Origin of the sequence: Salinisphaera sp. G21_0 (assembly GCF_017744115.1) — a bacterium.
Taxonomy (GTDB): Bacteria; Pseudomonadota; Gammaproteobacteria; order Pseudomonadales; family Endozoicomonadaceae; genus Endozoicomonas.
Genome location: NZ_JAGHQW010000020.1, coordinates 1 through 99,138 on the forward strand (window position 1 = coordinate 1; position 99,138 = coordinate 99,138).

The window sequence follows — 99,138 nt, forward strand, 5'->3', positions numbered from 1 at the left end:
CCAGTGCCCGTTGTTGTCTGTTCAATCTGGCGACCTGCCATGCTCCGCTTTCTTTTGCGTTTGCGGCTGGTTGACGGCTCGTCTCTTCCAGCTTCAGTGGATGTTAACCGGGATACAGTATCTGCGGCTGCTGAGGAGGAAGGTGACTGCATGGTTTGTTTGGAGGTCCTCCCTGTTTCCAATTGGAGAATCGTTTGGGAATGACAACGATAGAGTACGACCTTGTCAGCCCGGTAAAGTTCCAGGCAACCGGTATCAGAGAAGCCTGACCTGTTTTGTCAGGCAGCCTGGCTGTGGGGTGTGTTACTGGATAGCGCACCGCTGCAGCTACTCCAATACACGTCAACTGCCACAGCCTGAAAACTGACGTATTCATAATTTCTGAAAACATAAGAGATCCAGCAGCTTTCACTGCTAAGAAAAATCACTATCACCACCCTGAAAATTCTGACACCCTGAGCCCTTGAAAATCAATGCCTGAGACCCAAGATTCCTGCATCCCGGAGCAATGGCCGCCCGGGAATGAGCTTATGGAGCATACTGGTCTTTGGTACGCTCAGACTGGTGACGAACTGTGATTATGACCGGCTTCAGGAACTCGCTAACGAGCATGGCACTTTACGAAAGATGCCTGGTCACGGGCCTTACTGCACACACTCTTATCATATTCAGACACTTCAGGATAATATCAGCCTGTTCACGCCGGAGATATTGGACCATGTGAACCTTCTGGTCGTTGTCGCAGGCCATGAACTGGTAAAAAAAGATGAACCGCTATGTTGCCGTGCCGATTCGTTCGTCGGCAAAACCGACATCCACTTCCCCACAGACATCAGTTTACTGAGCGACGCATGCCGTAAAACGGTGGAGTTTGCGGCTGTTCTCGCCCAGCAGTATCGCCTTACCGGATGGCAGCAACTGAGTACTTAAAAAAACAACACAGGAAACGCTATCACACGGCACGTAACCTGAAGCATTCAACGATCGACTGTGAGACCAGGAAGAGCCAGCGGCAGCATGATATTGAGCTGGCTCATCTTGAGTACATAAAATACAGTCTCAGGATTATCCATAAAGCTGAAGACACCCTGCTTGAACTGACCGCGCTGCATGCGGCTGAGCCAAAGCTGGAGGATCTCAAATATTACAGGATCAGTTCGGTTTTACCCTCCATCATCTTGTCATGGAAAAGCAAACAGACGACCAGGTTACTGTTTCCATAGCAAAAGGGGCGAAGAAACGCTTTCCTGCACTGAATCAAGTCAGTTATGACAAAGGATTCTGGAGTCCGGGAAATCTTGAACAGCTCGAAGCTATTTTGGAGCGACCCATTCTGCCCAAAAAAGGCAAGCTCTCAGCAAAGGATAAAGGTGCTACTTTTTACGATCATGCAGGTCATGAGGCTTTTGCACGGATATCGGATTAGAAATTCGACTGCTTTACAAACAAATGTTAAAAATGTAGGCGATACGCTGAGATTGTTGTACAAAATCTATCCGATATCAGCAGCGTGTCAAAACTGACAGCTAGATTAGATGGGTTTTCTGACAGGCACTCGCTAGTTGTTGACGATAATCACGCAGTGCGGACAAAACCGTGAGCCGACAAAGAGATGACGTTCCTTATTCAGGATGCAGCATCGCAAGTAGTGCTTTGATAAATTCCTTTCTCTTGATCTCGAAATCATTAACATGCGCAGTGGTGGATAGCCAGTTGTTCACTCTGAGTTCAAAGTCATTTCGGCAAATATGGTTGGTCAATTTGATTTTAAGATTCTCAGTAAGAGCATGGAGGCGTTGTTGTTCGCGAAATTGTTCGGTCTGACAGTCAGGTTTTACGGGGTTGCCGTCAACGTGCAAAGCGATAAACTGGTCGGCTTTATGCAAGGTAAGCAGGGCGCGCATAAGCAAACCGTAAATACGTTCATCGGCGTTTTGAGGTGAATTAAAAAGAATAGTTCGTGGTATATGAAATACCGCTTCTTTTTGCAACTGCCCGGTCAAAGAATCAAGGTTTTCAGTGAGGTATTCCAGGGTATCGTTCAGTAACCGGATTTCTTCAGCAAACGACAAACACATTACCGGCCTTTCAACGCCGGGAACGTGAATGGCCAATTCTGCGGTATTTCTACGGGCTGCCCTGGCATCAATATTGACCTGAAGCCCCATTGTTTTCACCCCCAAATCACCCTCTTTAAGCTGAATATTGTAGGCGCTTGGCAGTTTAATCGCCCGGCATCCCGGGATAGGTCCGATGGTGACGCTTTTGGGGATTTCTGAGTCCATGTCGCTGTTAAGAGTCTGCATCTTTTTAACGAGTCTTCTGGCCGACTCTTTGCCCGTGCAGATAATGTCAATATCATTGAATGATGAGCAGAGGTTCTGTAAAAAACGGGCGTATGAGCCGGTAATCAGAATTTGGGGATTGCTATAAAGACCATTGATTTCCTGAATAACCTCCAGTGCTTTCAATGTTAATGCATTTAACCGCGTAACCGAACTGACCAAACCTGGCCTGCTTGACCATTGCTTCACCGTTTGCACTACATAGGCGATAGCTGTCTGAGAGGTGAACGTATTGTCTGTTTTATCCCGGCGTTCACTGCCCGAACTGGCGGCGGATACCGCTACCGATGTTGTTCTTCGGCCAGAATTCTCTACACCGGGGGGGACGTGGGGGAGTTGTTCTTTATGGTCATGCCTGGCAGTATTTGCACGATTGGCTGAATGCCTGATGCCATCACCGGGAACGGCGCTTTCCCGTTGAAACAGTAACTCATCCATTATGTTGGCTTCGCAGCTGTAACGTTCAAACCAGCAGCCCAGGGCGTGGCGCAGCTTGCTTCCTTCAGGAAAACTCTGAAGACTCTCCAGAACCTGATACCTGTGGATTTGTCGTCCATTAATAGATTGGCGGGCAATATGGCATTGTGCCAGGAAGAAGAAATGCAGTCGTGAGTTCTGAAATGAGCGCCTCAGTCTTTTGATGGATTGCAATACCTGTTCTGCTGATACTCTCTGATGATTTATTGGCAGCCCATGATGAATAGCCATACATTGCAACATACATTGCAACCGGTGTTGCTCATCGTCTTTGGTCGGCACATGGTTTAAGATTTGCCAGGCTTCTTGCAGTAAGTCCTGCGCGTCGTTGGTTTCATCATAACACTGAGACTGTTTCAGTCTTTGCATCAGATACCTGGCTTTCCTTGAAGAGTGATCCCCGGATGCTTCATTAAATGCTGCTAATACGTCCTTGTTATCCAGATAGTTGCCATTCAATTCTGTTGCATTCAATGCCAGCTTGGAGTAAAAAATCGCTTTTTCGAGCAGCCAGCCACCCCGTTCATAACCCTTAATGACTGCATCCGGTTTGACCTGCTGACCATTCAGCGCCAGGCCCCTCAGGAAACATTCCGCCTTGAAGCGTGCTATCCCCAGTTTTCCTTTCGGGCTCTCCGGGAAATCCTTGACCACCGCCTCCGGTGTGACCTGTTGACCATTCAATGGCAGGCCTTTCAGGCAACATTGCTCCTTAAAACGTGCTATGCCCAGTTTGCCTTGCTGGCTATCCGGGAACTCCTTAACTACCTCATCCGGTGTGACTTGCAGGCCATTTAACAGCAGGCCTTTCAGGCAGCATTCTGCTTTGAAGTGTGCTTTCCCCAGTCTGCCTTCTGAATTATCCGGGAAATCCCTGACCACCATATCCGGTATTATTTGCTGGGCATTCAACGGCAGGCCCTTCAGGCAACATTCCGCTTTGAAGCGTGCTACCGCCACTTTGCCCTCAGGGCTTTCCGGGAAATCCTTAACCACTGCGTCCGATGTCACCAGCTGGCCATTCAATGGCAGCCCCCTCAGACAACATTGCGCTTTAAAGTGCCCCAGCTCCAGTGCTGCTTTGGCTGCCTGATAATCCTCCACCACCTTATCCGGTATGATCTGCTGGCAGTTTAATGGCAGGCCCCTCAGGCAATATTCTGCTTTGAATCGCACTATCCCCAGTCTGCCTTCCGGACTGTCCGGGAAATCCTTTAGCACCGCCTCCGGTGTGACCCGCTGGCCATTCAGCGTCAAGCCTTTCAGGCAACATTCCGCTTTGAAGCGCGCTATCGCCATTCTGGCTTCCGGACTGTCCGGAAAATCCTTTAGCACCGCCTCCGGTGTGACCCGCTTGCCATTCAACGTCAAGCCTTTCAGGCAACATTGTTCCTTAAAGCGCGCCAACTCGATGGTTGCTTTGGCGGCCTGAAAACCCCTGACCACCACATCCGGTGTGACCAGCTGGCCGTTCAACAGCAAACCTCTCAGGCAACATTCCGCTTTGAAACGCACTGGCTCCAGTGTTGCTCTGGCGACCTGATACCCCTTAACCACCGCATCCGGTGCAACCTGCTGGTCATTCAACGAGAGGCCCCGAAGGCAACATTGTTCCTTAAAGCGGGCTATTCCCAGTGTGCCCTCTTGATTATCCGGGTAAGCCTTAATTACTTCGTCCGGTTTGATCAGTCGGCCATTCAACGTCAGGCCCCTGAGACAACATTCTGCCTTGAAGCGCGCAATCCCCAGTTGTCCTTCCGGACTGTTCGGGAAATCATTAACCACCGCACCCGGTGTGACCAGCTGGCCTTTTAACCGCAGGCCTCTCAGGCAGCATTGTTCCTTAAAGCGCGCTATCCCCAGTTTGTCTTTCGGGCTCGTCGCAAAATGCTTAACTACTTCGTCCGGTGTGACCTGCCCACCATTCAAAAGCAGGCCCCTAAGGCAACATTCTGCTTTGAAACGCGCCAGCTCCAGTGTTGCCCTGGTGGCCTGAAAGCCTTTAACTACTTCCTCCGGTGTGACCTTCTGGCCATGCAGCGGCATACTCTTCAGGCAACATTCTTCCTTAAAGCGTAGGATTGCCAGCTGGTATTTTTTATTTTGATACGGCTCCCGGTTGAATTCTTGAATGACCTGATCCGGTGTCACTTTTCTATTGCCATGAAGAATGTTTTGTAAGCAGAGCTTTTGCAGGAAGAAGCCACTACGCAGAGACGATTTATCCATCCCATAGGCTCTCAGTACATCAGCTGATGTGACTTTACGTCCATGTAATGGTTTTTTTTCCCAAAAGGCATCCTCAACAAATTTGCCATCATTCAGTGAGCGAGCTGTGCCTTTAAACGACGGACGGTTTAACACTCTTTTACCGCTAAATGTACTTCCAGAGTGCGGAGAACTCCCGCTTGAAGCAGGTTTTTGGCCAACCTGGCCAGCAGGCTTTGGGTAGGGGGAGGCGGATGTGATTGCTTTCAGAATAAAACCCTGCGCACTTGGAATATAAATACCGCAGTTTGACCTTCAAATGATTATCAGGTTCAAAATTTCAGGATCAAGACTTAAGAGTCCTGATTTTGGAGGAGACGCAGCAGAAGTTAAAAACTGTCGCTTAATAAAATTATGCAAGATGATCGTCGTTCAACTGACTTTTCTTCCACTTCAGTCGAGTATAAAAATCGTCTCTTTCTGCCAACCAGCCGCCACGCTCATAGTCCCTGCCAACCTCATCTGCTGAGACCGCCTGGTGATTCAGTGGCAGGCCGTTCAGGCAGCATTCCGCTTTGAAACGCACCAGCGGCAGTGTTGCTTTAGCTGCCTGATAATCCTTAACCACCTCATCCCGCGTGATCCTGTGGCCTAACACCCGCGGGATCCTCAGGCAACATGCCGCTTTGAAGTGCGCCATCTCAAGTTTGCCTCCCGGGCTATCCGGAAAAGCTCTAAGCACATCTTCCTGTGTGATCAGTTGGCCTTTCCACGGCAGGCGCCTCAGGCAACACTGTCCTAAGAAGCGCGCTATCTCCAGTTTGCCTCCCGGACTATGCCGGAAAGCCTGAACCACTACTTTGGGTAAGATCGGATTGCCCAATGGCAGGCGTCTAAAGCAACATTCCCGCTTAAAGAACGCCATCTCCAGTTTGCCTTTCGGAGTATCCGGGAAAGTCTCAAGCACAGCTTTCGGTGTGACCTGCATGCCATGCAGCGGCAGTCCCATCAGGTAACATTGTGCTTTGAAGATGGCCATCTCAAGTTTGCCTTCCGGACTATCCGGGAAAGCCTCGACCACAGCTTCCGGTGAAACCTGCTGGCCATGCAGCAGCAGTTCCCTCAGGCAACATTGTGCTTTGAAGATCGCCATCTCAAGTCTGCCTTTCGGAGTATCCGGGAAAGCTTCGACCACAGCTTCCGTTGAGACATTCTGGCCATGCAACGGCATTTTCCTCAGGCAACATTGCGCTTTGAAGAACGATAACCTCTCTTTGCCTTCCGGGCTATCCGGGAACGCCTCTACCACAGCTTCCGTTGAGACCTTCTGGTTATTCAACGGTATGCCCCTGATGCAACAATTCGCTTTGAAGCGCGCTATCCCCAGTCTGCTTTCCGGACTGTCCGGGAAAGCATTAACCACTTCATCCGGTGTGAGCTGAAGGTCATTCCATAGCAGCCCCCTCAGGTAACATTCCGCTTTTTTGTCCGCTCTTTCAAAAAGCAACAATGCCATGCTTTTATCGCTGACCAACATTTTTTTAATGACATAATCTGATCGAAGGCATGACACATGACGTGTATGGGTCGCACTGAAATGAACAAAATCAAAAAAAGACAGATTACTGGCAATGAGTTCCAGTAGTTCATCAGGAAGTTTGTTCAAATAACAGTTATCAGGTTGGCGATGTACTTTTTTTACGGTTCTGATACCAAAAAGCGCGAATGGAATTAATGAGTCAGGGGTTTGGGGATCAAGAATAAACGACATTACTCGGGGTGACACAGCAGTGGCTGGAAACATAATATAGGTCCTTGTACACCTTTTTTTCTATGAGCCCGGGGTCTGAAAAAAGTTCCGCGTGCGGCAATGACCTGCCTGATTCGAGTAAAAAATCATTTTGCTGGCCGGGTGTACTTACAGTAATTCAGGCCATGGCCAGCACCAACAATATACTTAAAATATGGCTATCCGGACTCAGGAATTCGTCAGGGGAGCCCTGATAAACATTACTGGTCGTTTATATATCAGGGCTGCTGTAGCTGCTGTAAATGTTGCGCAGGCCCTGAAACGTTTCAAGGCAGGGCTGGATCAAGCTGGTTGTGGATGGTTCGGATAAATAACCTGGCATCAGTAAGCTCAAGATCAGCAAGGGACAATGCCAGGTGGTTTTTGCTGCCATCGGTTATCAATCGCAGGCCGTCAAAGTTCAGCTCACCAAGTGAGCTTGGGATCCGCAGCCGAATCAGGCCATTGTGACTGAATTCAATCGTTGACAAATCAGGGTTGAATTCAAGTGTGTCAGCGGAGCCTGCTATCAGGAGGGGCTTGAGCAGTGTTTCCAGCGTGCTATCAATCGGCTCGGCATGTTCTTTCGCAAGCAGTGGGTAAGCCGGAGTGAGCAGAGCCATTGACAGGGAGGCGGATAAACGAAGCTGGCTCTGGCTGGAAAGTGCCCTGCGTAGTTGCCATCGTGACAGTATGCGCTGTTCAATCAGGTACTCTCCAAGCAGCTGGTCATGGCTTGCTGACCGGTGAATGGCGGCATCAAGCTGCTCTGGTGAGATATATCCTTTTTTTATCAGGATCTGGCCCAGCCTTGAGTTGTGATAAACTGCCTGCCGTTTTTGTTCTTCCATCATTAAGGTCCATGATCTTGCCGGGGCATTGCTTTCAATATCGGCCAACGGGATAATGGTTTGATCATTGCGGATGGTCGAAAGCGGTTGGTTAAACCAGTGCGAAAATCGTTTTCGTCAACTATTCTCGTCATGGCTCGTTGATAACGAGCCATGAATGTTTTCTTCAACAGGCTCATTCATGTCAAAAAATACGGTGGATACTGAGAGCTTTGCCTTTGAGCAGTCTTTGGCCGAGCTGGAGACATTGGTCCAGAAAATGGAGTCCGGCGATTTGAGCCTGGAAGAATCCCTGAAAGCCTTTGAGCAGGGCATTAAACTGACCCGTGGCTGCCAGAAAGCATTGACCGATGCTGAGCAGAAAGTTCAACAGTTGCTTGCGCAAAATGGTGAACTGACCACAGAGCCATTTGCTGCTGACGGTGCAGAGCCTTCAGCAGATAGAGGACTGTGAAGATGGCAAGCCCTGTGCCGCTTTCAAAGTTTATCGAGCAGTGTCGTTTACAGGTGGATCAAACGCTCTCTGAAGTCCTGCCTGATGACAGTAAGGTCAGCCCCCTGCTGCTGGAAGCGATGCGATACAGTGTCTTTAATGGTGGCAAAAGAGTGCGGCCAACGCTGGTTTATGCTGCCTGCCATGCTTTTGGTGGGGATGTTAAGCAGGCCAACCCTGCTGCCTGCGCTGTTGAATTAATCCATGCCTACTCACTGGTTCATGATGATTTGCCGGCAATGGATGATGATGACCTGCGCAGGGGCAAGCCAACCTGTCACAAGGCATACGATGAGGCAACTGCGATTCTGGTGGGAGACGCGCTGCAGAGTCAGGCCTTTGAGGTGTTGGGCAATGCCCGTTTATGTCCTGATTCAACCCTGACCGACAGTGTTCGATTGCAGCTGGTGACGATCCTCAGCCAGGCGTCGGGACTGGCTGGCATGGCGGGTGGTCAGGCGATGGACCAGTGTGCCGCCGGGACGGTGCTGAACCAGCAGCAGCTTGAGTTGATGCATACCCATAAAACCGGTGCTCTGATTCGGGCCAGTGTCCGTATGGGAGCATTGTGCGCCAGGCCGTTGCAGGGCGAGGAGTTGCAGTTACTGGATCATTATGCAAGAGCCATCGGCCTTGCCTTCCAGGTTCGGGACGATATTCTGGACGTGATTGCTGATACGGAGACGCTGGGCAAGCTTCAGGGAGCGGATATGGCTCTGGACAAACCTACTTATGTTTCCCTGATGGGGCTGGAGGCAGCGAAAGCTTATGCCAAAGAGCTTCACCATACTGCCATCAGCGCCCTTTCCGGATTCGACCATTGTGCTGATTTTCTTCGCCAGATTGCCGACTACATCATTCGAAGAAGCTATTAATGTTGTTGGTGGCTTCAGGAATCCAACCTATCTGATTTGTCAATTCTACGGGCTAGGCGGCACAACAAGATTGTGCGATGCTATTCCAGTCAGGTTGGGTGTACAATGCCAGCCAGCGGATCATCCCAGACGTTATTACGAGCACATGTTTCACGAGATACCCAAGACACTGCCTGATACTCCTTTGCTGGACCAGGTAAATAATCCGGAACAACTTCGCGCACTTGAAGAATCCCGTCTGCCACAACTGGCCCGGGAGCTGCGGGAGTTTTTATTGTATTCCGTTGGGCAGACAGGGGGGCATTTTGGTGCTGGGCTTGGTGTAGTGGAGCTGACCATTGCGCTTCACTATATGCTTAATACTCCGGAAGACCGTTTGGTCTGGGATGTGGGTCACCAGGCTTATCCGCATAAAATTCTGACGGGGCGCAGGGATAGAATGTCATCCCTGAGGCAAAAGGATGGCCTCGCCGCTTTCCCGAAAAGAGACGAAAGTGAGTTCGATACGTTTGGTGTCGGGCATTCCAGTACGTCGATCAGTGCGGCGCTGGGCATGGCCATTGCCGCCAGGGCTAAGGGTGAAAAGAGACGCGCTGTTGCGGTGATTGGCGATGGCTCCATGACGGCGGGTATGGCCTATGAAGCCATGAATCACGCAGCGGATGTAAAGGCCAATATGCTGGTGATTCTTAATGATAACGATATGTCCATTTCCAGAAGTGTTGGCGGGCTCGCCAACTATCTGGCCAAAATACTTGCCAGCCGGACTTACCACCATATTCGTGAAGGCAGTAAAAAGGTTCTGAATGTTATCCCCCGTGCCTGGGAGCTGGCAAGACGAACCGAAGAACACGTCAAGGGAATGGTGGTTCCCGGAACGTTGTTTGAAGAGATGGGTTTCAACTATATCGGTCCTATTGATGGTCATGACCTGCCGATGCTGGTTCATACCCTGAGGAATATGAGAGACCTGGAAGGCCCTCAGTTTTTGCATGTGGTGACTCAGAAGGGGAAAGGGTTTAATCCGGCCGAGCAGGATCCGATTGGTTACCATGCCATTACCAAGCTGGAGCCACAGGCAACAGAGAATCCGAAGACGGTTGCCCCCAGGCAACCCAAATACGCCAATGTTTTTGGACAGTGGTTGTATGATATGGCCGCTGCGGATGAACGGTTGATGGGTATTACGCCGGCAATGAAAGAAGGTTCTGACCTGATTCGTTTTGCGGATCACTTTCCGGAGCGTTATTTTGATGCGGCGATTGCCGAGCAGCACTGTGTCACACTGGCGGCCGGCATGGCCTGTGAGGGCCTCAAGCCGGTTGTTGCTATCTACTCGACATTCCTGCAGCGTGCTTATGATCAGCTGATTCATGATGTCGCTGTGCAGAAGCTGGATGTGCTGTTTGCCATTGACCGTGCCGGCATGGTTGGGGAAGATGGCCCAACCCATGGTGGCTGCTACGACATTGCCTATCTGCGTTGTATCCCCGATATGCTGGTGATGACGCCGGGCGATGAAAATGAAACCCGACAGCTGCTGTCTACTGGTTTTCTTTATAATGGGCCGGCATCCGTTCGTTATCCCCGGGGAACAGGGCCTGGTGCGGAGATTTGTCCTGATCTTGAACCTTTGCCTGTTGGTAAAGGTGAAATTCGTCGTAAAGGAAGCCGGGTAGCGCTGCTGGTGTTTGGCACCTTGCTGGGGAGTGCCCTGGCAGCTGCTGAGTCGCTGGATGCAACGGTTGCCAATATGCGGTTTGTGAAACCTCTGGATGAAGTGCTGGTCAAAGAGCTTGCTGCTAACCATGAGTTGTTGGTGACCCTGGAAGAAGGGTGTATTGCCGGTGGTGCAGGCTCAGGCGTTATGGAATATCTGCAGAAGCAGGAAATGACTGTGCCGGTGCTGAACCTTGGTATTCCTGATACCTACATTGAAGCGGCGAGCCATAAGGAACAGTTGGCTCAGTGCGGGCTGGATCAGGAGGGTATTATTCGTTCGGTTCGTGACAGGATGGAGCGGATAGAGCGGAAGTCCTTTCATCTTGGCAAAACGGCTACTCCGGCTTAGGGAGTTTGCCCTGAGCACCGGTCCTTCACACGACAACGTCGAGATGATAAAAAAGGGAGCCAGCTGGCTCCCTTTTTGATGTTATTGGATTTGTTCAGGCCATGTTGTACATGTGCCCCAGCTTCCACACTTTGGTGGCCAGATAACGCTCGTTGTGAGGGTTTTGACCGGTCTGGTGCGGGATCCTTTCGGCAACCTGAATGCCAAGGTTGGTAAGGGATTCAACTTTGCGTGGATTGTTGGTCATCAGTTTCAGGCTGGAAACGCCAAGATGATCAAGCATGGTTTTGCACATGTCATACTTGCGCATATCCGGTTCAAAACCCAGTTCTTCATTTGCCTGAACCGTATCCATGCCACTGTCCTGAAGGTGATAGGCGCGAACCTTGTTCAGCAGACCAATGCCACGGCCTTCCTGGCGGAGATAAAGCAATACTCCCCGGCCTTCTTCAGCAATGCGCTCCAGGGCCGCCTGAAGTTGTGGGCCGCAGTCGCAGCGCATGCTGAACAGAGCATCACCAGTCAGACATTCTGAGTGAACCCTGGTAAGTACCGGTCCCCCCTGACTGACATCCCCCATGGTTAATGCCAAATGCTCCTTGCCCGTACCAATGTCTTCGAACCCATACATGATGAATTCGCCATAGGGCGTGGGTAAGCGAGACTCTGCAACAAAACTAACAGACACTCACTGCTCCTTATGTAGTTCGTGACCGGATTGTATCAGTCTGTGAGGCGTCAGGCGAGTATGGTAATAAGGCAGAAAAATAGAGAGAACTACCGGCTGACCCGGAACAATGGGTTAGTAATTTGCCTCAATCTGCATGACTCCGCGATGCTCTGACAGTTTGACGTGTTTCAGAAAGCTCATGCCTAATAATACGATGTCAGGGTGGGAGCCTTCGATAACGGTTGCTTCTACGTGATTTACCCGAATGTTGCCCAGAAGCACGCTCGATAAATTTACCTGATAACCATCAACAAGATCGCTGGCGGTTGCTACTTTAATTGGGGTTCCTGCCTGATAATCGATGCCCAGACGTTTGGCGTCCAGTGAGTTGATGGCCAGAACATTAGCACCAGTGTCCACCAGAACATCAATGGCACGGTCATTAATCCGTCCACGGGTGATGTATTGTCCCCGGTTATTTCGGGATATTTTGATCATTGCTTTCTCAGGCTGTTGAATGCCACCGTTCATATCCCGGCTGATCCGGTAGGTCATTGCCTTGCCATTGACTTCCAGGGTGGCGCTGGTACTGGTCGCTTTCAGCAGTTTTATGCCTGCCACCGATTTTCCATCTGTAGCCAGTAAATGCCGCTGACCGTCGATGATAACCAGTGCTTTATTGGAAAACAGACCAACAACGTTGATATTGCTGGCATGGCTGTGGGTGCTTATGGCCAGGGCCAGAAGAAAGGTTGACAGTCTCATTATGTATTCTTATTTCTTATTTCTTATACTTACTGTTTTTGATGATATCAGAGGCTTAAGCCAGATTAACAATCCCTATGTGAGAACTTTCTTCAGATAGACATAATGAATGGCCTGCAGGCACAAAAATGCAAAGACGCCTGCCACCAGGTCATCAACCATAATGCCAATACCGCCGTGAACTTTTTTATCCAGCCAGCTGATCGGCCATGGCTTCCAGATATCAAACAGCCTGAACAGGACAAAGCCCAGAAGAATCCAGGGCCATCCTGCCGGGGCAGCAATCATGGTTATCCAGAAGCCGCAGAATTCATCCCAGACGATCGCTGGATGGTCATGCACCCCCAGATCTTTTGCGGTCCGCCCGCAGAGCCAGAAACCCAACACTGAAGCGACAACTATAACCCCGAGGTATGTCCAGAGACTTAATCCCTGCAGAAGCAGGTAAAAAAACACAGCGGCAACGGTGCCGAAGGTCCCGGGCGCTTTAGGAGTCAGCCCACTGCCGCAGCCAAAGGCGAGAAAGTGAACAGGATTTTTCCAGCAGGTTTCTCTTGGTGCTATGCCTTGTCTGGTAGAGAGCGTCATGGGCTTTATATTCTTTCAGAAATCAAAAATGAGTGTAGGCTTTTTTGCTGAGCAGGTTGCCCTGTGGGTCTCTGATTATTCCAGACTCATCATTAATCTGGCCAATACAGGTAATGCGACAGCCATCTGAGAGTTTCGCTGGCAGCGTCTGAGCCAGGTGGCGGGGAATCGTGAAGCAGAGTTCGTAATCGTCACCACCGGTCAGGGCCAGTGTGAGTGCGGTATCCTGGTCATGGCACCGGCCAAGGGCCGCAGACCTGGGGACCAGTTCAGGCTCGATTTCTGCGCCTACGTTGCTGGCTTTGAGGATATGGCCAAGATCACCCAGCAGCCCATCGGAAATATCCAGGGCCGAGGTAGCGCCTGCCTGGCGCAGCCATTGTCCGGCGAATAGACGGGGTGAGGGGTACCAATAGCGATGTAACAGGTATTTCAGGCTTTCATCACCACAGGTTTCCGGTGTCTCGCCGCTCAGTACAGAAGGCAGCGCCCCGGCGGCATCACCCAGGGTGCCGGTAATACAGATAAGATCACCGGGCCGGGCACCGCTGCGTAACAGGGCCTGTCCTTTGGGGATCAGCCCCTGGACCTGTAGCGTGAGGGTCAGCGGTCCTTTCGTGGTATCTCCGCCAATCAGCGGGATTTTAAATCGCTGGGCAAGCTGGGCAAGACCTTCAGAGAACTCTTTCAGCCAGAGTTCGGAAACCCTGGGCAGGGTCAGGCCGAGGGTAAAACTGTGCGGTTCTGCCCCCATGGCCGCAAGATCACTGAGGTTGACGGCCAGGGCACGGTAACCAAGGGCGAAAGGATCACATTCACCGGGGAAGTGAACCCCTTCCACCAGGGTGTCCAGTGACTGGGCAAGCTGCATATCCGGGGGTATGTCAAAGAGCGCACAGTCATCTCCAATGCCAAGAATGCTGCTGGTATATTGCCCTTGAATCTGTGCAATCTCAGGGCGAGCAAAATAGCGTTTGATCAGCTCGAATTCACCCATTACACCAGTGGCCATAAATCCCCGTTAAATGGTCAAGTCGTCTTCTGTGCCTGACATCCGTCATGGCGTAAGCAGCTTATAATTAATCAGCCTATTTTTTCCGGTAGGCTTGCACTTCCTCAGAACGCAGGCGTGGTGCCAGCTTGTCGAGGATGCCATTAATATAGCGATGGGAGTCCTGGGCACCAAAGCGCTTGACCAGTTCAATGGCTTCATTGATCACTACCCGGTAAGGAACATCCTTCCGGTTGATCAGTTCAAAGCAGCCAATGCGCAGGGCGGACAGCTCCACCGGGTCAAGCTGGCTCAATGGACGGTCCAGTACGGCGGTCATCGCTTCATCAAGTTGGTTGGCCTGATTGGGAACACCATGAATGATGGCACTGAAATAGCCGGCATCCACTTTGCTGAAATCATTGTCAGTGCGGAATTGCGCTTCAATCTGGTTCAGTGGTGATTTGGCAATTTGCCACTGATACAGTGCCTGAAGGGCCAGCTGTCGTGCTCTTCTGCGAGCCGACGGGTTAAGCCGGTCTGCGCTCTTCTTTTGAACGGGGTTGCCTTGTGGGTTATTCATTGGCGAGGTGCTCACCTCAAGCCTCCAGATTCTATAAAAGGGATATCATTTGAAAGGCGTGGGCCTTTCCACCCTTGCTGCCAGATTTTGTCGGCCACCGGGTTTGTTACCGTCAGAGCATCAAGGGGAAGCACTTCATCTTCCAGATTAACCTGAGACGGCTTTTAAACACATTCGTTAGCAACGCAATCAAAATGCGGTGTTCCACCAGAAGGTGAACCAACCAAATAGTAATAGCAAAGGCAACTTTTGTTTTAAATACAGATGAACGATATCCGATCAGTTTACATGATCGGGTAACGTTCATTGTGATTTTTTTTACGCTATTGAGGGGCTATTTCCACCGGATGAGTTACTCACCAAATGGCAGATACTCCACAACTTCCAGGTCAAACCCGGAAAGAGCCGCAAAGCGGATGGGCGAGCTTAACAGGCGCATCTTGCCAACGCCCAGGTCCCGCAAAATCTGTGAGCCGGTGCCAATGGCCTGGTACGCTCTGGACATTCCATCGGATGACGAACGCTCATTGGCATCAATAAAGCGCTCCAGGGCCATTCCCAGGTCCTGGTGGCTGCCGGAATCCAGCAGTACAACAACCCCGCTGCCTTCTTCGGCGACCCTGGCCATGGCTTTATGCAGAGACCAGCTGGTGCGGGTAGTATCATTGTGGGCTGCCAGAAGGTCGCGGAACGGTTCCATGGCATGAACACGAACCACGGTTGGTGAATCCGGCGTAATATAACCTTTGCTGAGCGCCAGGTGTTTGCAGTCGCTGATGCTGTCCTGGTAAACCGAAAGATCAAACTGGCCAAAGTCGGTATTAATGACCCGTTGCTCAACCTTTTCTACGGTTTTTTCATGGATAATCCGGTAGTGGATCAGGTCGGCAATAGTACCGATTTTCAGGTCATGCTTTTCTGCAAACGCTTCCAGGTCAGGGCGACGGGCCATTGAGCCATCTTCATTCATGATCTCAATAATGGCGGCTGCCGGTGTCAGCCCTGCCAGACGGGCAAGGTCACAACCGGCTTCTGTGTGGCCAGCGCGGCTCAATACCCCGCCGGGTCTGGCACGAAGTGGAAAAATATGACCTGGCTGGACAATGTCGGCCGGGCGTGAAAGTGGGTCAACTGCCGTTAAAATGGTTCTGGCCCGGTCCTGAGCGGAAATACCCGTGGTCACCCCTTCTGCCGCTTCAATGGATACGGTGAATGGTGTGCCATAGCCAGACTGGTTGTCCGAAGCCCCCACCATTGGCGGAAGGCCAAGGAAATCACAACGATCGCCGGTCAGTGTCAGGCACAGCAGCCCCCTGGCCTCACGGGTCATAAAGTTAACAATTTCCGGGGTGATTTTCTCCGCAGCGATGATCAGGTCACCTTCGTTCTCACGGTCTTCATCATCCATCAGTATGACCGGCTTACCGACGCGAATGTCCTCTAGAAGTTCTTCGATGGAGTTCAGCTGCATAATGTCCCTCTGATACCCGGTGGTTTCCGGTACGATTTCTTATCAGCTATAAGCGAAAAAATGTGTGGCGGCTATTTTACTCTTTTCGTCAGGGGTTAAAAGCGGTTTATGGGGAATCTGTGCTTTGTTGTGATTTGCCTGTAATGTTTTAGGTTAAGCATACTGTTGCTGTTTATCTGGCTGGTCACTATTCAATGGAATGATAAAGGGACTAATTATAATGTTTGGAAATGCATCGGATGTATTAAAGTCTTCTGCTGACGTTCTTGAAAATTGGAACAGTGCAGGTAACCTCAGCCGCTGGCGATCCCTGGATATGCAAAAGGTGAATACGTCAGATGGACGGCTGGTTTATAAGCTGGAGGTCAAGGAAGGTTTTTTTTCTTATCTGGTCAATCATGTCAAATGTTTCCTCCTCGCATCCCATTACAGGAAAACCATGGAGGAAGCGCTCCAGGCACCCACCATAGAGAAAAGCATAAAGGAGCGTTATGTTGCAGGGGTTAACAAGGGGGGGGCCCTTTGTGAGTCACATACCATATCAGGAATCATTGCCAGCAATCGAGGGTGGCCAGAATGCAAATCGTCAGACAACCGTAACTGATGAGAATGATCCCGCTTTGGCCCGGGCGTTAGCGCTCAGCAGAAAGTCGCAGCAACGGGATGAGCAAATGCGTAGTGCCAGAGAGCGGGCAGATGTGGCAAAGGCCATTCAGCGTAGCCTGGACTCAGACACTTCAAAGATTACTGAAAGTGATCCCGCTATGACGCAGGGGCTCGCTTCAAGTAAAGAGTCGGACGCCGTTCGACGAGCAAAAGCTATCCGGAACGAGCGAAAGGCGGCAGCCATATTAGAGAAATACCACCGGAAGTTTGTTAAGACGGTTCGCGATGGTGATTGTTTTTATGATGGTATGTCCAAAATCAGACGTGATGCCAGCATCACGGGATTAAGAAAAAAATCCTACGATGAGGGAAAAAGGTGCCTGGATGGCAATGGTAAGCTTCAATTTCACCCGGTACTCACTTCTTTATTTCAAAAACAAATTGAAATGTTAAAGGAGCCTCGTAATTATGCCGAACAGATTGATCTTCGTCTGATGGCGTGTACTCAAAATTGCAGGATCATTGTTTGCGATCTTGATGAAACGGTAATCAACGTTCTTGGCCCTGAAGGTGAGCTTGAAGAGTACCCAAAAAAAACATTGTCTGAAGTCATGGGGCAACATCCTGAGGCAGAATTATTTGTGTTCGATGGCAAAGATAAGCACTACATGACAGCCAGGAAAAAGTAGTACTTAACGCGTCAGAATAGAAAAAACCGAAAGTACAGCAACAATTGTCTACTAACGAGATCCTCACTCGTTGGAGCGTGCTATTCTCAGGCCCGCAACGGACCGGAAAATTTATCAGGCTTGGGCAGTATTTCTAATTGGGTGGTTAAGCTTTCCAGGATATTTTCTATCTGGCCTGAATCAAGACGTGCGTTTAAAAGGTCTGAGATGATTTTCTCCTGCTCATTACTAAGTTCTTGTTTCAATCTTTTCAAACTTTTATTAGGGCCTTCTCTACAAATTCTTATTTCATAGTGATAGCAATCAGAGCAATGTTTGTGTCCGGGCGGGACTCCCACACAGTCGTGACCCATCATGTCGAGCAGGGATAGCAAAAGCTCACCTATTTTTTGCTGTTGTCTGCGATTCCAAATGAGGGTGTCATCAGAATTATTCGGTCGGCCGAAATCAGAAATTTTCAGCCTGTTCTCTCGGGCAACATAGAGGACATTTTTCTTGCCAATATCTGCACTGATAATCCTGCCTTTTTGCAGTATGTGAAGATACCCTCTTAATAATTCGGCTATAAAAAAGTTCAGCTGTTTGCTATTCAACTTTGTTTTGTCTTGCCCCCATAAAACAATGAGTTGATATACGTTGCAGTCTGCCAGCTCCATAGCAATGGTAGAACTATCCAGAGAGTAGTCCAACATAGTTACAATATTTACATGTGGGTTTAATGCTTTGAAAGCATTGATTTCAAGTTCACCGTAATGGCTGGTTTTTTTCAGTGCGACATATTTGTTTTCTGTATTTCCTGTTATTTTTTCAGCAAGAAACACTTTCGAGAAACAACCTTCACCAATCTGGTGTTTTTTTATATATCTTCCAGACATGAGCACTACAGTTTCATTGCTTTCGTCAAAATGTGCTTGTGGTGGATGTTGATAAGTTGATTCAGATGGATTAACAGATTGCATTTACTAACCTCAATTTTCGGTTAAGTTATCGTTAATGGGAGTAAGTAGTTCTTCCTTTGCTTTCACATAAATCACTAACCGTTATATTAGTAATAACAATACCTTGTTTCTTCCAATAAAATGGAACATTTTTAAGCAGAAAATCCCCATCTTTGGTTGGGAGCAGCTTATCAAGACAATGGTCGCGCTGTGATTTTCCAGTCATTACCTATTGCCCGGATATCTTTGATAACCAGCTCTTTTTTTTCAGACATGCTTTGCAGTGGTAAGTTCAGTAGGGGTCTTGCTGCTGAGCCCATCAGAACCGGAGCCATGAATACCACCAGTTCATCAATCAGGTTTTCAGCCATCATACTGCCAGCCAGTTGAGCGCCGGTTTCCAGTAGTACCTCGTTGCACTCCCTGCGTCCCAGTTCTGCTAGTAGTGCCGGGAGGTTTACTCTGCCAGCCGTTTGGTCTTCGGGATTATCTAAAACCAGCACTTCTGCGCCCGCCTGCTCCAGCCGTGCTTTTTTCTCGGGGCAGCATGGTGAGGTGGTAACGATCAGGCAATGCCCGGGGCCTGAAATAACTTTGGCATCAACGGGCGTTTGCAGTGTGGAGTCCAGGACCACCCGCAGAGGCTGACGTTTGCAGATCGCTTCTGCATTGGCCAAACCCAGTTCATTGGGGCGAACCGTCAGTGACGAGTTGTCATGAAGAATCGAGCCTACCCCCGTGATAATGGCACAACTCTGTGCCCTGAGTTTTTGTACTTCACTGCGTGCCTTGGGGCCGGTAATCCATTGGGATTCACCGCTGGCCATGGCGGTTCTGCCATCCAGGCTCATGGCCAGTTTTGCTCTGACCAGCGGCATGCCCGTCGACATGCGCTTGAAAAAACCTTCATTCAGGGCCCGGGCTTCATCGGCAAGAACACCGGATTGGATTTCTATCCCCGCTTCCTGAAGCAGGGCCATGCCTTTACCGGATACGGCCGGGTTGTCATCCTTTATTGCCGCAACCACCCGTGCGACACCGGCAGCCTTGAGGGCTTCTGCACAGGGGGGGGTTCTGCCAAAATGGCTGCAAGGCTCCAGGGTTACATAGGCTGTGGCACCTTTGGCCTTTGTGCCAGCCATGCGTAGTGCATGCACTTCGGCGTGAGGCTCTCCTGCCTTTTCGTGCCAGCCTTCTCCAATAATATGACCGTTGACGTCTACAATTAAACAGCCAACTCTCGGGTTGGGCATGGTTGTATACCAACCTGAGCGAGCCAGCTTGATAGCCTTGGCCATAAAGCCTCTGTCTATGGCTTCTTGGGTCATTGGAACCTCGGTAATTACTTTTTCTTATCGATAACAATATGGCTGAAGGAGCCATCCGCATTGATTTTGAAAGCTTTGCCAAAACCAACGGTATACTGGCCATTTTCAGGCGTCAGGGCAAAGAGGTGAAAGTCCGGCAGATTGCGCAAGACTTCCACCGTATTGCCAAATTTTTCCTGAATCAGGTCCAGCCAGTGGTCACAGCGTTCGGTGCCTCTTGCCAGCTCATGGGCCTGACAGTGGAAAAAGGCGCGCTCCCGGGCAAACAGGTTTTTGGTTTCTGACTCAGGGGCTGCAAACAGGATTGAGCACACAGGGTTAACCAGCAGATTGGGAGTGTGGTGAGCCAGCTCGCTGACGAATATATAAAAAGTACCGTCTTTTCCCCGCAGGTAGGGAGTGTAGCTGATTTCCGGTCTCCCTTGTGGAGAAAGCGTGGAAAGCGTTAACGTTTGATGGCTGTTCACCAGCTTCTCGCAGCGTTCAGCGATTGCCACAAGTTCTTCACCTTCTATAACTGCTACTTTCTTGCTCATGACTACCTTGGATGAGAATCAGCATCATTAGCGGAGTAATATAACCTATTGCGAACTTCATTGTCTCTTCGCATAGATAGAGCGCCCAAAGGAGTAGGATAATGGCATCATTGATGCCGGATTATTGATTCAAACAGGTTTTTTCGTTGGGACGTCACTAACCGATGTGTCCCAGTAGGCTACTGTCTCCTTTCTCTGATTGGTTGCTACAACGAACTCTGGCGATTTGACCAGTTCGGGTAAATACTTTTTATGAAAAATTCCATGATAGAGGAAAAGGCCTTGGTCTATAAGGTTTGTATATTTGTAATCTGACCCGTATTCATAATCATTATTTCCAAGGTTTTATGAATTAAATTTAATGGATTTGGAGTTAATCCATGTTCAGGAATCAGAACTTAGGACATTCGTAAGTTTAAAAAGTTCAGTTTTAAAGTATCTGTGCTTCCCGAATCATCACAGAGAGGGTTTTCACAATGACCATGGCCATAAACAGCCTTGGAACCCAATGCATCTCCCGAACGTCTTGCATAAACTGTCTGATCATTATTGCACCTGTAACTTTCACGAAATGGTCTGGGGGGCAGGTTATCGTTTTTTCCTTAAAAAATAAAAGCCGGATTGCTGTTTTTCCTGCCCTGCTTGCTGTTTGTGGGTAGTCCGATAGACTACGAAGGATTTTTGCAGCCGATTAAAGTGCCAGAGGGAGTGTGACGTGACCAGAGTTGCCGTTGTGGGTGCCGCCGGAAGAATGGGGCGAATGCTTGTAGAAGCCGTTGCCGCTGATCAGCAGTGCCAGCTGGGAGCAGCAATTATCAAGCCTGGCGACAGTCTGTTGGGGGTGGATGCAGGAGACCTGACAGGGGTTGGCTCACTGGGTGTGCCATTAACAGATAGCCTGGTGGCAGCTGTTAATGACTTTGATGTTTTGATTGATTTTACCACCCCGGAATTGACCATGCAGAATGTCGCCCTGTGCCAGCAGTATGGTAAAGGCATTGTGATTGGCACCACTGGCTTAAGCAATGGTCAGAAGGCAGAACTCGCCAAAGCGGCAGAAGATACCGCCATCGTTTTTGCGCCTAATATGAGTATCGGGGTCAATCTGGTGTTCAAGCTGCTGGAGATGGCTGCCAGGGTACTGGGTGATGATGCAGATATTGAAGTTATTGAGGCGCACCATCGTCATAAGGTGGACTCACCCTCCGGAACGGCACTGAAAATGGGTGAAGTGGTGGCAGATACCCTGGGGCGTGATCTGCAAAAGTGCGCTGTTTACGGTCGCGAAGGGTATACCGGGCCAAGAGATCGGGAAACCATTGGTTTTGCCACTGTTCGAGCCGGCGATGTGATTGGTGACCATACGGTGCTGTTTGCCTGTGAAGGTGAGCGCGTGGAGGTAACCCATAAAGCCAGCAGCCGGTTGATCTATGCCCGGGGCTCATTGCGGGCGGTTCGATTTATTGCTGATAAAAAGTCCGGCCTGTTCGATATGCAGGATGTTTTGGGTCTGAAAACTTAAATCACTGCCCGGTGTGCTGATAATGCGGAAAATGGGTGAAAAAGGAGGTTGATAGTGATGATAGTATCCGGCGTTGTTACCCCTCAGGGGTGGGGGGATTGGTTGGCGAATGAGAGTCTTGATGGCATTAAAGATTTCTCGAGGGCAACTAAGGGACAGAAAAAAATGCTTCCGGGCAGTAATACAGCTTGCGACAGAACTGCCCGCAGCCTTTGTTCCCGTCATATTGCGCCTTATAATGGCACTGTTCCAGCGGGAAGCATGGGTAAATCGATGAAAAGGCCGTTGCCTGCAAGCACGGACCTTGAAGTGGTGCCTCAGAAATTAGCAAGAAATGAGCTATCCACTTTTAGTAAAAACAACCCGCCCGGGTCTGCAAATAACCACAGGGAGAGCCGTAACTCTGATTTATTCAGGATACGCTTTCAGCATCGGATGGAGAGAATCATCAAAAAAAACAGATTAGAGCTATTGATCGAAACACAGAAAAAAAAGAGTGAGCTGAAAAGCAAAGAAAACAAGGCGAAGAGAGTTTTGGAAAATCTAGGTTTCTGCAGACGCAGTCTGGGTAATTTAATGCATCCTATGGAGTATGCATTCAAGGTACTTGTACACGATGAATCTTCAAGAAAACTGATTAAATTGGAAATAGAGATTCAACAACTGACATTTGAACTTAAGCAGGAGGAGTTGCAGAAGAAGTTTAGAGCGCGTGTGTATAATCAGGCGATCCGGGAGATGTCCAATCGTGCAGAGTTGGCCGGAGGAGCTGGAAGAGCGGTTGAAGAATATATGAATAAACAAGACTGGGTTGAGTTGCTGCCTCTTGATGCTCTGAGTCAAAATCACCTGGCGACCAAAAAAAGTAGTGGAAAAGTTAATTGATTTATAGTCTAATACCACAAATTTGCCTTGAATTTATGGTGTGCGCGGCAGGGTGCAAGATCAAAAGCGAGATGGTTTTTTAAAACATCTCGCTTTTTTTGGGTCTTCAAACTGGAGGACTTTAAGCATCATAGCGTTCGGGCATAAGGCGCTCAGGTTCAAGTTCGGGAGGATCCTTTGACTAAGACGGCTGTTTTAGCTCTGGAAGATGGCAGTATTTTCCGGGGAATTGCCATCGGTATTGATGGTGAGACCAGTGGTGAGGTGGTTTTTAACACGGCAATGACCGGTTATCAGGAAATTCTCACCGACCCTTCCTATTCCCGCCAAATCGTTACGCTCACCTATCCCCATATTGGTAATACCGGTATTACTCCGGAAGATGAAGAATCCCCACAGATCCAGGCTGCCGGTCTGATCATCAAGGACCTGCCACTGCTGGCCAGCAACTGGCGCAGCAAAATGTCTCTGGATGACTATCTGAAATCCCGCAATATTGTCGCCATCGCTGGTATTGATACCCGCCGCCTGACTCGAATTCTCCGGGAAAAAGGTGCGCAGAATGGCTGTATCCTGGCGGGTGACGCTCTGACCGGAAAAGCTGCTGAAGCCAAAGCACTGGCCAGGGCTCGTGAATTTCCGGGCCTGAAAGGGATGGACCTGGCAAAAGAAGTCACCACTGACCAGCCTTACACTTGGACAGAAGGTGTCTGGAATCTGGAGACCGACAGCCATGCCAACGTGACGGACCTGCCGTTTCACGTCGTGGCTTACGATTTTGGTGTTAAAAGAAACATTCTGCGCATGCTGGCTCAGCGAGGCTGTCGCCTTACCATTGTGCCAGCCAAAACACCGGCCGAAGAAGTTCTGGCCCTGAATCCAGATGGTATTTTCCTCTCAAATGGCCCTGGTGATCCCGAGCCCTGTGATTACGCCATCGCCGCCATTAAGGAAATTCTGGCAACTTCTCTGCCGGTGTTTGGTATCTGTCTGGGGCATCAGCTGCTGGCTCTGGCCAGTGGTGCCAGGACCGAGAAGATGAAGTTTGGTCACCATGGCGGCAATCACCCGGTTCAGGATCTCAAGACCGGTCAGGTCATGATCACCAGCCAGAACCACGGTTTCGCCGTAGCGGAAGATTCGTTGCCAGAGCACCTGCAGGCAACCCATAAGTCACTGTTTGATGGCAGCCTCCAGGGTATTGAGCGGACTGATCGTCCTGCTTTCAGCTTCCAGGGGCACCCTGAAGCAAGCCCGGGCCCACACGATGTGGCCGGGCTGTTTGACCGTTTTGTTGAGATGCTGAAGGCAGCAAAGTAACCAACCCCGTTTTGATGTGAGAGAAAGATGCCAAAACGTACTGATATTGAAAGTATTCTGATACTCGGGGCTGGTCCAATTATTATCGGGCAGGCCTGTGAGTTTGACTATTCCGGAGCGCAGGCCTGTAAGGCGCTGAAGGAAGAGGGGTTTCGGGTCATCCTGGTAAACTCCAACCCGGCGACCATTATGACCGACCCGGCCATGGCGGACTCAACCTATATTGAGCCAATCCGCTGGGAGACCGTCGAGAAGATTATCGAAAAAGAGCGCCCGGATGCGATTCTTCCCACCATGGGCGGTCAGACCGCGCTGAACTGTGCCCTGGATCTGTTCCATAAAGGTGTGCTGAAAAAGTACGGCGTGGCCATGATTGGTGCCAACCAGCAGGCCATCGACAAAGCCGAAGATCGCCAGCTGTTTGACCAGGCCATGAAAAATATCGGTCTGGCAACGCCGCGCTCCGGTATTGCCCATACCATGGAAGAAGCCCGCGCCGTTCTCGATCAGGTTGGCTTCCCCTGTATTATTCGTCCGTCGTTTACCATGGGCGGTACCGGGGGGGGGATTGCTTATAACAAGGAAGAGTTTGAAGAGATCTGCTTCCGTGGCCTCGACCTTTCGCCCACCAATGAGCTGCTGATTGATGAGTCGCTGATTGGCTGGAAAGAGTACGAGATGGAAGTGGTTCGTGACCGCAATGATAACTGCATCATTGTCTGCGCCATCGAAAACTTTGACCCCATGGGGGTTCACACCGGAGATTCCATTACCGTCGCGCCAGCCCAGACGCTGACCGATAAGGAATACCAGATCATGCGTAACGCCTCCATTGCGGTGCTGCGTGAGATTGGTGTGGAAACCGGCGGTTCCAACGTACAGTTTGGTATCTGCCCGGACACCGGTCGTATGGTGGTCATTGAGATGAACCCCCGGGTATCCCGTTCTTCTGCTTTGGCTTCCAAGGCCACCGGTTTCCCCATTGCCCGTGTTGCTGCCAAGCTGGCGGTGGGTTACACCCTGGATGAGTTGAGCAATGAGATCACCGGTGGTGTGGTGCCAGCCTCGTTTGAGCCATCCATCGATTACGTGGTGACCAAAATCCCCCGCTTTGCCTTTGAGAAGTTCCCTCAGGCAGATGACCGTCTGACCACTCAGATGAAGTCGGTGGGTGAGGTAATGGCCATTGGTCGTTCATTCCAGGAGTCTGTGCAGAAAGCACTGCGTGGCCTGGAAACTGGTGCCACGGGCTTTAACTCCATGTTTGATATCAAACTGGATGCCTGCTCTGATGCAGAGCGTGAAGATGCGCTGGCCAGAATCCGTCGTGAACTGGTGACACCGAAAGCTGACCGTATCTACTACGTTGCGGATGCCTTCCGTGCCGGTATGACCCTGGAAGCGATCTTTGCTGAGTGTATGATCGATCCATGGTTCCTGGTACAGATTCAGGACCTGGTGAATGAAGAAGCGTTATTGGCTGACGACGCCGTTAATGGTAAAGGTTTGGCCTCTCTGTCGAAAGAGCGCCTGTTCCGTCTGAAGCAGAAAGGCTTCAGCGATGCGCGTATGGCGGAACTGCTGGGTATTAAAGAAGCCGAAGTACGCAACTATCGTCGTAAACAACAGGTTAAGCCCGTCTATAAGCGCGTGGACACCTGTGCGGCTGAATTCCAGTCTACGACAGCGTACATGTACTCTTCCTATGATGAAGAGTGTGAAGCCGAGCCTTCTGGCCGTGAAAAGATCATGGTGATTGGTGGTGGACCAAACCGTATCGGTCAGGGTATCGAGTTTGACTACTGCTGTGTCCATGCGGCACTGGCGGCGCGGGAAGACGGCTACGAAACCATTATGGTTAATTGTAATCCGGAGACCGTTTCTACCGATTACGACACCTCTGACCGACTCTACTTTGAGCCGGTAACCCTGGAAGATGTGCTGGCCATCATCGATGTTGAGAAACCCACCGGGGTGATTGTTCAGTACGGTGGGCAGACTCCGCTGAAACTGGCCCGTGCCCTTGAAGCCGAAGGTGTGCCAATTATCGGTACCAGCCCTGAAGCCATTGACCGTGCCGAAGACCGTGAGCGCTTCCAGCAGATGATCCAGAAACTGGGTCTGTTGCAGCCCGCTAACGCCACGGTTCGCAGTGAACAGGAAGCGGTGGCCAAAGCGGCGGAGATTGGCTATCCACTGGTGGTTCGTCCCTCCTATGTTCTGGGTGGCCGTGCCATGGAAATTGTCGCCGGCGAAGATGAGCTGGTGCGTTATATGAAAGACGCTGTTCAGGTATCGAACGACAGCCCGGTGCTATTGGACTACTTCCTGAACCGTGCGGTAGAAGTGGACGTTGATGCAGTGTGTGATGGTGAGCGTGTGGTGATTGGCGCGATCATGCAGCACATCGAGCAGGCGGGTATTCACTCCGGTGACTCCAGCTGCTCGCTGCCGCCTTACAGCCTGAACCGTCGTCATCAGGATGAAATCCGTGAGCAGGTTCGTGCCATGGCCCTGGAATTGGGTGTTGTGGGCCTGATGAACGTGCAGCTGGCCATTCAGGATGACCAGATCTTCGTGATTGAGGTGAACCCCAGGGCTTCCCGTACCGTGCCATTTGTCTCCAAGTGCATTGGTCACTCCCTGGCCAAGATTGCGGCACGGGTGATGATGGGCAAAACCCTGGAAGAGCTGAACTTTACTGCTGAGATTGTGCCGCCTTACTACAGTGTCAAAGAAGCGGTTTTCCCATTCAATAAGTTCCCCGGCGTGGATCCGATTCTTGGCCCGGAGATGAAATCCACCGGCGAAGTGATGGGCGTTGGGGCTACCTTCCCGGAAGCCTTCCACAAGGCGCAGCTGGCTGAGAACATGCAGCTGCCACAGGGGGGTAAGGTCATTCTCTCCGTCCGGGATTTTGACAAACCGGAGTTGCCGATGGTAGCTCGTCTGCTGATGGATATCGGCTTCGAGCTGCTGGCCACCTCCGGCACGGCAAAAGTGATTGAAGAAGCCGGTTTGCCGGTCACCACCATCAACAAAGTGCATCAGGGAAGACCGCATTTGGTGGACATGATCGTCAATGGTGATATAGCCTTCGTCATCAATACGACTGAAGGTCGTCAGGCCATAGCTGATTCTTACCTGATCCGTCGCTCTGCATTGACCAATAAGGTGCTATATACAACCACCATGGCAGGAGCAGAAGCGATTGCGCGTTCGATCGCCTTTGGATCTGAAAGATTGGTCAGACGGCTTCAGGATCTACACGAAGGTAACGTTGGATGAAAAGAATTCCCATGACGGTGGAGGGTGAAAAAGCCCTCCGTGAGGAACTGGCTCATTTGAAGGGGGTGGAACGTCCTCGTATTTCTGCGGCTATTGCTGAAGCACGTGAGCTCGGAGACCTTAAGGAGAATGCTGAATACCATGCCGCCCGTGAGCAGCAGAGCTTTGCCGAAGGTCGCATCAACGAGATTGAGGCCAAGCTCTCCAATGCCCAGGTCATTGATATTACCACCATCACCAAGACCGGCAAGGTGCTGTTCGGTACCACGATTGTACTGATCAACCTGGATGATGACCGGGAAGTCACCTACAAGATTGTCGGTGATGATGAAGCGGATATCAAAGTGAACAAGATCTCTGTCAACTCACCCATTGCCCGGGCCCTGATCGGCAAGGAAGAAGGGGATGTGGTAGTGGTTAACACCCCTTCTGGCGGGGTGGAATATGAGATCGATGAAGTGCAGCATATTTGATTAATGCATCACTGAGCGCAGTATCTTTTTCCATATTTATTGAAACCCTGTGTTGTCTGAGGCAGCACAGGGCTTTATTTTTTTGGCTAACGAATTTGTACTTACCGGTGGTCAGCTTTAATTATCAATCTTATTCATTCAAGAGGTGCATTGATGTGAGCTCACCGTATGCATTAAGAGGAGCAGATGAATTGGCCGACGGGAGATGCTCATCTCCCGGGTAAGAAGGGGCATGCTGGTAATGCAATCTTTGGCACTCTTTTTGCCGGTTGAGTATGTGGTAACTTTTCTGGTGATCCCAACCGACTCCCCTTTCGTGCTCTGCGTAAGCAGAGTCCTGGCGACACTTCCTCTGCCGCTCCATGTTGAACTCCTGGCGACGCTTCCTATACCACTGCATGCTGAGCTCCTTTCGGCGCTGTGCGTAAGCAGGATCTTTGTAACGCTGTCTGTTAAGCGCCCTTTCGCGCGCAGAGTATGCGGGGTCTTTACGGAGCTCCCTTTGGCGCAGCCTTTGGCGCTCCCGGAAAGCAGGGTCTTTGCGACGTTCCCTTTGATACTCCCTTTGATAGTTCTTCAGGTGCTCTGCGAAATCGGGATCATTTATGTAGCGCATCTTTCTATTCAGATTTTGGCGCTCTTTGTACAGCCTTTGGCGCTCTGTGTATGAAGAATCATTCTTGTGGCGCTTCCTTTGGAACCCCCTTTGTTTCTCCTGGCAAGCAGGATTATTGTGAAGCTCCTTCTTGTTGTGCTTAACGATTGGAGAGTTACCATCAACTATTCCCTGTGCCCGGGTTGTTTGGTTCAGGCTGAGTGGGTTAAGCACAGCACTTGGTTGTAAATCCTCTGGGTTGTCGACAGGAAAATGAGTTAACCTGTTTTCTGGATTCAAATAGCTTACTGATGTTGGCTCCATGATCTCAGGTTCGCTTCCTGATAAGCATACCTGCTGAATAAAGGGAATATCTGATGGCAACGTATAATGAAATTGTTGATCATCAGAATTCCAGTGTACATATTGATCCAGAGCTGATTGAGGTATCTCGGGAATATCATTTACGAAAGTGTTTGCTGAAGCGGAAAGGGTTGAAGAATTAATAGTATATTTATTCAATGAATTAAAAGAGTCTGTAAAATTTTCATGTGTATCTGACTGATTATGGTAAACCGGAAAAGGAGTGCTCAGTGTCTGAACAGACATGCCCAGGTATTGAGGCTGTTGTCCACTGACACCAGATTTATACGTTTGCCCCGGTAAATCTGACAAGCCGCAATGAAGGCCGTCAAAATAGCAATCGAATGAAGGTATGTTATTAAGGGGATTCATTGAATTGTAGCATTACTGACTTACAGCTAGAGATCACTCTTTCTTATAAAAGTTCCTTTGTGACACGGTTTCAATATAATTGATGTCCTGGCTCCGTTCGTCCTGAACCGGGGCCAGGGCAACGCAGGAGCCGTTGCCGTGTAGGGCCGTGTTAAGTCCGACAGTTCTAAACAAGCATTGGTTTCAGGAAGCGGCCGGTATGAGACTCTGAAACATCCGATACGGCTTCCGGGGTGCCAGCGGCAATAATCTGCCCGCCGCCATCACCACCCTCCGGGCCCAGGTCAATAATCCAGTCTGCCGTTTTAATCACATCCAGGTTGTGCTCAATGACGACCACGCTGTTGCCATGATCCCGCAAGCGATGAAGGACAGAGAGTAGCTGTTCAATGTCGTGAAAATGGAGCCCGGTGGTGGGCTCGTCCAGTATATAGAGTGTTTTACCGGTATCCCGTTTGGACAGCTCTTTCGCCAGTTTCACCCGCTGGGCTTCACCACCAGACAGGGTGGTGGCGTTCTGCCCGAGATGAATGTAGGAAAGCCCTACATCCATCAGGGTTTGCAGTTTGCGCTTGACTGCGGGTATTGGATCGAAGTATTGCAAGGCTTCTTCCACGGTCATTTCAAGTACTTCGTGGATGCTCTTGCCTTTATATTTTACTTCCAGGGTTTCACGGTTATAACGTTTGCCCTTACAGACATCGCAGGCAACGTAGATATCTGGCAAAAAGTGCATCTCTACCTTGATAACACCATCTCCCTGACAGGCCTCGCATCGGCCACCTTTAACATTAAAGCTGAAACGACCGGGTTTATAGCCCCGTGAACGGGCTTCCTGAGTGCCTGCGAAGAGTTCACGAATGGCGGTAAAAATCCCGGTGTAGGTGGCCGGGTTAGAACGTGGTGTCCGGCCAATGGGGCTCTGGTCAATATCAATGCATTTATCAAAGTGCTGAATGCCGGTCAGCTTTTTATAGGGAGCAGCGGTTAATGTTGTTGCTTTATTGAGCGCTGTGGCGGCCAGCGGATACAGTGTGCCATTGATTAAGGTGGACTTGCCAGAGCCCGAAACGCCGGTAACACAGGTCATTAAACCCACTGGAATTTCCAGTGTGACATTTTTCAGGTTATTGCCGCTGCAACCACTGAGCTTCAGGGTTTTCTTTGTGTCTGCGGGCGTTCTTTTGAATGGTACATTGATCTTGCGAATACCTGAGAGGTATTGACCCGTTAAAGAATCCGGCGAGTCCATGATCTGTCCGGGGGTTCCCTGGGCGACGATGGCACCACCATGAACACCGGCTCCGGGGCCAATATCGATAACATGATCAGCGCTGCGAATGGCATCTTCATCATGTTCAACGACGATCACCGTATTACCCAGGTCTCGCAAACGGGTCAGCGTATTCAGAAGACGTTCATTGTCCCGTTGATGCAGCCCGATACTGGGTTCATCAAGAATATACATAACCCCCACAAGACCTGCGCCAATCTGACTGGCCAATCGAATTCTCTGGGCCTCACCACCGGAAAGAGTATCCGCACTGCGCTCCAGGGTAAGATAGTTCAGGCCGACATTGACCAGAAAGCTCAGGCGATCACAGATTTCCTTAAGTACTTTTCTGGCTATCTCGCCACGGCGGCCGGGCAGGTCAAGATCCTGAAAATAGACCAGTGCTTTTTCAACGGGCAATTTAACCAGGTCCGGCAGGGTTTCATTCTGGACAAATACATTCCGGGCTTCTTTGCGTAAACGGGTGCCTTTGCAAGATGGGCATGGCTGGGTGCTGAGGTACTTGGCCAGCTCTTCCCGGACGGACTGGGAGTCGGTGTCCCTGAAACGTCGCTCAAAGTTGGGAATAATGCCTTCAAAAATATGCCGTTTTTTATAGACATCCCCCCGGTCATTGACGTAACTGAAATTGACCTCTTCATCACCGGACCCATGAAGAATAATGTTCTGCTGTTCCGGGCTTAAGTCATCAAACGGGGTGTCAATGCTGAAACCGTAGTGAGCGGCCAGTGATTTCAGCAGGTGAAAGTAGTAAACGCTGCGCCGGTCCCAACCACGGATTGCGCCTTCTGCCAGGGTCAATTCAGGGTGCTGTACTATACGATCCTGGTCGAAGAACTGTTTAACGCCCAGCCCATCACAAGTGGCGCATGCTCCGGCCGGATTGTTAAAGGAAAAAAGCCGTGGTTCCAGCTCATTGAGGCTGTAACCGCATTCAGGGCAGGCGAACCGGGAAGAGAAGACGATGTCGTCTTTAGCGTCATCATCCAAGTAGCTGACAGTAGCAAGACCATCGGTCAACTCAAGGGCCGTTTCAAACGACTCGGAGAGACGCAGTTGTAAATCATCACGCACCTTGAAGCGGTCTATGACCACTTCGATGGTGTGCTTCTTCTTTTTATCCAGCTTTGGTGGTGTATCAAGATCCGTAACAATCCCGTTGATTCTGGCACGGATAAAACCGTTGCTTCTCAGTTCATTGAATACATGGAGGTGTTCACCTTTGCGCCCCCTGACCACCGGGGCCAGCAGCATCAGTTTAGTGCCTTCAGGCAAAGCCAGAACCTGGTCTACCATCTGACTGACGGTTTGAGCTTCCAGGTGCAGGTGGTGTGTCGGGCAGTGGGGAATGCCGACGCGGGCAAACAGCAACCGGAGATAGTCATAGATTTCTGTGATCGTACCGACGGTGGAGCGCGGGTTATGGCTGGTGGATTTCTGCTCAATGGAGATCGCCGGCGACAGTCCTTCGATATGGTCTACATCGGGCTTTTCCATCATGGATAGAAACTGGCGGGCATAGGCTGACAGGGACTCGACATAACGACGCTGGCCTTCTGCATACAGCGTGTCAAAGGCCAGTGAAGATTTACCGGAACCTGATAGTCCGGTGATTACTATCAGGCTGTCACGGGGCATCTCCAGGTTGATGTTTTTCAGATTGTGTGTACGCGCGCCCTGTACGGTAATCTTTTCCACAGCCTTTTCTCCGTGCCAGTGAGAGAGCCTGTTGGTGGCCTTTCTGCAAGCTGAAAAAGGTCACCAACAGGCTCTGAGAGCAAACGGAGTATTATAAGTAGTCGATCGCCAAGTCTGTAGTAAAAATTGCGACATTCAGCAAAAGCATCCAGAGGTGGCCGTTGAAGTAAAGGCCACCTTTGCTGTCGGTAAAATAGCCGGGGCATCGACAGTCCCATTTCAGTGCGGCTGAATCCAGAGCCAAGGTCAGAATTTGACCGGCATAAGGATACTCTGAAACTCTGGATATAAAGTTGTTCAGTGTGTCGGACCATGCAGGTTCATCATTCTTGAATTCAGATGTTTTGTTGTCAGGGGCTGAGGCATCAGGATTTATATAGGATTGAATATAACGCCAGCCATGATATCCAAGGCTCAGGAGATAGTAGGTAAAAAAGAAACCTTTGGTCATTAACCTGTCCGGTTTATTGCTGATATCCATTAATTTGCCGCTACAGGGGCAGGCTTCCTGTTGAGTCCAGAGGATGTTTCCTGAGTCCAGGAGTTTGTATACGTGCACTGCCATATAGGACCACATCAGCAGGTTTCGGGTAGTGAGTAATATCTGCTTGGTTTTATGGTAGGGGCTATGGGAGATAAGAATGACTGACTGATCATTAGGGTCAATTGACATGGGGAGCTTACAGTCAGTGCTTTTCAACGCTTGCAATTTCTCAATGCGGTCGTTACTTGAGATTGTGCAGAGGGTTTCTTTTCCGTGTTCATTAATTGTCGTGTAGCTGACTGACATCGAGAAGCTTGTGGTTTCTTCTTTGATGGTGTCGGAAAGACATGGTAGAGAAAAGGTAACCAGCATGGACAGGATGCATCGAGCCCAAAAATTAAACAAATGTCGTGTTATTTTGATAATTTTATTATCCCGGGCAAGGGGGTAGGTGCTTTTTGACATGGATAACGTTTATCCCTCTGGTTTACTCTCCAACCAACGTGATGGTTTTGAATAGCTCTAAAAGGGTACCAACCAAAATATTGATTTATTTGATTTTGCAGGCTGGCCATGTTCGTCAGCCAGGCACTTTATTGGAAATGCCTTGTCCGGTTTATATTGCCATATCAAGGGCAAAGTGTAATAAATCCAGACCGAGTATCAGACTGTTTATGTTAAAGCCATAGTCAGGGGCTTCTAGCCACCACATAATAAGATCTGCGCTTATGACCAGGATGTGACCTCCAAGGCCAAGGCTTTCAGGTTCATCGTTATTACGGTTATCCCGGCCATCAGGATAAAAGTAAGATGAGAGGTGTTTACCAAGGAATGGGTAGAGTGTCTGGTTGGCATTACGGGACAAGCCTACATTATATAGTGCTGAAGAACCCAGGTATTTCAGTACTTCACCAGGATGAAAAACTACCAGATTGAGGACAGCAAAAGACAAGGTGCGAGAGATATTGACGGCATGGAGGCCGCTGTTTAACCACATTAAATAGTATTTGGAGGTCATCAGGATCGACCTGGGACCAGTGCTTGTTTTTAATGTGACCTCAACATCAATATCGGGGTTATTTCGAAGTGTTTCCAGAGTACAGCCAGCTTTGTGCAGCCTTTCCCGTTCTTCTTGAGTTTCATTCCCGGTCACAATGCAGCTGGTTTCTGTGCCATCACTATTTTGCTTTATGTAATGTGCCGAAATGGGTGTTTCGGAATCTGATGTGTCAGCAGGAAATGCCGTAGATGCAGCAAGTAAGGGAAAACAAATGGCTAATATAAAAAAGATGGTTTTTTTTAAAATATCACTCATGGATTAATCTGCTCAAGTGAGGATAGCGTACTAATACCTGATAGTTTCGATGTCAGGCTGCTGCCGCTATCGTTAAACCAGATCCTGATACGTGTGCCCGACTATTGTCTTTGATAAGCTGTTTTTGATAAGCACATAACGGATTTTCAACAGGCTTTGACTTGAACTTATAGTCAACATGTTATGGTTGCAACAGTGACATTTTGTCGCAGACACAATAGAGTGTTTTGGCCTGACCACCTGACCCGGCGGCGATTGCCTGAGCGCTGGGTAAAACATCAACGGGTCTCACCGTCACTAATGATGATTCTCCCTGGGCTATAATCCGTGAGCATGATTTCTGCATAGCATCCGGGATCCGGATCCTGATAGACTTGCGGCGACACTGTTTATCAGTAATTTTATCAGTTATAACCACCAAAAAAATTCAGGACTTTGCTGTTATCCCATGTCATTTGTTGAATTAAAAGCGGCTGTATCCCTTTCCCTGGTCTTTGTCTTTCGGATGCTTGGACTTTTTATGGTACTGCCTGTTCTGGCTCTTTTTGCTGACGATCTTCAGGGCGCTTCGCCCAGTTTGATCGGGGTGGCCATTGGTGCCTATGGGTTCAGCCAGGCCATATTACAGATTCCGTTTGGCTGGCTTTCTGATCGTTGGGGCAGGAAGCCCGTTATTCTGCTGGGACTGTTTATTTTTCTACTGGGAAGCGTTCTGGCGGCACAGGCTACCACCATCGAGGGAGTGATTGCCGGGCGTATTTTACAGGGGTGTGGTGCCATTGCCGGCGCAGTGACAGCGTTGATGGCTGACCTTACCCGGGATCAGCATCGAACCAAGGCCATGGCCATGATTGGCATGGGCATTGGCCTTGCCTTTGCCATTGCCATGGTGCTGGGGCCGGTGGTCAGTGATATCTGGGGGCTGTCCGGACTCTTTATCTCTAATGCCCTGATGGCGGTGGCCGCGATGCTGGTTATTATCCTGCTGGTGCCAACGCCGGTCATTAAACGGCGGGACTTAAACAGCTCTGTTGATCGTCAGGTGTTGCACCAGGTCTTCACTAACCTGGAGTTGCTGAGGCACATGATTGGAATTTTTACCCTCCATTTTGTGTTGATGGCTTTATTTATTTTTATTCCCGAGCTTTTGAGCAAAGATTTTGACCGCTCTGCTCATGGCGGTATTTATCTGGCCGTCCTGGGCCTGTCATTTGTTATGATGATCCCCCTTATTATTTTCAGTGAGCGTCAGCGACTGCTCAAGCAGTGCTACAGCTTTAGCATTATCATTCTGTTCGTGGCATTTGCGCTGTTTTATCAAGGCATGCTCAGTGCCACGATGTTGTTGGCGGGCTTATTGATTTTCTTTTTTGGATTTAATTTTCTGGAAGCCACGCTGCCATCCCTGGTCAGCAAACTCGCGCCTGTGGGAACCCGTGGCACTGTCATGGGAGGCTACTCAACCAGCCAGTTTCTGGGGGCTGCCCTGGGCGGCAGCCTTGGGGGCGTAGCCATGGAATATGGCGGTGTTCCCGCTGTCATAATGCTTTGTACAATTCCCACTGCCCTGTGGTGCTGGTTGTCTGTTACTATGAAGCAACCACCTTATGTGAGTACTATGGTAATGGCTCTGAATCCTGAGCTTGGTGATGTCAGTTCGGTAGGAGAACGACTTGCTGGTATTGACGGTGTTCAGGAAGTGACAGTGCTTGCCGCAGAGAAAACAGCTTATCTGAAAGTTGATAAGCAGGCACTGAACTGGTCCGAGTTAAGACAGTTTGGGCAGTGCTAGGTTCAGATATTAAACCTGCGGGTTGATACAGAATAAAAACGGGGAACCAAGTATAGGGCCTTTGTTTTAATTGAGCATTTTTAATATGGTGTGGTCCTGTAAGGCTACTCCATGGTGTCTTCAATGAATGGGCTCTGTTCTTGGAGGCTATTTGAGTTTGAGTGAATATGGCGGAGAAGCTAAATGGCTCGAGGCGTTAATAAAGTAATACTGATTGGTAATCTGGGTAACGATCCGGATGTACGTTTTACTCCCAATGGCAGTGCCGTTGCCAACCTGAGTCTGGCAACCAGTGAGTCCTGGAAAGACCGTAATACCGGTCAGCAACAGGAGAAAACGGAGTGGCACCGGGTGGTTATTTTCGGCAAGCTGGCTGAGATCGCCCAGCAGTACCTTCGTAAAGGATCGAAAGTCTATATCGAAGGTAAGCTGCAGACACGCAAGTGGCAGGGTCAGGACGGTCAGGATCGGTATACTACCGAGATTGTTGTTGATGGATTCAGTGGCCAGCTGCAGATGCTGGATGGCCGTCAGGAAGGCGCTATGGGGGCTCCGATGGGAGGTGGCTACCAGCAGCAGGCACCGCAACAACAGCAGTCTTATGCTCCGCAGCAGCCTCAGCAATACGGATCACCACAACAACAACATCAACCAGCGCAGTCGCAGCAACCGCAATCAACTCCCCAGCCACAGCCTGCTGGTGGTTTTGACGATTTTGATGATGATATCCCGTTCTGAGTTAAGAACCTCTCTCCGCGAGCGCCGGCGGGCATTAAGCGCTGACCAGCAGGTCAGCGCTGGTGTAATGTTGTGTGATATTCTCAGTGCCCGGCCTGAGCTTGCAGATAGCCAGCACATTGCTATTTATATAGCCAGTGATGGCGAAATAAATCCGGACGTTCTCCGTGATTTTCTCTGGAATTCTGGCAAACAATGTTATCTGCCAGTGATTGGGAGCAATAACAACCTTCTGTTTATTGAATACCTGCCCGACACTCATCTGGTTTTGAATCGTTTTGGAATCCCTGAGCCTTCCTTGCAGGAGGTAGAACCGATTTCACCGGAAAAGCTGGATGTTGTCCTTGTACCTTTAACCGGTTTTGATGAAGCTGGCAGAAGGCTTGGCATGGGAGGAGGCTTCTATGACAAAACATTTGCTTTTACCCGTACTGCGAAAAAGCCAATACTTATCGGCCTTGCCCATGAGTGTCAGAAAGTTGAATCGATCCCTGTAGAACATTGGGATATAGACATGTCTGGTATTGCAACGGACAGTCGCTATTACTCGGTATAATTTGTTCTGGTAAAAACCACCCTGTTTTACCAAGAGGGTGGTACTGTTTGGATATTGTCAGAGATTAACATTAATCATTCAGAATACCGGACTAATAGCTTTCGCAGGCTTCTCCGGGAATACGCATAAGGGCTGGTTTACCGTAGGCAGATGTTAGCGCAGTAATCGTTGATACTTTTGAGTCGGTTCCAGAGTTTGTCAGACAGAAAGATACATCATCACCCTTTATGACAGAGGCTTGAGCTTTTCCATAACTGTACAATGTGCATGAACTTTTCTGAACATTGATAGTAGACGTTTGTCGGCCATCAGAAACAGTGACGAATAAGTCAATTGGGTTTTCAGTGATGTATGCACTTCCTGCCGTTGTCCACCCGGTCATCTGCTTAACTAATAACAGGTTGGTGATACCTCTGTTTTTTGGTACAAAAAGATTGTCGCCAATATGCTCAAATTGTGAGTCGTTCTGTATTGATCCCTGATTTACCAGAACGCTGTCGATATAATAGCCATCCTCGGTCGTCAGTGTCATCATGCCACAGACGTAATCATTGGCAACGGGCAGTAATCTTAATAGCTGGCTCAGAAAGACGTTGTGGGCAACACGGTTGGAAAGAACGTTGGTAGCACTTATGTCATAGACCTTTTGCGGGATGTATGACAATACTTTTGCAAAAGGGCTTTCCGGAGCATAGTTCCCACCACCTATAAGAATGGTTGCATGAGCAGCCAGCTCAAGAAAAGAGAAAGTACCGCTACTGAGAATGGCTGGAAAAGAACTCCCGCCTGAATACCCATCCTCAACCCCGACTCTGGTATCGGAAGGGACTCCCCATGATGCCGATGTGATTGATAACAATAAGACGACGAATAAACACTTTCCTCTAAACATGCTAACCCCTTATCCGGATGGCTGTTTTAATTAAGAAAAACGGTTCTCTCTAAATAAAGATCAGAACCGAACGGTTGGACAGTAAGCAAGCCTTATTATTCCTAGCTTTAAATATATTTTTTTGAAATATTTCATGGCTGTTTATTAATTTAAGCTCGGTAATGGAACTCGCTTACTGCATGGAGAGATACTAAGAGGGATTCTAGAGTAATATTTTATTTCCGCAAAATGGTATGGCTATATAAAAAAATAGATAAATGTTTTTTTTTTATATAAAGGGATTTTCATAATCAATATATATAAAGCCGTAGTTGTTATATTTCCTGTCAGGTTGTTTTAATTAGTACTATGGTTTTTATCTTGTGGTTAATAAAATGGTTTTTCTGCTATTCGTCATATAATTTTGTAAATAATCTTTGAGTGATTTTTAATTTATGCGATTTAACCATTAAGTAGCTAACCATATGAAATCGTATATTTCTGACTCCTTGTGCTGGCACTCTGCTTCGTTACAACTCCGGTCACATAGCTACGGCTATGCTCCCTCCGTTGTGCCTCGCATAGTACCAGCCCAAGTAGCCAGAAATATTCGATTCCATATGGCCAGCTACTTATGCAAAAGCAGGCGTGCTTTCTGTTGATTTCTGTTGGTGTGGCAAGGGATGCGTTCATGGATCGTCCCGAACTGTTGGCAATGATTCGCCCTGTGGCTGGTGGCTTCTTTTATCCCATGGATGAAATTGTCCTGATGGAATACCAGATTAAAGATGCAGCCATGGCAGGTGCTGATGCTATGGAAACATCAGCTCTGTGAAGGTTGGTCAGATGAAGTCTATGATGGCACCAACATAAGATATACCCCTGTTCTTAATCACTAACCTTCGTTATCTTAAAAGATATTGCTTTAGGGTGATCGTTCGTTCTTCGGGGCAATGCAGGAGTTGTTGCCTTGAATAACCGTTGCTTTTGGGATTGCCCCCTGCTCGCATGGCCGGTCGACGCGTGCGACAGTGGATGTTAAAACTCATACAGGGAAGCTAATGATGAAATGGATGACCATCATTGTTTTTATGGTGTTGTTTCTTGTTCCCACAGGTAGGTCAGAAGCGAATTCCCCGGGCAAGTTTGCCCAGGTTTCACCGCGAGAGGCCTTGAGTGGTACAGCAAACGATGCGGTTATCGTCGATAGTCAAAATAGCTGGCTAACCGGTATATTGGTTGGAATCCCTGGCTCCAGAGAGTGGGTTAATGGGGTTTTGTGGAGTTCCGGGGAGTTGGCGGTGCATGCAAGTAAAGCGTCGCAGCTTTCTCAGTACCCTTCATTTCAATATTTACTGTCTGTCGAAGCATCGGGCCGGGAGCTTTGGAAGGATCTGGTTGCTACACCAGATTCAGATGCGCTCATTTTTTTCTTTAGAAGTAAAGCTTTCTGGAGCAGTCCTTTCAGTTCCGAAAGTGACTTCATTCTTACGGATATTTCCTCTTTGGCAGAGGATTTTTCCGTTTCTCATTCTTTTAAAGCATTTCCGGAAGGGGCTGAAGTTGATTGGGATTATCACAGCAACTGGTTTTATCGTGAGAAAGTCGACAGTGGGCTGGTCACCAGAGTTCAGCGGATAAACAGACGTTTGTTCAGTGATCTTTGTATTATTGATGTTCATTTAGGCGGCAACCGACGTGTTGTCAGTTATCGGGATGAATGGATACCCGAACAGAGTTTCCTCAACGAATCGGGTGAGAAAACTGTAAGTTTGCCCGTTAAAAAACGTGGGGCAGGTAACGATCATCCGTTTGTCCCTGATGTTGGACAGTTTACCACTTATCAGGAAAGCCTTTGCCGCTATGCAGAAGATGCTGCTGCTGCGAATCAGAAAGTGAATATTCTCTATTCGGATTTTTGGGATTCCAGTGAGCGCCTGGTCGAAGCAGAGGTTTATAAAATATGGGTTGAAGCGACAGAGTAGCTGTTTCGATACCACTTGTTCAAAGCATAACATCATTGCAGACAGTTTATGCGGGTTTTGCAGCAACAGGCTGAGATTATAAGTTCATTGCCTGCCGGGTTATCCAATCAGATCAATTTGTTCCGGGTTAAGTTATCAGTTATACATTTGAACCTTTTTGAGGAATGAGTGTCATAGGAATAAAAAAGATTTCATGCAGCATGCAGAAAGCAATCCGATGCAAAGCGGTTTCAGTCATGGCATAGGCAGCGACATTAGTCCAACTACCAATACTCCGGCAGTTGACCGTGGCAGTGATGGTCAGCGTAACCGCACCGATCCTGATTCTGGTGAGCGCGGCACCCAGCCACAGGAGCGTGTTGAAAACCGTTGTCGTTTAAATGTGTGGCTGGTCGACAGAGTCACCAACACCCGTCGTGAGGTTGTCTCGACGTCAATTTGCCTGGAGGGGGCTGCTGCTGATCAGATTCGCAGGCGTGGTATTAGCGTTGTTGCAAGAGTGGTGAATTATTCTGAGCCACCCGGTACTGAAAATGCAGCTACTGCAACAGCCATGCCACAAGAACCACAGGCCGATGTCGTGCAGGCGGCAACAAATCAGGGTAGTGATGGCAATGCCGGGCTTGAATACTGGCTTGACCGCTTTCTGGATATTCCCCTGGATCGGTTTGCGGTACCCGGTGACGACGTTTTGGACATGTTTGCCAACATTAACCTGCAAGTAGATGGTAGCAAGTTGACCGCTGAGGAATTGCGGTCTGCAGGTTTGAAGCGGGTGCTGAACAGACATGTGGCTGCCTGGCTGGAGAAGAAGCAAGATCGGAACCAGACAACAGGAAAACTGCTGGGCTTGCAAAAACTGATGCATGAGGATATGACCACCTATTTCCGAAACTGGGTGCTGCTGAAGTGTTACAGCGATATGCTTCGGGGTAAGCCGGTGTCTGAAACTGACCGTCAGCATCTGATACAGGCCCTGAATCAAAGTGTGTTGAATGATTTTGCTGAGTTGACCAGTCAAGCCAGCATGATGATGGATTTTTATTCATTAAGTCTGCTCTATTTTATGGGAGGGTTGCCGTTCTTTGAGGATGGCGTTAACTACCACAAGGGCATTACCTTGCTCGCCTACTGCCCGACAATTATCAAGGAAATGTTTTTTTATTTGTCCCCGGTCAGCTTCTCTCCCTACGATTATGTGCGTTTTGCCCCGGTGAGCTTCACGTCATTGTTTGTCGATCAGCCTAATGTGCCACCACAAACCAAGCTTGGTGCTGCAATGCAGATAATGGTGATGTCTTATTTACAGCAGGTGAACGCTCACTTTCTGGTAGACAAGCGGTATAAACGCTCACGCTGGTTCTCTGACTCAGAGTTAAGTTCTGAACTCTTTCATATAGTCAGGGACTTGATTGCAGAATGTCTGTTGTATACCGGAGGTATGAACGGAAGAAATAAGCCATGCAGGCGTAAAATATTGGAGGTTGACAGGAGGTTTCAATCAGCCGTCGCTCGTGCCCGAAAAGACTACATTCAAGGGGAGGGCGACATTCATGCTTTAGTCACCTGTCTTCTGGCAAGCATCCATCAGCGTGCACATTCTGCTTCACCAATGTATAGCTGGAAAGTAGCCAACTTATATCGCAAAGCCGCACAAATGTCCCCTAATCACTGGTCAAGTGCCTATATTTTTTTCCTTAAAGCCCGTAAGTGGGAGTTGGCTGCCGATGCAGCAACTGAATATGCCAGGTATTATCTGAAGAAAAGCCCTCTGCTGGCTGAGTATTGGAGGGATACCAGTGAGCGGATCATGGAGTTGTCTGCCTTTTCGGAATCACCAAAAGGGCAGGCAGCGGTTTCAGATAAAGACTACGATTTTGACGCAGTTCTACGACAGTTTTCTGAAGATGTACCAAAGTTTGACAACCTGCCGGTGGGGCTTGCCCGCAATAAAGGCAGGAAGCGCAATGGTCAAAGAAATGAGTCTGTTAACAAGTCAGAGCATGATGTCATTGAATCCCCGAAGGTGAGTGGAGCTGAGGGGCGCGAGCCAGAGGTGAACAAGCCAGGTCACCGGGAGGTTGCGCCAGTGATCAGGGTGGTTCGATCCGGCAGACATCATGCTGCCTATCCATCGGCTGATTCTCAGGGTTTCCAGGTACAGTCGGCCAGGGGGCCCATAAAGCCATTTGAAAAACTGCTCTCCCGACACTGGAATCCGGTTATTCTGCAAACACTCCGGTGTATCCGGGCGGCCAGGGCCCGTTCGGATATAAACGGCGAGCGGCAGATATACCAGAAGTTGTTGAATCAGCCTCTTTTGAAAACCTGTATTGGCATTGAGCGAATCTGGGAGGAGTGCGCCTGGACGGAGTTGCATCAGTTTGATGATTTTTTCCGCTCGGCTATTATTCCCGATGCACCGATGAGACAGAAGGCCAGGCAATGGGTGCTGGATGCCAGAAATAAATTTATTTTGCCGTCACTGATGCATTGTCTTGAATTGGATCAGATTGACCCGGACATCAACCCTGAAGTCATCTGGAATGCTGTGCAGGCAATGCTGAAACAACCGGAAATCGCCGACGACCCTAAGGTCGATGCTGAAATCAGATTCAGACTGCGTTGCCTGTTCAGTTCCATGGGGCATACTTTCAGTCTCTGGGCTATGACTGATTTATCCAAGGCTAACCAACACCGGCAAAGGGCACAGACATGGTATGGGTACAAAAGAATCGATCCGGGTTATGTTTGGGCCTAGGAGGATTAGACTGAGAATAGCGCCCGTCTAGGCGACCCCGTAGCGAGGATGGCAGAAAATTGAGGATAAAAAGTCGGAAATGCCCACAACCGGGAAAAGGAGCTTCAGGTTTACCTGAACGACCCAACGGTAGCGATTGACACTAATCCATTAAAAGCCGATCTCGACAAGTAGGCGGAGTCTGCCCCCTGTTTGAAAGATTACTTAGCAACTGATTATGAGAGATAACATGGATCTTCGGACAGGTTGGAATACTAAGTCACTGGGCGATCATATACCTGTAAACTCTCCCCAAAGTGATAAGGGCTCAAATGCAGGCGAGGGTATATCTATTCCAGAGAAGCAACAAAACGCAGAGTTGTCTTTTCTGAAGTCTTGCACAATTGTTAGCGTAAATTGTGAAAATAAAGTTGAACAGCCATTAAAAACGATGGCTGAAGACAGCCGCAAAGGGGAAGATGCTCTAGAGAGGGTACACTCACCCGCTTCATATTATTCGTTAGCCTCCTGCCATTATCCATTTATCAAGGAGAATGCCATATGCTAGCTAATTATTTGGCATTCGGGGTAAATTTTTACGACGATATCGATTGCATATATGCACAATGGGAGGACTGGTATTTGTCTATGCCAGAGGTAAAAATACTCCCCTTCGACCCGGCAAGCCTCCAAAAGGGCGATATTGTCCAGTTTTGTGAAACCTGTGTTGATGGCGTTGTTAAACCAAAACACTCTCAATTTTATCTCGGGAACTTGTTGTATATATCTGCATTTGGTTCTCAGGGAAATATAGCGATTCATAAGCTGGAGGAAAGTATCAGCAGATATAGTGATTTTCGCATTGTCAGAAGAGATAAAACAGAGATCGATTCAGTCCCTGAGTGGATTAATTGTCCTCAATCTGACTCATTTTTCCTTTGGTAGCCAGGTTTGTCGAAAGATAGAGTCATAGAGTAAAAGCCTTAATTCGTTTTTACAGCGATAAAGCAGCAGAAGCAGGGAACCTGGCCCTTCACTTCTGCTTATGGCGGCTAAGTAGCTGGCCATATGGAATCGAATATTTCTGGCTACTTGGGCTGGTACTATGCGAGGCACAACGGAGGGAGCATAGCCGTAGCTATGTGACTGGAGTTGTAACGAAGCAGAGTGCCAGCACCAGGAGTCAGAAATATATGATTTCATATGGTTAGCTACTTATACGCCGATAGACTTGTAAAGCGCATCCAGTCCCATCTTACCCGCCATTTTTTTGGTTTCCTGGCGGGACGATTCATCAAAGCCGGTATATACCAGGTCTTCCTGTGGCAACTCATCCAGGAAGCGGCTGGGCAGCGTATCAATGATCTCACCAAACTGTTTTCTTTGCCCGGCCAGTGTCATGGTCAGTGATTTCCTGGCCCGGGTAATGCCGACATAAGTAAGACGACGCTCTTCCTCAATATTATCTTCTTCAATACTGGTTCGGTGAGGCAGCAGCTCTTCCTCCATCCCCATCATAAAGACATGGGGGTATTCAAGACCTTTGGAGGCATGGAGGGTCAGTAGCTGAACACGGTCGGCATCTTCCTCTTCCTCATTGCGTTCCAGCATATCCCGCAGAATCAGCCGGGCAATGGCATCCGCAACCGTTCTGTCTTCATCACCCCGTTCCAGGGTTTGCTGCAGGGCATCCACCAGAAACCAGACATTGGCCATGCGCTTTTCAGCCTGTGCTGGCGTTGAGGAGTGCTGCATCAGCCAGTTTTCATAATCGCTATCAGCAATCATTTCACGAACCACCTGCATAGGGTCTTCGCTGGTTTGCAGTCGTCGTGAAACGTCGTCCATCCACCCGGTAAAGCGTCGCAGCCTGTCGACATACTGAGGTGCCAGGTCCTCTGCAAGGGCAGCTTCTTCACAGGCTTTGTACATACTGATGCGGTGTTTGTTGGCGTAGTTGCCCAGTTTCTCCAGTGTCGATGGCCCAATCTCCCGCTTAGGGGTATTCACCACCCGCAGAAAGGCGTTGTCATCATCCTGATTAATCAGCAGGCGAAGGTAGGCCATGATGTCTTTCACTTCTGCCCGGGCAAAGAACGAGGTGCCGCCATTAATGTGGTAAGGAATACCATGGTGCTGAAGTTTCAGCTCCAGCAGCCGCGACTGAAAATTTCCCCGATAGAGAACGGCATAATCTTTATAGCTGTTATCGTGGCGAAGTTTGTGGGCGATGATCTCTGTGGCAATCCGCTCACACTCCATTTCGTCGTTTCGGCATTTAATCACGCGAATTTCATCCCCAACCCCCATCTCACTCCATAATGTTTTTTCAAACACATGTGGGTTATTGGCAATCAGGGTATTTGCTGCTTTCAGGATACGGCTCGTGGAACGGTAATTCTGCTCCAGCTTGATCACCTTTAAGCTGGGGTAGTCTTCTTTCAGCTGCGCCAGATTTTCCGGTTTGGCTCCGCGCCAGGCATAAATGGACTGGTCATCATCACCCACGACGGTCAACTTACGACGGTCGCCCACCAGTCGCCTGACCAGCTCATACTGGGCACCATTGGTGTCCTGGTACTCATCCACCAGCATATAGTGAACTTTATCCTGCCAGCGTTGCAGAACCTCCGGATAATGCCTGAATAACTCCACCGGTTTCATAATCAGGTCATCAAAGTCCACTGAGTTATAGGCTTTCAGCATGCGGTTATAGTGCTCATAAACAATCGCTGCCGTCTGCTCCCAGGGCTGTCTGGCGATCTGTAATGCCTGGGCCGGGGTGATCAGATCATTCTTCCAGTTGGAGATACAGTGTTGAATCTGATCCACACCATTATCATCTGCCGAGGCGTCCCGCTGCATCAGGTCGGTAATCAATGATCGGGCATCCTGCTGATCAAAAATCGAAAACCCTGGTTTATAGCCCAGAACCTGGTACTCACGACGGATAATATTCAGGCCGAGATTATGGAATGTAGAAACCGTCAGTCCGGAAGAGGCCTTGCCTTTCACCAGCTTGCCAACCCGCTCTTTCATTTCCCGGGCGGCTTTGTTGGTAAAGGTAACGGCCACAATGTTTTTGGCACTGATGCCGCACTGTTGAATCAGGTAGGCAATTTTGGTGGTAATAACACTGGTTTTACCACTACCGGCACCGGCAAGTACCAGCAGGGGAGTATCGATGTATTTTACGGCCTCAGCCTGTCGATCATTGAGTCTTTGCACGCGTTCTGTTTCAGGCAAGTCATGGAAGTTAAGCGTCTCAGTATAACAAGGTTAGGGGAGTGGACGATATGTCTGGTCTTCAGGCCAATGCATAGAGGGATTTACTTAACCCGGATATTTCATAAACTGCCCCGAATCTTCAGAGTTTTAACCCACCATCCAGCTCTAAAACCCGCCCATTGTAATAATCATTTTCAAAAATAAAACCAACGGTCCGGGCAATCTCTTCCGGGGTACCCATGCGTCCAACAGGAATGCCGGCAGTTAACCTGGCTTTGGCTTCTGGCTTCATGCCGCCGGTCATTGCGGTTTCAATAACGCCCGGAGCGACGGCTGCACAACGGATGCCGTATTTGGCCAGCTCTTTGGACCAGGTCACGGTCATGGCTGAGACACCGGCTTTGGCCGCTGAGTAGTTGCTTTGTCCAAAGTTCCCTTCACGGGCAATGCTGGTAATATTGACGATGACGCCCTTTGAGCCACTGTCGATCATGCTGGCGGCCACTTCACGGCCGCAGAGGAAGACCCCAGTCAGGTTAACATTTATTACGGACTGCCATTTGTCGAAGGAGAGTTTGTCGGTCACTTTGCCATCTTTGGCTTTGATCAGCAGGCCATCTCTGAGAATACCGGCGTTGTTGACCAGGCCATTCAATGGGCCGAGTTCTGCATAGGCTTTCTGAACAGCCGCTTCAACCTGAGCTTCTTCAGCAACATTGACTGGCAGTGCTATCGCGTTAACCCCTTTTGAACGACAGAGTTCCGTTGCCTGATAAAGTTCGGGAGTATCAAGGTCCATAAGACCCATATTGGCACCACGTTCTGCAAACCAGTTGGCCATTGCCAGACCAAGTCCTCTGGCAGCACCGGTGATCAGGATATTTTTATTTTTGATGTTCATAATTGTTCTTATGCTTTATTGGTAGAAGGTACACTGATCATCCTGAAACGAATCTGAATAAAAGACAATAATTTATAATAAGAGAATTCTTTCTTTGGAGAAGCGGGCAGAACAGAATCCGATTTACTGGTCGGTCGGATTTGTTGGTGAAGCTGGTGTACCAAGGCAAGAAGTTTTTTCATTAAGATGCGAGTACAACCTTCCTACTACCTGCGATCAGGAAATCCCTTACTGGGAACAAAGTCCGGGTTTAGCTCAGGGGCTGGATCAGAAGCATCGCGGGATTGTTCAACAAACTGCCATAATGCCTCTGACAGTTGTTGTACCTGGGTTGTTGGCCTGCATCCGGTTCAGTTGATCTCTCAAATGTTGCGCATTGTTTTCCCCGAAAATCTCAATCAATGCGTCTTTCGAGGATAGTTCCATCTTCTCGTTCACGATCATACAAATCCCGACTGAAAATCCGAACTTTGAAAGGCATGCGCTCATCGAATTTCCTGAGTTTTTCAGCAGTGGAAACCTGGTACCCGCATGAGTGTCCTGTGGATTCTGGCGGGTTATGGGTTGTTGCTGGATTAATCGCTGCTGCCGGGCTTGGGGCTTGAATAATAAGGGAATTATGCATCGTGTTGCACCAAAAGTTCAACAGTCTTGCCCGGAATGAAGCCGGTAGTGCTTCCTGACAACCCTTGAAAAAAAACGACACTGCCTTTATATAGGAGGCTCCAATGATTAACGGGGCCTCTTATGCGCTTCCTCTTTGTGCTATTTATCCTTTTACCCATTCTGGAAATGGTGGTGCTGATTAAAGTGGGCAGTATCATCGGAGCCTGGAATGCGGTTGCCCTGGTTATTCTGTCGGTATTTATTGGCATCGAAGTGATTCGCCGCCAAGGCTTCAGAACCACATTAAGAGCCCGGCAGAAGATGGCGGCAGGCGAACTGCCCGCTATGGAAATGCTGGAAAACCTGGCTATTGCCCTGGGTGGCCTGCTGCTGTTGATTCCCGGTTTTATCACTGATTTTCTTGGGGTATTCCTGTTGATTCCACCGGCTCGTCAGCTGCTGATCCGCCGCTGGCTGAAAGTGAACGGGGTCAAGGTGCAGCAAACCAATATTTATGAGGCTGAGTATCGTCGTGAGCCATCATGGCGTCAGGATCAAACCCACCTCAACCACACCATTGATGGGGACTATACCCGGGAAAATGATGATGGCCGTTCCAGAAGCCAAAAACGCCATTAATTGATAAGCCTTGATTTCCGGGCATATAACGAATTTTTCACTGTTTCTTGAGTTTAGAGCCTCAGTTTTGTGGAAAAGTCAGTTTTTTTTCTATCTGCCTCTTGAAAACTGCGCCAGCTACCCATACTAAGGGGAACACCTGATAAGACTTCGGCAAGGCCTTGAGCTGTTAGTAAAGGCCTGTGCCAAAGTAAACTTTATCCCGGGTGCATACCAGGGAGGTTCGGGTAAACCGGGCCATAGTGAAGCGATAGTGCATCGTTTTACTGCCATTACGTTGATAGCGAGCAGCCTGTAAAAGGTTGCACGGCATAAGCAAACTGTTGGAGAAAGAATCGATGAAAATCCGTCCGTTGCGTGATCGCGTGGTCGTTCGTCGTGTCGAAGAAGAAACTACCTCTGCTGGTGGTATCGTACTGCCAGGTTCTGCCGCTGAAAAGCCTAACCAGGGCATTGTGGTTGCAGTCGGCGATGGCGTGTTTCTGGACAATGGTGAAAAGCGTCCTGTTGGCGTTAACGTTGGTGACAAGGTTATCTTCGGCAAGTATGCAGACTCAAACACCGTGAAGATTGACGGTGAAGAGCTGATCATTCTGTCTGAAAGTGACATCTCCGCCGTTCTGGAAGGCTGATTGTCAGGCAATCACACGGTATTTTTCCGATTTCACAAAATAGTGCACAGGGTCACCAACCATGGCAGCTAAACAAGTTAAATTTGGCGACGAAGCTCGCAAAGAAATGCTCAAGGGCGTCAACATCCTGGCTGACGCTGTAAAAGCTACTCTGGGTCCCAAGGGCCGTAACGTTCTGCTGGAGAAGTCTTTTGGCGCGCCTACCATCACTAAAGATGGTGTGTCTGTTGCCAAGGAAATCGAACTGAAAGACAAGTTCCAGAACATGGGTGCCCAGCTGGTTAAGGAAGTGGCTTCCCAGGCTAACGATCAGGCCGGTGACGGTACGACTACGGCTACCGTTCTGGCCCAGTCTATTCTGAACGAAGGTCTTAAGTACGTTGCGGCCGGCATGAATCCAATGGATCTCAAGCGCGGTATCGACAAGGCGGTAATTGCTGTCGTTGAGCAGCTGAAGGCTATGTCTACTCCTTGTGCCGACAGCAAATCCATCGCTCAGGTTGGTACTATCTCTGCCAACTCCGATGAACTGGTTGGCCAGATCATCGCTGAAGCCATGGAAAAAGTTGGCAAAGAAGGCGTTATCACTGTTGAAGAAGGCAGCGGTCTGGAAAACGAACTGGAAGTTGTTGAAGGCATGCAGTTCGACCGTGGCTACCTGTCTCCATACTTCATCAACAACCAGGAAAGAATGTCCGCTGAACTGGAAAGCCCATTCATCCTGCTGGTTGACAAGAAAATCTCCAATATCCGCGAACTGCTGCCGGTTCTGGAATCCGTTGCCAAAGCTGGCAAGCCACTGATGATCATCGCTGAAGACGTTGAAGGCGAAGCCCTGGCGACTCTGGTGGTGAACAACATGCGCGGTATCGTGAAAGTCACTGCTGTCAAAGCACCGGGCTTCGGTGACCGTCGCAAGGCCATGCTGCAGGATATCGCTATCCTGACTGGCGCTACGGTTATCTCTGAAGAGGTAGGCCTGTCTCTGGAAACGGCAACTCTGGATGACCTGGGTACTGCCAAGCGTGTACAGATTACCAAAGAAGACACCACCATCGTTGACGGTGCTGGCGTTCAGGCTGACATCGTTGCCCGTGTTGAGCAGATCCGTGCCGAGATCGAAAACTCTTCTTCTGACTACGACAAAGAGAAGCTGCAGGAGCGCGTAGCCAAGCTGGCTGGCGGTGTTGCTGTTGTTAAGGTAGGCGCTGCTACCGAAGTTGAGATGAAAGAGAAGAAAGCCCGCGTTGAAGATGCCCTGCACGCTACCCGTGCTGCGGTTGAAGAAGGTGTGGTTGCTGGTGGTGGTGTAGCCCTGGTTCGCGCCCTGTCTGCCATCAACGTTGAAACCGTTAACGCTGAGCAGCGTGCCGGTGTTGAGCTGATCCTGCGTGCCCTGGAAGGCCCGATCCGTCAGATCGCTACCAACTCTGGTGACGAAGCTTCTGTGGTTGTTGACAAGGTTAAGGCGGGTTCTGGTAACTTCGGTTACAACGCTGCTACCGGTGAATATGGCGACATGATCGAAATGGGTATCCTGGATCCAGCCAAGGTTACCCGTTCTGCCCTGCAGGCAGCAGCTTCTGTTGCAGGCCTGATGATCACTACTGCCGCCATGGTTGCTGATGAGCCACAGGACGACGCGCCAGCTATGCCTGATATGGGTGGCATGGGCGGTATGGGTGGCATGGGCGGCATGATGTAATGCGACGATAGTCGTGCAGGTAGCCAGGAGGCTGACCGAGAATAGCGCCCGTCTAGGCGACCCCGTAACGAGGACGACAGAAAATTGAGGATATAAATTCGGTTTTGTGAGGTGAATAGCGGGGCTATTTGCCGAACAAAAGCGGATTTTTAGACCAATTTGCTGTCGACGCAGTAGGTCAGTCTATTCTGGGACAGCCTCCTGGCCTGACTGGGTTACACCGCAAACGACCACTCACTTATCGAGTGTTTGGTCGTTCCACTTCCAGTAGAAAATAGCATGTCAATTTAACCGATATCCGGTCTGAATCATGACCGGATGCTGGCCTCTCACTTATGAGAAAGTCGTCACCAGGTTTCAGGTCTGTACTCGCTGGGTTGCTTCGGGAACATCATGGGAAACTTTACGACCATCGACTTTACTAACGGGCACCTCAAAAACTGAATTAGTAGTCAGTTATAATTCACCTGAGTTTCCAGGTAAATTTGCTGACGGGATAGTTTTCTCTTCCGCGATTATAGCTTGCTTCATGCGCTGTTCCCTTCGGCGCTTCCTACAGTATTCCTTTTGTCGTGCTGCGTAATCAGGATTATTATGATATCGCTCCTTCTGGTACTTCCTCTGGCGCTCTGCAAAATCGGGATCATTCTGGTAGCGCTCTCTTTGGCGCTGCCTCTCGCGCTCTGCGTAAGTGGGGTTTTTGCGAATCTCCCTTAGGCGCTCCCTTTCGCGTTTTAGGAAAGCGGGGTTATTGCGAAGTTTTCTTTGGCGCTCCCTTTCGCGATCCCTTATCTTCTGTGCGTAAGCAGGATCATTCTTGTAGCGATTACTTTTACGTCCAATTGGTAATGAGTGACTTTCGTCAGACTTCTTACCACTTGACCCGGCTAAATTGTCTGATGAATCCATTTCACTCTCTGCAGAGGCCTGAGCTTGGTATTCGTTAGCATGAAAAGAGTGTTCCGTTGCACACTCAATCTCTGCTGGGGATTTGGGTTGTTGATTCTGTACACTTTCTGGTTGAGGGTTAATAATTGCAACGGGTGCTGCTGACTCAAAAAAAGCATCGGCAGATTCCAGGTTATACATTTTTTCTGTCGGATGAAGGTTGTTATCAACAACTGATGAGCTTTGCAGGGCTAATGGACTTAGACCTAAAATTGACTGGATCGAAAAACGTTCATTATCAGGAATATATTTAGGAGCAGGTTTATCATTCAGTGCTTCTGTTCTGACTGTTAAGTGAAGTGGTTGATCTTTTATAGTATTGCTGAAAACGATGACTACTGATCTTTTTTTAAAACGATAATCATTAAATGGATTATTAAAAGGCAGCGTTAGCTGCTGAAGGTGGTTTTTAGTCATCTCACCAGTACACATGGGGCACAGAGTAGAGTCTGCTTCTTCAACTGCACGGGAGAAGGCCTGCCCTGATGCACCAGACTCAGAAATAGTAACATCCTGAACAGAAAGAAATTGATCAGAATCTGCTGGTAATTGAAAGTAAGTAATAAGGCTATGCATTGAATTATTGAATAACCGAACTAAAACATAAGATCACGTCCTCTTGTAAAAGTTCCTCCTTGATATTACCCATTCAATATTTATTTGTAACCTTGCATAAGAATTTGCTAAAGCTATTTCTAATGCGATGTCAAACACTCCGCAAGCTAGCACCTGATGGATGAGGAGGGCAATGACGGTCGTGCAACAGGAAGTGAGGTTATTGATGGCAGCGTCAAGAATCGCTTCGTAATACCCTGGCCTGGAATTCCAACGGTGCCTCCCCTTGTTCAAAATGGCAGCATAATTCATGATTAAATGGTGGGATTGGTATATGCGATAGCTACGCAAGAGGGGTCTTTGTGAAGCTCGCTACGGCGCTTCCTCCGGTATTCCCTAAGGTACTCTCTCTGGCGCTCCCTTTTGAGTATCTTATCGCTCTCGAGCTTGGCAGGATCTTTCATACGCTCCTTCATGCGCTCCTTCATGCGCTTTTTCATGCGTTCTGAGTAACCGGGATCATTCTGGCAACGCTTCCGCATGTTCTCCCTCATGCGCTTCCTGGTGCGTTCTGCGTAATCGGGATCATTCTTGTAACGCTCCCTCTGCTGCCTGTTTTTGCGTTCAACATAAACGGGATCTTTGAGACGCTCCCTTTGGCGCTCCCTTATGCGTTCTGCGTAATCGGGATCATTGCGGTAACGCTCCCTTTGTTTCTCATTCTGGCGCTCTGCATAAGCGGGATCGTTCCGATAAGGCCTCTTTCTTTGGCATACCCTGCTGCGCTTTGAGTGATCAGGATAATTCTGATAGCACTTTTGGTGCTCAACTGCTGAATTGTTATCACTAACATCTTCTACTGCCTGGGGCGTTTGATTATCAATTGTCGTCTGGTTCTGGTTTTGCAGGTTAACTACAGTAACAGGCTCTGAATTTTGTGGGTTAGAGAGTATGTCAGGAAGATTAGTAAACTGATAATCCGGGGCAGAATGGCTCGGTGGCATTGGCTCGTTAACCTCAAGCTCGCTCCCCAATATGCATAGCAGCTGAGCAAAGGGGGTGTCTGGCGTTGAAGGTAGCGCATCCTCTAAGTGGGTAGTGTCAGAATGACAAAAAGAATATTCATTTAGCCCTGACTGTGTAACCTCAGAAATATCAGTTCTATGAGGGGCTTCCTGATCGGCATGAGTTGGAAATGCAATATTATATTTATTCAATGAACCAAATGGATCAGGGTTATTGTTGTGTCTGTCTGATTGACTATGGTAAACATGAAAAGGAGCGCTCAGCACCTGAACAGGTATCCCTTGATACGTCGGCTGTTGTTCATTTTGGGTATCTTGGCGCATTGGTTCTTGTGAGCTCGAATAAGGCTCGCCAGATGAACTCGAATAAGGCTCGCTAAAAGCAACCTCGAATGGAAGTAATTGAGTAAAGTGATCCATTGAATTATCAAATTATTGAATTCCAGTTTAAGACATTTTCTTTTTGCATTAGTTTCTCTTGCAAACACTTTATCTAATAATTATTTCAGCCAAATATAATTATTTGTTATAGCTATTAGTAATATTTTCAATGCGGATGGCTTCTTTCACATCGTGGGAAACTTTACGATCATCGATCTTGCTTATGTACACCTCAAAAACTGAGGTGCCGTATTAAGGAATGTTGTGATGCAGAGTAATAGCTAGTATCAGGTATCAGTACCACGTAAACGTGGGCTTTTTTATCGGACCTTAATCGATTTAATGCGATGGAGCTTAATAGGCATTGTGATGCTGCCCCCTGCAGATCGCACCTTCAGTAACAGTCTTTCGCGTTCGACGCCAAGCAGTTCTCCGCTGAAACGTTTCGACGGTTCGACATAAACCTCTAACCAGGCACCAATATGATTTGGTAACTCATAGATTGGAATGTCCCTGGACTGCTGGTTCAGTAATTCCGGTTCCTGATTGGTTGCAGGCAGTTCATCAACAAAGAAGTAGGTTTTGGATGCTTCTCCATGGGCGGGCTGAGACTGCCACTCCTTCTTGACCTTTGGATTGGTATTCCTGGAAGAGGGTTCCGTCATGTTCATATCATCTGAATCCCCTGCCGGGCCAAATTGCTCCGGGGTGATGATTTCAAAGGGAGAAACGGGGCTGTTGTTCACCAGCAGAGTGAGACTAAATGATGAAACCCAGAGCTCAGTGTCATAGACAGAAAGGGCCTGAGGATGGAAGTTGGGGGGGAAATGCGCTTTGATGGTCACTGTGTCAGGATTTTTCAGAAAGTTGATGTAGGCATTTTTCATCGCATCATTAGGAACAATGCCTGCTTTATAGAAGTAAAAGCTGTCTGGAAGATTGGTTAGACGGTTAATGTATGCGTCTTTGGAAATACCTGAGCTATTAGCACAATGCTGGCTGCTCATCCTGATCAGGCCCTCGTCCTGATAGGTCAGTTCAGCATTGCTCAGGGAGGGTACTTGCATAAAGTCTTTGATAACGAGAGACCCTTTTTTGTAAAAGCTTGCCTGTAGTGATGCCTTGTATAGATTTGTGGCGCTGATACCAAATCGAACAAACATTTTCTGATTTTCCGGGGTATATTTATATTCCCAGAAATGTCTGTCAATAAGTGTATCAATGCCCATCTGTTGAAATTCATTCAGGCCGATAATATATTCAATACCACAGGTAGGTTCTACTATGCTGCTCAGCTCTTGTTTGAGTCGTAACTGGCGTTGATCATTGAAAAAGGTATAAAACTCTTCATTACCCTTCAGTGGCAGTTGAATTCCATCATACTGGACGCGCAGGGAGTCAGGCAGCTCTGAGAGTTCTCCATCGCTGACATCATATACTGTCTTCATCATTGTCAAAATGCTTGGGAAAACAACGGTTAATCTTTTTATAGTAATTGGACTTTTGAGTATTTTCTTAGGTGTTAATGTTATTTTTGTTATTGATACTTCGCCAGTTATGTGAACATTAACTGAGCCAAATTCAACCTTTGCGTAATCAGATATTCCAGGTTTGTATTTGTCTATTGCTTTTATTAATTGGGTTTCAGCATAAAATTTAAATCCAAACCATGCTGCCGGGCCAACAAAAAAAACAGGTATAAAGAATAATTTGATCAAGGCATTAATCATAGGCTTACCTGAATGTGGTATTGCTACGTAAGGTGAATATCTGATGATTATTCACTCCTTTATAAAAATATGTTCTTGATTATTTTGTTTATCAAGTAATGGATGTTTTATTTCTAATTGGCTGTGTGAGATGCTGAGCAAGTGTCACATTTTGAATTTTTTCTGGCTTATGTATGTTGCTTGTCAAAAAAACAAGCACTTCTAATGTTTTGTTTTTTCTAATATTGTTATATTCATCGTAAAGGGTTGGCGTTTTAAACTAACTTATTAAAGGACTCTTAACTGAATCAACGTTGATTGAAAAGGATTTTCTATGAACCCTCCAGGCTCGCCGCCATCTGGAACACCCGTTGGTCCTTCAGTACACCCAACTCATCCCGGTGCTGGAGAAACTGCAGAGACAGGTACAACGTCAACCAGACAGAGAGTCTCTCCTCATCCAGCCGAAAAGCGCATTCCCATAAATGATGACCCTGTCAGGAGTAGTGGACTACCTGACAATATTCAGCCAGCAAATGCTACTGGAGGTACGTTTTCCCAAAATAGACCGGGGGGGGCAGAAGGAATCAAACGTGATCTGAATAGGCTTTTGGCCGATCATAAGCCACTGGAACAAGGCTTCCGAAAAAAGGAGGAGATGAAATACATAGATGCATCAATAACTGCACTGGAAAAAATCAAGGAAGAAATGAATGGCAAATGGGATCTTTCAAATGACGATTTAAAGACTGCATTTATAAAAGCGCATAAGAAGGCCATTAAAAAGCTGAAAGAAAATAAGTCGAATGATGTCAAAGTAACCTTTAATTTACCTGATGGGCAACGGGTTCGTTTAATTCCACCTGAGCTGGATGATTTGGATTTATCTGACTTGAAGTCATGGTTGCAGGGATCTCTGGGGTTAGTAAATGAGCTGAAATCAGAAAAGCAGTCTGCTTATGATGCAGGTCTTATCGAACAGGCAATTACTGATGGTGCGCGGGAATTGAATACTCTTCTTTCTCAGCTGGCGCAGACCGGCTCATCCGAGCAAGAGCTTCTGGGCTTCCAGGCTCGCTATCATGCCATACAATACCCGATTATCAGCCTGTCTTTTGATGGCAGCAGCCAGCATTCTTCCGATAGGCCAGAGCACCGTAGTACTTCCGAGGCAGTGAAGCCAAGTCCTTCCATTAAAATTACCAATGATCCTGAGAGGGCATTGACAGTTCCTGACGAGGGGGATTCAGCTTTTGGGGATGAAAGTCTTCTTGACGCTGATCACTTGAAACGGGTTGAAAGAGCCAGAAAAGCATACAGAGACCTCGGTTATGCCTGGTATCAGCAAGAAAAAAACACCAGTGAAGAAATTCTTGATGACAAAGCGATGTTAATGGCGGAGTTGGAACAACGTTTACAAGGCAAGCCTGAGAGTGATGATGACTCTGGCGTCTCGGTATCTTCCCGGACCAGCCCGCAACGCTCAAATCCTCGCAGACGTTCTGGTGATAAATCGGGAGAGCCGTCTTCATCCGCCCGCATGTTACAGGTGAAGGATGATGATGGTGTCGGTTTATTCCGTGCGTTGTTTGCCTGTTATACCGAAAACAGTGACTGGCAGAATGCGTCGAAAGATCAGGTACGTAAAAAGATAACAGACGAGGCTATGGCTCAACCGATAAAACTGGCCATTGACGTTGCTACCCATAAATACCTTGAGCTGGATCCTTACAGCAGTGACGTGATGGACGTTCAAAACCTGTCTCAGCGTGCCGTGGCTCAGAAGATCGAAGCGTTGGACGACCAAGGGCTTTTAGTCCGGGAAATTTTTGCCAGGGTGATTCTGGATGGAACGTTCTCTGAACACTCTTTCCGTCGTCTTCCAGAGGTGCTGGGTATCACCGAATTAATGACCAATAATCCTGATGACCCCTATGCTTTTGAAATGATAGTTTTTTCACAGCTTATTATGAGTGAACTCTGCACGACGCTGGGCGTGCCTGAATCCAATGGTAATAAACGAGGATTTCATAGGCTGAATAGAGGCTTTGGTGTGGTGTTAGGCGCTGAAAAAAAGAAGGATGACGATAAGAGAAATAGTGTCAAAGAAGCTGATAAAGCTTCCGGTTTATCTCCAGCGCGGGAAGATACGAAGGTTATAGCCCCGCCAGAGGGTAGCATGATGCCTGAAACGTCAGGGGATGACGCTTCGAGTGCAGTTAGTCAACCACCTCCACCACCTCCGCCCGGGAGTTTTGCTGAATCGTTTGAAGATAAAAAATCTACTGACAGTAGATAGACATTCTTTAGCAAAATGGTTTTGCGCCTGTTAAGTCGTCTCCTGTGAATGCAGTGATCACTGATCAGTACCAGCCGCCATTGCCGGTTTTCAGGTTCTACGCCGGAATCCCTTTAGCGGCCGGGCCTCTCTGCACTGATGAACCGTTCTTTATTGGTGCAGTGACAGGGTTCACCATTGGCAAATATCACACCGAGGATGGATCACGATAAAAACCATCCTTGATCTGCCCCTGAGATTGCATCCTCCTTGCTAATTTCTTGTTCATAGATATCCATATCTTCAAACGGAATAACCGCAATAATGAATCACCGTTGAACTATTTCCTGGAAAGGATGTCCAGATTGAGAAGCATCCGTATATAAATTGCCAATTTCCCCAGTTAATGAGCAACAGCGTGTGGCTAACCAAAACAGGAAAATGTAGATGGAGATAAGCTCTGTTCCTACCAATAATAGTATGAATCGCTGTGTGATTTGTCTGGAAGATTTTACTTCCCTGACCGGCCATGATGCAGTCCACCTGAATTGTCATCACGTTTTTGGCCGATCGTGCATCATTCGCTGGGGAAGCAACAACCCGACCTGCCCTGCCTGCCGGGCACCCTTCAACCCCACTCAGATATATGACAGAGATATCACCATAACCGGACGTTTGATCAGAACAGTGCCAGCTGCTGCCTCGTACTTCAGGACTACCTTCCTGGACAACCCCTACGCAATTGGCAGCATGGTCTTTACCACTGGAGGTGGGTTGATCCCCACTTTTGCCCGAATCCTTCCTCATAAGCTGAATGCTCCTTGTACGATGGCAGGATATTCCATCGGCATAATCGCAGTCAGACCTATTTTAAATGGTTTTGTAATCCCCCCTGGTTATACTCCCCTGTCTCCTATCGAAAATCGTCACAGTTTGGCTATTTCCATATGCAAGGGCGGAGCCCTTGGCATTGGCGTTGCCGGCCTTGTCGGCTTCTTTGTTGGTGCCTTGGTACGTTCTGATAATTCCAGCCTTCTTGCCTCTGCTATTAATTCAGGCGTCCATGGCATGGCCGGGGGGGGGATGGCAGCAGCGTCTAATGGTACAGCAGTTCTTTTAACCAGGTATCTGTGCCCGTGATTCCTCTCCTATTCACTGAGAAAATTGCCCGGAAAGAGGCTTTTTAGTGTTCTGCCCATTACGCAGAGACTCGTTTTATAAGGGCGGAAAGATCCTGTTCCGGTTTTCTGGATATTGCAAAGGCTGGAGTAAAAGGTAGGATAGCGGTTGGTTGAAAACAATAATCATAGAGGATGTGACCATGAGTAAGCTATATGGGGTGCCACTGTCACCCATGGTTCGAAAAGTACTGCTGGCTCTCGAAATAAAACAACTTGACTATGAACTGGTGCCGGTTACCCCGTTTATGAAACCGGCAGGCTTTGAAAAAATCAGTCCCCTGAAAAAAATTCCTGCCTGGGAAGATGATAAGGTGACGATTGCCGACTCCTCGGTGATCTGTGAGTACCTTGAGGACCGTTATCCGGAACAGGCTCTCTACCCAAAGACGCCTGAGGAAAAAGCCAGGGCCCGCTGGTTTGAAGAGTATGCCGATACGGCGATGCTTCAGGTACTGGGAACGGTCTTTTTTGAGCGGGTTGCCAAGAAGCTGATTAACCAGCCTGCTGACGAAGACAAAGTGCAGGAAGTTTTACAAACCAAACTGCCAGAGATTTGTGTTTATCTGGAATCTCAGGTTCCGGAAACTGACTTTCTGTTTGGAGCGGAGGTTCAGTTGGCTGATATTGCCCTGGCCAGTCACTTTATTAATCTTGTCCATGCTGGAGTCCAGATTGACTCTGCTGAGTATCCGGGGCTGTCGGCTTATATTGACCGGATTTTCCAGCATCCAGCCGTGGCGCACCGGATTGCAGAAGATAAAAAAGTGTTTGGCGGTAAGTGATTGCGGGATTAAAAAGTTTTATTTTTACCACAAAGACACCAAGGCACAGAGAAGAGCTTTCTTTGTGCCTTGGTGTCTTTGTGGTGGAAAAGTAAACATCACCTGTTTAAATACGCTTGAAGGCTATTAATTCTGGAATGGATAGACTGAACCCAGGTTAAGAATGTGTGTCAGTTCATCCAGGGCCGTTCGGGATTCCGTCAGTAACAGCGGGTCGGCCAGATCTTTTTCAGACAACTGGTCACGATAGTGCTTTTTGACCCAGCGGCTGAGGGTGGCAAAGCGCTGGTTGTTGATCAGACAATGTTGATTGGTCGCTGCCAGTTCCTGGTCGTTTAATACTACTCTTAGTCGCAGGCAGGCCGGGCCTCCACCGTTATTCATACTTTGGCGCAGATCAAAAACCTTCAGATCCGTAATTGGGCAACTTGCGTCGTTGAGTATGCTTTGCAGGTAATTCCAGACAGCGGGTTCATTTTCACACTCAGAGGGGACAACGATCATTGTTCCGCCATTATCCAGCGACAGCAGTTGGCTATTGAACAGGTAAGTCCCAACTGCCTGCACTACTGAAACCTGTTGATCTGCCACTTCAACAATATGAAAGTCCTGCGACCCATAAGCCTTTCTTAATGACTCATAGACAGCAGCCTGCTCCACAAATGCCTGTTCATGGCAGAACAGCAGGTTGCGGTTGCCGACTGCGATAACATCATTATGAAAAACGCCCTGATCGATAACCGCCGGGTTTTGCTGGGCAAATACCACCTTGTTTGGATCAAGCTGATGCAAGCGCGCGACAGCCTGACTGGCTTCAAGACTCTGGCGGGCAGGGTATTTCTGTGGTGAGGTACTTTGCGGGTTAAATGCTTCCCGGCCATAAACGAAAAATTCAACGCCCTGTTCGCCATATTCATGGCAAAAACGGGTGTGGTTCGCGGCCCCTTCATCACCAAAGTATTCGGTGGATGGCAGAGCCTGATGATGAACAAAGTGGTCCGGATTATTAAACGTCGATTTTAATATTTTCCCGGTAACGTCATGCTCAATGGAGCGGTGGAATTTATTGATTAAGTTAGCGGGCGTGAAATGTACTTTACCATCAGCACAGTCCGCACTGGGGGAGACCGTCGCTGCATTAGCGGTCCACATGCTGGAAGCGGAGCAGCAGGCTGCCAGAACTGCTGGCATCTGTTGCGCCGCGTCAGACAGTACCCGTGAATCGCTGCCTTGGAAACCGAGCCTTCTCAGTGTGGCAATATCCGGGCGCTCCTGAGGGGCTAACACACCCTGGACAAAGCCCAGTTCACTGAGCGCCTTCATTTTCTCCAGACCCTGGAGAGCCGCTTCCCTTGGGTTTGCTACTTTGCCCGCATAATGGATTGAGGCCTTGTTACCCTGGGATAACCCTGCATAGTTGTGGGTAGGGCCGACCAGTCCGTCAAAGTTGGCTTCTATTGTTTTCATTATTGACTACTTCACCATTGAGTCCATGGGGGCTGTTTACAAATCAAGCCCGGGTGCCAGTTCTTTGGGCATACTCAGTGACTCCGACTCAACACTGGCCACCGGGTAGGCGCAGTAATCGGCAGCGAAATAGGCGCTGGGGCGGTGGTTGCCACTGTCACCGGGGCCGCCAAAAGGTGCGGCACTGCTGGCACCGGTGATTGGCCGGTTCCAGTTAACGATACCTGCACGTATTCTCTGCAAAAAGAACTGGTACTGCTCTGGTGCTTCACTGAACAATCCGGCGGAGAGACCAAAACGGGTGTTATTGGCGTCTGCAACGGCATCTTCAAAACGATCGTAACGAATAATTTGCAACAGTGGGCCAAAGTATTCTTCATCGGGAAGGTCTTTGATATTGGTCACATCAATAATACCCGGAGATACTAACCCGGTTCCCGCTTGAAGATGAGTTGATAAAAGCAGGCTGTTGCCGCCCAGCTTTTGCAGCGTTTCCTGGGCTGACAATATCTGTTTGGCCGCTGCTTCAGAGATAAGCGCTCCCATAAAAGGCGCTTCTTGATCATCCCATTGACCTACTTTGATATTGGCTGCCGCTACAGTCAGCGCATCAACAAACTGATCCCCCCAGGGCGTCGCGGGAATAAAAAGTCGGCGGGCACAGGTACAGCGCTGACCGGCAGTAATAAATGCTGAATGAATAGTGTCGTGTACTGCGGCTTTGATATCTGCCATCTCGGTGACAATCAGCGGATTGTTGCCGCCCATTTCCAACGCGAGAATTTTACCCGGCTGTCCGCCGTACTGCTGGTGGATCATCTTGCCGGTGTTTGAGCTGCCGGTAAAAAACAGACCATCAAGACCGGCGTGCCCGGCCAGAGCGATGCCAGTTTCTTTTTCTCCCTGAACCAGATTGATAACTCCGTCGGGTATTCCCACCTGCTGCCAGAGTTTTATCGTGTATTCCGCAACGGCCGGTGTTAACTCGCTGGGCTTGAAAACCACGGTGTTGCCAGCCAGCAGTGCGGGAACAATATGCCCATTGGGAAGGTGGCCCGGAAAGTTGTAGGGGCCAAATACCGCAACAACCCCATGTGGCTTGTGACGAATCACGGCTTTTCCTACGGGCATGGCATTTTCAACGGTCCCCGTTCGCTCATGGTAGGCTTTTATTGAAATGGCGATTTTACCAGCCATAGCAGTCGCTTCCGTTTTGGCTTCCCAGAGCGGCTTACCGGTTTCTCTGGCAATGATTTCTGCCAGAGCCTCTTTATTCTGCTCCAGCTCACTGGCAAACGCCTTAATAAACGCCTCTCGTTCTTGAAATGGGCGAAAGGCCCAATGATGACTGGCTTCCCGGGCGGCACTTATTGCCTGATCTACTTGCTCTGCGGTGGCACTGGCTCCTTGCCAGAGCACAGTGCCTGTTCCCGGATTTTCGGATGAAAAGGGTTTACCATTTGCCTTAAGCCACTGTCCATTGATAAACAGGCATTGTTGTTCATTTGTGTCTGACATGGTCTTAATCCTCTCAATTCGTTGACTAGCTGGATAGAGGCACTACCCGCAGCAATTGGCCTTCTTCAATGTTAAGCGCTGATGCCTGCTTTTTAGTGATCATGACAAACTCCAGTCCTTCGTAGGAAAGATTGCCCATGATGCAGCGAAAATCTTTCAACTCACTATTGGCCATCAGCCAGCGGCGCTGATCCGTTGTGTTGTTCTCAACAATTTTAACTTTGTACTGTCGAGAATCCCTTACTGAGCGTACATCCTTGACTCTGGCTTCCATTAGCGGACCTCCATCAAAAATATCCACATAGCCAGTGTAGTAGAAGCCTTCAGATTCCAGCAGATGTCGGGCAGGCGTTGTGCTTTCATGGGTAACACCAATGACCTCCCTGGCTTCATCCGGCAACAAATTGGTGTAGATTGGATGGCGAGGCATCAGCTCGGCAATAAACGCTTTATCGACGGTGGATTGGCGATCAGCTTCGGCAAAGTCCACCGCAAAGAAGTGCCGCCCAAGGGCTTCCCAGAAAGGGGAAAATTCCTGATCATCACAGTAGCCACGCATTTCTGCAAAGAGGCCTTCAGCAAACAGCTCTGGAAAGGCTGCCATAAACAACATGCGACTCTTGGAAAGAAACGTACCGTTTTTGGAGTGACGATAATCCGGCAGCAAAAAGAGCGTACAAAGCTCTGAAAAGCCGGTATGGTCACTGCAGAGCATCAGGGTGTCCACCATGGTGTAGACATCCAGTTGTTGTGAGGCATGAACCTGTTTACTCACCTTGTAGTTATACCAGGGAGCCTCAAGTCCGACGGCGGACTCAATACCCGCAGTGCCCATAACCTGACCGGTTTCGGTATCTTCCATCACAAACAGATAGAGATTATTTTTCGGTTCTGCGGCAGAAGTACCTGCTTCCTGCGATGCTGCCAGCGAAGCCTGCTTAAAGGAGGTGAGTGCCCATGCCAGTTTATTATCAACCATGGGACGGTGAGGTTGCAGGGAGGTGAATCCGGCACCCGTCTGGTTGGCGATTTGCCAGAGGGCCTCACGATCCTGCTCATGAATGGGACGAATAACAATCATAGTCAGACTTTGCCTTTGTTTTAATAGTCAGTTAGTTATCGCGACACAAAGAGACCCGGAAATGTTACCTCAACTTTTATTGATGGAAAGACCCTGCAAAGAGAAAAAATGCACCTATAGTTTAGTTTCAATAATTCAGGAAATGATACCGTTTCGCTCACTTTGTTAGTGGTAAAAACAGTTCACCAAAAACACCTATGATTCAGTCACCCGTTCTTTTGCCTGTGGTTCCACGGCCCTGTGAGCCGAGTGAGCCCTCTTCTGTACAGCCTGCAACTGCCAGTAGCAGTATTGCACCTGGCGAGCCTGATGGAACCTATATAACAAAAGACCCCTTCTCTTTTACTGAGCGTTGTAAGTCGCTGTTTAGCAGGGTTGTCTGTGCCGTAGAAACGAGCATGTGGCATGCTATGGACGCATTCAACTGGGCCGGCTATCTCGCTGTCTGGGCAATGGCTGGCGCTACTTTTATGGTTGGTATGATGGCCTTGCCGATCATTCTTAAATCGGCCCTGACCGGCATCATTATTATGGCTTGTGAAGCGATAGGGGAGGCCGTACTGCGATATTATTCAAGGGATCAGTTTCCAACGGATCGCCTGCCCGTACTATTAGACAGACTCCCGGTAGAGGATCTGCCTGTTCTTGGGGATTTTTTGAGCTTTCGCTGGCTGAGACACTTGCCGTTTCAGGGAGAACGCTGTGATGAAAATAAACTGACGTATTTTGGCAGTCGAATGGTGGTTGGTGGGGTCTATGGCAGCTTACTTGGTTTTTTCACCTCGTTAATCACTCTGTCTCCCTACAGTATTCTGGCTACGGGAGCGGTAGCCGCAGGCATTGCCTTTAGCCTGAGGTTTCTGGGATGCGCCAAGGTAGCCCTGGATTTTGTATTTCTCTCCAATCATGAAATGAATGAGGGGCGTCTTTACCATAAAGATAGCTTTATTAATCGCTCTATCAGAGACAGGTTGGTTGGGAACACAGAGTCGTCGAATTATTTTCCCATGCCACCTCCCGAGAATATCGGTGCAGCAATACAGCTACTGAGTATTCATCAGGATATAGAGGCAGTTACCAAAGACACTATATATCAGGCGGCAGAAGCCCGTTGCCATGAGAAAGCGCAGTCTGGACTACCGCAAGAACTCTTTGACCGGGAGGTGAGTCTGGTCAAACACGCTCAGGAACAATTATATCGATTTGTCACGCAGCGGGATTTGCGGGAAGCAAAAAGGCAGGAGCTTCAGGCAAGGCTGGTTCATCAGGCTCAGGAACAAGAGAGAATAGACCGGAATTTGTTGGGGTTACCGGCTGAGGGTGAACTGACGCCTGAGCAGATTGGAGCCGGCTACCGACAGGCCCTGAATGATTATGAACGCTACAGGGATCAGGATATCAATGAGATTGATCGGGCGGCGGCACGTTTGAGAAGAGCTAATGACAATGCTGACCTTGTATCTGCGGCTTGATGCGATAATAAAAACACAGGTAAATACAGCTTTCAGACCTCTATTTGCAGGAGGCAAAGGTTGGTATCAGGTTAATGGTGTCAGTCTCTCCACTTATTGCAATGATCTGCGATAGCGGTAGAATCCCTTGCTTCACTTGACTGACCATATGTCATTAAATACCAGCCCATTTCACTGTGATATAGCTGCTTATGCAGTTGTTATACATAATACATATCAGGTTTTATATGTAGGGCCTGTCTGAGCGGTTTAAGCCAAAGGTTAACCCTGATGGTTGTTTAACAATCCAGTGTGCTGGGGGCTTCAAATATCTGAATCAGGCTGTTTCGGTATAGCGCCTTAAATTCGACGGGCGGTAGCGTGGGGGAAGTGTGCTTTTGGGTGTCGATCCTCCAACGGATACTCTCGGAGCCTGTCGGACTTAAGTCTGACAGGCTCTTCGGCTGATTGTTTCAGGACAGCGTGACATCATGATACTTGCTTTTGCACTGTATAAATATTTTCCCTATGGCGGACTGCAGCGGGACTTTCTGCGAATAGCCAGTGAGTGCAAACATCGTGGATATGGTATCCGTGTCTATACCACAAGCTGGCAAGGTGATAGACCGGACGGTTTTGATATACGTCTACTGCCGGTTAAAGGGCTGACTAATCACAAAAAGATGGCTGACTTCTGTCAGCAGGTACAGCAGTCGTTGAGCAGCGAGCCGAAGGTGCTCCTCACCGGTTTTAATAAAATGCCCGGACTGGATATCTATTATGCCGCAGACACCTGTTATAAAGCCAAATCAGACAGCAGATTCTGGCTTTATAAACTGAGCGCCCGCTACAGACAGTACTGTGCTTTGGAAGCAGCGGTTTTTGGCAAAGACAGCAAAACCGTTTCGTTGCTGATTTCTACCCTGCAAAAACCTGAGTTTCAACGCTATTACCAGACACCCGATGAACGCCTGCAACTGCTACCGCCGGGTATTGCAAAAGATCGCTGTCGGCCAGCGGATGCGGACACTATTCGAGAGGCGTTCAGACAGGAGTTCGGCCTTGGCAATGATGACCGGCTGGTATTGATGGTGGGCTCGGGGTTCAGAACCAAAGGTCTGGACCGGGCGCTGAAAGCCATTGCTGCGCTGCCTGAACCACTTAACGAGTCCACTCGTTTCTTTATTATTGGTCAGGATAAACAGAAACCTTTTCTGGCGATGGCAAAGCACCTGGGCATTACTGACAAGATTCAGTTTTTTCAAGGCCGGGATGATATTCCAAGATTTCTTCTGGGAGCCGACCTGCTGATTCACCCGTCCTACAACGAAAACACCGGGACCGTTTTGCTGGAAGCTCTGGTAGCAGGGCTTCCGGTATTAACGACGGATGTGTGTGGTTATGCCCATTATATTCTTGAGGCTGATGCCGGGCGGGTAATTCGTTCACCCTTTTCCCAGGATGCGCTAAATCAGGCAGTCAGTGAGATGTTGTTATCTGAACAGCGCAAACAATGGTCTGAGAACGCTGTTAACTTCAGTAAAACTACAGATTTGTATAGCCTGCCCCAGTGTGCAGCAGAGCTGATTATTGTCCGGGCAGAAAAGAAGTGGGCAGAGGGGGCTTGCTGAGTGCTTTATCTGAGAGATGACTTTAACAAAGCCTGGCAGGGCAAGGATCCTCAGCAGCTGCTGGAAAACATGGATGGTGACGTCTATCGGGCGTTGGAAGCACGGAGAACCTTTCGTTTTGAGCTGAATGGCCAGGGGTATTTTGCCAAAGTACATGGTGGTGTTGGGTGGTTTGAAATCATCGAAAACCTTATTCGTCTACGCAAACCGGTGCTGGGTGCCCGCAATGAGTGGGAAGCGTTGAACCGGTTGCACGACATTGGGATCACTACCATGACACCGGTAGCTTTTGGCGAAACTGGCAGCAATCCCGCAACCCGGCGTTCGTTTCTGGTCACTGAAGAACTCAGGGATATGATCACGCTGGAAGATTTTTGTAAGCCCTGGTCAGTGAAGCCACCGGCATTCAGGTTAAAACTGGCCATGATTGATAAGCTGGCAGAGATCAGTAAAAAAATGCACGGCAATGGTATTAATCATCGGGATTATTATCTTTGTCACTTTATGATGCCTGACCGGCAGATACCGGATCCGGACAATTTGACATTTTATCTGATTGACCTCCATCGAGCCCAGTTGCGAGATTCCACACCTTTACGTTGGGTGATCAAGGACCTTTCCGGACTCTACTATTCAGCCATGGACATTAGTATCACCCAAAGGGATATCTTTCGTTTTATCAAAACCTATACCGGCCTGCCATTAAGAGAAGCATTAAAGCGGCATTTACCCATGTGGCTGAAGATTACCAGAAAAGCCCACAAGCTTTATCAGCGCATGGCCAGAAAAGCACGACAGTAACCGGTTGTATTCGACGTTATTTGAGAGAAGGGAATGACCACAGGGAAACTTTCATACACACTGGAAGAGCTGACGAACCTGAAAGAAGCGCCCCGGAATGGTTCTATTCTGGATATTCACGGGCAGCAGATCCTGATTGATGCGGTATTGCGTTTTCTGCCAGGCAAACGGTTAGTAGTCAGAGCGATTGTGGACGGTGCAACTGTTCTGGCAAAGTTCTTTACAGGAAGTTCAGCGACACGACATTTGCAGCGTGAACTCGCGGGCCTTAAAAGCTTTGCCGATGCAGGAATTAATACTCCGGCTCTGATTGAAACCCGGCAGCTTCAGGATTTTGGCCTGTTAACTACCGAATTTCTTGAGGACAGCCAATCTCTTGAGCAAGTATGGCAGACGAATCTCAGTGATGATCAACGCCTGGCGTTGCTTAAGCAGGTCGTAGAAACAGTCGGCCAGTTGCATCAGTACAATATCCTTCATAATGACCCGCATCTGGATAATTTCCTGATAGTGGATCAGACGTTGTTTTTGATTGATGGTGGTGGTGTTCACAGAGAGAGTGTACAGATTTCTCAATCAGCGGCGCTGGACAATCTGGCCTTTTTTCTTTCTGTCCTGTTCCCACGGTTTGATCATCTTTCTCTTCAGTGTCTGCCTGCTTATCAATCTATCCATCCTCTCGACGGGATAGACGAACAGTGCCTTGCCCAAGCTATTCGGAAGAGAAGAAAGTGGCGGGAGCGTTATCTGGAAAAAGTATTCAGGACCTGTACCGATTTTGTCGCAGAGTCCGGCTTTCGCAAATTTCAGGTGATAGACAGAGTAGAACTCAGTGAAGCATTAACCACATGTCTGGCGTCACCAGACAGGTTTATCAATGCTGGTCATGTTCTGAAAAGGGGCAGCACTAACACAGTATCCATCGTTACCCTGGATGATGGTAAAAAAGTGTTTGTTAAACGCTATAAAAGCACAAAAGGGTGGCTGCACCAGTTTTTCCGTGGTTTCAGAAAATCCCGTGCCCGAAATGCCTGGTATGCAGCCCATTACCTGCTGCGCCTGCTGGGAATTGATACTCCAAAGCCGTTAGCTTTACTGGAGCATAGATTTGGGCCCTTTGTAACATGCAGCTATTTGGTCACGGAGTATGTTGAGGCAGAGGATGCACTGCATTACTTCAACAGCCTGACAGAAATTACCCCGGAAGCAGAAAAAAGGGCTCAGGCTCTGATTGAAATACTGTCAACCCTTAAGGAAGGATTGGTGTTTCATGGGGATATGAAGGCGACTAATTTTATGCTTACTGATCACCGTCTTCTGGTCATTGATCTGGATCAGACGGTTATTTTAAATTCTGAAGAAAAATCAGAGAAATTGCTGAATAAAGATCGAGAAAGATTTAATAGAAACTGGCCTGTGCACTCAATTGCAGCAGGACTTTTTTGCCGCTAAATGCCCTAAAGCAGTCATTTCTATTCAAAAAGATTACTCGGCAATTCTCGCAGTAGTAACTATGATTTAACGCCTGTGTGATATCTATTTAAGATGTATAAATACCGCCCAGACATCGACGGCCTCCGTTTTATCGCCGCAGCCCTCGTACTGCTTTATCATTTTCAGTTCAGTATTATCAGCGGTGGCTACGTTGGTGTTGATGTATTTTTTGTAATAACTGGCTTTGTTATGAGTAACCTGCTAATGAAACAGCTTTCAGCAGGTACTTTCTTATTCAGCGATTTTTACAGCAAACGTATAAAGCGATTGATACCGGCTTTACTGCTGATGTCGTTTGTTGTTTTTCTGCTGATCTCGCCTATCTACATGGATGAAGAGTATTATATCTTCTCAAAGAGCTGGCTTTACTCCCTGATCGGATACAGTAATTTTTACTTTATTGACGAGTTTGCCAAATATTTTTCTGCAGACGCAGCTACTCAGCCACTTTTGCATACCTGGACCCTGGCTGTTGAATTTCAGTTTTATTTTCTTTGGCCTCCCGTTTTGGTTCTGGTTTACCGGTATTTGAATCGCTCAGCAGCACCCTGGGTTTTTCTGGCGCTTTGGTTGGCGACTTTTGGCTACTCCATTTACCGTACTGACGCTGCACCTGATTCTGCCTATTTTCTGCTGACGACCCGTTTGTTTGAGTTGTTGCTGGGAGCCGGACTGGCTCTGTTTGGCAACCGTCTGCCCCGGCTGAATGACCTGACTTCCAATGCTCTTTCTTTGGCTGGCCTGGCTCTGATTATTGGCAGTGCATTCGTATTGACCAAAGATTCATTGTTTCCTGGTTATAACGCTCTGTGGCCAGTGCTCGGTACCGGTTTGGTTATTTATGCAGGCCTTAATAACAGTAATGCTCTGGCTGGACGACTGCTTGGTTCTACACCGTTGGTTTACCTTGGGGCTTTGTCGTATTCGCTTTATCTCTGGCACTGGCCTCTGGTAGCAATACTGAATAATCAGTTGATTCCACTGGACCTGACTAACCAGTTGTTGTTGATTGCTGCAAGTCTGGTATTAAGTTGGTTCAGCTATACCTTTGTGGAATCGAAGCTTCGTTATAAAGACTGGTCTTTGAAAAAGTCTTTTCTGTTAATGATGCTGTTGCCAGCTATCGTTATCTGGGCTGTGCAGGTGACGATTCGTGTCGCTGATGATATCAGTTTTCGCATACCACAAAAGAACCGTGAACTGTATCGGGTGATCAATCAGCAGGATGCCGGAGATATTTTTGATCCCTGTTTTGATGGGGATGCTGTTAGCTTTGATCAGGGTGAACATTGCCTGCTTGGAGCAAAGGAACCTGGCAAAAAGCCTGATGCCATGTTGCTGGGGGATTCCCATGCAACAGCCATGGCTGGTTTTGTCGAGGAACTCAGTAAGCGGCAGGGGATAACTACCTTGTTGGTTACCAAGGCCTCATCGCCGTTTATCCTGGCAGAAGACACGGTTGCTACTGGAGATGAGAGAAAAGTAAAACGTAACCAGGTTCTGCAGGATTATCTTGATCATGGCGAGCCAATGACTATTTTTCTATCCGCCTGGTGGACTGCCTATCTGGCCAGCGATCAATATCAGGGCTACTTTGAGAATATTGTCCGCTGGCTGCTCGAGCGTGGGCACAGGGTAGTGGTTATTGAAGATGCATTCCGACTCCCATCCAACAGTTTTGCCTACTGTCTGCTGAAGAATCAACGGGATTGCACTGTGCCAAGGGCTGATGTGGAGAGTGAGCAGGTAAACTTCTACCGCTTTAAAGAGACTATTCAGGCCCGATATCCCCAGGTTGGCTGGATTAACCCCCGTTCTGCCATGTGCAACGAGGAGCGTTGTGATACGGTTCTGGATGGTATCCCACTCTATCGGGATGATAACCATCTTAACTATGCCGGTTCAAAAATCATTGGTCGGCGTTTTCTGGAGCAGTTTGGTAATCCTTTGTCTGCCAGCTGAAAATGCGGTCTTTTCACAGGGATGGCCAACAAGCGACTGTCCCTGTGTTCGGAGGCTGTCCGGATGATCCCATACATTCCCTGTATTGAATGCAAAGGAGTTGATTGATAATAAGAGCTGTAATCTCAAATAGAGAATTTATTCAAAGATACCCCACCTTCGGGCTTATTTCGATCGAATGAGCCTTTTTCACTGCCATTTCCCTACTATCCTGGTCAAGACCTATGTTATAGCCTATAGCCAGTTGGTTCCTCGGCTGACCGGCTATCTGGTGCCTGAAGCCACATCCGTACTCTCAAATATCTTATCCGCAGAAGCCGCCACAAACCCCTGGTAAAGTTGACCGCTGGCCATTGGGTAGCGCCGGGCGAACTCATAATAGCAGCCTGGGACTTTCATGGTGGTGTCATCAAAGGTCACGTCCACCGCTTTGGCCAGGGTTGAGGATTGTTCCAGCAATACGTCCGGCGATCCTTTGATCAGGCCACCACTGGTATTCAGATCATACCCTTTATCCAGCAGCAGTTGATTGACGCTTTGAATATCCGGGTGTGAACTCAAATGGTTGATGGATACTGTAAAGTGATTGGGGCGAAAGCCATGTGCAGCTACCCAGGAGGCGTATTCGCTCTCTACTGCCAAGGCTCCGTATTGGTCAGAGGTCAGGCTCCACGGGCGACCAGAGTAGCAGAAATTCTGATGGGCGACAGTGGCTTCCGGTACCTGCGTTACCAGGTCATAAATTATTTCCTGACAGTTGTCTGGCAACTCTTCTACTTTCAGCTCACTGATAAAGACTTTGGGCAGGGTTTTATCCGGGTGTTGAAAATATCGGGCATAAAGTTTCTTGGTGGGAAACTGATAGTCGTCAACGGGTTGATAGCCTGTTTCAACAAAAGGAAGAGCGAGGTTATTCAGTGCCACTTTTTCAATATTGTAGGTGCGCAGGGCGATATGGTCGTTGATTACCTGACCGTGATTCAGATCGGCAAAGAGCTGGTGAATCGGTTTAGCATCGGGGGTCAGGGCAAGGTAGTCCTGCCACATGGCGTCCAATAGTTGCTGGATAGTGAGTTGCATGTTGATGCTCCCGTGTTGAATCAGTCATTTTTACCCGGAATTTTGCCATGACTTCAGGTCGTCTTCAGAAATGACCGGCTTTTCAGGTTATCCATAACAGAATGAGTCATTAATCGCTCTTTAACCAGTTCATATTTTCTCCCGAGGCGCTGGCATGGGCCAGACTCAATAATAATGCCGCACTGAGCCTGGCCCTTGGCACAAGGCTTCTGACGTTTAAATATTCCTGATCACTGTGGATCGCTCCTCCCTGAACCCCAAGCGTATCGATATTGGGAATCCCTGCTGAGGCAAGGTTGTTACCATCGCAACAACCGCCCGTCGGTTTGATGTCCAGAGGAATACCCAGCTCATGCCCGATGTTTTTTGCCATTGATAGCAGCTGTTTATTGGCAGGACTGAGCACTTTGGGTTTGCGGGTAAATCCGCCATGCAGTTTCAATTGAATGCCATCACGCTGATTGATGCTTTCGATGATCTCGTTCAGCTTTTCCAGGCACCATTGTTCATCATCCGGCTGTTCCAGGCGAATGTTAAACTTGTGAATACAGCGATCAGGCACAATGTTGGTCGGGCCGCCACCATGAATGTAGCCGGGGTTAAAGGTGATTCCCGGTCGTTGACCATTCAGGTCGTCCATGGCGGCAACAAAATCACAGAGGGCACGAATGGCATTGCGTCCCAGGTGATGTTCACGGCCTGCATGAGCCGCTTTGCCATGGCTGACCACGGTAAAATTACCACTGCCTTTGCGTTGTCCGGCCAGGTTGCCATCGGGAAAGCAGGGTTCGAAGATCATGCCCAGATGGACGTGTTGTGCAGCCTCTTGAATCAGGGGGGCTGAGCCGGGAGAGCCAATTTCTTCATCCGGGTTAAACAGTATTTCCCAGCCGATCTGTTCAGCCCATGGGCTTTGCTCCAGCACTTCCAGCGCCTTGAGCATTACCAGAATGCCGCCTTTTAAATCAGTCACTCCGGGGCCATTGATGGTGTCATCATCCAGCCAGCGGACCTTTTGAAAAGGGCTGTCTTTTGGAAAAACCGTATCCATGTGGCCACACAGAAAGACCTGAAGAGGTGCTTCGGGGCGTTTGCGAATCCTTAATGCATCACCTAGTGGGTGCTTAATGATTTCTCCGCTGTCGTTTATTACTTCCCATGGGTTTACAGGTATGCGTTCATAGTCTTTTGATAAACCTGAGGTCAGCTTCAGAAGTTTTTCCAGAATCTGATTGACACCGTCACGGTTGAGGCTGCCGGAATTTATTTCTGCCAGTTCAATGGTTCTGGCCAGCATTTCATCATGTTGATTATTGAGTAAATCCAGCCAGGGGAGAATTTCAGGGGGAAGCGTTTTTGCTGGCTTAACCATACGATATTCTCTTTCTGTTTTAGTCCGGGTATGCATTCCCGCGCAGAGGGTGTTACGAAAGGCCTTAAAAAGAAGGGAACCACAAAGGCACAAAGACACAAAGTTTTTTATGGGATTGCCTGAGCTGTGCTCGGCAAACGAAACTTCCTTTGTGTCTTCGTGTCTTTGTGGTTCAAGGCTTTTATACCTGAAAGACCCTCAGGCGGAAACCACGGTAGCAACCGCTCTTTCCAGCCGTGCCATACCCTCATCAATGTCTTCATCAGGGATAATAAGTGATGGTGCAAAGCGCAGGACATTGGGTCCGGCAACCAGCAGCATCAACCCTTCGTCTGCTGCAGCGGCAAGAATGTCTTTACCCTTTCCGTGATACTTCTCGACCAGCTCAGCACCAATCAGCAGGCCTTTACCCCGCACGTCGGCAAAGATGCCATATTTGCTGTTTATGGATTCAAGATGCTTCCGGAAGCGGTCATGCTTTTTACTGACGTTACTAAGCAGTTGTGGGTCATTAATGGTTTTGATCACTTCCAGGGCTACGGCACAGGCCAGTGGGTTACCGCCGTAGGTGCTGCCGTGGGTACCAAAACCAAAACTTTCCGCCACTTTGTTGGTGGTTAGCATGGCACCGATCGGGAAGCCCCCGCCAAGGGATTTGGCGCTGGTCAGAATGTCCGGTGTTACACCAAGGCCCATGTAGGCAAAGAGTTGGCCGGTTCTGCCCATACCGGACTGGACTTCATCCAAAACCAGCAGGGCATTGTGCTGGTCACAGAGCTCTCTGACCCCTTTGATAAATTCAGGGTCAGCAGGAATAACCCCGCCTTCACCCTGGATAGGCTCAGCGACCACGGCGCAGGTGCGGTCAGACATCAGGGCTTTGAGTGCCTCAAGGTCGTTGTAGGTGGTGTGCAGAACACCGCCGGGAACCGGCTCAAAGCCTTCACAGTATTTCTTTTGTCCGCCTACGGTCACTGTAAAGAGTGTTCTGCCATGGAACGATTGGTAGAAGGAGACGATCTCATGCTTTTCCGGGCCAAAGTTATCGTACGCGTACTTTCTGGCCAGTTTAAACGCCGCTTCATTGGCTTCTGCACCGGAATTGCAGAAGAAGATTTTGTCCGCAAAGGTGCTGTTGATTAACTGCTGGGCCAATTCAAGAGCCGGTTCATTGGTATAAACATTACTCAGATGCCACAGTTCTTCACCTTGCTTTTTCAGGGCATCAATCAGGGCCGGGTGGCAATGTCCCAAAGCATTGACGGCGATGCCACCGGCAAAGTCCAGATACTCTTTCCCTTCCTGATCCCAGATTCGTGACCCTTTCCCACGCACAGGCACCATGGCCTGGGGCGCATAATTGGGAACCATAACCTGATTAAAGGTTGAACGATCGACGGCGTGCTCTAACATGCTATTACCTCCTGGTTATAGTGGGCCCGGGAAATTCTACCGCTTCGGTGATTCTCTGTAGTTCGAACGGCTCATTCCTGTTCGGATAGCTGCTCAAATGGCTAAAGCCCGCTTTTATAATTTATACGAGTAATTCTACACAAGCCTCAAGAGTTTGTACGGGTATATTTTCGTTCTTATACGTTTCTCCCCTGCATTTTGCTGAACAGGTAATAAAGTACTGGTACTGCTACCAGAGTCAGCAGTGTGATACCAGCAGGCCGCCAAAAATTGTCCAGCCTATGGGTAACCACATGACTGAGTCAGACAGCGACAAGAGCAGCAGTGCTGGCAAACGATCGTACTAGCCTCAGCATGACCGGATCTCTGGTTTTTTCGGACTTGTTATCGATGCATGCATTTCCCGGAAGAACTTCATTCACGAGGGGGTTATGGCGTTGAGAGGAAAGGAGTTGGAACCACTCTCAGCAGAGAGTGGCTTTACAGGCTCAGCGAAAGCGCTTGCTGGCAATTTCTGCCTGCTTTAATTCATGCTGAATAGCACCGAAGATCTGCTGAAACTCACTGTCATAGCGAACCAGGCTTTGGCTGAACTCGGGCATTAACTGAGCCATTGACTCACCGGTATTTTCCGGGAGTGTCTCTGGGATCAGTTTGATCGCTTGAGTTAAATGGTATTCCGTTTGACGGACAAAGGTCATCAGGCGCTCATACTCTGTTCCCATGTTTTGCAGGTCCGGTTTTACCCCTGAACGGGAAAGTGCCATTGCATCAAATACCTGCTGAAGTCGCACATCATACTCTGCCAGAGCGGCATTCACTTGCTTCAGTTGGCTAACCTGGCTTGCATCCACCGCAGCGCCAACCGGGGCGACAGGGGCTTCTTGAACACTATTACTGGCATCGATAACGGCCACTTCGGGCTGCTTGCCAAGCGCCATATCCGGGCGAAATGGGTTGGCAGCCGACAGGTTGGCCAACAGGTTTTCTACTTTATCGAAATCCATCTCCAGCATTTTGGGGAGCTCAGTCAGCTGGTTGGTATAGCTGGTTTCAACTTTATCTTCGGCAGCCGCCTGAACTGATGGGCCTATCTGCGGGTCTTTAACAGGGTCGGGTTGGAATGGGCGGTTATTGATCTGATCCGTCAGTGACGACGACATAGCACGTTCTCCTTTTTGGCCATTACCTAAAGATTAGTTGATAGTTTTTTTCTATCACTTTGTTTGTATTGTTTTATTTTTATAGTTGAGAATCGTTCTCATAGAATAAAGCCAACAACGACAAAATGATTATCAAGGCCGGAGAACACCGTGGCTAAAACAGTTTCTTTTGCAGCAGTCCACTTTTGTGTTGCGTTTTCAGTAGGCTACCTGATGACCGGGGATGTAATGATCGGTGGTGCCCTGGCGATGGTTGAGCCTGCCGTGAATACAGTGGCTTATTATTTTCACGAAAAGGTCTGGAATCGATCTGAAAAGGCCAGCCCAAAGCCTGTCGACAAGGCTTTCAACCCGCTGAAGGCACTCAATCAGTTGAAGGCTCTGAATGCATAGCAATAGCTCCCTTATTCAGACCTTCAAAAGCGACGACCCGGATGGTTTTACCCGGCTTTCGCTCAGCCAGAGAGTGGGCAATATGGCTGGCAAGCAGTTCAACCGTGGAATCGGTATCGATGATATAACAGTGAGCACTTGGCAGGCTGAGTTCGAAGTAACCCTGCTTGGCCGTGTAGCTGAATCGGTAATGATCCAGATTATTGTCAGTGAAAGAGTCCTTTAGATCCTCTTTTGTGGCTACATAGATGTCACGCCACTTTGCTGCCCACCATGCCTCCAGCGCCTGATCCCGTTGTTCATCGACAAAAACCCGAATCTGTGAGCGATGGCCATGGGCAATCCGCTGGCAATCCCCATCGTGTTTCTTCAACCCATGGCTGTAGTGATAGTAAGCCCCGCCAATTTCTTCAGGGTATAACCTGAGTTCAACCCTGGTAACATTGTCTGGCAGCTCCTGTTGTATGGCATCCTCCAGAAAGGGGGTGATTAACTCCGGAGTGATCGCTTCGGCATCAACCAGCAATACAGCCTGTGCCGGTGCTGAACAGGTAATCACCCCATGACGTGATTTGAAGCTGACAATTAACTGATCTTTGTTATGGGTAATGGAAGTTGCTTCTGCATTCAGGGGAACCAGAAGGCGGTGATCCGACAGGCTGTCCAGTAAGGCTTTAACCTGTTTCTTTACATGGCCAAAATCAAACACCATGCCCTGTTGATCAAGCTCACCACCCAGCACCACATCCACAAGCCAGGTTTCACCCACCAGTCCTCGAGTTGGACAGAGGTAACTGAAGTCCAGGGTAGTAAGCTGGTTTACGAAAAGAGCTTGCATATTACTTCCACAGTCAATAGCGGTGAATAGATTTGAAAATCATCTGATTTTGGAACGAGTTATTCAAATTATCCACAGGGGCAGAGTAGGCCAGGATCCCGAAAACAGCCATAAGCGATCTCATGCCCATATATGGACCTGATGAATTTGATGGGTATAAAGTGCTGTTTACGCTTGCTACAGAACAGCCCCGCGATTATCTTCTCCTGGCAGAAAGGTCAATACGTATCAAAAGGAGTCAGGCTTGAGCCCTGTTATAACCCCGGAAGAACTGGTGTTTGATGCCGAACATATCTGGCACCCCTACAGTAAGACCATTAATCAGGTGGGTATGTTCCCGGTGGTTGGGGCCGAAGGTGTCTATTTGCACCTGAATGATGGTCGCCGGGTTATTGATGGCATGTCTTCCTGGTGGTGCATGGTGCATGGCTATAACCATCCTGAAATGAATGCAGCACTGAAGCATCAGATTGATGATTTCTCCCATGTTATGTTTGGTGGCCTGACCCATAAACCGGCGATTGATCTGGCGAAAAAGCTGGTGGCCATGACACCGGAACCGATGCAAACGGTGTTTTTTGCCGACTCCGGCTCTGTGGCTGTTGAAGTCGCAATCAAAATGGCCATGCAATACTGGATTGCCCGGGAACGACCTGAAAAAAATAAGATGCTGACGGTCAGGGGCGGGTATTACGGCGATACAACCGGTGGCATGTCTATTTGTGACCCTGATGGCGGCATGCATCACTGGTTTACCGGAATTCTGCCTCAGCATTATTTTGTCCCCCGCCCTGAGTGTCGTTTTGCTGAAGCTTTTGAAGAGAGGCATATTGATGAATTGCGGCAGATCCTGGATCGACGGGGAAACCAGCTGGCGGGGGTGATTATTGAGCCCATTGTTCAGGGTGCCGGAGGCATGTATTTTTATTCCCCGGAATATCTGGTGCGTCTGCGCCAGCTGTGTGACGACTATGAAGTTCTGCTGATTCATGACGAAATTGCCACGGGGTTTGGTCGCACCGGCAAACTGTTTGCCTGTGAACATGCTGGTGTTGTTCCGGATATCATATGTGTCGGAAAGGCTCTGACGGGTGGTTACATGACGATGGCGGCAACCCTTTGTTCAGAGCAGGTCAGCCACACCATTTCTGAACACGGTCCGTTTATGCACGGCCCCACCTTTATGGCCAACCCACTGGCCTGTGCTGCCGGTAATGCCAGCCTGGAGATCTTGTCCAGAGGCGAATGGCGTGGCCAGTTGACGGCGATTGAACAAGTGCTCAGGGAAGGCTTGATGCCTTGTGATGACCTGCCTGCTGTTGCAGATGTCCGGGTGTTGGGTGGTATTGGGGTCGTGGAGTTGAAAGAACCGGTGGTGATGTCTCAAATCCAGCCGTTGTTTGTTGCCGAGGGGGTTTGGGTCCGGCCTTTTGGCAAGCTGGTTTATGTGATGCCACCCTACGTTATTTCCAGCGATGAGCTGAAAGCATTGTGTAGCGCTATTTGTCGGGTGCTTCATCGGGTTAGCCACTGAACCGGTTTGCCGCAAGAGCCGAAGCCAGCTAACTTTCATTTTCACACTATTATTTAATCGTTACTTAAAGGAGTATCCCTGATGGGCGCAGGCCTTCCTAAAACCCCGGAACAGTTCCACAAAATTCCCCATGCACGGCTGGCGATTATCGGCAGCAGTTGGCACAGTGACTGTGTCGATGCCATGATTAACCGGGCTCAAAAAGAGCTGCTGGCGCTGGAGGTCAAGCCGGAGAATATCTCAATTCACAAAGTCCCGGGTTCACTGGAACTGCCGCTTGCGGCACGGATTCTGTTTGAAAAAGACCCTGAGCTGGATGCTATCCTGGCGTTTGGTGTGGTTCTGAAAGGGATCACCAGTCACGATGAAATGGTGCTTCATGGTGTATTTGAAGGTTTTATGGATGTCACAGAACGCTTCGGAAAACCAGTGATTAATGAAGTGATCGGAGTAGATAGCGTTGAGGACGCGCAAAAAAGAGCCGGTGATGATCACATGAACAAAGGCGTAGAGGCAGTCTACGCCACTTCTGAACTGTTGCACTGGATAAACCAGATTAAAGTTTGATAAAACTTATTGAGTTCAGGTCGGATCACTGCCATTGTGATTCACTTGGCTCTCTCCCTCTGCCAAATCCATAGCGGGTGACAGGTCTGCGTTCACCATAGCGGTTACACAGGAGTCTGACCACACGTTAATGGCACTCTCGAGCATATCAATCAACGCATAAAATGGCAGAATAATAACCAGCAGTTGCAGTGGCACTCCCATCGCGGCAAGAAATGCGCTGGATAACATATAACACCCCATGGGCACACCGGCATTACCAATGGCGGCAATACTGGCAATGACGATCCATGAGAGTAACTCCAGGGGTGAGAACATGACGCCATTACTTTGTGAAACAAACAGAACCGTTATCAATATGAAAGCAGCACAAGCGTTCATATTGACAGTAATGCACAAAGGGAGGCTGAAACGGGCCACTTTGCTCTGAACCCCCATGTTTTTTTCAGCGCACTCAACCGCATAGGGCAGAGCCGACGCCGATGATTTGGCGAAAAAGGCCACGGTTAGTGCTGGCCACATGGCTCTCATGGTTTGCCAGGGAGAAATGCCTTTGAATTTCAGCAACAGCGGCAACATAAGGCCAGCCTGTACGATATTGGCCAGCACCACGCACAGCAGATAGAGCCCAAGGTCCTGGAGAATTTTCTGACTCTGCAGATCGTGGAAAAACTGGTTAACAAATGCCCAGACCGCCAGAGGCATAAGTTTAAGGATCAGGCCGGTCATCTTCATGATGGCTGCAAACATACTGTCAAAAAAGGCATGCAGAACAGCCTTGTGCCGGTTTTCCAGAACCATAATGGCAGCACTGAGCAGAAGGGCCAGAAACAACACACCCATCACATTATGAGTGTAAAAGGGCTCGATAAAACTGGCAGGAATCACGCCAAGCAGATAAGACCAATAACTGCCAGAGGGGCCTGAAGGCTCGGAGGCTCCGGCTAATGCACCAGCCTTTCCCGCCGGGGCAATGAATAAGTAAAGGACCAAGGCAACAGTAGCGGCAATCAGGGTAGTGATCACCGTGTATTTCAGAACCTGACCACCCAGGCGTTTTACCTCTGACGCTTCGCCCATTCCGGAAAGAGTGGAAACCAGGGCAAAAAAGATAATGGGGAGGCTGATCAGTTTCAGCATTCGTAAAAACAGGTCGGACACCACATCACCGGCCTGATTGATTTCATTCAGGTCAAGCCATCCTGTGATAACTCCGAATAGTCCGGCTATGAGTAGAATCATAGTGCCATTTATAATGGGTTGTTTTTCCGTGTTTTTGTTACCTGGCTGCATAGCTTTTGGGGTCTGTCTACTGGATTGAATCCTGAGAATAGACACGTTTTTTACGGGTTATTATTTTGTTTTGGTATTTACATAGTCACATAGCTTCATTCCTGGCCAGATTGACTGTTATTTGGTTGGCTTTAAAGGGGCGGTTTGACTGACTCCTTTTATTAATTTAATGAATAATTTTTCACTCAATTATTTTTGCGGTGGAATATTCTTTTGGTACTTATGACCAGTGTTTTTTTGACTACACTTCCTACCTCAAAGGCCTGTGGGGCTGAACACTAATGATTCCATAAAGTGACGCCTGCTGAATTACTGAGGAGTAGTAACGTGTTGAAACAAATCCGCTTTTCACTATCCATAGCTGAGCCAAGGCCCGGACTGACCCGAAAAGAATGGATCTATCATAAATATTCCCTGATCCCGGAAGGCTTTTCCAAAGAGGATTCAGATGATGCGGATGAGTACATTCAGGAATGGAACTTTCCCCATCCTGGGCGGAAAGCATTTCTGCGGGTTGATCCTGCTGGTCTGGTCAATGCCAGTGTGGCTCTGATGCATAAGTGGCTCTGGTGCAGAAAATAAGGCTTCTGGAAGCGAGGCAGAACCTATTTTGCAGATCTGACCAGTCATGAGATGGAAGAGGAACAATAATGAATGCAGTAAACCCAACCATACAAACCTGTCAGACCAACTCCGGGTATAATAACGAGTGCCCAGTTTGCCTGAATTCCACCTCAGATATGCAGGTTATCACCCAGTGTGGACATAGATTCCATAAATGGTGCCTGGATAAATCCCGTGAAGTTAACCCAAGATGCCCAATTTGCAGGTCTCCGCTACCGGATTCAATTTCACTGTTTATGACACAAATTGGACGTGATCCCAAGACTGTCCAAGTGGTGAACGCGATTTTAACCTCTCTTGCCCTAAGCCTTGACAGACCCGCTCCTGACGATTCGACGCAGAACCCACCTGCCGTTACCAGCTGGTGTACGATAGTGTGACAAACATAGAAAAGCCGGGATAATAATTCTTTTGGAACCTGAAACATCATGGAAACACCCGGCTGTTTCGGGTTTGTCTATTTCTTTTCGCCGAGAATTTATTATTGTTAACAGGGAAAGACCCGACAGAAAAATAATATTAGAATCTTGGCCGAACATAGCAAACTACTGTGAAGGTCAAATGACAAACCAACCAGCCTTTATCCGGCAGACTTTCCCTGTTGGGCCTCTGCAATGTAACTGTACGATTATTGGTGATCCGCTCACCCGTAAGGCATTTGTCGTAGATCCCGGTGGCGATCCTGACATTATTATGGCAAAGCTCCGGGATCTGGATTTACAGGTTGTCGCGCTTATCCATACCCATGCTCATCTGGATCATTTCCTGGCCAGTGGCGATATCAAAAAGCAGACCGGTGCGCCCATCTATCTCCATGAGGGGGATAAGTTCCTCTGGGACAACCTTGAAATGCAATGCCGTATGTTCGGTGTTCCTTATAGCCCGGTTCCAGATCCTGATTACTGGTTAAAAGATGATGAAGAACTGCCGTGCTGTGAAGGTGTGGCCATGCACACTCCGGGGCATACGCCCGGTTCCATGTGTTTCTGGTTTGAACAGCCAAAGCTTCTGATCGCCGGGGATACGCTGTTCCGCCGGTCAATTGGGCGAACAGACTTGTGGGGCGGAGACTACAAAGCCATTGAACGATCGATCAAACAAAGACTCTATACGCTGGACGAAGAAGCTACTGTGGTCGCCGGACATGGTCCTGATACCACAATAGGTGAAGAAATTCGTGAAAATAGTATTATTCGCGGCTAAGCAGCTTTGAGCTGATTTGCTAAGGAAAACCATTATGCCATTGAAAAGATTATTTGCCGTTGCCACCCTGTTGATGGGGTCTTTGCTGGCAGGCTGTCAGACAACCAATCCCTATACCGGTGAACAACAGGCCAGCAAGTCAACCAAGTATGGCCTTGGTGGAGTTCTGGCGGGTGCTGCTATTGGTGCTATCGCCGATGGTGGTGATGGTGCCCTGAAAGGTGCCCTCATTGGTGGTGCGGCAGGAGCCGGTTATGGCCATTATCTGGATCGACAGGAAAGAGTACTGAGAGCAGAACTGGAGGGAACCGGCGTACAGGTATACCGCCAGGGTGATGAGCTGAAACTGATTATGCCATCCAATATCACTTTCGACTCCGGCAAATCTGATATCAGATCTGCTTTCTACCCGGTGCTGGGTTCTGTGTCGAAAGTGTTCAGGGAGTATGACCGTAACATGATCGAAGTGGTTGGTTATACCGACAGTACCGGAGGGGATAAGATAAACGTACCTCTCTCCCAGGACCGGGCTGACAGTGTTGCTAACTATATTGCTTTTCAGGGTGTCAGTGGTGACCGCATTGTTGCCTATGGCCGTGGCTCTGCAGATCCTATTGGCAGCAATAAAACCGTTGAAGGCCGTGCTAAAAACCGTCGTGTAGAAATCAACCTTCTTCCCGTCCAGCCGCGATAAAAAAAAGAGTCGGAGCTCCGCCTGGAGATTGCACAGGGGTTTGTCGCGTTAGGTAGAGCGTTTTTTTGGAACCACAAAGGACACGAAGAGCACGAAGTCTTTGAAAAGATGATTTCGTGAGCTTGGTGTCCTTTTTGGTTTAAGGTTTGTGTCACTTTCGCGACAACCTTATCTTGCTAATAGCCAATTGGGTAACGACTTCGGTATGGTGCTCGAATATGCTCAACTTGTTATAAAAGAATAATAAAAAAGTGTCTTTAGATAACAGAAAGGCTGTCGTTTTTTGATCCAGGTCAGTTCATTAGGCGCGCAAATGCATCAGAATTCCGCGCCAAAATTGAGATGATAAGAACTGTCTTGGCAACGTTTTTATACTTGTTTTAAAAAACGGCTATTAAAAGGTAAATAGGTGCAAAAAGCATTCTCCCTTCTACAAAAAATCGGGCGCTCGCTGATGCTGCCCGTGGCAATTTTGCCCGCTGCCGGTATTCTGCTGGGGGTAGGTAGTGCAAACTTTTCAATCTTTCCTGAACTCTTGAACCATATCATGGCTCAGGCGGGGGGTGCTGTTTTTGGTAATCTGCCTCTGCTGTTTGCTATTGGCGTGGTACTCAGCCTGACAGATAACGATGGTGTTTCTTCTCTGGCAGCGATTGTAGGCTATGTGGTTCTGCTCGCTACCATGGGGGTTATGGCCAACACCCTGGGTATCGAAACCAAATCCATCATGGGTATCGCTTCTATTGATACCGGTGTGTTTGGTGGCATCCTGATGGGTATTCTGGCATCGGTCATGTTCAACCGCTTCTATAAGATCCAGCTGCCTGAGTACCTGGGCTTTTTTGCGGGCAAGCGCTTTGTGCCGATTATCACCGCTTTTGCTGCCATCGTGATGGGTGTGGCGCTGAGCTTTATCTGGCCACCAATCGGTAATGCCATTGATGCTTTTGGTAATTACGCGGTTGAAGGTAATCCTGTGACCATGGGCTTTGTCTATGGCTTTATCGAGCGTCTGATGATTCCATTTGGTCTGCACCATATCTGGAACGTACCTTTCCAGTCTCAGATGGGTGAGTTTGTCACTGCTTCTGGCGTTGTGGTGAATGGTGACATTCCACGTTTCTTTGCCGGTGACCCGACTGCAGGCTTCCTGGCGGGTGGCTTCCTGTTCAAAATGTTTGGTCTGCCAGCGGCGGCGATTGCCATGTGGCGCAGTGCGAAAACCGAAAACCAGAAAGTGGTGGGCGGTATTATGCTGTCTGCGGCCCTGACCTCTTTCCTGACCGGTATTACTGAGCCTATCGAGTTCTCCTTCCTGTTTGTTGCGCCAATACTGTACGGAATTCACGCACTGCTGGCGGGTATCGCGTTTGTGATCACCAACTTCTTCGAAATCAGAATGGGCGGCTCGTTCTCCCACGGTCTGATTGACTATGCCCTGTCATTCAGCATTGGTACCAAACCAGCCATGATTCTGGTGTGGGGCCTGGCTTACGCGGCGCTGTATTACACCGTCTTCACGCTTGCCATCAAGATGTTCAACCTGCGCACACCGGGTCGTGAACAGGAAGCAGAAGCCGCGAATACTGCAGAAGTTGGCAGTGAGCTGGCCAGAAAACTGTTCATCGCTTTTGGTGGTCAGCGCAATATCAAGAGCATTGATGCCTGTATCACCCGTCTGCGCGTCACTGTGGATAAGCCAGAGAGTGTGGATGTTGAAGCCATCAAGGCTCTGGGTGCCACAGCTGTGTTGGTGGTAGGCCAGAATATGCAGGCCATCTTTGGTCCACGTTCTGATCAGATCAAGACCGAGATGAAGGAGCTGATGAAAAGTGGTCAGGCTCCGGAAACCGGCGAACTGGCCCTGGCCTGATAGTTAAGCTCGATAAAAGAGCAGTAAATGATTGTCTTTGCAGCCGTGCCCACGTTTATTGTGGGCACGGTTTTTTTTATTGGCAAGAGGGATAAATTACCGGTTTGTGGTGTCTAATGGTCGGTTAAGAACAAAATTTATGACCTAGAAGTTAAGAGGAGCGATTTCCATGGAGGCAAGAGCCGCAAGTTATGACCTTTGGCCTGCACAGGGCAGGTCTCGTGAGGAGTTAGTTCAAGGGCGTTCTGAGCAAAGAGGCTCAGGTTTTATGCGGCGTATAAAAAGGATTTTCTGTCCGTGCTGTGTGCGTCAGCCAGAAATATATGACCTGGTGGTTCCCGGCCGGGCACCGCTTCGTATAGATCTTCGTAATGAGCCTCAGCTACGTAACCGGCATATAGCTCAACTTGTCTCAGAGTGCATGCCCGAAAACGCTATGGATAATGACCGCCAGCAGATGACCGATGCAGTTATTGAGGGCTTGATGGCGAACATGATCTGGGAAAGGGCCGGTGTCGGCCAACAGGCTTCTGTGGAGGAGAGTAAGCCGGAGTTTGTACGGATTCTTGAATTAAATGTTGTTCCGTTCAATGAGATACCCGAACTACCGGCTGAGATATCCCGGGAAGGGATATCTGAAGAGTGTTGTATTCATTTGCGAAAGTTAAATGATCTTGTTCTCTGTAATAAGCAGACATACAGTTATCAATTCTTAGCAAACTATTACATTAGCAATATTGGCGAGGATCCCGTAGGGAATCCCATAAATTGGCAAGAGGTTTACCGTTTATAAGGTTGGGTAATTTCAGCAGAGGATGATTGGTGAAAAACTATTCTCGGTCAGCCTCCTGGGGACTGACGATCCAATTGCCGATATTGCAGGGCTTCTCCCAGGTGTGGGCTTAGCACCGAGGCACTGCCAGCAAGGTCGGCTATGGTTCTGGCCACTCGTAAAATCCGATGCAGCCCTCGGGTTGATATTTGCAGTTGTGCGGATGCCCTGGTAATCAGCTCTTTCTCCTTTTCGCCCAGTGCACAGACTTCAAACAGCTCCCTGGACGACAGTTGGCAGTTGATTTTTCCCTGTCTGGCCTGCTGTTTTTTCCGGGCTTTGATCACCAGCTCTCTCAGCTGTTCTGAACCTGTTTCATCGTTGTTCTGAACAGCAGGCTCCATCATGGTTTGGATAGTCTGGGACGGCACCTCAATCTGAAGGTCAATACGATCCAGTAATGGCCCGGATAATTTGTTTCGGTAGCGTCTGATCTGGTCCGGTGAACACTGACAGGATCGCTGACTGTCACCCAGGTAACCACAGGGGCATGGGTTCATGGCACCGACCAGCTGGAATCGGGCCGGAAAACGCTCCTGACCTTTGGCTCTGGTGATGACTACCTCACCGTTTTCCAGGGGCTCTCTGAGTATTTCCAGGGCTGCGCGGGTAAACTCAGGCATTTCATCCAGAAACAGAACACCATGATGGGCAAAAGAGATCTCCCCCGGTTGCGGTATGCTGCCACCGCCCACCAGGGAAACCGATGAAGAGGAGTGGTGCGGTGTGCGAAAAGGGCGCTGCCAGAGGGTGTCCATGGAGCTGGATGTCAGTGAATGTATCGCGGCCACATCAAGGGCTTCGCTCTCTGTCAGCGGTGGCAGCAATCCGGGCAGACGACTGGCCAGCATGGTTTTCCCGGTACCGGGTGGACCAAAGAGGAGCAGGTGGTGCGAGCCGGTAGCCGCAATCAGTAACGCTCTTTTGGCTTGCTCCTGCCCTCGTACATCTGCCAGGTCTGGATAGTTTGTTTTAAAACTGTTTCGGTCGGGTTTTGCCGGTTCAATTGGTGTCTTGTCCAGCAGGAAAGCGCAAACCTCCGGGAGACTGCGGGTGCCAATAATCGTGACACTGCTGACCATGGCGGCAACAGATGCATTCTGCTCAGGAAGAATCAATGCCCTGTTGATGTCTTTGCAGGCTAATGAAGCAGGAAGCACCGCTCGGACAGGGCGAAGGTGGCCAGAAAGCGCCAGCTCACCAAGAAACTCTCTATCCTCAAGAGCCTCACCCGGCAGTTGTCCGGAAGCCACCAGAATGCCCAGGGCAATGGGCAGGTCAAATCGGCCGCCTTCTTTCGGAAGGTCGGCCGGCGCTAAATTCACCGTGATGCGCCCGTCAGGGAATTCAAAGCCACTATTAATAAGTGCACTGCGTACCCGGTCTTTACTCTCGCGAACTGCCGCTTCCGGCAGACCAACAATATTCAAACCGGGCAGGCCCTGAGAAAGATGGACTTCTACCGAAACCGCAGGTGCACGTATGCCCTGATTTGCCCGGGTGTAAACCTGCGCCAGTGTTGAAGGCATTGTTATTATTGACCGATTAAACAACGTTAAAAGTCAAAGATAGCAGCTTATGAGAGAGTTACTGTGTAATTTGCGCCATTCAAACATTCAACAATGATAATCAGGAACTTCTTTTCATCATAATAGTCAGATCGAATAAAAGTTTACATTTACAGCATCCAGGTGGATAAAAAAATAATTTTTTTATAAGCGTCGAATTATGAATACCGTTGACTGTTGCAGTAGTGCTTTACCAGCGAAGAAACAAAAAAAAGATACGCAAACAGCGGTGTCCAGTTCATCTGATGATAGCGACAATCACTGGTTCATCACGGCTTCTGCCTTTTCCAATGTCGCTTCAGCCGAAGTTGGAGCGGGAGTAATACAGAAGGCATTTTCATCCACTGCGGGGTTACTGAAATCAACAGAGGCTAAACAACCCGGGCTACCTCGCTCTGTTGCTATTCAACCTTCTGCTGACCCTTTTATTGATGGTCCTTCCCGCCCTGTATCTGACCATCAACGTCAGTTGCTTGCCTGTTATTTACAGTTTCCAGATGAAATAACCAGTAAAGAAGAGTTTAACCAAAGGATGAAATTTTCCAGTTGGCTGAATAGAGCCTGGGTGCTTCAACATACCCGGACAGAGGTTCTGAAGAGTGTGCTGACGGCTGACCTGGTCAACGACTATGAATTGTATCTCCAGGATTTGCCTCCGGCTGCAATCACTGAAGCACTTGCCCGGGAGTGTCTGAAAAAAAAAATCGGGCTGGAGTGGTTTTATCAAAATCTCCCGGCCCGGTTGAAAACCCGTTCGTTTAATAAATTTTGCCTTCGGATCGGTGCTCTTCCAGTCAATATTGCCTCTGATTATGTCCGGTCAGTTCAGTTTCCTAATCTGGTGGCGACTTGTCCGGATACCCTGAAATATGTACCCCCCGAGCATCAAAATTATCCCCTGTGCCTGGAGGCGATCAAAAAAAATCCCAAATTAATTGAGTTTGTGAATCCTTGTGCGACGTTTTACCCCGAATTATGTTCAATGGCAGTACAGAAATTAAACTTTCTCTGCGACTCTATTTCAGAATCGGTAGCAGATCAGCTGATTGATCAATTGGGAATTACTGATTTGAAGGATATTCCCCGTTCTTTACGTACTTATCAGCGCTGCGTCAAGGCTATCAGGCAAACTGACCTGGTGAATCAGTTTGAATTTATCCCTCGCCAAATATTCCTGGAGCACCCGGAGCTGGCCAATGAGGTTTTTAACAAAAAATGGAGTTCTTCGCTCCTGCTGCAATTGCCTGATTCTGCAAAAACAGAAGATTTTTGCCGACGATATCTGGATAAATGGCCTGACTCCATTGCCGGATGCCCCCCATCCTTGATGCGTGCTCATCCTGAATGGGTCGAGAGGGCAGCAAGGGCAGGTGATACAGATGATTCTTTTCCTGAGTCGTTGCGAACTGCGGACTTATATCGGCGCATACTGAGAATCTCCCCCTCTAACTGCTCTGTGCCAGAAAAAAAATTTCAGGATCATCCCGATCTTCTGTTCCTGGCGGCCTGCAGTGGCTTATACTCCCTGAAAAAAATTCCAGCTCCCTTAAGAACCATGGACGTCTGTTGTTTGGCCCTTGAGGCTGTCGAGCCAAATTCAGAAACCATAAAGCATGTGCCTGAACCCCTTCGCCACCAGCTACCTTATGATTTATTGCTGGCCGTTGCCCCTCAATATCTCCCACAGGACATTCGCCAGGCAATGGTAGCCAGAGGGGATACCTGTATGCCATTGTCCTGCCGACAGCAGGGCAAGCCGATAATGCATCGATACATTTTGCTGGAACCGCTGGAGCAGCGACCTTATGATGAGCTAAAGTTTTCCAGCAGTATATTTTTGCAGAAAGCCTTATTAAGCAGTGCTCCGTTTGCCCTGCGCAACCTTGCCATGGGGCATGCGCTTCAGAAAGCCATTGAACAGCACTGTTGCCAGCAGAAACAGAGACTGCACCAGGCGCAGTTGCCAGTATTGACGAAGCCGTTATCCGCGAATTGTACTGTTTATGGGGGACGGGCGTTAATGATGAACACCCGTACGAAGATATCCCGCATGAAATTTCTGCGCTGCGGGGAGCCATTGAAAGATTTTTTCCGGGAAGAGGCAGTCCACCGTTTTGTCTGGAACCACCGCCGGCTTGGGGGATCGCTGAAAAGTGAAGTACCGAGGCCTGTCGGGTTGAAGCTGGTACCGGTTGAACTGATGCCTGAAGAAATTTTTGCCGACTTTCGTTCAAGGCTGGAAACGGTGGCGTTGGGCAGCCGGTGTTGTTATCTGATGTATCAATTCACTACACGCAATCAGGATTACAGCACACTGGCTCATCAGAAAGACCCTGACGGTAACAGCACCCGCGCAGAGCAGGGCTTGATTAAAGCCAGTTATGACTTGGGGGTGTGGAGCAGCCTGGGCGCAGTGCACACTTCCACGATTCAGGCGTACCATTCGTTTAAAGAGAACCGTCGAGAGCTGTTTCTCTGTTTTATGTTTAACAATGCCCGGGCATTTCCCGGAGCATTAACTGCCTGGGACAGCAAGGCTACTGATGAATCGGATTGGGGTTACTCCGGTTTAAGGGACATTGGCGATATGGAATTTTACCCCGGAATCACCAGCTATTTTGATGCCGCAGATACTACTGCTTTTATGCCACCAGGCTTTGATCAGCGTGCGGCATTCATGAACGCTTTTTGTGAAAATATGGTGGCAGCGGTGCTTCATTACGCCAGAATGCACCGGGATGACTCAGATTACCATTATAAGGATGCTAAAGGCCGGGCAAAACTCGGTGCTTTTATTGATCAGGCCATCGGGGCCTTTTTATCCGGCCTGGTCGGCAGGTCGGTGAAAACCGCAGAGTATTTTGAATCGCCGGAAATCTTTCAGCAATGGCTGGAAAAAACCACGGCAGAAACCACATTATGGACTGCCCGGCAGAATCTGAATTCTGATTGTTTTGCCCGCAGTATTAATGAAAACAGGTGTTATCCACCGGAAGTCTACCCGGATCAGAAAATTAATTTACGCCGATACCAATATCCAGAGGATTTCACCAGTAATGGCCAGGATAACCTTGGAAATAATCATGGTCAGTTTGGGTTGACACTGCTGATTCGGGGCCTTTATCAGGTCGCTGCGGTGCTGGCTGTTGAGCTGAGCAAAAATAAAGAAAATCAAAGACACCCAAGAATTTGACTAATCGGCCACACCATCTTTTTTCTTCTGAAGTCTCTTAAGAGCATTAAGGACATATTCTTGTCAAAACTCTGTCATTACTCAGTGGTTTATCGAGGCAGCACATTACTATCTCATTGCACAGGCTCATTTTGTGAGGAATGCAAGTCTCGCTAATGTTGTGGTTATTCAATGATCTAAACTCAGTTATTCATTAATCGTTCATGGAGAAAGCAGATGTCGATGAATGTTAATAATTTTTCAAGGAACTAACCGGAGTAGATGCAAGAGAAGCCATGGGTTATGCATTTATGACTTGAAATGGCACAAAAAAATCACCATTGCGAGGGAGCATTCAGGCTCTAATAAATTTGCCAGATCCAAGGGAACTTCAAATCAACCGCAGTAGGTCAGTTAAATCCTGGTCAGCCTACCATGAGTCTGTATCGGGCATGATCTGCCAGAAGGAAACAACCAAACCGGTGAACTCCTGAAAACTGGAGACTTGAATGGTGCGGCTGCACGGGCTGAAGCAAAATTCCCAAATACTTTTTTCTGTTTGCAAACGGCTCCTTTCCAGCCAACTCCCGTTTGCCGTCAACCCGAACAGAATCAGGCTGTCCGAATCCGTTTTAGGAACCACAGCCAGCAGGTAGCCTTCTTGATTGAAACCTACGTTTGTGACGGAAAATTCGATGCGTTGCCTGACCCACTCACCGGCGGGTTCAGCGCAAAGTTCACCAACAGGTTTACGCTGATAGATATCCGTATGGCCCGCAGGATCGTTAAACACAATGGTTTCACCGTTGGGACTGATTTTTGTCACGGACTCAGCCGGGAATGTCTCTGCCTTGCCCCATATTCCGGACGCCGCCTTGCGCCAGATTGTTACGCTCAACCGCCCCATTTGTCTGATGAATTCACAGGGGTCCGCAGAAAAATGAATCGTACCACCGCCGTATTCGTCCTTCTCCTGAACAGCGGGCAGCCATTGGTCGTCAGTATTTAATTCCCAGATATCCAAACTATATTCAGAGTTGAAGATCAGAAGCTGACCATCGGGGCTGAAATTGGGTTTAAGATAGTACCAATCAAATCGGTGCTTGCAGGTTTTAATAATTCTCTTTTTTTCACGCCACTGCCCTTCCGGATCAAGGGCCACAATGATGGCAAAGAAATAATCTCGCTCAATAGCATCTTCATCATCATGATCATCGTCAAAATATATGACAAAATGGCGGTTGTCCGGGCTGAATAACACTTTCAGAGGAAACTCACACAGGATCATTTCCTCCGCGTTGGATGTGAGTTTCAGGTCTTCAGCACGATCTTCAACCGTAATATTGCCCGTTTGTGACCAGGATTCATCGTCTGCCTGGCTCATTATCGTAAAGTATGCTTCATCATAAAGCACAAGATGTTTGCTGTCGGCACTGAACAGCAAATTACGATTATGAGGTGTATCAATGTTGCCTCTATTGACCCACTGGCCATCAGCACCATGACCGAGAATAGCACCCGTGTACCACGAGTTAAAACAGACCACTGACCTGGCATCAGGTGACAGGTATATCTTACTCATATGCTTGTCATTATGTTTAGGAAAAACGTCACCCGTTGTCAGTTGCTGTTGCTCAACCCACTCACCATTCCTGCATTCATAAACAGACAGTAAATGCTCTTCGCCGCTCCAGTAAGGGTAGCGATAAAGTTCCGACCACGTACCGGTTACCGATTGCGGGACAAATAAAATATGGTCGGCATGCTGATGAGCAAACCAGGCAAAATTATCGTGTTTGATTTCAGCTTTCCTGACCCAGTGACCATGATCCAGAGCCAGAATATCAGTGTAATTATCCGCCTTCCTATTGATGAGGATGGGAATATGATTACGCAGTAGTTTATGCGAATAGGGTTTAAAATTTATGCTGCCACTGGGTATAAGGTTCAGTGCAGTCCCATCAAGAATCTGCTGGCGCAAATGGTTGGCATAAAATGAGTAAAAAGCCGGGCCCAGTTGCGCAGGGAAGTGTCGAACAGAAAATATGGACAACGTCCTGAGGTGCTCAAGGAGTTGCTGACTGGACTGAATCATTGCCTGACACGAAGACTGCCTTTGCCTGGTCAGGGAGAGGAAGTAATGGACCTCTGTCAGGCCGCATGACCACAGACGATCGCCCGTTGTCGGCGATGCTTGCCCAAAATTATTGATATCGCTGATTGATAAATAGCTGGCGATTTTGGCGAACACTACCTGGGGGACGTGAACCCACCGGTGATCAAAGCGAGCCATATCACGGACTACTTCAGGCTTGATTTCATTGCCCGCTGTATCGACATCGGTACTGGTCTTTAACCCTGCTGTCGGTTGCATAATCTTAACCCCCCAAGGTGACTCAGGCTGTTCAGGAAAAATAGCAACAATCGCAACATCCCGGGATTAAATATCGACAGAGCCACTAAGGAGAAGCTGCATTTGTGGGTATCAACTTCTGCCCGGAATCTTGAGTGATTAATGATCAGCGCTATGCTGGTCATCGTTGCTGCTGTCTTCCGGCACTTCTTGTTCTGCTTTAAATGCTTCCATCTCTTTTTCCAGCGCTTCAAGGCGCTCACGGGTGTGCTTCAGAACAGCAATCTGGGTATCAAACTCATCACGGGTGACCAGCTCCAGTTTTGACAGGGCACTGCCCACCAGTGCCTTGATATTTTTTTCGATATCTTCCCGGGTCTGGCTTTTGTCACCGTTAAAGAGTTCACCGGCTTTGGCGGCGATAGTATTAATTAAGGCGGCTTTATCGATCATGGTTATCGCTTGGCTGATGGTCAGAAAAGAGAAGGATACCGCAATAGTAGCAAGGTAACGATCCGGAACTTATTATTGCTCAAATAAAGCAGTAATCTTCCCGGGTTTGATCACAATAAAGTCATTATCGGCAACGCCATACTGCTGTTTGGCGAGCTGCAAATCTTCCGGTGGTTGCAACATTGGCTCATTGGTCAGCATAAAGCTGCCCCAGTGCATCGCCAGCGACAGGCGTGAGCCAACATCGTTGTGGATATGCACGGCTTCTTCCGGATTGACATGGATCTCTTTCATAAACCAGCGTGGCTCGTAGGCACCAATCGGCACCATGGCCATATCCATGTAGCCGAAGTGCTCCCCAATGGCTTTAAAATCTGAACTGTAGCCAGTATCCCCGGCAAAATAAAAGCGTTTACCCGGTTCAGCTGCTTCCGCCGCCGCTTCAAATACCCAGCCACACCAGAGCGTTCGATCCGGAAATATTGAACGGCCACTGAAGTGCTGACAAGGCACTGCCGTGTATGTCCAGCCGCGATGGGTATGGGATTCCCACCAGTCCAGTTCGACCCAGTTAGCTATACCATGTTTGCTGAACCATTGGCCTAAACCCAGAGGCAGCATAAACAGGGGGGGATTGTCTTTTTGCTTTTTCTGAATGGCCAATACTGAGTTTCGATCGAGATGGTCGTAGTGGTCGTGAGAAATTACCACCACATCCACATGGGGCAGGGCAGCAATATCGATCGCCGGTGGCGAGTAACGCCTGGGGCCAGCCCACTGTACAGGAGACGCTCGTTCAGAAAAGTGTGGGTCGGTAATGATATTCATACTCTGGTGGCGAATTAAAAAGGTCGCATGACCAATCCAGCTGGTCAGGGATTTATCGGAATTCTCAAAGACCGAATAATCATCCTCAACCACCGGAATAGAAACCTTCTCTGGCAGGGCCTCAGTGATTTTCCATTTCAAGATGTTCCATAACGAGCGATGATGCATTTGCATAGCATCGTTATTGCGAAAGCCGCCATTCGGCAGATGATGTTTTTTTGAGCGATTCACCGCAGCTACCCATGTTATTTTGTTAATCAATTTAGCGCGGAGCAACACCCCGGACAAATTTAGGTATCACCGCACGGCCATAACTTTGTTTGCTGACAATGTTTAAATCGTCATCAAACACAAAATAGTCCATGCCTTCCCAATGAAACGATTGGCCAAACCGAAGTTTGATCAATGTGGCAATCAATTTTTTGGTAAACGACATGCCTTCTACTGGAAGCATATCGTGCTGGCAATACCAGGCAAAACTGGCGGTTTTCTTTTGCTCATCAATCAGCATGCTTTTTTCAATAAAAGTCAGTTTGCCGTACACGCCGCTGAAGGCAAAGTGAATGGCTTTACGCACCTGCTGTTTGCCACGGGCAGTATGGCCATTCATCTCCCGAAATTCACACTCATCGGCAAAATAGTTCATGACCTCATCCAGACGCTGATTGGAAAACGCATCATTAAAGGTGTGCAGTACATTGCGTATATCATTTGCCATCGGTATTTTTCCCAGCCTTATTATTTGCCAGTAGGATTTATCATATGCCGCCGGTTTGGTAAAGGCACTTTGCCGTCCGGCGCTGATTGGGCGTATCCCCGGGTAAGATACGCTCAGACTCATCTACTCAACTCGAAAAAATAACCAAAAAACCGGGGGTGAATACTGTGAAAAATGTGATTATCACTGACGATAGTAGTGATTTTTCTTATATGTGAGCAATCAATACAGATACTAAACGACAAGTGACAAACACTACTGATAAAATGGCCAAGCCTTTTCAGTGGACTGGCCAGGTCTGACTATTACAAGACTCTGTTTGTATAAACTCTTCTGCACCAAGTCTGGCTGGCAGGATTTATTGGTCTGTGCGCTGTTCTGGTGCGTAATTTTTGGGTAATAGTAAGTTTTTAGTGCGTCAAATGCGTGCGTACCCTGTTTCGGTACTTGTTTGAGTCCATGAAACCTTCAATCATGCCCATTTATGGTGATAGCTGAAAACTGGCACAGAGCCTGCTTGGACAGGAGTAACCATTCAACCAGTGCCGGGCAGGATGCCTGAAATCAAGACTGGCAGGGTTGGTTTTTCCTTTTACAGGCCCGGGAAATAAAACAGACGGTTGTAACACAAAGGGAAAAGCGTAGACTTTGGAAGCTGTCGCATCCAGGTCACCCCTCCCGGATGAATATTAAGTAGAGCCAGGAGAATAATGCATGAAGTTAGTATCAGCCATTATCAAGCCATTCAAGCTTGATGACGTGCGGGAAGCGCTTTCTGATATCGGCGTTCAGGGTATTACTGTGACGGAGGTCAAGGGCTTTGGTCGCCAGAAAGGCCATACCGAACTGTATCGCGGTGCCGAGTATGTTGTGGACTTTCTGCCAAAGGTAAAGATTGAAGTGGCTATCTCGGATGACCTGCTGGATCAGGTGATTGAAGCAGTTTCCAATGCCGCCAATACCGGCAAAATCGGTGACGGAAAAATATTCGTGACCTCTCTGGAGCAGGCTATTCGGATCCGTACCGGAGAGACTGGCATCGACGCTATTTAAGTGCCAGTCAAAGGCATGACTCATCAGCAGCCACTGATGACATCGCCGAGCAGTATCAGTGATATACAGCCTTGAGCTAAATACAGCCCTGAGCTGTAAAGAAAGATAAAAAAGATGTGAATTTTACTGGGAGGGGTCCCGTGGAAGATATAACTCAGCTGTCGTATGCGCTCGACACTTTTTATTTCCTGATGTGTGGTGCACTGGTCATGTGGATGGCCGCTGGCTTTGCCATGCTGGAAGCCGGTCTGGTGCGCTCCAAGAACACCGTTGAAATTCTGACCAAGAACATTGCCCTGTTTGCCATTGCCTGCACCATGTACCTGCTCTGTGGTTATCAGATCATGTATCCGGGGGCTAACGAAGGCGGCATCATGCCTCTGTTCGGCACGCTGCTGGGCACTGAGAACAGCGTCGAGTCGGTGCTGGGTGGTGGTGAAGATGCACCTTACTACTCTCTGCGTTCTGACTTCTTCTTTCAGGTGGTCTTCGTAGCTACTGCCATGTCCATCGTTTCCGGGGCCGTTGCTGAGCGCATGAAACTGTGGGCCTTCCTGCTGTTTGCGGTCTTTATGACGGGCTTCATCTATCCGGTACAGGGTTTCTGGAAATGGGGTGGTGGCTTCCTGAATGAAGCTGGCTTCCAGGATTTTGCCGGTTCCGGAGTGGTTCACATGGCGGGTGCTTCTGCTGCTTTGGCTGGTGTGCTGCTGCTGGGTGCCCGGAAAGGCAAGTATGCGTCCAACGGTGCTGTTAATGCCATGCCTGGTGCTAACCTGCCACTGGCTACTCTGGGTACCTTTATCCTCTGGTTGGGCTGGTTCGGTTTCAACGGCGGCTCTCAGTTGAAGATTGCCGATGTGGAAAATGCTAACGCTGTTGCCCAGATTTTTGTCAACACCAATGCAGGTGCCGCCGGTGGTGTTATTGCTGCACTGATCGTTGCCAGACTGTTGTTTGGTAAGGCTGATCTGACTATGGCTCTGAACGGTGCCCTGGCTGGACTGGTTGCCATTACCGCAGAACCGCTGACGCCAACTGCCCTGGGTGCAACGCTGATCGGTGCTGTTGGTGGTGCCCTGGTTGTCTTCTCTATCCTGGCGCTGGACAAACTGCGTATTGATGATCCGGTGGGTGCCATCTCTGTTCACGGTGTAGTGGGTATCTGGGGTCTGCTGGCGGTACCTCTGACCAACAGCGACGCTACCCTGGGTGCTCAGCTGTTGGGTATTGGCAGTATCTTCGCCTGGGTGTTTGGTGCTTCCCTGGTAGTCTGGGGTGTGATCAAGGTGATCATGGGGCTGCGTATCTCCGAAGAAGAAGAGTACGAAGGCGCTGACCTTACTGAGTGTGGTATGGAAGCGTATCCGGAGTTCACCAGCAAGTCTTGAGAAATGTAAGAACTGACATCAAACAACTACGTTGATGTCTGTCGGTTGATGAATAAGTTGTAAATCAACCGCATATAGTGAAAATAAAAACAGCATAAAGTGAAAAGCTTTTTTCATCATAACTTGTAAACCAACGACTCTGGTCTAACCTGATATCAGGTTACCAGAGTCGTTCAGTTATGAAACCACGCAAGCTTGGAAAGTCTACCAAAAAACACATCTATGGCTTCAATAGTATAAAGTCGGGAAAGCACTTCAGAGTTGAGTCGGGCAACGAGTTTGGTGCTTGTTACCATCTCGAATATCTAAGTTCCGTCGCTGCCTTTGAAGCCCAACCCCTTGGATATCAATATCAGGAATATCGCCGCAAAGGCAAGTACACGCCTGATTTCAAACTTACAGATCAGCATAATAAAGACAGCTACCTTGAAGTAAAACCTGCAGACAGGGCTTCCACATATAAGTTTCAAGATACTTTTGAGTGTAAGCAAAAAGCGGCTGAAGCAATGGGTGTACCGCTGACTTTGCTGAAAGATTCAGATATTAAGCGTGAGCCACTTCTGCGGAATTTAAGGCTTTGCACAAATACAGAACTGACTCTGAATTGACTATCAAGCACTGCGAGATATTAGAAATTTTTAACCGCTATCAGCAGCTATCTATCTTTGATGTCAGTAAAGTCTTATCTATAGACAATAAGGTTTGCTACCCGATTATTTATGACCTTTTAGCCAGAGGAGCACTAACTCCAGTTTGCAGCCTTGATGACACACCTTTAACCAGCAACTCGTTAATTCAGAAAACACTATGAACCGCTTTATTGAAGGTGCAAAAGTTCGGATTGAGTCCTTGGAAGGAAAGACTCATGAGTACATTCTTGCTTCCCGGGAAGGTGAAACTTTTCAGCTGGATAGTTTGCTTGTTGAGAGCCGAACCATAGAATTAACCTTGCAGGAATTGCAAAGCGTCTTGTCCAAAGGCAGGCTTACTTTCATCCACTCATCGGAAGATGAAGACAAAAAGTTAGCAGCAGATTTAATGTCCTTCCCTGAAGAAGTAAGGGCTGAATCACTTCGGCGATATAAATATGTTACAGGTCTTATAAATCGGGGCGTTCAATATTGGAGTCCGAATTACATTGAAAACCTGATACCCGATATCGCAGTTGAGCTTCAGGACCCAAAGCCCCCAAGCTGGTTAACAATATGGCGTTGGCACAAACAGTACGTTCAGGCAAACTATTCAATCTTAGGCTTGTATCCTGCTAACCGTAAAAAAGGAAATAGAAAAAGTCGCCTGAAAAAAGAAGTCGATGAATGTATACAAAAAGCCATTACCTATTATCAGAATGAGCTCCGTCCTGATGCAAAGGACGCATATGATCGTTTGGAAGAGTACATCGTTGAAGCTAATAGTATTCGTCACGAAGATGATAAGCTGGTCATACCCAGCTACAGAAGTTTTCTTGGACGTCTGGAAAAAGTTGCACCGTATGAAATAGCCAAAAGCAGACGCGGAAAGCGAAAAGCTGATATCGAATACAATAGTGTGAAAGATGGTGTCGTGACAGAAAGAGTCATGGAAAGAGTCTGCGTTGACCACACCAAACTTGATTTGTTCGTAATCGACTCCGAAACTCTAATCCCTCTTGGCCGTCCATGGCTTACTCTTGCAGTCGATGAATATTCAAGATCTATTGTCGGTGCATATATTTCATTTCGTGACCCTGATTTTATTGTTCTGATCAAATTGATAAGGAATATTCTTGAAGATAAACAGTATATAAAGGAAAAATACCCATTCATCGAGAATGATTGGGCTTGTTATGGGTGTCCAGAGGTATTTGTTTTGTAAGCGCCAATTTAACCAGCGTAATAGCCAACCCTACCAGATCAGCTTATTCTTGAGATGCCTTCACTGCCCAGGGTAGAAGCTGCTCCAGTTTCTCAACCGTGTCCGCATAAGGCAGCTCTTTTAAAATGTGGTTCAGGTATTCGAAAGGCTCCAGGCCATTGGCTTTTGCACTTTCGATCAGGCTGTAAAAGATGGCGCTGGCTCTGGCACCTTTTGGTGTATCAGCAAAAAGCCAGTTCTTGCGACCAAGAGTAAAGGGGCGAATAGCATTTTCCGCCGCTGCATTGCTGATATTCAGGTCGCCATCTTCACAGTACACGACCAGTTTT

General features: G+C 48.6%; 83 protein-coding genes and 1 pseudogene. 44 read left to right on the forward strand and 40 right to left on the reverse strand.

Annotated features, from left to right (window positions below; genetic code table 11):
- Positions 1 to 522: 522 nt before the first annotated feature.
- Positions 523 to 930: a hypothetical protein gene (locus J7439_RS10855; RefSeq protein ID WP_209201835.1), complete on the forward strand. Its 408-nt coding sequence runs from the start codon at positions 523 to 525 to the stop codon at positions 928 to 930.
- 47 nt (positions 931 to 977) lie between these two features.
- Here J7439_RS10855 and J7439_RS26485 read toward each other — a convergent pair whose 3' ends face one another.
- A complete protein-coding gene (locus J7439_RS26485) occupies positions 978 to 1,112 on the reverse strand; it encodes a hypothetical protein (RefSeq protein WP_286198299.1) in 135 nt (44 codons plus the stop codon).
- 29 nt (positions 1,113 to 1,141) lie between these two features.
- On the opposite strand from J7439_RS26485, the pseudogene J7439_RS10860 reads away from it, so the two are divergent.
- A pseudogene (locus J7439_RS10860) lies at positions 1,142 to 1,357 on the forward strand (ISNCY family transposase); the annotation flags it as partial.
- A gap of 265 nt (positions 1,358 to 1,622) precedes the next feature.
- On the opposite strand, the gene J7439_RS10865 reads toward J7439_RS10860, so the two are convergent.
- The 3 genes from J7439_RS10865 to J7439_RS10875 all read right to left on the reverse strand — a co-directional run bounded on the left by J7439_RS10865 (position 1,623) and on the right by J7439_RS10875 (position 7,718).
- Positions 1,623 to 5,186, reverse strand: coding sequence for a hypothetical protein (locus J7439_RS10865; protein ID WP_209201837.1), 3,564 nt, complete (start codon positions 5,184 to 5,186; stop codon positions 1,623 to 1,625).
- A gap of 256 nt (positions 5,187 to 5,442) precedes the next feature.
- Positions 5,443 to 6,834: a hypothetical protein gene (locus J7439_RS10870; protein ID WP_209201838.1), complete on the reverse strand. Its 1,392-nt coding sequence runs from the start codon at positions 6,832 to 6,834 to the stop codon at positions 5,443 to 5,445.
- Between the two features lie 272 nt (positions 6,835 to 7,106).
- Positions 7,107 to 7,718, reverse strand: a complete 612-nt coding sequence (locus J7439_RS10875) for a cyclic di-GMP-binding domain-containing protein, MshE-related (protein ID WP_209201839.1) — start codon at positions 7,716 to 7,718, stop codon at positions 7,107 to 7,109.
- 133 nt (positions 7,719 to 7,851) lie between these two features.
- Between J7439_RS10875 and J7439_RS10880 the strand changes: the two genes are divergently transcribed.
- The 3 genes from J7439_RS10880 to dxs all read left to right on the forward strand — a co-directional run bounded on the left by J7439_RS10880 (position 7,852) and on the right by dxs (position 11,109).
- Complete coding sequence (locus J7439_RS10880) at positions 7,852 to 8,124, forward strand: exodeoxyribonuclease VII small subunit (protein WP_209201840.1); 273 nt, start codon at positions 7,852 to 7,854, stop codon at positions 8,122 to 8,124.
- Between the two features lie 2 nt (positions 8,125 to 8,126).
- A complete protein-coding gene (locus J7439_RS10885; RefSeq protein WP_209201841.1) occupies positions 8,127 to 9,038 on the forward strand; it encodes a polyprenyl synthetase family protein in 912 nt (303 codons plus the stop codon).
- Positions 9,039 to 9,183: 145 nt separating this feature from the next.
- A complete protein-coding gene (dxs, locus tag J7439_RS10890) occupies positions 9,184 to 11,109 on the forward strand; it encodes a 1-deoxy-D-xylulose-5-phosphate synthase (RefSeq protein ID WP_353623047.1) in 1,926 nt (641 codons plus the stop codon).
- 94 nt (positions 11,110 to 11,203) lie between these two features.
- On the opposite strand, the gene ribA is transcribed toward dxs, so the two are convergent.
- The 6 genes from ribA to ribBA all read right to left on the reverse strand — a co-directional run bounded on the left by ribA (position 11,204) and on the right by ribBA (position 16,177).
- Positions 11,204 to 11,797, reverse strand: a complete 594-nt coding sequence (gene ribA, locus J7439_RS10895; RefSeq protein ID WP_209201843.1) for a GTP cyclohydrolase II — start codon at positions 11,795 to 11,797, stop codon at positions 11,204 to 11,206.
- A gap of 114 nt (positions 11,798 to 11,911) precedes the next feature.
- Entirely contained in the window at positions 11,912 to 12,544 is a 633-nt protein-coding gene (locus tag J7439_RS10900) for a retropepsin-like aspartic protease family protein (protein ID WP_209201844.1), read from the reverse strand.
- Between the two features lie 75 nt (positions 12,545 to 12,619).
- Positions 12,620 to 13,132, reverse strand: coding sequence for a phosphatidylglycerophosphatase A family protein (locus J7439_RS10905; RefSeq protein ID WP_209201845.1), 513 nt, complete (start codon positions 13,130 to 13,132; stop codon positions 12,620 to 12,622).
- Positions 13,133 to 13,154: 22 nt separating this feature from the next.
- The gene (gene thiL, locus J7439_RS10910; protein ID WP_209276902.1) at positions 13,155 to 14,129 is read right to left on the reverse strand and encodes a thiamine-phosphate kinase; all 975 of its coding nucleotides are present in this window, start codon (positions 14,127 to 14,129) and stop codon (positions 13,155 to 13,157) included.
- A gap of 91 nt (positions 14,130 to 14,220) precedes the next feature.
- Positions 14,221 to 14,706 (reverse strand): transcription antitermination factor NusB, encoded by a 486-nt coding sequence (nusB, locus tag J7439_RS10915; RefSeq protein ID WP_209201847.1) that lies wholly within the window; start codon positions 14,704 to 14,706, stop codon positions 14,221 to 14,223.
- 352 nt (positions 14,707 to 15,058) lie between these two features.
- Positions 15,059 to 16,177: a bifunctional 3,4-dihydroxy-2-butanone-4-phosphate synthase/GTP cyclohydrolase II gene (gene ribBA / locus J7439_RS10920; RefSeq protein WP_286198300.1), complete on the reverse strand. Its 1,119-nt coding sequence runs from the start codon at positions 16,175 to 16,177 to the stop codon at positions 15,059 to 15,061.
- Between the two features lie 220 nt (positions 16,178 to 16,397).
- Here ribBA and J7439_RS10925 point away from each other — a divergent pair, with 220 nt between their 5' ends.
- Positions 16,398 to 16,781 (forward strand): hypothetical protein, encoded by a 384-nt coding sequence (locus J7439_RS10925; RefSeq protein ID WP_209201848.1) that lies wholly within the window; start codon positions 16,398 to 16,400, stop codon positions 16,779 to 16,781.
- 94 nt (positions 16,782 to 16,875) lie between these two features.
- Positions 16,876 to 17,472, forward strand: a complete 597-nt coding sequence (locus tag J7439_RS10930; RefSeq protein WP_209201849.1) for an OTU domain-containing protein — start codon at positions 16,876 to 16,878, stop codon at positions 17,470 to 17,472.
- Positions 17,473 to 17,558: 86 nt separating this feature from the next.
- Here J7439_RS10930 and J7439_RS10935 read toward each other — a convergent pair whose 3' ends face one another.
- From J7439_RS10935 to J7439_RS10945, 3 genes are all read right to left on the reverse strand, one after another.
- Entirely contained in the window at positions 17,559 to 18,431 is an 873-nt protein-coding gene (locus J7439_RS10935) for a protein kinase domain-containing protein (RefSeq protein ID WP_209201850.1), read from the reverse strand.
- Positions 18,432 to 18,601: 170 nt separating this feature from the next.
- On the reverse strand, positions 18,602 to 19,738 hold the full coding sequence (gene ribD, locus J7439_RS10940) for a bifunctional diaminohydroxyphosphoribosylaminopyrimidine deaminase/5-amino-6-(5-phosphoribosylamino)uracil reductase RibD (RefSeq protein WP_209201851.1): 1,137 nt from the start codon (positions 19,736 to 19,738) through the stop codon (positions 18,602 to 18,604).
- Between the two features lie 14 nt (positions 19,739 to 19,752).
- A complete protein-coding gene (locus J7439_RS10945; protein WP_209201852.1) occupies positions 19,753 to 20,274 on the reverse strand; it encodes a HugZ family pyridoxamine 5'-phosphate oxidase in 522 nt (173 codons plus the stop codon).
- A 715-nt stretch (positions 20,275 to 20,989) separates the two neighbouring features.
- Here J7439_RS10945 and dapB point away from each other — a divergent pair.
- The 5 genes from dapB (at position 20,990) to greA (ending at position 27,762) form a co-directional block, all read left to right on the forward strand.
- On the forward strand, positions 20,990 to 21,796 hold the full coding sequence (dapB, locus tag J7439_RS10950; protein WP_353623044.1) for a 4-hydroxy-tetrahydrodipicolinate reductase: 807 nt from the start codon (positions 20,990 to 20,992) through the stop codon (positions 21,794 to 21,796).
- A gap of 54 nt (positions 21,797 to 21,850) precedes the next feature.
- Positions 21,851 to 22,681, forward strand: coding sequence for a hypothetical protein (locus J7439_RS10955; protein ID WP_209201853.1), 831 nt, complete (start codon positions 21,851 to 21,853; stop codon positions 22,679 to 22,681).
- A 177-nt stretch (positions 22,682 to 22,858) separates the two neighbouring features.
- Positions 22,859 to 24,001, forward strand: coding sequence for a glutamine-hydrolyzing carbamoyl-phosphate synthase small subunit (gene carA / locus J7439_RS10960; RefSeq protein WP_209201854.1), 1,143 nt, complete (start codon positions 22,859 to 22,861; stop codon positions 23,999 to 24,001).
- Between the two features lie 27 nt (positions 24,002 to 24,028).
- Positions 24,029 to 27,289: a carbamoyl-phosphate synthase large subunit gene (gene carB / locus J7439_RS10965; protein WP_209201855.1), complete on the forward strand. Its 3,261-nt coding sequence runs from the start codon at positions 24,029 to 24,031 to the stop codon at positions 27,287 to 27,289.
- Positions 27,286 to 27,762, forward strand: coding sequence for a transcription elongation factor GreA (gene greA / locus J7439_RS10970; RefSeq protein ID WP_209201856.1), 477 nt, complete (start codon positions 27,286 to 27,288; stop codon positions 27,760 to 27,762). Before carB ends, greA begins: the two co-directional genes overlap by 4 nt.
- A 130-nt stretch (positions 27,763 to 27,892) precedes the next feature.
- On the opposite strand, the gene J7439_RS10975 is transcribed toward greA, so the two are convergent.
- The 4 genes from J7439_RS10975 to J7439_RS10990 all read right to left on the reverse strand — a co-directional run bounded on the left by J7439_RS10975 (position 27,893) and on the right by J7439_RS10990 (position 33,721).
- On the reverse strand, positions 27,893 to 28,879 hold the full coding sequence (locus J7439_RS10975; protein ID WP_209201857.1) for a hypothetical protein: 987 nt from the start codon (positions 28,877 to 28,879) through the stop codon (positions 27,893 to 27,895).
- Positions 28,880 to 29,258: 379 nt separating this feature from the next.
- A complete protein-coding gene (gene uvrA, locus J7439_RS10980) occupies positions 29,259 to 32,084 on the reverse strand; it encodes an excinuclease ABC subunit UvrA (protein ID WP_209201858.1) in 2,826 nt (941 codons plus the stop codon).
- 91 nt (positions 32,085 to 32,175) lie between these two features.
- Positions 32,176 to 33,033 (reverse strand): hypothetical protein, encoded by an 858-nt coding sequence (locus J7439_RS10985; protein WP_209201859.1) that lies wholly within the window; start codon positions 33,031 to 33,033, stop codon positions 32,176 to 32,178.
- Between the two features lie 151 nt (positions 33,034 to 33,184).
- Positions 33,185 to 33,721, reverse strand: coding sequence for a hypothetical protein (locus tag J7439_RS10990; protein WP_209201860.1), 537 nt, complete (start codon positions 33,719 to 33,721; stop codon positions 33,185 to 33,187).
- Positions 33,722 to 34,331: 610 nt separating this feature from the next.
- On the opposite strand from J7439_RS10990, the gene J7439_RS10995 reads away from it, so the two are divergent.
- The 3 genes from J7439_RS10995 to J7439_RS11005 all read left to right on the forward strand — a co-directional run bounded on the left by J7439_RS10995 (position 34,332) and on the right by J7439_RS11005 (position 36,969).
- Entirely contained in the window at positions 34,332 to 35,675 is a 1,344-nt protein-coding gene (locus J7439_RS10995; protein WP_209201861.1) for an MFS transporter, read from the forward strand.
- 183 nt (positions 35,676 to 35,858) lie between these two features.
- Complete coding sequence (gene ssb, locus J7439_RS11000) at positions 35,859 to 36,413, forward strand: single-stranded DNA-binding protein (protein ID WP_209201862.1); 555 nt, start codon at positions 35,859 to 35,861, stop codon at positions 36,411 to 36,413.
- Positions 36,394 to 36,969 (forward strand): 5-formyltetrahydrofolate cyclo-ligase, encoded by a 576-nt coding sequence (locus J7439_RS11005; protein WP_209201863.1) that lies wholly within the window; start codon positions 36,394 to 36,396, stop codon positions 36,967 to 36,969. The genes ssb and J7439_RS11005 overlap by 20 nt, the downstream gene beginning before the upstream one ends.
- A gap of 91 nt (positions 36,970 to 37,060) precedes the next feature.
- Here J7439_RS11005 and J7439_RS11010 read toward each other — a convergent pair whose 3' ends face one another.
- Positions 37,061 to 37,861, reverse strand: a complete 801-nt coding sequence (locus J7439_RS11010) for a hypothetical protein (protein ID WP_209201864.1) — start codon at positions 37,859 to 37,861, stop codon at positions 37,061 to 37,063.
- Positions 37,862 to 38,531: 670 nt separating this feature from the next.
- On the opposite strand from J7439_RS11010, the gene J7439_RS11015 reads away from it, so the two are divergent.
- The 4 genes from J7439_RS11015 to J7439_RS11030 all read left to right on the forward strand — a co-directional run bounded on the left by J7439_RS11015 (position 38,532) and on the right by J7439_RS11030 (position 43,510).
- The gene (locus J7439_RS11015) at positions 38,532 to 38,675 is read left to right on the forward strand and encodes a hypothetical protein (RefSeq protein ID WP_209201865.1); all 144 of its coding nucleotides are present in this window, start codon (positions 38,532 to 38,534) and stop codon (positions 38,673 to 38,675) included.
- A 226-nt stretch (positions 38,676 to 38,901) separates the two neighbouring features.
- Complete coding sequence (locus J7439_RS11020) at positions 38,902 to 39,825, forward strand: hypothetical protein (RefSeq protein WP_209201866.1); 924 nt, start codon at positions 38,902 to 38,904, stop codon at positions 39,823 to 39,825.
- Positions 39,826 to 40,042: 217 nt separating this feature from the next.
- Positions 40,043 to 42,586: a hypothetical protein gene (locus tag J7439_RS11025; protein WP_209201867.1), complete on the forward strand. Its 2,544-nt coding sequence runs from the start codon at positions 40,043 to 40,045 to the stop codon at positions 42,584 to 42,586.
- Positions 42,587 to 43,126: 540 nt separating this feature from the next.
- Positions 43,127 to 43,510: a hypothetical protein gene (locus tag J7439_RS11030; protein WP_209201868.1), complete on the forward strand. Its 384-nt coding sequence runs from the start codon at positions 43,127 to 43,129 to the stop codon at positions 43,508 to 43,510.
- A gap of 270 nt (positions 43,511 to 43,780) precedes the next feature.
- Here J7439_RS11030 and rep read toward each other — a convergent pair whose 3' ends face one another.
- From rep to J7439_RS11045, 3 genes are all read right to left on the reverse strand, one after another.
- The gene (rep, locus tag J7439_RS11035; protein WP_209201869.1) at positions 43,781 to 45,793 is read right to left on the reverse strand and encodes a DNA helicase Rep; all 2,013 of its coding nucleotides are present in this window, start codon (positions 45,791 to 45,793) and stop codon (positions 43,781 to 43,783) included.
- Positions 45,794 to 45,932: 139 nt separating this feature from the next.
- Positions 45,933 to 46,694 carry an SDR family oxidoreductase gene (locus tag J7439_RS11040; protein WP_209201870.1) on the reverse strand — a complete coding sequence of 254 codons (762 nt, stop codon included), beginning with the start codon at positions 46,692 to 46,694 and terminating at the stop codon, positions 45,933 to 45,935.
- A 394-nt stretch (positions 46,695 to 47,088) separates the two neighbouring features.
- Positions 47,089 to 47,319: a hypothetical protein gene (locus J7439_RS11045; protein WP_209201871.1), complete on the reverse strand. Its 231-nt coding sequence runs from the start codon at positions 47,317 to 47,319 to the stop codon at positions 47,089 to 47,091.
- A gap of 122 nt (positions 47,320 to 47,441) precedes the next feature.
- Here J7439_RS11045 and J7439_RS11050 point away from each other — a divergent pair, with 122 nt between their 5' ends.
- Positions 47,442 to 47,939 (forward strand): FxsA family protein, encoded by a 498-nt coding sequence (locus J7439_RS11050; RefSeq protein WP_209201872.1) that lies wholly within the window; start codon positions 47,442 to 47,444, stop codon positions 47,937 to 47,939.
- A 169-nt stretch (positions 47,940 to 48,108) separates the two neighbouring features.
- Here J7439_RS11050 and J7439_RS11055 read toward each other — a convergent pair whose 3' ends face one another.
- Entirely contained in the window at positions 48,109 to 48,252 is a 144-nt protein-coding gene (locus J7439_RS11055) for a hypothetical protein (protein WP_209201873.1), read from the reverse strand.
- A 25-nt stretch (positions 48,253 to 48,277) separates the two neighbouring features.
- Between J7439_RS11055 and J7439_RS11060 the strand changes: the two genes are divergently transcribed.
- Positions 48,278 to 48,571 carry a co-chaperone GroES gene (locus J7439_RS11060; protein ID WP_101744992.1) on the forward strand — a complete coding sequence of 98 codons (294 nt, stop codon included), beginning with the start codon at positions 48,278 to 48,280 and terminating at the stop codon, positions 48,569 to 48,571.
- A gap of 61 nt (positions 48,572 to 48,632) precedes the next feature.
- Positions 48,633 to 50,276 carry a chaperonin GroEL gene (gene groL, locus J7439_RS11065; protein ID WP_209201874.1) on the forward strand — a complete coding sequence of 548 codons (1,644 nt, stop codon included), beginning with the start codon at positions 48,633 to 48,635 and terminating at the stop codon, positions 50,274 to 50,276.
- A gap of 456 nt (positions 50,277 to 50,732) precedes the next feature.
- On the opposite strand, the gene J7439_RS11070 is transcribed toward groL, so the two are convergent.
- The 3 genes from J7439_RS11070 to J7439_RS11080 all read right to left on the reverse strand — a co-directional run bounded on the left by J7439_RS11070 (position 50,733) and on the right by J7439_RS11080 (position 54,915).
- Entirely contained in the window at positions 50,733 to 51,800 is a 1,068-nt protein-coding gene (locus J7439_RS11070) for a hypothetical protein (RefSeq protein WP_209201875.1), read from the reverse strand.
- A gap of 293 nt (positions 51,801 to 52,093) precedes the next feature.
- Positions 52,094 to 52,783, reverse strand: coding sequence for a hypothetical protein (locus J7439_RS11075; RefSeq protein ID WP_209201876.1), 690 nt, complete (start codon positions 52,781 to 52,783; stop codon positions 52,094 to 52,096).
- A 722-nt stretch (positions 52,784 to 53,505) separates the two neighbouring features.
- Entirely contained in the window at positions 53,506 to 54,915 is a 1,410-nt protein-coding gene (locus J7439_RS11080; protein ID WP_209201877.1) for an aq_1923 C-terminal domain, read from the reverse strand.
- Between the two features lie 637 nt (positions 54,916 to 55,552).
- On the opposite strand from J7439_RS11080, the gene J7439_RS11085 reads away from it, so the two are divergent.
- The 3 genes from J7439_RS11085 (at position 55,553) to J7439_RS11095 (ending at position 59,135) form a co-directional block, all read left to right on the forward strand.
- A complete protein-coding gene (locus J7439_RS11085; RefSeq protein WP_209201878.1) occupies positions 55,553 to 57,193 on the forward strand; it encodes a hypothetical protein in 1,641 nt (546 codons plus the stop codon).
- A gap of 426 nt (positions 57,194 to 57,619) precedes the next feature.
- Positions 57,620 to 58,312, forward strand: coding sequence for an RING finger domain-containing protein (locus tag J7439_RS11090; protein ID WP_209201879.1), 693 nt, complete (start codon positions 57,620 to 57,622; stop codon positions 58,310 to 58,312).
- A 181-nt stretch (positions 58,313 to 58,493) separates the two neighbouring features.
- On the forward strand, positions 58,494 to 59,135 hold the full coding sequence (locus J7439_RS11095; RefSeq protein WP_209201880.1) for a glutathione S-transferase family protein: 642 nt from the start codon (positions 58,494 to 58,496) through the stop codon (positions 59,133 to 59,135).
- Between the two features lie 126 nt (positions 59,136 to 59,261).
- Here the strand turns inward: J7439_RS11095 and astB are convergent, their stop codons facing one another.
- The 3 genes from astB to astA are packed head-to-tail and all read right to left on the reverse strand — an operon-like array spanning position 59,262 to position 63,201.
- The gene (gene astB / locus J7439_RS11100; RefSeq protein WP_209201881.1) at positions 59,262 to 60,602 is read right to left on the reverse strand and encodes an N-succinylarginine dihydrolase; all 1,341 of its coding nucleotides are present in this window, start codon (positions 60,600 to 60,602) and stop codon (positions 59,262 to 59,264) included.
- 36 nt (positions 60,603 to 60,638) lie between these two features.
- Positions 60,639 to 62,120, reverse strand: coding sequence for a succinylglutamate-semialdehyde dehydrogenase (gene astD / locus J7439_RS11105; RefSeq protein ID WP_209201882.1), 1,482 nt, complete (start codon positions 62,118 to 62,120; stop codon positions 60,639 to 60,641).
- A gap of 25 nt (positions 62,121 to 62,145) precedes the next feature.
- Positions 62,146 to 63,201 carry an arginine N-succinyltransferase gene (gene astA / locus J7439_RS11110; protein ID WP_209201883.1) on the reverse strand — a complete coding sequence of 352 codons (1,056 nt, stop codon included), beginning with the start codon at positions 63,199 to 63,201 and terminating at the stop codon, positions 62,146 to 62,148.
- Positions 63,202 to 63,611: 410 nt separating this feature from the next.
- Here astA and J7439_RS11115 point away from each other — a divergent pair, with 410 nt between their 5' ends.
- From J7439_RS11115 to J7439_RS11135, 5 genes are all read left to right on the forward strand, one after another.
- On the forward strand, positions 63,612 to 64,673 hold the full coding sequence (locus J7439_RS11115) for a hypothetical protein (RefSeq protein ID WP_209201884.1): 1,062 nt from the start codon (positions 63,612 to 63,614) through the stop codon (positions 64,671 to 64,673).
- A 470-nt stretch (positions 64,674 to 65,143) separates the two neighbouring features.
- The gene (locus J7439_RS11120; protein WP_209201885.1) at positions 65,144 to 66,283 is read left to right on the forward strand and encodes a glycosyltransferase family 4 protein; all 1,140 of its coding nucleotides are present in this window, start codon (positions 65,144 to 65,146) and stop codon (positions 66,281 to 66,283) included.
- The gene (gene rfaP / locus J7439_RS11125; protein ID WP_209201886.1) at positions 66,284 to 67,084 is read left to right on the forward strand and encodes a lipopolysaccharide core heptose(I) kinase RfaP; all 801 of its coding nucleotides are present in this window, start codon (positions 66,284 to 66,286) and stop codon (positions 67,082 to 67,084) included.
- A 33-nt stretch (positions 67,085 to 67,117) separates the two neighbouring features.
- Positions 67,118 to 68,536, forward strand: a complete 1,419-nt coding sequence (locus tag J7439_RS11130) for a lipopolysaccharide kinase InaA family protein (protein WP_209201887.1) — start codon at positions 67,118 to 67,120, stop codon at positions 68,534 to 68,536.
- 93 nt (positions 68,537 to 68,629) lie between these two features.
- Positions 68,630 to 70,540, forward strand: a complete 1,911-nt coding sequence (locus tag J7439_RS11135) for an acyltransferase family protein (protein ID WP_209201888.1) — start codon at positions 68,630 to 68,632, stop codon at positions 70,538 to 70,540.
- Positions 70,541 to 70,804: 264 nt separating this feature from the next.
- On the opposite strand, the gene J7439_RS11140 is transcribed toward J7439_RS11135, so the two are convergent.
- From J7439_RS11140 to J7439_RS11155, 4 genes are all read right to left on the reverse strand, one after another.
- Positions 70,805 to 71,620, reverse strand: coding sequence for a DUF1338 domain-containing protein (locus tag J7439_RS11140; RefSeq protein ID WP_209201889.1), 816 nt, complete (start codon positions 71,618 to 71,620; stop codon positions 70,805 to 70,807).
- Between the two features lie 109 nt (positions 71,621 to 71,729).
- Positions 71,730 to 72,992: a hydrolase gene (locus J7439_RS11145; RefSeq protein WP_209201890.1), complete on the reverse strand. Its 1,263-nt coding sequence runs from the start codon at positions 72,990 to 72,992 to the stop codon at positions 71,730 to 71,732.
- 198 nt (positions 72,993 to 73,190) lie between these two features.
- Complete coding sequence (locus J7439_RS11150; RefSeq protein ID WP_209201891.1) at positions 73,191 to 74,405, reverse strand: aspartate aminotransferase family protein; 1,215 nt, start codon at positions 74,403 to 74,405, stop codon at positions 73,191 to 73,193.
- 488 nt (positions 74,406 to 74,893) lie between these two features.
- On the reverse strand, positions 74,894 to 75,568 hold the full coding sequence (locus J7439_RS11155; protein ID WP_209201892.1) for a hypothetical protein: 675 nt from the start codon (positions 75,566 to 75,568) through the stop codon (positions 74,894 to 74,896).
- Positions 75,569 to 75,718: 150 nt separating this feature from the next.
- On the opposite strand from J7439_RS11155, the gene J7439_RS11160 reads away from it, so the two are divergent.
- Positions 75,719 to 75,961: a DUF2061 domain-containing protein gene (locus J7439_RS11160; protein WP_209201893.1), complete on the forward strand. Its 243-nt coding sequence runs from the start codon at positions 75,719 to 75,721 to the stop codon at positions 75,959 to 75,961.
- Here the strand turns inward: J7439_RS11160 and J7439_RS11165 are convergent.
- Entirely contained in the window at positions 75,933 to 76,799 is an 867-nt protein-coding gene (locus J7439_RS11165) for a 6-carboxytetrahydropterin synthase (RefSeq protein WP_209201894.1), read from the reverse strand. The genes J7439_RS11160 and J7439_RS11165 overlap by 29 nt on opposite strands.
- A 244-nt stretch (positions 76,800 to 77,043) precedes the next feature.
- Here J7439_RS11165 and bioA point away from each other — a divergent pair, with 244 nt between their 5' ends.
- On the forward strand, positions 77,044 to 78,333 hold the full coding sequence (gene bioA, locus J7439_RS11170; RefSeq protein ID WP_209201895.1) for an adenosylmethionine--8-amino-7-oxononanoate transaminase: 1,290 nt from the start codon (positions 77,044 to 77,046) through the stop codon (positions 78,331 to 78,333).
- 81 nt (positions 78,334 to 78,414) lie between these two features.
- Entirely contained in the window at positions 78,415 to 78,900 is a 486-nt protein-coding gene (gene ribH, locus J7439_RS11175; protein WP_209201896.1) for a 6,7-dimethyl-8-ribityllumazine synthase, read from the forward strand.
- A 15-nt stretch (positions 78,901 to 78,915) separates the two neighbouring features.
- Here the strand turns inward: ribH and J7439_RS11180 are convergent, their stop codons facing one another.
- Complete coding sequence (locus tag J7439_RS11180) at positions 78,916 to 80,142, reverse strand: dicarboxylate/amino acid:cation symporter (protein ID WP_209201897.1); 1,227 nt, start codon at positions 80,140 to 80,142, stop codon at positions 78,916 to 78,918.
- A 378-nt stretch (positions 80,143 to 80,520) separates the two neighbouring features.
- Here J7439_RS11180 and J7439_RS11185 point away from each other — a divergent pair, with 378 nt between their 5' ends.
- From J7439_RS11185 to J7439_RS11210, 6 genes are all read left to right on the forward strand, one after another.
- Positions 80,521 to 80,775, forward strand: a complete 255-nt coding sequence (locus tag J7439_RS11185) for a hypothetical protein (protein WP_209201898.1) — start codon at positions 80,521 to 80,523, stop codon at positions 80,773 to 80,775.
- A gap of 68 nt (positions 80,776 to 80,843) precedes the next feature.
- Positions 80,844 to 81,197 (forward strand): RING finger domain-containing protein, encoded by a 354-nt coding sequence (locus tag J7439_RS27085; RefSeq protein WP_353623045.1) that lies wholly within the window; start codon positions 80,844 to 80,846, stop codon positions 81,195 to 81,197.
- Positions 81,198 to 81,378: 181 nt separating this feature from the next.
- Complete coding sequence (locus J7439_RS11195) at positions 81,379 to 82,020, forward strand: MBL fold metallo-hydrolase (RefSeq protein WP_209201900.1); 642 nt, start codon at positions 81,379 to 81,381, stop codon at positions 82,018 to 82,020.
- A gap of 34 nt (positions 82,021 to 82,054) precedes the next feature.
- Positions 82,055 to 82,714, forward strand: a complete 660-nt coding sequence (locus J7439_RS11200; protein WP_209201901.1) for a YiaD family glycine zipper/OmpA-like lipoprotein — start codon at positions 82,055 to 82,057, stop codon at positions 82,712 to 82,714.
- A 409-nt stretch (positions 82,715 to 83,123) separates the two neighbouring features.
- Positions 83,124 to 84,587: a PTS glucose transporter subunit IIBC gene (ptsG, locus tag J7439_RS11205; RefSeq protein WP_209201902.1), complete on the forward strand. Its 1,464-nt coding sequence runs from the start codon at positions 83,124 to 83,126 to the stop codon at positions 84,585 to 84,587.
- Positions 84,588 to 85,023: 436 nt separating this feature from the next.
- Positions 85,024 to 85,380: a hypothetical protein gene (locus tag J7439_RS11210; RefSeq protein WP_209201903.1), complete on the forward strand. Its 357-nt coding sequence runs from the start codon at positions 85,024 to 85,026 to the stop codon at positions 85,378 to 85,380.
- A gap of 47 nt (positions 85,381 to 85,427) precedes the next feature.
- On the opposite strand, the gene J7439_RS11215 is transcribed toward J7439_RS11210, so the two are convergent.
- A complete protein-coding gene (locus tag J7439_RS11215; RefSeq protein ID WP_209201904.1) occupies positions 85,428 to 86,948 on the reverse strand; it encodes a YifB family Mg chelatase-like AAA ATPase in 1,521 nt (506 codons plus the stop codon).
- A 268-nt stretch (positions 86,949 to 87,216) separates the two neighbouring features.
- Here J7439_RS11215 and J7439_RS11220 point away from each other — a divergent pair, with 268 nt between their 5' ends.
- Positions 87,217 to 90,180 (forward strand): hypothetical protein, encoded by a 2,964-nt coding sequence (locus J7439_RS11220; RefSeq protein WP_209201905.1) that lies wholly within the window; start codon positions 87,217 to 87,219, stop codon positions 90,178 to 90,180.
- Between the two features lie 409 nt (positions 90,181 to 90,589).
- Here J7439_RS11220 and J7439_RS11225 read toward each other — a convergent pair whose 3' ends face one another.
- The 4 genes from J7439_RS11225 to J7439_RS11240 all read right to left on the reverse strand — a co-directional run bounded on the left by J7439_RS11225 (position 90,590) and on the right by J7439_RS11240 (position 94,511).
- The gene (locus J7439_RS11225) at positions 90,590 to 92,533 is read right to left on the reverse strand and encodes a hypothetical protein (RefSeq protein WP_209201906.1); all 1,944 of its coding nucleotides are present in this window, start codon (positions 92,531 to 92,533) and stop codon (positions 90,590 to 90,592) included.
- Positions 92,534 to 92,671: 138 nt separating this feature from the next.
- Positions 92,672 to 92,965, reverse strand: a complete 294-nt coding sequence (locus tag J7439_RS11230) for an accessory factor UbiK family protein (protein ID WP_209201907.1) — start codon at positions 92,963 to 92,965, stop codon at positions 92,672 to 92,674.
- 72 nt (positions 92,966 to 93,037) lie between these two features.
- Positions 93,038 to 94,024, reverse strand: coding sequence for an MBL fold metallo-hydrolase (locus J7439_RS11235; protein WP_209201908.1), 987 nt, complete (start codon positions 94,022 to 94,024; stop codon positions 93,038 to 93,040).
- A 31-nt stretch (positions 94,025 to 94,055) separates the two neighbouring features.
- The gene (locus J7439_RS11240; protein ID WP_209201909.1) at positions 94,056 to 94,511 is read right to left on the reverse strand and encodes a YybH family protein; all 456 of its coding nucleotides are present in this window, start codon (positions 94,509 to 94,511) and stop codon (positions 94,056 to 94,058) included.
- A gap of 714 nt (positions 94,512 to 95,225) precedes the next feature.
- Between J7439_RS11240 and glnK the strand changes: the two genes are divergently transcribed.
- The 4 genes from glnK (at position 95,226) to J7439_RS11260 (ending at position 98,809) form a co-directional block, all read left to right on the forward strand.
- Positions 95,226 to 95,564, forward strand: a complete 339-nt coding sequence (glnK, locus tag J7439_RS11245; protein WP_101744935.1) for a P-II family nitrogen regulator — start codon at positions 95,226 to 95,228, stop codon at positions 95,562 to 95,564.
- Between the two features lie 140 nt (positions 95,565 to 95,704).
- Complete coding sequence (locus tag J7439_RS11250; protein WP_353623046.1) at positions 95,705 to 96,955, forward strand: ammonium transporter AmtB; 1,251 nt, start codon at positions 95,705 to 95,707, stop codon at positions 96,953 to 96,955.
- 179 nt (positions 96,956 to 97,134) lie between these two features.
- Complete coding sequence (locus J7439_RS11255) at positions 97,135 to 97,563, forward strand: TnsA endonuclease N-terminal domain-containing protein (protein ID WP_209201910.1); 429 nt, start codon at positions 97,135 to 97,137, stop codon at positions 97,561 to 97,563.
- 199 nt (positions 97,564 to 97,762) lie between these two features.
- Positions 97,763 to 98,809: a TnsB C-terminal domain-containing protein gene (locus tag J7439_RS11260; RefSeq protein ID WP_209201911.1), complete on the forward strand. Its 1,047-nt coding sequence runs from the start codon at positions 97,763 to 97,765 to the stop codon at positions 98,807 to 98,809.
- A 43-nt stretch (positions 98,810 to 98,852) separates the two neighbouring features.
- On the opposite strand, the gene J7439_RS11265 is transcribed toward J7439_RS11260, so the two are convergent.
- A partial coding sequence (locus tag J7439_RS11265) for a transposase domain-containing protein (RefSeq protein WP_209201912.1) occupies positions 98,853 to 99,138 on the reverse strand: 286 nt, incomplete at its 5' end.

Excerpts from the sequence above, each read along its gene's own strand:
- J7439_RS11075 (WP_209201876.1), bottom strand. The coding sequence starts at position 52,783 with ATGCCACCGAGCCATTCTGCCCCGGATTATCAGTTTACTAATCTTCCT.
- astD (WP_209201882.1), bottom strand. The coding sequence starts at position 62,120 with ATGTCAGACACAAATGAACAACAATGCCTGTTTATCAATGGACAGTGG.
- nusB (WP_209201847.1), bottom strand. The coding sequence starts at position 14,706 with ATGAATAACCCACAAGGCAACCCCGTTCAAAAGAAGAGCGCAGACCGG.
- J7439_RS11165 (WP_209201894.1), bottom strand. The coding sequence starts at position 76,799 with ATGCAAGCTCTTTTCGTAAACCAGCTTACTACCCTGGACTTCAGTTAC.
- J7439_RS10855 (WP_209201835.1), top strand. The coding sequence starts at position 523 with ATGAGCTTATGGAGCATACTGGTCTTTGGTACGCTCAGACTGGTGACG.
- J7439_RS11080 (WP_209201877.1), bottom strand. The coding sequence starts at position 54,915 with ATGATTAATGCCTTGATCAAATTATTCTTTATACCTGTTTTTTTTGTT.
- J7439_RS11200 (WP_209201901.1), top strand. The coding sequence starts at position 82,055 with ATGCCATTGAAAAGATTATTTGCCGTTGCCACCCTGTTGATGGGGTCT.
- J7439_RS10995 (WP_209201861.1), top strand. The coding sequence starts at position 34,332 with ATGTCATTTGTTGAATTAAAAGCGGCTGTATCCCTTTCCCTGGTCTTT.
- J7439_RS11040 (WP_209201870.1), bottom strand. The coding sequence starts at position 46,694 with ATGAACATCAAAAATAAAAATATCCTGATCACCGGTGCTGCCAGAGGA.
- ribBA (WP_286198300.1), bottom strand. The coding sequence starts at position 16,177 with ATGCAGCTGAACTCCATCGAAGAACTTCTAGAGGACATTCGCGTCGGT.
- J7439_RS11230 (WP_209201907.1), bottom strand. The coding sequence starts at position 92,965 with ATGATCGATAAAGCCGCCTTAATTAATACTATCGCCGCCAAAGCCGGT.
- J7439_RS11010 (WP_209201864.1), bottom strand. The coding sequence starts at position 37,861 with ATGTTTAGAGGAAAGTGTTTATTCGTCGTCTTATTGTTATCAATCACA.
- ssb (WP_209201862.1), top strand. The coding sequence starts at position 35,859 with ATGGCTCGAGGCGTTAATAAAGTAATACTGATTGGTAATCTGGGTAAC.
- thiL (WP_209276902.1), bottom strand. The coding sequence starts at position 14,129 with ATGGGTGAATTCGAGCTGATCAAACGCTATTTTGCTCGCCCTGAGATT.
- astA (WP_209201883.1), bottom strand. The coding sequence starts at position 63,201 with ATGATTGTTATTCGTCCCATTCATGAGCAGGATCGTGAGGCCCTCTGG.
- J7439_RS11195 (WP_209201900.1), top strand. The coding sequence starts at position 81,379 with ATGACAAACCAACCAGCCTTTATCCGGCAGACTTTCCCTGTTGGGCCT.
- J7439_RS11045 (WP_209201871.1), bottom strand. The coding sequence starts at position 47,319 with ATGCATAATTCCCTTATTATTCAAGCCCCAAGCCCGGCAGCAGCGATT.
- J7439_RS11215 (WP_209201904.1), bottom strand. The coding sequence starts at position 86,948 with ATGCCTTCAACACTGGCGCAGGTTTACACCCGGGCAAATCAGGGCATA.
- J7439_RS27085 (WP_353623045.1), top strand. The coding sequence starts at position 80,844 with ATGAATGCAGTAAACCCAACCATACAAACCTGTCAGACCAACTCCGGG.
- J7439_RS11025 (WP_209201867.1), top strand. The coding sequence starts at position 40,043 with ATGCAAAGCGGTTTCAGTCATGGCATAGGCAGCGACATTAGTCCAACT.
- J7439_RS10870 (WP_209201838.1), bottom strand. The coding sequence starts at position 6,834 with ATGTTTCCAGCCACTGCTGTGTCACCCCGAGTAATGTCGTTTATTCTT.
- J7439_RS11240 (WP_209201909.1), bottom strand. The coding sequence starts at position 94,511 with ATGGCAAATGATATACGCAATGTACTGCACACCTTTAATGATGCGTTT.
- glnK (WP_101744935.1), top strand. The coding sequence starts at position 95,226 with ATGAAGTTAGTATCAGCCATTATCAAGCCATTCAAGCTTGATGACGTG.
- J7439_RS11180 (WP_209201897.1), bottom strand. The coding sequence starts at position 80,142 with ATGATTCTACTCATAGCCGGACTATTCGGAGTTATCACAGGATGGCTT.
- J7439_RS11060 (WP_101744992.1), top strand. The coding sequence starts at position 48,278 with ATGAAAATCCGTCCGTTGCGTGATCGCGTGGTCGTTCGTCGTGTCGAA.
- J7439_RS11150 (WP_209201891.1), bottom strand. The coding sequence starts at position 74,405 with ATGTTAGAGCACGCCGTCGATCGTTCAACCTTTAATCAGGTTATGGTT.
- J7439_RS11145 (WP_209201890.1), bottom strand. The coding sequence starts at position 72,992 with ATGGTTAAGCCAGCAAAAACGCTTCCCCCTGAAATTCTCCCCTGGCTG.
- J7439_RS10880 (WP_209201840.1), top strand. The coding sequence starts at position 7,852 with ATGTCAAAAAATACGGTGGATACTGAGAGCTTTGCCTTTGAGCAGTCT.
- J7439_RS10945 (WP_209201852.1), bottom strand. The coding sequence starts at position 20,274 with ATGAGCAAGAAAGTAGCAGTTATAGAAGGTGAAGAACTTGTGGCAATC.
- ribH (WP_209201896.1), top strand. The coding sequence starts at position 78,415 with ATGGGCGCAGGCCTTCCTAAAACCCCGGAACAGTTCCACAAAATTCCC.
- J7439_RS11055 (WP_209201873.1), bottom strand. The coding sequence starts at position 48,252 with ATGCCGTGCAACCTTTTACAGGCTGCTCGCTATCAACGTAATGGCAGT.
- J7439_RS11050 (WP_209201872.1), top strand. The coding sequence starts at position 47,442 with ATGCGCTTCCTCTTTGTGCTATTTATCCTTTTACCCATTCTGGAAATG.
- greA (WP_209201856.1), top strand. The coding sequence starts at position 27,286 with ATGAAAAGAATTCCCATGACGGTGGAGGGTGAAAAAGCCCTCCGTGAG.
- J7439_RS11135 (WP_209201888.1), top strand. The coding sequence starts at position 68,630 with ATGTATAAATACCGCCCAGACATCGACGGCCTCCGTTTTATCGCCGCA.
- J7439_RS11210 (WP_209201903.1), top strand. The coding sequence starts at position 85,024 with ATGGATAATGACCGCCAGCAGATGACCGATGCAGTTATTGAGGGCTTG.
- J7439_RS10905 (WP_209201845.1), bottom strand. The coding sequence starts at position 13,132 with ATGACGCTCTCTACCAGACAAGGCATAGCACCAAGAGAAACCTGCTGG.
- J7439_RS11030 (WP_209201868.1), top strand. The coding sequence starts at position 43,127 with ATGCTAGCTAATTATTTGGCATTCGGGGTAAATTTTTACGACGATATC.
- ribD (WP_209201851.1), bottom strand. The coding sequence starts at position 19,738 with ATGACCCAAGAAGCCATAGACAGAGGCTTTATGGCCAAGGCTATCAAG.
- J7439_RS10885 (WP_209201841.1), top strand. The coding sequence starts at position 8,127 with ATGGCAAGCCCTGTGCCGCTTTCAAAGTTTATCGAGCAGTGTCGTTTA.
- J7439_RS26485 (WP_286198299.1), bottom strand. The coding sequence starts at position 1,112 with ATGCAGCGCGGTCAGTTCAAGCAGGGTGTCTTCAGCTTTATGGATAAT.
- J7439_RS11085 (WP_209201878.1), top strand. The coding sequence starts at position 55,553 with ATGAAATACATAGATGCATCAATAACTGCACTGGAAAAAATCAAGGAA.
- J7439_RS10925 (WP_209201848.1), top strand. The coding sequence starts at position 16,398 with ATGTTTGGAAATGCATCGGATGTATTAAAGTCTTCTGCTGACGTTCTT.
- J7439_RS11255 (WP_209201910.1), top strand. The coding sequence starts at position 97,135 with ATGAAACCACGCAAGCTTGGAAAGTCTACCAAAAAACACATCTATGGC.
- J7439_RS11115 (WP_209201884.1), top strand. The coding sequence starts at position 63,612 with ATGGACGCATTCAACTGGGCCGGCTATCTCGCTGTCTGGGCAATGGCT.
- J7439_RS11120 (WP_209201885.1), top strand. The coding sequence starts at position 65,144 with ATGATACTTGCTTTTGCACTGTATAAATATTTTCCCTATGGCGGACTG.
- J7439_RS11140 (WP_209201889.1), bottom strand. The coding sequence starts at position 71,620 with ATGCAACTCACTATCCAGCAACTATTGGACGCCATGTGGCAGGACTAC.
- J7439_RS11130 (WP_209201887.1), top strand. The coding sequence starts at position 67,118 with ATGACCACAGGGAAACTTTCATACACACTGGAAGAGCTGACGAACCTG.
- J7439_RS11015 (WP_209201865.1), top strand. The coding sequence starts at position 38,532 with ATGGATCGTCCCGAACTGTTGGCAATGATTCGCCCTGTGGCTGGTGGC.
- dxs (WP_353623047.1), top strand. The coding sequence starts at position 9,184 with ATGTTTCACGAGATACCCAAGACACTGCCTGATACTCCTTTGCTGGAC.
- astB (WP_209201881.1), bottom strand. The coding sequence starts at position 60,602 with ATGAAAACAATAGAAGCCAACTTTGACGGACTGGTCGGCCCTACCCAC.
- J7439_RS10900 (WP_209201844.1), bottom strand. The coding sequence starts at position 12,544 with ATGAGACTGTCAACCTTTCTTCTGGCCCTGGCCATAAGCACCCACAGC.
- J7439_RS11155 (WP_209201892.1), bottom strand. The coding sequence starts at position 75,568 with ATGTCGTCGTCACTGACGGATCAGATCAATAACCGCCCATTCCAACCC.
- J7439_RS11070 (WP_209201875.1), bottom strand. The coding sequence starts at position 51,800 with ATGCATAGCCTTATTACTTACTTTCAATTACCAGCAGATTCTGATCAA.
- J7439_RS11005 (WP_209201863.1), top strand. The coding sequence starts at position 36,394 with ATGATGATATCCCGTTCTGAGTTAAGAACCTCTCTCCGCGAGCGCCGG.
- carB (WP_209201855.1), top strand. The coding sequence starts at position 24,029 with ATGCCAAAACGTACTGATATTGAAAGTATTCTGATACTCGGGGCTGGT.
- J7439_RS10935 (WP_209201850.1), bottom strand. The coding sequence starts at position 18,431 with ATGCAATCTGTTAATCCATCTGAATCAACTTATCAACATCCACCACAA.
- J7439_RS10985 (WP_209201859.1), bottom strand. The coding sequence starts at position 33,033 with ATGTCAAAAAGCACCTACCCCCTTGCCCGGGATAATAAAATTATCAAA.
- J7439_RS11090 (WP_209201879.1), top strand. The coding sequence starts at position 57,620 with ATGGAGATAAGCTCTGTTCCTACCAATAATAGTATGAATCGCTGTGTG.
- J7439_RS11095 (WP_209201880.1), top strand. The coding sequence starts at position 58,494 with ATGAGTAAGCTATATGGGGTGCCACTGTCACCCATGGTTCGAAAAGTA.
- J7439_RS11225 (WP_209201906.1), bottom strand. The coding sequence starts at position 92,533 with ATGCAACCGACAGCAGGGTTAAAGACCAGTACCGATGTCGATACAGCG.
- J7439_RS11020 (WP_209201866.1), top strand. The coding sequence starts at position 38,902 with ATGATGAAATGGATGACCATCATTGTTTTTATGGTGTTGTTTCTTGTT.
- groL (WP_209201874.1), top strand. The coding sequence starts at position 48,633 with ATGGCAGCTAAACAAGTTAAATTTGGCGACGAAGCTCGCAAAGAAATG.
- J7439_RS11260 (WP_209201911.1), top strand. The coding sequence starts at position 97,763 with ATGAACCGCTTTATTGAAGGTGCAAAAGTTCGGATTGAGTCCTTGGAA.